Origin of the sequence: Brevibacillus sp. NSP2.1 (genome assembly GCF_000470975.2) — a bacterium.
Lineage (GTDB): Bacteria > Bacillota > Bacilli > Brevibacillales > Brevibacillaceae > Brevibacillus > Brevibacillus agri.
Map to the genome: position 1 here is coordinate 700,001 of NZ_CP048274.1, position 115,343 is coordinate 815,343.

Annotated in this window: 105 protein-coding genes, 5 tRNA genes, 1 other RNA gene, 6 pseudogenes and 2 other annotated features (2 of these 119 running past the window's edge); of the genes and pseudogenes, 90 read left to right on the forward strand and 27 right to left on the reverse strand. The window is 52.8% G+C overall.

Features of this window, described 5'->3' with window-relative positions; genetic code table 11:
• Positions 1-1,999: a sequence feature (mutual gap in cmsearch alignment for this rRNA model is longer than 100), on the forward strand (it extends 1,071 nt beyond the left edge of the window).
• Entirely contained in the window at positions 163-312 is a 150-nt protein-coding gene (locus M655_RS03400; protein WP_167333261.1) for a hypothetical protein, read from the forward strand. Its footprint overlaps the feature before it by 150 nt.
• Positions 533-634: pseudogene (locus M655_RS03405) on the forward strand (cation:proton antiporter regulatory subunit); the annotation flags it as partial.
• On the opposite strand, the pseudogene M655_RS28245 reads toward M655_RS03405, so the two are convergent.
• Positions 623-1,266, reverse strand: a pseudogene (locus M655_RS28245) (IS3 family transposase); the annotation flags it as partial. The pseudogenes M655_RS03405 and M655_RS28245 sit on opposite strands and share 12 nt — an antisense overlap.
• Positions 1,430-1,692 (reverse strand) — a sequence feature (23S ribosomal RNA rRNA prediction is too short).
• Positions 2,000-2,053: 54 nt before the next feature.
• On the opposite strand from M655_RS28245, the gene M655_RS03420 reads away from it, so the two are divergent.
• From M655_RS03420 to M655_RS03475, 12 genes are all read left to right on the forward strand, one after another.
• Positions 2,054-2,130, forward strand: a tRNA-Asp gene (locus M655_RS03420).
• Between the two features lie 42 nt (positions 2,131-2,172).
• A tRNA-Phe gene (locus M655_RS03425) sits at positions 2,173-2,248 on the forward strand.
• A 5-nt stretch (positions 2,249-2,253) separates the two neighbouring features.
• Positions 2,254-2,329 (forward strand) — tRNA-Lys (locus tag M655_RS03430).
• A 41-nt stretch (positions 2,330-2,370) separates the two neighbouring features.
• Positions 2,371-2,446, forward strand: a tRNA-Gly gene (locus M655_RS03435).
• A gap of 151 nt (positions 2,447-2,597) precedes the next feature.
• Positions 2,598-4,247 (forward strand): tetratricopeptide repeat protein, encoded by a 1,650-nt coding sequence (locus M655_RS03440; protein WP_005826902.1) that lies wholly within the window; start codon positions 2,598-2,600, stop codon positions 4,245-4,247.
• 59 nt (positions 4,248-4,306) lie between these two features.
• The gene (trxB, locus tag M655_RS03445; protein WP_005826903.1) at positions 4,307-5,266 is read left to right on the forward strand and encodes a thioredoxin-disulfide reductase; all 960 of its coding nucleotides are present in this window, start codon (positions 4,307-4,309) and stop codon (positions 5,264-5,266) included.
• A gap of 237 nt (positions 5,267-5,503) precedes the next feature.
• Positions 5,504-6,385 carry an RNase adapter RapZ gene (rapZ, locus tag M655_RS03450; RefSeq protein WP_007782163.1) on the forward strand — a complete coding sequence of 294 codons (882 nt, stop codon included), beginning with the start codon at positions 5,504-5,506 and terminating at the stop codon, positions 6,383-6,385.
• 85 nt (positions 6,386-6,470) lie between these two features.
• A complete protein-coding gene (gene mgfK, locus M655_RS03455; RefSeq protein ID WP_025848983.1) occupies positions 6,471-7,481 on the forward strand; it encodes a gluconeogenesis morphogenetic factor MgfK in 1,011 nt (336 codons plus the stop codon).
• A 9-nt stretch (positions 7,482-7,490) separates the two neighbouring features.
• Positions 7,491-8,438, forward strand: a complete 948-nt coding sequence (gene whiA / locus M655_RS03460; protein ID WP_005826906.1) for a DNA-binding protein WhiA — start codon at positions 7,491-7,493, stop codon at positions 8,436-8,438.
• Between the two features lie 50 nt (positions 8,439-8,488).
• Complete coding sequence (locus M655_RS03465) at positions 8,489-8,746, forward strand: HPr family phosphocarrier protein (RefSeq protein ID WP_005826907.1); 258 nt, start codon at positions 8,489-8,491, stop codon at positions 8,744-8,746.
• A gap of 122 nt (positions 8,747-8,868) precedes the next feature.
• A complete protein-coding gene (locus M655_RS03470) occupies positions 8,869-9,063 on the forward strand; it encodes a hypothetical protein (protein ID WP_005826908.1) in 195 nt (64 codons plus the stop codon).
• 13 nt (positions 9,064-9,076) lie between these two features.
• Positions 9,077-9,256, forward strand: a complete 180-nt coding sequence (locus tag M655_RS03475) for an H-type small acid-soluble spore protein (protein ID WP_007782170.1) — start codon at positions 9,077-9,079, stop codon at positions 9,254-9,256.
• A gap of 191 nt (positions 9,257-9,447) precedes the next feature.
• On the opposite strand, the gene clpP is transcribed toward M655_RS03475, so the two are convergent.
• Positions 9,448-10,050: an ATP-dependent Clp endopeptidase proteolytic subunit ClpP gene (gene clpP / locus M655_RS03480; RefSeq protein WP_007782171.1), complete on the reverse strand. Its 603-nt coding sequence runs from the start codon at positions 10,048-10,050 to the stop codon at positions 9,448-9,450.
• A gap of 131 nt (positions 10,051-10,181) precedes the next feature.
• A complete protein-coding gene (locus tag M655_RS03485) occupies positions 10,182-10,403 on the reverse strand; it encodes a hypothetical protein (RefSeq protein WP_005826913.1) in 222 nt (73 codons plus the stop codon).
• 219 nt (positions 10,404-10,622) lie between these two features.
• Here M655_RS03485 and M655_RS03490 point away from each other — a divergent pair, with 219 nt between their 5' ends.
• Entirely contained in the window at positions 10,623-11,087 is a 465-nt protein-coding gene (locus tag M655_RS03490; RefSeq protein ID WP_005826915.1) for a copper amine oxidase N-terminal domain-containing protein, read from the forward strand.
• Positions 11,088-11,480: 393 nt separating this feature from the next.
• The gene (locus tag M655_RS03495) at positions 11,481-12,695 is read left to right on the forward strand and encodes a branched-chain amino acid ABC transporter substrate-binding protein (protein WP_005826917.1); all 1,215 of its coding nucleotides are present in this window, start codon (positions 11,481-11,483) and stop codon (positions 12,693-12,695) included.
• 251 nt (positions 12,696-12,946) lie between these two features.
• Here the strand turns inward: M655_RS03495 and M655_RS03500 are convergent, their stop codons facing one another.
• The gene (locus M655_RS03500) at positions 12,947-13,084 is read right to left on the reverse strand and encodes a DUF4023 domain-containing protein (RefSeq protein ID WP_005826919.1); all 138 of its coding nucleotides are present in this window, start codon (positions 13,082-13,084) and stop codon (positions 12,947-12,949) included.
• Between the two features lie 41 nt (positions 13,085-13,125).
• Entirely contained in the window at positions 13,126-15,000 is a 1,875-nt protein-coding gene (locus M655_RS03505) for a PAS domain-containing sensor histidine kinase (RefSeq protein WP_005826920.1), read from the reverse strand.
• A gap of 199 nt (positions 15,001-15,199) precedes the next feature.
• Between M655_RS03505 and M655_RS03510 the strand changes: the two genes are divergently transcribed.
• On the forward strand, positions 15,200-15,352 hold the full coding sequence (locus tag M655_RS03510; RefSeq protein ID WP_005826922.1) for a hypothetical protein: 153 nt from the start codon (positions 15,200-15,202) through the stop codon (positions 15,350-15,352).
• 110 nt (positions 15,353-15,462) lie between these two features.
• On the opposite strand, the gene M655_RS03515 is transcribed toward M655_RS03510, so the two are convergent.
• A tRNA-Arg gene (locus tag M655_RS03515) sits at positions 15,463-15,537 on the reverse strand.
• A 222-nt stretch (positions 15,538-15,759) separates the two neighbouring features.
• Between M655_RS03515 and rpoN the strand changes: the two genes are divergently transcribed.
• From rpoN to eno, 9 genes are all read left to right on the forward strand, one after another.
• Positions 15,760-17,133, forward strand: coding sequence for an RNA polymerase factor sigma-54 (gene rpoN, locus M655_RS03520; RefSeq protein WP_007782190.1), 1,374 nt, complete (start codon positions 15,760-15,762; stop codon positions 17,131-17,133).
• Between the two features lie 6 nt (positions 17,134-17,139).
• Positions 17,140-17,412, forward strand: coding sequence for a glutaredoxin family protein (locus M655_RS03525; RefSeq protein ID WP_005826926.1), 273 nt, complete (start codon positions 17,140-17,142; stop codon positions 17,410-17,412).
• 176 nt (positions 17,413-17,588) lie between these two features.
• Positions 17,589-18,614 (forward strand): sugar-binding transcriptional regulator, encoded by a 1,026-nt coding sequence (locus M655_RS03530; protein WP_005826928.1) that lies wholly within the window; start codon positions 17,589-17,591, stop codon positions 18,612-18,614.
• An 18-nt stretch (positions 18,615-18,632) separates the two neighbouring features.
• Entirely contained in the window at positions 18,633-19,997 is a 1,365-nt protein-coding gene (locus M655_RS03535) for a Na+/H+ antiporter NhaC family protein (protein WP_026558093.1), read from the forward strand.
• Positions 19,998-20,017: 20 nt separating this feature from the next.
• On the forward strand, positions 20,018-21,022 hold the full coding sequence (gene gap / locus M655_RS03540; RefSeq protein ID WP_005826932.1) for a type I glyceraldehyde-3-phosphate dehydrogenase: 1,005 nt from the start codon (positions 20,018-20,020) through the stop codon (positions 21,020-21,022).
• 96 nt (positions 21,023-21,118) lie between these two features.
• Positions 21,119-22,303 carry a phosphoglycerate kinase gene (locus M655_RS03545; RefSeq protein WP_005826935.1) on the forward strand — a complete coding sequence of 395 codons (1,185 nt, stop codon included), beginning with the start codon at positions 21,119-21,121 and terminating at the stop codon, positions 22,301-22,303.
• Between the two features lie 21 nt (positions 22,304-22,324).
• Entirely contained in the window at positions 22,325-23,083 is a 759-nt protein-coding gene (tpiA, locus tag M655_RS03550) for a triose-phosphate isomerase (RefSeq protein WP_005826937.1), read from the forward strand.
• Between the two features lie 15 nt (positions 23,084-23,098).
• A complete protein-coding gene (gene gpmI, locus M655_RS03555; RefSeq protein WP_025848995.1) occupies positions 23,099-24,640 on the forward strand; it encodes a 2,3-bisphosphoglycerate-independent phosphoglycerate mutase in 1,542 nt (513 codons plus the stop codon).
• Positions 24,641-24,727: 87 nt separating this feature from the next.
• Entirely contained in the window at positions 24,728-26,014 is a 1,287-nt protein-coding gene (gene eno / locus M655_RS03560; protein ID WP_026558092.1) for a phosphopyruvate hydratase, read from the forward strand.
• 199 nt (positions 26,015-26,213) lie between these two features.
• Here eno and M655_RS03565 read toward each other — a convergent pair whose 3' ends face one another.
• Genes M655_RS03565 through M655_RS03575 form a run of 3 tightly spaced genes read right to left on the reverse strand, consistent with a single transcriptional unit; the run spans position 26,214 to position 29,108 of the window.
• Positions 26,214-27,047 (reverse strand): ABC transporter ATP-binding protein, encoded by an 834-nt coding sequence (locus tag M655_RS03565; RefSeq protein ID WP_026558091.1) that lies wholly within the window; start codon positions 27,045-27,047, stop codon positions 26,214-26,216.
• 19 nt (positions 27,048-27,066) lie between these two features.
• A complete protein-coding gene (locus M655_RS03570) occupies positions 27,067-28,101 on the reverse strand; it encodes a FecCD family ABC transporter permease (RefSeq protein WP_005826945.1) in 1,035 nt (344 codons plus the stop codon).
• A complete protein-coding gene (locus tag M655_RS03575; RefSeq protein ID WP_005826946.1) occupies positions 28,101-29,108 on the reverse strand; it encodes a FecCD family ABC transporter permease in 1,008 nt (335 codons plus the stop codon). The genes M655_RS03570 and M655_RS03575 overlap by 1 nt, the downstream gene beginning before the upstream one ends.
• Positions 29,109-29,317: 209 nt before the next feature.
• On the opposite strand from M655_RS03575, the gene M655_RS03580 reads away from it, so the two are divergent.
• Complete coding sequence (locus M655_RS03580; RefSeq protein WP_026558090.1) at positions 29,318-30,331, forward strand: ABC transporter substrate-binding protein; 1,014 nt, start codon at positions 29,318-29,320, stop codon at positions 30,329-30,331.
• An 82-nt stretch (positions 30,332-30,413) separates the two neighbouring features.
• Here M655_RS03580 and M655_RS03585 read toward each other — a convergent pair whose 3' ends face one another.
• The 5 genes from M655_RS03585 to M655_RS03605 form a co-directional block, all read right to left on the reverse strand.
• Complete coding sequence (locus M655_RS03585; protein ID WP_026558089.1) at positions 30,414-31,667, reverse strand: YjgB family protein; 1,254 nt, start codon at positions 31,665-31,667, stop codon at positions 30,414-30,416.
• Complete coding sequence (locus tag M655_RS03590; RefSeq protein ID WP_005826952.1) at positions 31,657-32,181, reverse strand: RNA polymerase sigma factor; 525 nt, start codon at positions 32,179-32,181, stop codon at positions 31,657-31,659. The genes M655_RS03585 and M655_RS03590 overlap by 11 nt, the downstream gene beginning before the upstream one ends.
• 120 nt (positions 32,182-32,301) lie before the next feature.
• Entirely contained in the window at positions 32,302-33,048 is a 747-nt protein-coding gene (locus M655_RS03595; RefSeq protein WP_026558088.1) for an ABC transporter permease, read from the reverse strand.
• Complete coding sequence (locus M655_RS03600) at positions 33,045-33,800, reverse strand: ABC transporter ATP-binding protein (protein WP_005826956.1); 756 nt, start codon at positions 33,798-33,800, stop codon at positions 33,045-33,047. The genes M655_RS03595 and M655_RS03600 overlap by 4 nt, the downstream gene beginning before the upstream one ends.
• A gap of 79 nt (positions 33,801-33,879) precedes the next feature.
• A complete protein-coding gene (locus M655_RS03605) occupies positions 33,880-34,275 on the reverse strand; it encodes a YqzM family protein (protein ID WP_005826958.1) in 396 nt (131 codons plus the stop codon).
• 298 nt (positions 34,276-34,573) lie between these two features.
• On the opposite strand from M655_RS03605, the gene secG reads away from it, so the two are divergent.
• From secG to ssrA, 4 genes are all read left to right on the forward strand, one after another.
• Positions 34,574-34,816, forward strand: a complete 243-nt coding sequence (secG, locus tag M655_RS03610) for a preprotein translocase subunit SecG (RefSeq protein ID WP_003843341.1) — start codon at positions 34,574-34,576, stop codon at positions 34,814-34,816.
• 143 nt (positions 34,817-34,959) lie between these two features.
• Positions 34,960-37,464 carry a ribonuclease R gene (gene rnr, locus M655_RS03615; RefSeq protein ID WP_025849014.1) on the forward strand — a complete coding sequence of 835 codons (2,505 nt, stop codon included), beginning with the start codon at positions 34,960-34,962 and terminating at the stop codon, positions 37,462-37,464.
• 206 nt (positions 37,465-37,670) lie between these two features.
• A complete protein-coding gene (gene smpB, locus M655_RS03620; protein WP_005826964.1) occupies positions 37,671-38,144 on the forward strand; it encodes an SsrA-binding protein SmpB in 474 nt (157 codons plus the stop codon).
• Positions 38,145-38,312: 168 nt separating this feature from the next.
• Positions 38,313-38,669, forward strand: a transfer-messenger RNA (tmRNA) gene (gene ssrA / locus M655_RS03625).
• A gap of 334 nt (positions 38,670-39,003) precedes the next feature.
• Here the strand turns inward: ssrA and M655_RS03630 are convergent.
• The gene (locus M655_RS03630) at positions 39,004-39,423 is read right to left on the reverse strand and encodes a hypothetical protein (protein WP_260507610.1); all 420 of its coding nucleotides are present in this window, start codon (positions 39,421-39,423) and stop codon (positions 39,004-39,006) included.
• A gap of 960 nt (positions 39,424-40,383) precedes the next feature.
• Between M655_RS03630 and M655_RS03635 the strand changes: the two genes are divergently transcribed.
• From M655_RS03635 to M655_RS03670, 8 genes and pseudogenes are all read left to right on the forward strand, one after another.
• The gene (locus M655_RS03635) at positions 40,384-42,063 is read left to right on the forward strand and encodes a PucR family transcriptional regulator (RefSeq protein WP_026558087.1); all 1,680 of its coding nucleotides are present in this window, start codon (positions 40,384-40,386) and stop codon (positions 42,061-42,063) included.
• Positions 42,064-42,273: 210 nt separating this feature from the next.
• Positions 42,274-43,023: an aspartate/glutamate racemase family protein gene (locus tag M655_RS03640; protein WP_007786486.1), complete on the forward strand. Its 750-nt coding sequence runs from the start codon at positions 42,274-42,276 to the stop codon at positions 43,021-43,023.
• 43 nt (positions 43,024-43,066) lie between these two features.
• A complete protein-coding gene (locus M655_RS03645; RefSeq protein ID WP_026558086.1) occupies positions 43,067-44,407 on the forward strand; it encodes an MFS transporter in 1,341 nt (446 codons plus the stop codon).
• Positions 44,408-44,445: 38 nt separating this feature from the next.
• Positions 44,446-46,488, forward strand: coding sequence for a hydantoinase/oxoprolinase family protein (locus M655_RS03650; RefSeq protein WP_026558085.1), 2,043 nt, complete (start codon positions 44,446-44,448; stop codon positions 46,486-46,488).
• A 4-nt stretch (positions 46,489-46,492) separates the two neighbouring features.
• Positions 46,493-48,262 carry a hydantoinase B/oxoprolinase family protein gene (locus M655_RS03655; protein WP_007786492.1) on the forward strand — a complete coding sequence of 590 codons (1,770 nt, stop codon included), beginning with the start codon at positions 46,493-46,495 and terminating at the stop codon, positions 48,260-48,262.
• Complete coding sequence (locus M655_RS03660) at positions 48,250-48,585, forward strand: cupin domain-containing protein (RefSeq protein WP_007786494.1); 336 nt, start codon at positions 48,250-48,252, stop codon at positions 48,583-48,585. The genes M655_RS03655 and M655_RS03660 overlap by 13 nt, the downstream gene beginning before the upstream one ends.
• Positions 48,586-49,105: 520 nt before the next feature.
• A pseudogene (gene tnpA, locus M655_RS03665) lies at positions 49,106-49,384 on the forward strand (IS200/IS605 family transposase); the annotation flags it as partial.
• 71 nt (positions 49,385-49,455) lie between these two features.
• A pseudogene (locus tag M655_RS03670) lies at positions 49,456-50,532 on the forward strand (RNA-guided endonuclease TnpB family protein).
• A gap of 402 nt (positions 50,533-50,934) precedes the next feature.
• On the opposite strand, the gene M655_RS03675 reads toward M655_RS03670, so the two are convergent.
• On the reverse strand, positions 50,935-51,948 hold the full coding sequence (locus tag M655_RS03675) for a LacI family DNA-binding transcriptional regulator (protein WP_026558084.1): 1,014 nt from the start codon (positions 51,946-51,948) through the stop codon (positions 50,935-50,937).
• A gap of 594 nt (positions 51,949-52,542) precedes the next feature.
• On the opposite strand from M655_RS03675, the gene iolG (M655_RS03680) reads away from it, so the two are divergent.
• From iolG (M655_RS03680) to M655_RS03815, 28 genes are all read left to right on the forward strand, one after another.
• Entirely contained in the window at positions 52,543-53,553 is a 1,011-nt protein-coding gene (gene iolG / locus M655_RS03680; protein ID WP_026558083.1) for an inositol 2-dehydrogenase, read from the forward strand.
• 41 nt (positions 53,554-53,594) lie between these two features.
• Positions 53,595-54,689: an LLM class flavin-dependent oxidoreductase gene (locus M655_RS03685; RefSeq protein WP_007785949.1), complete on the forward strand. Its 1,095-nt coding sequence runs from the start codon at positions 53,595-53,597 to the stop codon at positions 54,687-54,689.
• A 51-nt stretch (positions 54,690-54,740) separates the two neighbouring features.
• Positions 54,741-55,280 carry an NADPH-dependent FMN reductase gene (locus M655_RS03690; RefSeq protein WP_026558082.1) on the forward strand — a complete coding sequence of 180 codons (540 nt, stop codon included), beginning with the start codon at positions 54,741-54,743 and terminating at the stop codon, positions 55,278-55,280.
• Positions 55,281-55,437: 157 nt separating this feature from the next.
• Positions 55,438-55,875 carry a riboflavin kinase gene (locus M655_RS03695; RefSeq protein ID WP_026558081.1) on the forward strand — a complete coding sequence of 146 codons (438 nt, stop codon included), beginning with the start codon at positions 55,438-55,440 and terminating at the stop codon, positions 55,873-55,875.
• Positions 55,872-56,153 carry a hypothetical protein gene (locus M655_RS03700; protein ID WP_007785955.1) on the forward strand — a complete coding sequence of 94 codons (282 nt, stop codon included), beginning with the start codon at positions 55,872-55,874 and terminating at the stop codon, positions 56,151-56,153. Before M655_RS03695 ends, M655_RS03700 begins: the two co-directional genes overlap by 4 nt.
• A gap of 453 nt (positions 56,154-56,606) precedes the next feature.
• Positions 56,607-57,698, forward strand: a complete 1,092-nt coding sequence (locus M655_RS03705; RefSeq protein ID WP_026558080.1) for a tartrate dehydrogenase — start codon at positions 56,607-56,609, stop codon at positions 57,696-57,698.
• 71 nt (positions 57,699-57,769) lie between these two features.
• Complete coding sequence (gene fba / locus M655_RS03710) at positions 57,770-58,633, forward strand: class II fructose-1,6-bisphosphate aldolase (RefSeq protein WP_007785959.1); 864 nt, start codon at positions 57,770-57,772, stop codon at positions 58,631-58,633.
• Between the two features lie 63 nt (positions 58,634-58,696).
• Complete coding sequence (locus M655_RS03715; protein ID WP_007785961.1) at positions 58,697-59,734, forward strand: LacI family DNA-binding transcriptional regulator; 1,038 nt, start codon at positions 58,697-58,699, stop codon at positions 59,732-59,734.
• 249 nt (positions 59,735-59,983) lie between these two features.
• Positions 59,984-60,985, forward strand: a complete 1,002-nt coding sequence (locus M655_RS03720; protein ID WP_007785962.1) for a LacI family DNA-binding transcriptional regulator — start codon at positions 59,984-59,986, stop codon at positions 60,983-60,985.
• A gap of 309 nt (positions 60,986-61,294) precedes the next feature.
• Positions 61,295-62,497: an MFS transporter gene (locus M655_RS03725; protein ID WP_051353954.1), complete on the forward strand. Its 1,203-nt coding sequence runs from the start codon at positions 61,295-61,297 to the stop codon at positions 62,495-62,497.
• Positions 62,498-62,530: 33 nt separating this feature from the next.
• Entirely contained in the window at positions 62,531-63,556 is a 1,026-nt protein-coding gene (iolG, locus tag M655_RS03730; RefSeq protein WP_026558078.1) for an inositol 2-dehydrogenase, read from the forward strand.
• Positions 63,557-63,631: 75 nt separating this feature from the next.
• Positions 63,632-65,068, forward strand: coding sequence for an aldehyde dehydrogenase family protein (locus tag M655_RS03735; protein ID WP_026558077.1), 1,437 nt, complete (start codon positions 63,632-63,634; stop codon positions 65,066-65,068).
• Between the two features lie 26 nt (positions 65,069-65,094).
• A complete protein-coding gene (locus tag M655_RS03740) occupies positions 65,095-66,300 on the forward strand; it encodes a 6-phosphofructokinase (RefSeq protein WP_026558076.1) in 1,206 nt (401 codons plus the stop codon).
• Between the two features lie 93 nt (positions 66,301-66,393).
• Complete coding sequence (locus M655_RS03745; protein ID WP_026558075.1) at positions 66,394-67,407, forward strand: zinc-dependent alcohol dehydrogenase; 1,014 nt, start codon at positions 66,394-66,396, stop codon at positions 67,405-67,407.
• A gap of 174 nt (positions 67,408-67,581) precedes the next feature.
• A complete protein-coding gene (gene iolD / locus M655_RS03750) occupies positions 67,582-69,450 on the forward strand; it encodes a 3D-(3,5/4)-trihydroxycyclohexane-1,2-dione acylhydrolase (decyclizing) (RefSeq protein ID WP_026558074.1) in 1,869 nt (622 codons plus the stop codon).
• A 195-nt stretch (positions 69,451-69,645) separates the two neighbouring features.
• On the forward strand, positions 69,646-70,569 hold the full coding sequence (iolE, locus tag M655_RS03755; RefSeq protein ID WP_026558073.1) for a myo-inosose-2 dehydratase: 924 nt from the start codon (positions 69,646-69,648) through the stop codon (positions 70,567-70,569).
• Positions 70,566-71,420 carry a transketolase gene (locus M655_RS03760; RefSeq protein ID WP_007785978.1) on the forward strand — a complete coding sequence of 285 codons (855 nt, stop codon included), beginning with the start codon at positions 70,566-70,568 and terminating at the stop codon, positions 71,418-71,420. Before iolE ends, M655_RS03760 begins: the two co-directional genes overlap by 4 nt.
• Positions 71,421-71,423: 3 nt before the next feature.
• Positions 71,424-72,392, forward strand: coding sequence for a transketolase family protein (locus M655_RS03765; protein ID WP_026558072.1), 969 nt, complete (start codon positions 71,424-71,426; stop codon positions 72,390-72,392).
• On the forward strand, positions 72,385-73,194 hold the full coding sequence (gene iolB / locus M655_RS03770; RefSeq protein WP_026558071.1) for a 5-deoxy-glucuronate isomerase: 810 nt from the start codon (positions 72,385-72,387) through the stop codon (positions 73,192-73,194). Before M655_RS03765 ends, iolB begins: the two co-directional genes overlap by 8 nt.
• A 76-nt stretch (positions 73,195-73,270) precedes the next feature.
• Positions 73,271-74,275 (forward strand): Gfo/Idh/MocA family protein, encoded by a 1,005-nt coding sequence (locus M655_RS03775; RefSeq protein ID WP_025844084.1) that lies wholly within the window; start codon positions 73,271-73,273, stop codon positions 74,273-74,275.
• 140 nt (positions 74,276-74,415) lie between these two features.
• Positions 74,416-75,435 (forward strand): inositol 2-dehydrogenase, encoded by a 1,020-nt coding sequence (iolG, locus tag M655_RS03780; RefSeq protein WP_025844085.1) that lies wholly within the window; start codon positions 74,416-74,418, stop codon positions 75,433-75,435.
• A gap of 24 nt (positions 75,436-75,459) precedes the next feature.
• Positions 75,460-76,956, forward strand: coding sequence for a sugar ABC transporter ATP-binding protein (locus M655_RS03785; RefSeq protein ID WP_312027473.1), 1,497 nt, complete (start codon positions 75,460-75,462; stop codon positions 76,954-76,956).
• A gap of 6 nt (positions 76,957-76,962) precedes the next feature.
• The gene (locus M655_RS03790; protein ID WP_025844087.1) at positions 76,963-77,970 is read left to right on the forward strand and encodes an ABC transporter permease; all 1,008 of its coding nucleotides are present in this window, start codon (positions 76,963-76,965) and stop codon (positions 77,968-77,970) included.
• 24 nt (positions 77,971-77,994) lie between these two features.
• Positions 77,995-78,990, forward strand: a complete 996-nt coding sequence (locus M655_RS03795) for a sugar ABC transporter substrate-binding protein (RefSeq protein ID WP_026558070.1) — start codon at positions 77,995-77,997, stop codon at positions 78,988-78,990.
• 194 nt (positions 78,991-79,184) lie between these two features.
• Positions 79,185-80,204 (forward strand): inositol 2-dehydrogenase, encoded by a 1,020-nt coding sequence (gene iolG / locus M655_RS03800; protein WP_025844089.1) that lies wholly within the window; start codon positions 79,185-79,187, stop codon positions 80,202-80,204.
• A 408-nt stretch (positions 80,205-80,612) separates the two neighbouring features.
• Entirely contained in the window at positions 80,613-81,605 is a 993-nt protein-coding gene (locus M655_RS03805) for a sugar ABC transporter substrate-binding protein (protein WP_025844090.1), read from the forward strand.
• Between the two features lie 88 nt (positions 81,606-81,693).
• Positions 81,694-83,382 carry a methyl-accepting chemotaxis protein gene (locus tag M655_RS03810; RefSeq protein ID WP_152344128.1) on the forward strand — a complete coding sequence of 563 codons (1,689 nt, stop codon included), beginning with the start codon at positions 81,694-81,696 and terminating at the stop codon, positions 83,380-83,382.
• 232 nt (positions 83,383-83,614) lie between these two features.
• Positions 83,615-84,448 (forward strand): alpha/beta fold hydrolase, encoded by an 834-nt coding sequence (locus M655_RS03815; RefSeq protein WP_026558068.1) that lies wholly within the window; start codon positions 83,615-83,617, stop codon positions 84,446-84,448.
• 59 nt (positions 84,449-84,507) lie between these two features.
• Here the strand turns inward: M655_RS03815 and M655_RS03820 are convergent, their stop codons facing one another.
• Positions 84,508-85,326, reverse strand: a complete 819-nt coding sequence (locus M655_RS03820; protein WP_051353951.1) for an IS3 family transposase — start codon at positions 85,324-85,326, stop codon at positions 84,508-84,510.
• Between the two features lie 159 nt (positions 85,327-85,485).
• Here M655_RS03820 and M655_RS03825 point away from each other — a divergent pair, with 159 nt between their 5' ends.
• From M655_RS03825 to M655_RS03835, 3 genes and pseudogenes are all read left to right on the forward strand, one after another.
• The gene (locus M655_RS03825; protein WP_026558066.1) at positions 85,486-86,187 is read left to right on the forward strand and encodes an amidase domain-containing protein; all 702 of its coding nucleotides are present in this window, start codon (positions 85,486-85,488) and stop codon (positions 86,185-86,187) included.
• A 31-nt stretch (positions 86,188-86,218) separates the two neighbouring features.
• Complete coding sequence (locus M655_RS03830) at positions 86,219-86,749, forward strand: hypothetical protein (protein ID WP_051353950.1); 531 nt, start codon at positions 86,219-86,221, stop codon at positions 86,747-86,749.
• Positions 86,750-86,811: 62 nt separating this feature from the next.
• Positions 86,812-87,586, forward strand: a pseudogene (locus tag M655_RS03835) (IS5 family transposase).
• Between the two features lie 328 nt (positions 87,587-87,914).
• On the opposite strand, the gene M655_RS03840 reads toward M655_RS03835, so the two are convergent.
• On the reverse strand, positions 87,915-89,012 hold the full coding sequence (locus M655_RS03840) for an RDD family protein (RefSeq protein ID WP_051353949.1): 1,098 nt from the start codon (positions 89,010-89,012) through the stop codon (positions 87,915-87,917).
• A gap of 575 nt (positions 89,013-89,587) precedes the next feature.
• Here M655_RS03840 and M655_RS03845 point away from each other — a divergent pair.
• The 4 genes from M655_RS03845 to M655_RS03860 all read left to right on the forward strand — a co-directional run bounded on the left by M655_RS03845 (position 89,588) and on the right by M655_RS03860 (position 95,159).
• A complete protein-coding gene (locus M655_RS03845) occupies positions 89,588-92,152 on the forward strand; it encodes a winged helix-turn-helix domain-containing protein (RefSeq protein WP_026558065.1) in 2,565 nt (854 codons plus the stop codon).
• Positions 92,153-92,374: 222 nt separating this feature from the next.
• A complete protein-coding gene (locus tag M655_RS03850) occupies positions 92,375-92,758 on the forward strand; it encodes a hypothetical protein (RefSeq protein WP_025847256.1) in 384 nt (127 codons plus the stop codon).
• Between the two features lie 59 nt (positions 92,759-92,817).
• Positions 92,818-93,294, forward strand: a complete 477-nt coding sequence (locus M655_RS03855; protein WP_035423170.1) for an Ig-like domain-containing protein — start codon at positions 92,818-92,820, stop codon at positions 93,292-93,294.
• Positions 93,295-93,452: 158 nt separating this feature from the next.
• Entirely contained in the window at positions 93,453-95,159 is a 1,707-nt protein-coding gene (locus tag M655_RS03860; protein ID WP_026558064.1) for a HAMP domain-containing methyl-accepting chemotaxis protein, read from the forward strand.
• Between the two features lie 179 nt (positions 95,160-95,338).
• Here the strand turns inward: M655_RS03860 and M655_RS27950 are convergent, their stop codons facing one another.
• Positions 95,339-95,800: a hypothetical protein gene (locus tag M655_RS27950; protein WP_353505616.1), complete on the reverse strand. Its 462-nt coding sequence runs from the start codon at positions 95,798-95,800 to the stop codon at positions 95,339-95,341.
• A gap of 1 nt (position 95,801) precedes the next feature.
• Between M655_RS27950 and M655_RS27955 the strand changes: the two genes are divergently transcribed.
• A complete protein-coding gene (locus tag M655_RS27955) occupies positions 95,802-95,966 on the forward strand; it encodes a hypothetical protein (protein WP_353505636.1) in 165 nt (54 codons plus the stop codon).
• A gap of 199 nt (positions 95,967-96,165) precedes the next feature.
• The gene (locus M655_RS03870) at positions 96,166-96,639 is read left to right on the forward strand and encodes a DUF5680 domain-containing protein (RefSeq protein WP_035423166.1); all 474 of its coding nucleotides are present in this window, start codon (positions 96,166-96,168) and stop codon (positions 96,637-96,639) included.
• A 158-nt stretch (positions 96,640-96,797) separates the two neighbouring features.
• Here M655_RS03870 and M655_RS03875 read toward each other — a convergent pair whose 3' ends face one another.
• A complete protein-coding gene (locus M655_RS03875; protein ID WP_051353948.1) occupies positions 96,798-97,562 on the reverse strand; it encodes an alpha/beta fold hydrolase in 765 nt (254 codons plus the stop codon).
• A gap of 118 nt (positions 97,563-97,680) precedes the next feature.
• On the opposite strand from M655_RS03875, the gene M655_RS03880 reads away from it, so the two are divergent.
• The 4 genes from M655_RS03880 to M655_RS03895 are packed head-to-tail and all read left to right on the forward strand — an operon-like array spanning position 97,681 to position 100,685.
• A complete protein-coding gene (locus tag M655_RS03880; protein ID WP_026558061.1) occupies positions 97,681-97,941 on the forward strand; it encodes a hypothetical protein in 261 nt (86 codons plus the stop codon).
• Between the two features lie 4 nt (positions 97,942-97,945).
• The gene (locus tag M655_RS03885; RefSeq protein WP_025847276.1) at positions 97,946-99,022 is read left to right on the forward strand and encodes a FecCD family ABC transporter permease; all 1,077 of its coding nucleotides are present in this window, start codon (positions 97,946-97,948) and stop codon (positions 99,020-99,022) included.
• Between the two features lie 18 nt (positions 99,023-99,040).
• Positions 99,041-99,808 carry an ABC transporter ATP-binding protein gene (locus tag M655_RS03890; protein WP_286086026.1) on the forward strand — a complete coding sequence of 256 codons (768 nt, stop codon included), beginning with the start codon at positions 99,041-99,043 and terminating at the stop codon, positions 99,806-99,808.
• A 16-nt stretch (positions 99,809-99,824) separates the two neighbouring features.
• Complete coding sequence (locus tag M655_RS03895; RefSeq protein ID WP_026558059.1) at positions 99,825-100,685, forward strand: class I SAM-dependent methyltransferase; 861 nt, start codon at positions 99,825-99,827, stop codon at positions 100,683-100,685.
• A gap of 44 nt (positions 100,686-100,729) precedes the next feature.
• Here M655_RS03895 and M655_RS03900 read toward each other — a convergent pair whose 3' ends face one another.
• On the reverse strand, positions 100,730-101,830 hold the full coding sequence (locus M655_RS03900) for a suppressor of fused domain protein (protein WP_026558058.1): 1,101 nt from the start codon (positions 101,828-101,830) through the stop codon (positions 100,730-100,732).
• A 146-nt stretch (positions 101,831-101,976) separates the two neighbouring features.
• Between M655_RS03900 and M655_RS03905 the strand changes: the two genes are divergently transcribed.
• From M655_RS03905 to M655_RS03915, 3 genes are all read left to right on the forward strand, one after another.
• A complete protein-coding gene (locus M655_RS03905) occupies positions 101,977-103,155 on the forward strand; it encodes a DUF4272 domain-containing protein (RefSeq protein ID WP_025847284.1) in 1,179 nt (392 codons plus the stop codon).
• A 230-nt stretch (positions 103,156-103,385) separates the two neighbouring features.
• A complete protein-coding gene (locus tag M655_RS03910; protein WP_026558057.1) occupies positions 103,386-103,844 on the forward strand; it encodes a hypothetical protein in 459 nt (152 codons plus the stop codon).
• A gap of 36 nt (positions 103,845-103,880) precedes the next feature.
• Entirely contained in the window at positions 103,881-104,252 is a 372-nt protein-coding gene (locus tag M655_RS03915; RefSeq protein WP_026558056.1) for a hypothetical protein, read from the forward strand.
• A 165-nt stretch (positions 104,253-104,417) separates the two neighbouring features.
• On the opposite strand, the pseudogene M655_RS03920 reads toward M655_RS03915, so the two are convergent.
• Together M655_RS03920 and M655_RS03925 are read right to left on the reverse strand one after the other, a co-directional pair.
• Positions 104,418-105,917: pseudogene (locus M655_RS03920) on the reverse strand (peptide ABC transporter substrate-binding protein).
• A gap of 551 nt (positions 105,918-106,468) precedes the next feature.
• Positions 106,469-107,035 carry a DoxX family membrane protein gene (locus M655_RS03925; RefSeq protein ID WP_025847290.1) on the reverse strand — a complete coding sequence of 189 codons (567 nt, stop codon included), beginning with the start codon at positions 107,033-107,035 and terminating at the stop codon, positions 106,469-106,471.
• Positions 107,036-107,347: 312 nt separating this feature from the next.
• On the opposite strand from M655_RS03925, the gene M655_RS03930 reads away from it, so the two are divergent.
• Positions 107,348-107,770 carry a hypothetical protein gene (locus M655_RS03930; RefSeq protein ID WP_026558055.1) on the forward strand — a complete coding sequence of 141 codons (423 nt, stop codon included), beginning with the start codon at positions 107,348-107,350 and terminating at the stop codon, positions 107,768-107,770.
• On the opposite strand, the gene M655_RS03935 is transcribed toward M655_RS03930, so the two are convergent.
• Positions 107,765-108,631: an RNA polymerase sigma-70 factor gene (locus M655_RS03935; RefSeq protein WP_026558054.1), complete on the reverse strand. Its 867-nt coding sequence runs from the start codon at positions 108,629-108,631 to the stop codon at positions 107,765-107,767. The genes M655_RS03930 and M655_RS03935 overlap by 6 nt on opposite strands.
• 46 nt (positions 108,632-108,677) lie before the next feature.
• Positions 108,678-109,850: an NAD(P)/FAD-dependent oxidoreductase gene (locus M655_RS03940; RefSeq protein ID WP_026558053.1), complete on the reverse strand. Its 1,173-nt coding sequence runs from the start codon at positions 109,848-109,850 to the stop codon at positions 108,678-108,680.
• A 225-nt stretch (positions 109,851-110,075) separates the two neighbouring features.
• Between M655_RS03940 and M655_RS03945 the strand changes: the two genes are divergently transcribed.
• Both M655_RS03945 and M655_RS03950 read left to right on the forward strand, forming a co-directional pair.
• Positions 110,076-110,816, forward strand: a complete 741-nt coding sequence (locus tag M655_RS03945; protein WP_025847298.1) for a GNAT family N-acetyltransferase — start codon at positions 110,076-110,078, stop codon at positions 110,814-110,816.
• 189 nt (positions 110,817-111,005) lie between these two features.
• Complete coding sequence (locus M655_RS03950) at positions 111,006-111,311, forward strand: hypothetical protein (protein ID WP_035423163.1); 306 nt, start codon at positions 111,006-111,008, stop codon at positions 111,309-111,311.
• Between the two features lie 269 nt (positions 111,312-111,580).
• Here the strand turns inward: M655_RS03950 and M655_RS03955 are convergent, their stop codons facing one another.
• Positions 111,581-112,456, reverse strand: coding sequence for a dimethylarginine dimethylaminohydrolase family protein (locus M655_RS03955; RefSeq protein ID WP_005834529.1), 876 nt, complete (start codon positions 112,454-112,456; stop codon positions 111,581-111,583).
• A gap of 202 nt (positions 112,457-112,658) precedes the next feature.
• Here M655_RS03955 and M655_RS03960 point away from each other — a divergent pair, with 202 nt between their 5' ends.
• The 4 genes from M655_RS03960 (at position 112,659) to M655_RS03975 (ending at position 115,104) form a co-directional block, all read left to right on the forward strand.
• Positions 112,659-113,393, forward strand: coding sequence for an IclR family transcriptional regulator (locus M655_RS03960; protein WP_026558051.1), 735 nt, complete (start codon positions 112,659-112,661; stop codon positions 113,391-113,393).
• Between the two features lie 208 nt (positions 113,394-113,601).
• Positions 113,602-114,324 carry a DUF421 domain-containing protein gene (locus tag M655_RS03965; protein ID WP_025844702.1) on the forward strand — a complete coding sequence of 241 codons (723 nt, stop codon included), beginning with the start codon at positions 113,602-113,604 and terminating at the stop codon, positions 114,322-114,324.
• A 157-nt stretch (positions 114,325-114,481) separates the two neighbouring features.
• Positions 114,482-114,676 (forward strand): hypothetical protein, encoded by a 195-nt coding sequence (locus tag M655_RS03970; protein ID WP_026558049.1) that lies wholly within the window; start codon positions 114,482-114,484, stop codon positions 114,674-114,676.
• Complete coding sequence (locus M655_RS03975; protein WP_353505618.1) at positions 114,670-115,104, forward strand: GNAT family N-acetyltransferase; 435 nt, start codon at positions 114,670-114,672, stop codon at positions 115,102-115,104. The genes M655_RS03970 and M655_RS03975 overlap by 7 nt, the downstream gene beginning before the upstream one ends.
• Positions 115,105-115,124: 20 nt before the next feature.
• Here M655_RS03975 and M655_RS03980 read toward each other — a convergent pair whose 3' ends face one another.
• Positions 115,125-115,343: the end of an ATP-binding protein gene (locus tag M655_RS03980; protein WP_007785991.1), read on the reverse strand. It continues 1,038 nt past the right edge of the window; 219 of the gene's 1,257 nt are visible here — the last part of the coding sequence; the start codon falls outside the window, past its right edge — the gene reads right to left on this strand; it ends in the stop codon at positions 115,125-115,127.

Consider the following 115,343-nt stretch of genomic DNA (forward strand, 5'->3'; position numbering starts at 1 on the left):
AACGATGTGGACTTGCCCAGACAACCAGGATGTTCGCTTAGAAGCACATTTGCCCGGGAGAATCTGTGCAAAGCTATGGGCCTTGCGCACGCCAAATCTGGTAAATATGGTACAATTCTTTCTATTAGATAGATTAGCAGAAAATGTAAAAGGAGCGATCCGATGCTGGTTTTGGTTGCCGTCGTTGCCGTTGCTGCTTTGGCTGCCCTGTACGACGCCCTGCGGAAAATCAACGCGAACATTCTCATGCAAGTCGAGCAAAACGAACGAATCATCAAGCTGCTGGAAGACATCAAAAAAAGACAATCATAGTGTTCAACCCAAGTTAAAGATCGTTTACCTGGACTACTCGCAGAGGCGGTCTTTTTTTGTACTTTTCTGCCCATTCAGAAATCAGACAAAGTGTGTCATATTTTTTGCAAACTGTTTCGAAATATAGACTTTTCGCATCATTTAAGTATATGATGATATTAGCAAACAATTATTTGTTTGTCGAAAAACAGGTGGATTCCACTTTTTAGGAGGCGTTTCCATGTTCACTATCAGGGAATCAGATTTGCCAGGAATCGGACGAAAGTACCAGGTGGAAACAAGAAGCGGCGACAAGCTGATTATCATTATCCACGATGGAGGGCTTGCGGCCGGCAAATGGACGCTTTTTGCGGATCACTGAGCGGATGCCCAATTCTCGCATCAGTCGGCGAACTTTCTTCGTATTTACTTGTAGTCCCTCTTTGCGTAGAGCCGTGCGCATTCGTTTATACCCAAAGTATGGGCGAATGCGGTGAATTGCCAGTATATGTTCCTTTAGGTCGGCATCCTGCTCTACACGTACCTTACGAACCTTCTCCGTCGCCTTCCACTTGTAGTAGCCCGCCCGGGAGACCTCCGCTATTTCGCATAGCATGACCACAGCGTACTTGCGACTCATTTCTTCGATCGTCCTAAACCGGGTTTGCTTATCCAACTTCCCTCCCCGTGTAGATTTGGATTGAGCTTTTTTAGGTATTCGACCTGCGCTTTCAAGTAGTTGTTCTCTTCCTCTAGACTGCTGAAATACTTCTTGATCCATCGCCCTCTATAGTCTTCAAACGTTTCACCGTTTTGCCGTTTCTGTACCCACTCCCGAATCTGCGTCTTACTTTTAATGCCTAATTTCTCCATTATCATTGGGTAGCTCCAATGCTCCTCAACCCGCAAACGTACTGCTTCGCTCTTCGTTGCTTCGTCATATTGCTGCTGTTTTTGCCCTTTACGTGGCGGCATAAGAAAATCCCCTCCGGTCAACAGTGTTTATCTCATCATACCATGAGGTCTTTTTTCACTGTCTACCATGAGGGGATAATACCACCCATTGTGAGGTAAAGAGGCTTATTTCATTCCCTGAAAACTGGATCTGCATGTTTGCTAAGAGTGTGTGGATAAGTCCTCGACCGATTAGTATTCGTCAGCTCCACGCGTTGCCGCGCTTCCACACCGAACCTATCAACCTCATCGTCTATGAGGGGTCTTACCAGCTTAACGCTGTGGGAAATCTCATCTTAAGGGGGGCTTCACGCTTAGATGCTTTCAGCGCTTATCCCTTCCATACATAGCTACCCAGCCGTGCTTCTGGCGAAACAACTGGTGCACCAGCGGTATGTCCACCCCGGTCCTCTCGTACTAAGGGCAGCTCCTTTCAAATTTCCTACGCCCGCGACAGTTCGGTCCCTATCTGTCGCGGGCGTAGGAAATTTGAAAGGAGCTGCCCTTAGTACGAGAGGACCGGGTTGGACATACCGCTGGTGCACCAGTTGTTTCGCCAGAAGCACGGCTGGGTAGCTATGTATGGAAGGGATAAGCGCTGAAAGCATCTAAGCGTGAAGCCCCCCTTAAGATGAGATTTCCCACAGCGTTAAGCTGGTAAGACCCCTCATAGACGATGAGGTTGATAGGTTCGGTGTGGAAGCGCGGCAACGCGTGGAGCTGACGAATACTAATCGGTCGAGGACTTATCCACACATCTCTTAGCAAACATGCGTATTCAGTTTTGAAGGAACAAACCTTCCACAATGGAGCTGTGGTGAAGTTGGAGTTCACGCCGGTCTGTCACACCGGAGGTCGCGGGTTCGAGTCCCGTCAGCTCCGCCATTTCTATCTAAGAAAAAGTCAGAAATGGCAATGGAATAGCATGGCTCGGTAGCTCAGTCGGTAGAGCAGAGGACTGAAAATCCTCGTGTCGGCGGTTCGATTCCGTCCCGAGCCACCATGTACGAGCCATTAGCTCAGTTGGTAGAGCATCTGACTTTTAATCAGAGGGTCGAAGGTTCGAGTCCTTCATGGCTCACCAGTTTTTACAAACAATTGAACAGGGAAAAGATGATACAATATGCGGACGTAGCTCAATTGGTAGAGCGTCGCCTTGCCAAGGCGAAGGTCGCGGGTTCGAGACCCGTCGTCCGCTCCATTACAGTTCGTAAACACCACTTGCTATGCGCCAGTGGTGTTTTCCTGCTTTTACCTGTAAAATACACACTTTAAAAGTCGAGTCAGCTTGTAGGCTGGCACCGCTTCTGGTACGATACTTGAAGTGCTGCTCCTATGATGTTGGAGGTTTTATGAAACATAACAAAAGTATTTTGAAAAAAACAACTGTCGTCGACTTCAAGCAAGATGCCGCTTTTTTTGTCGACCGGGGAATGCGCTTTTTGAACCGGTACGACTATGAAAAAGCACTGCGGTCGTTTCGGCGCGCCGTTGAGATGGAGCCTGCCAATGTGGAATGCCATTGCCACCTGGCCAGTGCCCTCGCCGAAACCGGACAGTTTGAAGCATCGAATGAAGTCCTGTACGAGATTATAGAAAAATGGGACCCGTCCATGGTAGAAGTGTACTTCTATATGGCGAACAACTACGCCAATCTGGAAGACTACCAGATGGCAGAAGAAATGGCCGTCCGTTATCTGCAAGAGGCGGGCAACGGGCATTACCGCGAGGAAGCGGAAGAACTGCTCGATTACATTTACTTCGAGCTGGACTTGCCGCCGCGCCACTTCCAGCCGAGTGAAAACGAGGATGTGTACAGCAAGCATGAGCGTGCACGCCGCAGTCTGGAGGAAGGCCGCTTCCTGGAGGCGCTGGATATATTGAAAGAAATCGTGGAAGCCGACCCCGACTTTTTGCCGGCCTGGAACAACTTGTCGCTCGCCTATTACTATGTGGGCGATTTCCAAAAAGCGATGGAGACGATCGACAAGACGCTGGAGAAGGAGCACGGCAACTTGCATGCGCTGTGCAACCTCGCCGTTTTGCTCTCCCATCACAACCATACAGTAGAACTGCTGGCGTTGATGGACATGCTAAAAAAGGTCGTTCCGTTTCACCCGGAAAACACGTACAAGCTGGCAACGACCATGGGAGTGCTTGGACAGCATGACGAGGCGTACTTCCACTACCAGCGGATGCTGCGGGCGGGCCGTCCGCACGAAGCCTGCACCTACCACTATGCGGCGATCTCCGCGTACTTGAGCGGGCGAAAAGACCAGGCTTTGCGCTGGTGGCAAAAAGCCAAGCAGATGGACCCGGAATCCGGAATTGCCGACCAGTACATCCAGATGGTAAAAAACGAGCAAGAAGGGGAAACTATAAAGCCGATTCCGTACCAGTACAACCCGCCGCAACGCGACGTGTCCTGGGAAAAGGCGCCGTTTACCGGAGTAGAGGACTTCAAAAACGATCCGATGATTCGCGCATCGCTTTTGTGGGCCTTGCAGCATGGACGCGACGAAGTCAAATTTGCCGTTCTGCAAACTTTGTCGTTGATTGGCGATGATGAGGCTGAGCACGCTGTTCGCCAATTTTACTACCAGACCGACAATCCCCAACTGCAAAAGCTGGCTCTGCTGGCGCTGGCAGACATGGGAGCGGCCATGCCCGAGGATGCGCCCAAATCGGCTGTAAAAGGGCACCAAAGCAGTGCCGTTCAGGCTGAGATGAGCGTAGAAGAAGGGATTCACCGCTACCTGCTCGCAGAAGGACAGCAAGAGGCCGGAGAATGGTGCCTGCGCGTCTGGGAAAAGCATCAGAAATACGCACAAAGCCAAGTACAAGTGCGGAAAGCAGTTGCATGGATCGCTGCATTAGAATATGTATACGGAACAATAGGGAACAACAAAAAATCGCAAGCGTATCTGGCCGAGAAATACGGGATCTCCACGGCAACCGTAGCAAAATGCGTCAAAGTATTGTCGACACTTGATTTTAAATAGATTATTACATTATAATAATTTTAAATAAAAGAAGCGTGTCAGACGAGGAGGCAACAGATATGAGCGAGCAAAAAGTTTATGACGTTATCATCGCCGGAGCCGGCCCTGCTGGTATGACGGCTGCTGTATATACTTCCCGCGCCAACATGAGCACTCTGATGCTGGAGAGAGGTATTCCTGGCGGCCAGATGGCCAATACGGAGGAAATCGAAAACTATCCAGGCTTCACTTCCATTCTCGGTCCTGACCTCTCCACCAAAATGTTCGAGCATGCGCAGCAGTTCGGTGCAGAGTACGCCTACGGCGAGATCAAGGAAATTCGCGATGAAGAACCGTACAAACGCGTAATCACTGGGGACAAGGAATACTTGGCCAAAGCGGTAATCGTTGCAACAGGTGCCGAGCATCGCTTGCTCGGAGTGCCAGGGGAAAAAGAGCTGTCCGGCCGCGGCGTTTCCTACTGCGCTGTGTGCGATGGCGCTTTCTTCCGCAACAAAGAGCTGGTTGTCGTAGGCGGCGGCGACTCCGCGGTAGAGGAAGCCGTTTTCCTTACCCGCTTCGCTTCCAAAGTGACGATCGTCCACCGTCGCGATCAGTTCCGCGCGCAAAAAATCTTGCAAAAACGCGCTTTTGAAAACGAAAAGATCGAAGTGATCTGGGATTCCGCTGTAAAAGAAATTCGCGGAGAAGGCAAAGTGCAGTCCGTCCTCCTGGAAAACACCAAGACTGGCGAGCAGCGAGAGTTTGCGACAGACGGCGTGTTCATCTACGTAGGTATGGACCCGTTGACCGAAAGCGTGCGTTCGTTGGGCATTACCAATGACGCAGGGTACATCCTCACCGACGAAAAAATGCACACCAAAGTAAAAGGCGTGTTCGCAGCCGGTGACGTTCGGGAAAAAATGCTGCGCCAGGTCGTGACAGCAACCGGAGACGGTTCCATTGCGGCCCAATCGGCTCAACACTACGTGGAAGAGCTGAACGAAAAGCTAAAGGAACAAAATGTCACAATCTCTTAACGTGCTTGTAACATGAGTGAAATAATTCAAGGGTAAGATAAAGACAATGAATTGACCCCCTTATCTATATAAACATTGTTGCGTGGCTGGCATTTCAGTCGCGCATCTTTTTTTGTCCAAAAACAGCTTGTTCGCGAGCGGAAACGAAAGCTGGGAAAAGTGGGGAAGCGCCCAAAAAGGTGCGAATAGGGGCGCGAGTATGGTATGCTATTGTCAGAATCGTAGGAGGCGAGTTGCGTGACGGAATTGGGAAACGACAAGGCCATTAATCTCCTGATTATTACCGGAATGTCAGGTGCGGGAAAAACAGTTGCTGTACAAAGCTTGGAGGACCTGGGTTATTTTTGCGTTGACAACCTGCCCCCAGTACTGATTCCCAAATTTGCCGAGTTGGTCAAACAGTCTGGCGGGAGTATTGAGCGTGTCGCTTTGGTGATCGACTTGCGTGGACGGGAGTTTTTCGAAAGTCTCTCCGTGACGATCGAGAGCCTGGATCAGATGGAGGGATTGTCGTATCACATCCTCTACCTCGATGCGAACGACCAAACGCTGGTTTCCCGTTACAAGGAAACTCGTCGCAGACATCCGCTTTCACCGAACGGTTCCCCTCTGGAAGGAATTCATGCTGAGCGCCGTCTGTTGCAGGAAATGAAGGGCTGGGCGCATCAGATTATCGATACGAGTCAAATGAAGCCAGCGCAGCTTCGGGAAAAAATCATCAACCAATACGCACAACAAGGATCACCCCTTACGATCAATGTATTGTCGTTTGGCTTTAAATACGGTACGCCGATTGACGCGGACTTGATGTTTGATGTCCGGTTTTTGCCGAATCCGCATTATGTAGACGAGTTGCGGCCCAAGACCGGATGCGATCCAGAGGTGGCTGATTACGTGATGAAGCACAAGGAAACCAAAGAGTTCATCGAGAAGCTGACGGACTTTTTGGCGTACACCTTGCCTCATTACCAGCGCGAAGGCAAAAGCCAGCTTGTGATCGGAATCGGCTGTACGGGCGGAAAACACCGCTCGGTCGCGATTGCAGAGCATCTGGGCCAGACCTTCGGAAAAGATTTTACCATCCGCGTCAGTCATCGAGACATGGAAAAGAACAAGTGAGCATAGGATGGCAGGAAGAAAAACGTTAGGTCATCCGCAAGAGAACGCCACCTGTTTATTTGTATCAGAAATAATGAGGTGACATATGCCTACTAAGGGAATGGGGAGGCTGCAGTCAAGGCCATTACGAATTGTCGTCATTGGCGGAGGAACGGGTCTGTCCGTCCTTTTGCGCGGTTTGAAGCATGAGCCGGTGCATATTACAGCGATTGTAACCGTAGCAGACGATGGGGGAAGCTCGGGACGTCTGCGCGAGGAAATGGATATGCTGCCGCCCGGAGATATTCGCAATGTGCTGACTGCTTTGGCCGATACGGAGCCGTTGATGGAAAAAGTCATGCAGTACCGTTTTTCCTCAGGCACGGGATTAGCAGGGCATAATTTGGGAAATCTATTACTTGCCGCAATGAACGAAATCACGGGAGATTTTGTCACCGCAGTCAAAACATTGAGCGGAGTTTTGGCGGTGCGTGGAGATGTGCTGCCTGCGTCCACGCAATCCATTCGTCTGAAAGCCGAAATGACGGATGGCTCAATCGTGATCGGAGAATCCCAAATACCGCTGACAGGCAAGGAAATCAGACGGGTTTTCCTTGATCCGGCAGACGCTGTGCCGCTGAGCGAGGCGCTTTTGGCCATTGCTGAGGCGGATGCCATTTTGATTGGACCGGGCAGTTTGTACACGAGCATACTGCCCAATTTGCTGGTGCGCGGTCTGTTTGCTGCGATCAAGCGCTCAACGGCCCCGAAGATTTATATTTGCAACGTAATGACACAGCCAGGAGAGACGGACGGTTTCACCGCCTCGAAGCATGTGCAGGTCATGTACGATCATGTAAAAGAATCATTTCTGGATACGATCATTGTCAATTCAGCCGAGCTGCCGAACCACGTGTTGGAAAAATACGCGGAGAAAGGAGCGGCTCCTGTCCCCTGTGACCTGAAAAAGCTGCGTCAGCTCGGCTTGCATATTGTCGCAAAGCCGTTGGTTACATTTGAGGATGGTTACCTGCGTCACGATGCGCATGCCGTGAGCAAGCAAGTCGTTTCACTCGTCAAGCGCAGACGGAGGGTGCTGAAGATAGAGAAGGAGTAGTGAGGTTCGATGTCATTCGCCGCGCATACCAAAAAAGAACTGACCATGATGGAGGGCGCCGACTGCTGTAGCAAGGCCGAATTGTCTGCCTTGATCCGTATGAACGGGAGCTTGCAGTTCGGAGCAGGACGCCTGGTGCTGGATGTGACGACGGAAAATGCGGCGATTGCCAGAAGGATTTACACCTTGATTAAAAAGCTGTTTCAGACGCACTGCGAGCTGCTCGTTCGCAAAAAGATGCGGCTGAAAAAGAACAACGTCTACATCGTGCGAATACCTAACCAGGCCAATGAAATTTTGCAAGACCTGGCGATCATGGACAGCAGCCTGTCGTTCGTACCCGGGATCGCTCCCGAGATTGTGAAAAAGTCGTGCTGCCGGGCTGCCTACCTGCGCGGTGCTTTTCTGGCAGGCGGTTCGGTCAACCATCCGGAGGCATCCAGCTATCATCTGGAGATATTCACCTCCTATCAGGATTTTTGCGAAGCATTGACCAAGATCGCCAATCGGTATAAACTAAATGCCAAGTGCATCGAGCGGAAAAAGGGGTACGTCCTCTACATTAAAGAAGGCGAGAAAATCACGGAGTTTTTGAGCCTGATCGGAGCACACCAGGCTCTGTTGTATTTTGAGGACGTCCGGATCGTAAAGGACATGCGCAACTCTGTGAACCGTTTGCACAATTGCGAGATTGCCAACATCAACAAAACGGTAAACGCTGCCACAAGACAAATGGAAAACATTCAGCTCATCGACCAGGAAATCGGGCTGGAGAACTTGCCCAGACGTCTGCGTGAGGTAGCCGAACTTCGTGTGGCACACCCCGACATCAATTTGAAAGAACTGGGGGAAATGGTCCCAAGCGGAGTTGTCAGCAAATCGGGAATTAATCACCGCTTGCGAAAAATTAACGAAATCGCTGACAAAATACGTGAAAAACAAAATCTTTCGTTGTAGATGCATGATATACTAAAGGATAATAGTCTACAAGGTTAGGAGGTCCATTCATGGTTCAACAGCAGGTTGTGGTTCAGTTGAAGACCGGTTTGCAGGCTCGTCCGGCTGCCTTTTTCGTACAAGAGGCCAACCGTTTTGTATCGGAAGTATTCGTAGAAAAAGGCAACAAAAAGGTCAACGCGAAAAGCATCATGGGTATCATGAGCCTCGCCATCAGCTCGGGAACGGAGATTACCATCTTGGCAGAAGGGCCGGATGCCTCCCAGGCAGTTTCGAGCCTTTCCAATCTGGTAAGCAAAGAAGAGTAGAAAACGATGGACGAAAGACACTGTCCCTTAATCGGGGGTGTCTTTTTTTGCGTCCATGCATCATTTTGCGTGGCGCAGGGTATTGCTAAACAATGTAGAGCGCAATAAAGGAGGAATGACTCATGAGCAATCGTGACACGTGTCGGGATAGCTGCAACGAAGGTCGGGATGCATACGACATGGACATCGACCGGATGATAAATGAAGGACTTGGAGGCGGAATCGTTTCCGATCAGAACGGCTTGATCGAGGAAACGAGCGTGGATACGATGACAGGGGCAAGCTCCGCGCAGCAAGCCTTAGACGACGAGCGATAAGAGGGAAGAACCTATGGATCTGACAAGAGCGCAGGCTATTCTTTATTCTCCTGAAAAAATCAAGGTAGAATACCAAGGCGAGTCGGTGTGGATCGATGCAGTTGACGAGAGGACGTCTACCGCGCGCATTCATCAGGAAAGAAACCCCGGCAACAGCTTGACTGTGTACGTCAGTCAGTTGGAAGAAGTCTAAGTCTACCCTCGCAAACGAAACAAAAGCGTAGCTGGCAAGCCGAGCGCGGGACGTCCTGGCGTTTTCACGGCTGCTTTGTCAGCGAATGATAAGGGCGTGCCGACAGGGGACCACCGAGGCACATACAGCGCCCTATAAAAAAACACTCGTGCCAACAATTCGATGGGCACGAGTGTTTTTTGACGCAGACGTTACTTTTTCGAAGAAGGCTCGGAAGTAATGACTTTGTCGATCAATCCGTACTCTACTGCTTCTTGGGCAGAGAGGAAGTTGTCGCGATCCGTATCCTTCTGGATGCGCTCCAGCGGCTGTCCTGTACGCTCAGCCAGGATGGTGTTCAGGTGGTCGCGCATTTTCAAAATGCGTTTCGCCGCGATTTCGATATCGCTTGCCTGACCTTGTGCACCGCCCAATGGCTGGTGAATCATCACTTCGCTGTTTGGCAGCGCATAGCGTTTGCCTTTTGTTCCGGCAGCGAGCAGGAAAGCGCCCATCGAAGCGGCCATTCCGATACAAATGGTGGAGACGTCTGGCTTGATGAAGTGCATCGTATCGTAAATCGCCATTCCGGCAGTGATGGAACCGCCAGGACTGTTTATGTACAGATGAATGTCTTTCTCCGGATCTTCCGCCTGAAGGAACAACAGTTGGGCCACCACAATGTTGGCTACCGTGTCATTGATGGGGGTTCCCAGAAAGATGATGCGGTCTTTGAGCAGGCGCGAATAAATATCGTAAGCACGTTCACCGCGGTTGGTCTGTTCAATGACAGTTGGAATCAAATTCATGTGCATCTCGTCTTCCTCCTCTCTTTGTAAGATTATCATACACCAAAGGTCAATGAAGGTCAAACACATAAGTGCACGCCCTCACTACCATGTTTGCCATTTTGCCTCTCCCTAAACCTATGGCAAAAGGAAAGCATTCATTCTTCTTCCGCGTCGTCTGCTTCCGTCAGGTCGACAGCCAGCTTGAGCGTCGCCTTCATCTTTTTGCCCTTGATGATCGTATATTCCTCCACCTGCTTGGCCGAAAGCTGATTGATGGCCTCTGCCAGCTCCTGCTGATTTTTGTACGGCTGGATGGTCAGCAAACATTCTTCATCGCTGGCTTCCTGGTAAATCAGAAAAAAACGATCGCTCGCCATGAGAGCTTCCTCCGTTCAAACAAAGTTATCCACAGTTTTATCAACAGGTTGTGCACAAAACATTTGTTCGCGGGATAGCACGCCTGATTTCCATAGTTTTGGCATATTTGGCGTCTCGTTAACATAGGAAAAGTATGGAATGAAAAAGAGGAAAAAGCAGATATGTGTCGAAAATGATAAAATTGGAATTCATTTCATAAAAATCGAGGGGTGTTTAGTATGCTTCGCAAGTTTTCCACATTGATGCTTACAGCCGCTTTGCTGACAGGAAGTGTTGCAGCGACTGCTGCTTTTGCCCAACAGGCACCTGCACAGCAACAACTGAAAATCAAAGTTGAGCTGAATGGCAAAGAGCTGCCGTTTCCTCAAGACATCGTAACTGAAAACGGAGTGGCTTATGTAAACGCAAGTACGTTGGCATTGGCACTCGGAGGCGCAGCAGCATGGGATACCATGACCAAATCGCTTCTGGTTTCCAAAGATAACAAGTACGGCCTGCGCATGTATGAAAACAGCACGTTTGCTTACAAAAACGGCAAGGAAATCCGCGTGCCGAACCCGCCGCGTGCAACTACCGGAGCTGTGCTGGTACCATTGGTGTACATCGCACAAGAGCTGGGTGCCAAAGTGACTTACGATGCGAAAACACTCACCTACAAGCTGACAACCGAGATCAATTCGTAACCTTTTGGATGATTCCTCCGTTGTGATTGCCTTCGCGCTTCTCGTATAATAGAGAAAAAGCAGGCGCAATCGAGAGGGGACTTACACTCATGCAAGGAACCACGTTTGCCAGTGTAGCGATGCTGGTTGGCTTTGTAGTATTGGCCATATACGTTACGTGCAAAGCGTATTCCCAAAAATACAAAGAGTAATAATATTTTTCCATAAAAACGACCACTCTTGCGGGATGTGGTTGTTTTTATTTAATTTTCTGAAAATATACTGCACGGAAATATAAACCAAGGCAATAAAACAGGAGAAATATTATCATTTCTATTGCAAATTTTCTAAAATATCCTACAATGAAAGAGTGCATCATAGTTTGTTCGTAAATAAAGAGGGGGATGTTTTGCTATGAAAAAACAGAAATCACTGTCAATTCTGGCTGCTACGGTAGCACTGGGGACATTGCTTGCAGGTTGCGGCGGCGGTCAATCCAGCGCCCCACAATCGAACAGCGGAGGCGGAAGCACCAGTGGCGGCGGAGCAGGGGAGAAGCTGGTTATCGCCGTAGTCGGTCCGATGTCCGGCCAATATTCCGATTATGGAAGCACAGCCAAAGCAGGTGCGGAATACGCCCTGAAGGAAAAGCAGGAGGCGTTCAAGGCGCTCGGCTTTGACGTACAGCTTTCCGCACAAGACGACCAGGCTGACCCGAAACAAGGGGTAGCCGTCGCCCAAATGTTGATTTCCAACCCTGATGTGGTAGGTGTCGTCGGCCACGCAACAACTGGTGCCTCGATTACTGCCGCTGCCCAATACGATCAAGAAAAGCTCGTGATGGTATCTCCATCCGCAACAGGTTCTGACCTGACTGAGCAAGGCAAAAAGATCGTACACCGCATCTGTGCGCGTGATGACCAGCAAGGCTCCAAGGCAGCCATCTACGCGAAAAACCAGCTCGGTGTAAAATCGGCGTTCATCATGCACGACAAGGCTGCTTACGGCCAAGGTCTTGCGGAAGAAGTGAAAAAGCAGTTTGAAGCAGACGGCGTGCAAATCGTCGGCTTCGAAGGCGTAACCGCAGGCGAGAAAGATTACAGCGCGGTCATCAACCAGATCGTGTCGAAAAATCCGGAAATGATCTACTTCGGCGGCTACTACTCCGATGCTGGTATCATCGTCAAGCAGGCGCGCGAAAAAGGCTTCAAAGGCATCTTCATGGGTGGAGACGGCTACGACTCCGCTGACCTGGTGAAAATCGCCGGCGCTGAAAATGCGAACAACGTCGTCTTCACCTCGACTGTCGGTGACGTAGGCGCTACAGAAGAAGGCAAGAAATGGATCGAAGACTTCGAAAAATCGACTGGCAACAAAGTGGGGATCTTCACATCTTTCGGTTATGATTCCATGGGCGTAATGCTCAACGGTCTGGAAGAAGCGATCAAAGCGAACGGCGGCAAAAAGCCAACCCGTGAGCAAGTGCTGGAAGCCGTGCACAAAACAAAAGACTACAAAGGCAAATTCGTAAACGTGACCTTCAACGACAAAGGCGACAACGAGTTCGCGTCCGTCTACGTGTACAAATACGAAGACGGGAAAAAAGTTTACATCGGCGAAGCGAAGTAATCGGTCGGTAGGAACGAGCCGTTTGGGACATACTACGTTTGGCACGAAGACCAGCTAGAAGGAGGCATTCGCATGTCAAACAATCGCAATACGAAAAACGGCGGCAATCAAGGGCACAGCAGCAAGACCCAGGATACCCAGAAGCAAAAGTCCGAACGAGATCGCAACCTGAACAAGCAAGACCCGCAATAAGCGAAAAGCAAAAAGCCCACCCAAGCGAGCTTGACGCTCCTGGGTGGGCTTTTGCGATCTTACCAGATTCCTTGCTTGCTCGGCAGCCGTTTTTCCGGGTGGCCGTAGCCTTGGTGCTTGCGGCTTCTCAGATTTTTCGCCTGCGATTCGCGAATTTTGGCGACGAACTCGCTCGTGCTCATTTTGGTAAAGTCCATAGGGCACCTCCATCTTCCACGCTGTTTGGCTTGACGCCTTTTTAGGATGGCCCTTTTTGCTCGTGCGCAATCGGGAGCGTAATTTTTACAGTCGTGCCCTCATTGCGTTTGCTGGCGATTTCCAGGTGGCCTCCGTGGTCTTTGATGATTTTGCTGCTAATCATCAGGCCCAGGCCGGTTCCGTTTTCCTTTGTAGTGAAAAAAGGATCGCCCAGCTTCGGAATCAGCTCTTCCGGTATTCCGCAGCCGTTGTCCGCGATCGTAATCAGTACCTCCTGATCGGCCTTTGCGCTGGTGGCTAGCATGATCTCGCCGTGTCCGTCAATCGCTTCGAGCGCATTTTTGACGATGTTGATAAACACTTGCTTCAACTGGTTTTCTTCGCCGGAAATAACGGGGGCATACTCAAAAGACGTGTGAATCGGAATGTTTTTCAGGTTCGATTCCGATGCCAGCAAGGTCAAGACGTTTTCCAGCAAGGAGACGAGGGAAAGCGACTTGATCTGGACGTTGTGCGGCTTGGAAAGCACGAGCAGCTCGCTGACGATGAAGTTGATCCGGTCCAGCTCCGAGAGCATGATGTCCGCGTACATTTGTTGCTCGCTCAGCGTCGGCTTCAAAAGCTGGATAAAGCCTTTCAGCGAAGTGAGCGGATTGCGAATCTCGTGCGCGATGCCCGCGGCCAGCTCGCCGATCACCGAGAGCTTCTCTGCCTGGCGGAGCAGCAGCTCGTTGTTGCGGCGCTCGGTAATGTCGCGGGACACGATGATAAAGCCGTCGCACTCGCCGCAGTCGGTCAAAATCGGCGCGCCTTTTGCCTCCAGAACGATCCAGTCGCCATGCGCGCTCCGGTAGCGAAATTCGCAGGTGCGAGGCTCCAGCGTCCGGACCAGATCGTGAAATTGCTCGCGGACACGCTCGACGTCTTCCGGGTGAACGCATTGGAAGCACATTGGCCCGGCGTGCTGGCTCGTCCCTGTGACCCGCTCATAGGAAGGCGAGAGGTGCACGATCTCGCCATGCTTGTCGGTAATCAAAATCAAATCGTCGGTATGCTCGGCAATGATTTTGCTTTCCTTTTTGATGCGGGACAAAGCCGCCTCGGAAACTTTGCGTTCCGTGACGTTGCGGGACACAAACATGATGTTTTTGACGGTCCCGTCTTCCTGGACCATGGGAATGCCGCGCGTCTCGAAGGAGATCCACGCGCCGTTTTTATGCCGGGAACGAAGCTCGAGGAAGACGGGCTGTTTGGTTTGGAAAATTTCCCGCTGTTTGGCCAGGAGCAGAGGGAAGTCTTCGGGATGAGTGATTTCCAGGCTGCCCGGAGAGACGAGCTCGGCAGGCGAGTAGCCGAGCTGCTGCTCGATGGATGGAGAGACGTATATCCGCTGCAGCGTCTCGTCGAAAATCGTCACAAGGTCCTGGGTATGGTCAATCAACAGCCGATACTTGGTTTCGGTCTGGCGCAGCGCTTTTTCGATCCGCTTGCGGTCGGAGATATCGCGCGTGACGCAGGAGGCCGCGATAATGGTGCCATTTTCGTCCCGGATGGGGGTTGCGGACAGCGTAACTTCTACGAGTGTCCCGTCTTTGCGCTTTCGCACCGTCTCGTAGTTGGTCAAATGAACGCCCATGCTCCTGACGGCGTCAAACAGTTGTCTCGTTTCGTTGACGAGCTCGTCCGGGATAAAACAGTACGGAGAAGCGTCAAGCTCCTCCAGCGACCACCCGTAATATTGCTCAAACGCTTGATTGACCAGCACGATGCGGTTGTCCATGTTGCTGATGGAGATGGCATCTGTCGTATAGTGAAAAAACGCTTTCAAAATCTGGTCGGGAAAGAGGAGACTCGTCATCTGGCGCGGAACATGCTTCTTTTTCCACGTAAACGTGGGCTTTAGCTGATCTGTCATAAATATCCTGCCTTGCGGTTCAATTATTTGGATAGTCGTGTCGAGATAGTATTCGTGTTGTTGACGGTGTTTTCCTATCGCCAAAATTAGAATATAGTGGGATTGGCTGGTAATTTATCGTTGGTAAACGGTTGAAGGTTCAAAAGCGCCGAAAAAATAGGCTATAATGTAGGGAGCAAAAACTGGCGGGGGTGTATGCATGAGCACGGGGTTTATCATCGTTCTTGTCCTGACGTTTGTTCTTATCATCGGGGCCACGATTTTGGTTACGAATAAAGCTTATTCCCGGAAACCGGAGCAGATTGATCCGCTGCCGGGGAAAGACGCGGCGAGCAAAGAGCTGGATCAGTAGAGCGGAAAAAATCAAGCCTGCGGCGAGGATGGCGCTGCGCAGGCTTTTTTGGCGCGAAAAACAGGGCTGTAAACAGAAAAAAGACTGGAATGCATCCAGTCTTTTTCGTATGGTACGCCTGAAGGGAATCGAACCCCCGCACATGGTTCCGGAGACCATTGCTCTATCCACTGAGCTACAGGCGTGCAATATAATGGGTGACACTAATTAATTATAAGTCATCCACGGGGAAAAATGCAAACGAAAAACGAGATTTTGTGTGATTTTTTTTCATGAGTGTGAACAGGAAGCAATCTCAATTTTTTGTGTACGCTCTTCAAAAATTGGCAGGAAAATTGCAAGAGAGAACGAATATAATGAAAATTAAAGAGACATTCGCAAGAAGCAGTGGGAAGGGGGCGAGCTTCATGAACATGGGATTGGGTTTGTATCAGGAACAGACGCTGAAACTTGTGATGACGCCGGAGTTGCGTCAGGCCATTACTATATTGCAATACTCTGCTGTTGATCTGATCTCCTATTTGCAGGATCAGGCCAACGAAAATCCTGTATTTGACCTGGAAGTGGCAGCGGAAGTGGCTACGGCAAAAGCAGAAAAGCCGGCGCCGGAAATCGACTGGAAGGAAATCGTCGGAAACCGCGCGACAGGCGATTATTCTCCGGCAAAAAATGAAAGCACTTACAACCCGCTGGATTACGTGCAGCAAGGCAACGAAAACTTGTATGAGCATCTGGAGCGGCAGCTTGGCTATGTAAAAGGCTTCTCGCCTCTGCAAAAGCGAATCGCACTGTTTTTGATCGGAAATTTGGACGAAAAAGGCTATCTGGAAATTACGCTGGAGGAAGCGAGCCGCAATCTCGGGGTAGACGTGCCGGAGATTGAGGATGTGCTGTCGGTGTTGCAGCATTTTGATCCGGTAGGCGTGGCGGCGCGTAGTCTGGAGGAATGTTTGCTCTTGCAGTTGGAGCACCTGGCCCTCGACGACGAAAAGATCGTCCTGGTCGTGCGCAACCATCTGCAAGACCTCGCCGACAACCGCTACCAGCGCATTGCCGACAAAGTGGGCTGCACGCCGCAGGAAGTGCAGACGATGGCGGATTTGGTCCGCACGCTGAATCCAAGGCCCGGCGCCCAGTTTTCCCAGGCGGAGACGAGATACGTCATCCCGGACGTGACGGTGGAAAAGGTCGGGAGCGAGTACGTCGTGCTCGTCAACGATGTGGCGGCGCCGCGTTTGAAAATCAACAGCTTTTATGAGAAAATGCTTAGTCAGCAAAAAAGCCAGGAAGAGGCGAAGCAGTTTATCCACGACAAGCTTAACGCTGCGATGTGGCTGGCGAAAAGCCTGGAACAGCGCCGTCTGACGCTGATGCGCGTCACCCAGGCGATCGTGGACATGCAGCGCGACTTTTTCGACCGCGGCATCCATTACTTGAAGCCGATGACGCAAAAGGAGATCGCCGAGCGGGTCGGCTTGCACGAATCGACGATCAGCCGTGCGACCAGCAACAAATACGTGCAGACTCCGCGGGGCATTTTTGAGCTGAAATACTTCTTTACTTCCGCCCTCACCACTTCCAGCGGGTCTGCGACATCCTCGGAGAGCGTCAAACGCAGAATCAAGGCGTTGATTGAGCAGGAGGATCGCAAGGCGCCGCTGTCTGACCAGAAGCTGGGGGAAATGCTGCTTGCGGAAGGAATCGAAATTTCTCGCCGCACGGTCGCCAAGTACCGCGAAGAAATGCTGATCCCGTCCTCTGCAAAACGAAAGAGGTTTTAAACGACAATGAACAACAAGCAGCTTGAGGTCGTCCTGTACGGACGGAAAAAATGCCATTTGTGCGACGATGTGGAGCTTGCCATCCGCAGTCTGGCGGAGGAGTTTCCGTTGCAACTGCACATCGTGGACATTGAGAGCGACGCACAGCTTCACGAAGAAATGATGCTGGTGATTCCGGTAGTGGCGATCGACGGAGAAGTAGTGTTCCGTTCGATTACGCATGTAGTGACGATCGAGGAGCTGCGGGCTGAGTTTCGGAAGCGCCAGTTGACCAGTTGAATGGAAGAAAAGCTCCCCCTGCCAAGATTGGGCTAGGGGGAGCTTGCATGTTTTTCGCCGATATGCTACATTCAAGGTGTAGCAAGTGATCTTTTTTTTGCACCAATCGGGACAAAAAATGTATATACAGGGACAAAAAATGTCCCGATCAATTTTACAGCCAAGGATGTAAGCACATGCGACGATTACTGGAACTGCAGCAAAAGCTGCTGCCTGATCTGACTCAGGTCTTGCGCGAGAGGTATATGCTGCTCCGGTCGATCTACCACTTGCAGCCGATCGGACGCAGAGGGCTTGCGCAAGCGATGAATACGACAGAGCGTATTTTGCGGGCGGAAGTCGAGCTGTTGAAGGAGACAGGGCTGTTGACGGTTACCGCCGCAGGGATGCACCTGAGCGGAGAGGGGCAGCAGGTGCTGGATGACATGGAGCCGCTCGTAGGCGAACTGTTTGGCCTTACAGACTTGGCAGAAGGTCTGCAAAAGAAGCTCGGCATCCCGGAAGTGATCGTGGTGCAGGGCGACGCAGACCAGTCGCCGTGGGTCAAGGATGAGCTGGGGCGCGTAGGAGCGAGAGTGCTGAAGCAGGTCGTTCAGGAGGGAGATATTGTCGCCGTGACAGGCGGCACCTCCATCGCAAGCGTAGCCAACCACTTGACGCCTTCCGCTTCGTTCAAAAATGTGCAGTTTGTGCCCGCACGCGGCGGCCTGGGCGAGAGAGTGGAGCTGCAAGCCAACTCGCTTGCCGCTGCCATGGCTGCAAAGACTGGCGCTACTTACCGGCTGCTTCACGTGCCGGATCGCCTGCATCCGGAAGCCTTGCAGACGCTGCTCAAGGAGCCGCAGGTGCAAGATGTGCTCTCGCTTTTGCGGGATACGCGCATCGTGCTGCACGGCATCGGCGACGCCCTCGCAATGGCTCGCCGCCGCAATTATTCGGAAGAGGAGCTCGCTGATTTGGCAGAAGCCGGGGCGGTGTCTGAGTCCTTCGGCTACTACTTTAATGAAGCGGGCGAAATCGTCCACCGGATGCCGACGATCGGGCTGCAACTGGAGGAAGTGCACAAAGCTGAAACGGTACTCTCCATAGCGGGGGGCGAAAGCAAGGCAAAAGCGATTCTTTCCTTTGCCAAACAATCGTGTCAGAATGTACTCATTACGGATGAAGGGGCTGCAAGAGCCTTGTTGTCCGCACGATTGTAACGGAAGGAAGCTGATCGTATGTCTATGGCGCAGGTTATGCCCATCCTGGCGATGATTGCAGGAATTGTGCTCAGTTTGTCACTCGGTTTTCCGATTGCGCTGGGGATTGTTTTTGCGATCCTGGTCACACTGGTTAGTGTGAGCAAACTGGGCTATTCCTTGAAGCAGCAATTCTCGTTTGGCTGGGAAGGCGTCAAGAAGACGAAGCCGGTTCTCATGATCCTCTTCTTGGTGGGCGTGTTGATTCCGCTTTTGATGATGGGAGGAACCATACCCGCGATCATTTACTACGGGTTGTCCATCGTCAACGTCGACTATTTGTTTGTTCTCTCCTTTTTGCTGACAGGAGCGGTCAGTTATCTGCTGGGGACCTCTGTTGGCACCTTGAGTACCATCGGCCTGTCGCTGATGGGGATTGCCCATGCGGCAGGCATTTCGCCAGCGATTGTCGGTGGCGCGTTGATCTCCGGAGCGATGGTGGGAGAGCGGTTTTCGCCGATTTCCAGCAGCCGGCTGCTCGTCCTGTCCAATGTCGGAATGACAGAAGAACAGGACAGGCGAACCAGGCGTCCTGCCATGCTCGCGACAGGCATATGCGCCGTGCTGTTTCTCCTCATGGATCTGTTTCGCACACAGACCGGTTCCGGCGAGATGATTTCGTTGTATCAAGGGCTGTTGTCCAGCCACTTTTCGCTAAATGGGTTGCTCATGCTGCCGCTGATTGTCCTGATCGGGTCTTTCGCCCTGCGAGTAAAGGCCGTGACCGCGCTTTTGTACGGAATCGTGGTCAGCGCCGTCATGGTGGGCATTCACGGACAGCTTGACGCCAAGACGTTTTTTTCCGCCATGCTGTACGGATACGAGCTGCACTCGGGCACACCGCTCGATCAGCTTGTGCACGGCGGTGGGATGGTTGCCATTTTGAACGTTCTGCTGCTGATTGTCCTGGCAGGCTTTTTGAACGGCATTTTGAACCAGGCCAACATACTTACTCCGATTGTCGACAAATTGATGGGCAATACGAAAAATCCGACCGTACTGGTAGCAAAAGCGGCAGCGTTGTCACTTTTGGTCGTCATTATCAGTTGCAACCAGACCATTCCGATTCTGGTGCTTGGCTCGACGCTTCTCGAACGGTTCTCGCAATGGACCGGCGGACGCGAGCTGCTGGGCAAAACGATGCTGGACTCCACGGTTGTCATGCCTGTGCTGATCCCGTGGAACGGCCTGTCGATGGTGATGGCTTTGACGCTCGGCGTTCCTACTGTACAGACGTTGCCCTTCGTGTTTTTCAGCATTGTATTGCCGATTGTCACGATTCTCTCCACCCGAGGCTTTTCGCCGGAAGGTGGGTTTATAGCCACAAAGAATAAAGCTAGCTAACGAGCAGGAGGTTTTTTCTCATGGTAAAAGTAGGGATTAACGGTTTTGGACGAATTGGTCGCAACGTGTTCCGCGCAGCACTCAGCAATCCGAATGTAGAAATCGTAGCCGTAAACGATTTGACTGACGCGCAAACGCTCGCTCATCTGCTCAAATACGATTCCGTGCACGGTGTGCTGGACCTGCCTGTAGAAGCGGGCGAAAACACGCTGATCGTGGGCGGAAAAGAAATCAAGGTTCTCGCTGAACGCGATCCTGCCCAACTGAAATGGGCCGACTACGGAGTAGAGATCGTCGTTGAGTCTACAGGCCGATTCACCAAGCGCGAAGATGCGGCGAAGCACCTGGAGGGCGGAGCGAAAAAAGTCATCATTTCTGCTCCTGCTACGAATGAAGACATTACGATCGTCATGGGCGTAAACGAGGACAAATACGATCCGGCGAAGCACACCGTCATCTCCAACGCGTCCTGCACAACCAACTGCCTGGCGCCGTTTGCCAAAGTGCTGAACGACAAGTTCGGAATCGTGCGCGGTCTGATGACCACCGTGCATTCCTACACCAACGACCAGCAAATTCTCGACCTGCCGCACAAAGACTTGCGCCGTGCCCGCGCTGCTGCGGAAAACATTATCCCTACCTCCACAGGGGCAGCAAAAGCAGTGGCACTCGTGCTGCCTGAGCTGAAAGGCAAGCTGAACGGCTTCGCGATGCGCGTACCGACTCCAAACGTGTCGGTTGTCGACCTGGTAGCCGAGCTGAAAACCGATGTTACGGTAGAAGAGATCAACAACGCGCTGAAGGAAGCGGCAGAGGGTCCGATGAAAAACATCCTGGGCTACTCCGAAGCTCCGCTCGTCTCTTCCGACTACAACGGCAACCCGGCGTCCTCCACAATCGATGCGCTGTCCACGATGGTCCTGGAAGGAAACATGGTGAAAGTCGTTTCCTGGTACGATAACGAGTGGGGTTATTCCAATCGTGTCGTAGACTTGTGTCATTTTGTTGCACAGCGCGGCTTGTAACACGTAAAATAGAACTGTTGTGAAAAAGGGAGAGCAATCTCCCTTTTCCCATATGTTTTTTCCGAATAAAAAGCCAATGATTTGGGAGGATCGTTCATGAACAAGAAATCTATCCGCGATGTTGAGCTGGCAGGCAAGCGCGTATTTTGCCGTGTCGACTTTAACGTGCCGATGCAGGACGGGAAAATTACCGATGATACTCGCATTCGCGCTGCTGTGCCAACTATCCGTTTCCTGATGGAAAAAGGGGCCAAAGTAATTCTGGCAAGCCATTTTGGCCGTCCGAAGGGGCAAGTAGTGGAAGAGATGCGTCTTACTCCTGTCGCTTCCCACCTGTCTTCGCTTTTGGACAAGGAAGTGCGCAAGCTGGATGATTCCATAGGGGCAGACGTAGAAGCGGCAGTCGGGCGCATGGAAAACGGAGACGTGATCCTGCTCGAAAACGTGCGCTTCCATGCGGGAGAAGAAAAGAACGATCCGGAACTGGCAAAAAGCTTTGCGGCGCTGGCCGATCTGTTTGTCAATGACGCTTTTGGGGCAGCACACCGGGCACACGCTTCCACAGCGGGAATTGCCCAATACATACCGGCTGTAGCGGGGCTGTTGATGGAAAAGGAAATTCGCTTCCTGGGCGGAGCCTTGTCCAAGCCAGAGCGTCCATTTACGGCAATCGTCGGCGGCGCAAAAGTAAAAGATAAAATTGCTGTGATTGAGAACTTGTTGACCAAGGTTGACCACTTGATTATCGGCGGCGGCATGGCAAATACATTCCTCAAGGCACAAGGCTATGGCATCGGCGCATCGCTGTGCGAGGATGACAAGCTCGATCTGGCTCGTAGCTTGATGGAGCAGGCAAAAGAGCGCGGCGTCGAGCTTTTGATGCCAGTCGACGTCGTTGTGGCAGACCGCTTTGCGGCTGACGCGGAGAAAAAAGTCGTTTCCATCGATGCGATTCCGGATGGCTGGATGGCGCTCGATATCGGGCCAAAAACAGTGGAACAATACCGTAGCGTGATTGTCGAGTCCAAAACGGTCGTTTGGAACGGACCGATGGGCGTGTTTGAAATGGACGCTTTTGCAGAAGGCACAATCGGCGTCGCCAAAGCGATGGAAGCGTGCGCGGGTACGACCATCATCGGCGGCGGAGACTCCGTGGCTGCGGTGGAAAAAGCGGGCGTAGCCGAGCAGATGACCCACATTTCTACAGGTGGCGGGGCGTCGCTGGAATTTATGGAAGGCAAGGAGCTGCCAGGCGTAGCTGTGCTGGCAGATCACGAATAAGAGCGAAGCGGGGGAGTTTGCATGCGGACACCAATTATCGCGGGGAACTGGAAGATGTTCAAGACGATTGCCGAGGCGAAGGCGTTTGCGGAAGAAGCCAAGGCTGGCAACAGCACTTCCGGGGTACAAAAAGTCATTTGCGCGCCATTTACAGCTTTGGCTGCCTTGAAAGAGGCGTTTGCCGGCACAGATATTGCCGTTGGCGCGCAAAACATGCATTTTGCCGAGCAGGGTGCATACACCGGGGAAATCAGCGCGGCGATGCTGAAGGAAATCGGCGTGGAGTACGTGATTCTCGGCCATTCCGAGCGTCGCCAATACTTCAATGAAACAGATGAGAGCGTGAATCAAAAAGTCGTAGCTGCGCTTGCGGCAGGTCTGGTGCCGATCGTGTGTGTCGGCGAAAGCCTGGAGCAGCGGGAAGCAGGCGAAACTGCTCAAGTTGTGCGCACGCAGACGGAAGGGGCGTTTGCGGGCCTGACAGCCGAGCAGGTGGGAAAAAGCATCATCGCCTACGAACCGATCTGGGCGATTGGCACAGGCAAGTCCTCGACTGCCGAGGATGCCAACGAGACGATTTCGTTGATCCGCAGCGTGGTCGCGGAGCGCTTCGGCCAGGCGACAGCGGAAGCCGTGCGTATTCAGTACGGCGGCAGCGTCAAGCCGGAAAACATCGCCAGCTACATGGCGCAGCCGGATATCGACGGTGCGCTGGTCGGCGGAGCGAGCCTGGCTGCGGACAGCTACTTGCAGCTTGTGGCAGGTGCGGCCAAGCGATAGGAGGAGGAGAAACAGATGGCACAAAGACCAAAGCCGGTAGCGCTGTTGATTCTGGATGGCTTTGCCTTGCGCAGCGAAACGTACGGCAACGCGGTAGCGCAAGCGAACAAACCGAACTTTGACCGTTTCTGGAACGAATACCCCCATGCGACGCTGGAAGCGAGTGGACTGGCTGTCGGATTGCCGGAAGGGCAAATGGGGAACTCCGAGGTAGGACATCTGAACATCGGTGCAGGCCGTGTCGTCTATCAAGATTTGACCCGCATCACCAAGTCGATTCGCGAAGGCGCCTTTTTTGAAAACGAAACATTGGTAGCTGCCTTCGAGCACGCGAAGCAAAACAACAAGCAGCTCCACCTGTTCGGGCTATTGTCCGACGGCGGCGTGCACAGCCATATCGAGCATTTGTACGCGATTTTGGAGCTGGCCAAGCGGCAAGATTTTGACCGCGTCTACATTCACGGCTTTCTCGACGGCCGCGACGTATCGCCGGACAGCGCCGTTGGCTACATTGAGCAACTGCAAGCGAAGATTGCGGAAATCGGCGTAGGCAAAATCGCAACGGTGCAGGGCCGCTACTACGCGATGGACCGGGACAAACGCTGGGAGCGCATCGAAAAAGCGTATCGCGCCATGGTGTATGCGGATGCTCCCGCTTACCGCGATCCGATCCAGGCGGTCAAAGAGTCCTACGAAAAGTCGATCATGGACGAATTTGTCATGCCGACAGTGATTGTCGGCGAAGACGACAAGCCGGTGGCGAAGATCGAAAGCGGCGACTCGATCATCTTTTACAACTTCCGTCCTGACCGGGCGATCCAAATTTCGCAAGCATTTACGAACGAGGACTTCCGCGGCTTTGATCGCGGCGAGGGACGCCCGCGCGATCTGCACTTTGTCTGCCTGACCCATTTTTCCGAGACGGTGAACGGGTATGTGGCCTACAAGCCTTCCAATCTGGACAACACATTGGGAGAAGTGCTTTCGCAGCACGGATTGAAGCAACTGCGCATCGCCGAGACGGAGAAATATCCGCACGTGACTTTCTTCTTTAGCGGCGGGCGCGAGCAGGAGTTCCCAGGCGAGACCCGCATCCTGATTCCTTCGCCAAAAGTGGCAACCTACGACCTTCAGCCGGAAATGAGCGCTCCCGAGCTGACCGATGCGGTTGTCGCAGAGATTGAAGCGGAGAACTTCGACGCGATCATTCTCAACTTCGCCAACTGCGACATGGTCGGCCACTCCGGGAAAATGGAGCCGACGATCAAGGCCGTCGAAACCGTTGACGCATGCCTGGGCCGCGTAGTTGACGCGATTCTCGCCAAAGGAGGCGTGGCTGTCATTACAGCCGACCACGGCAACGCCGATCTGATGCTGGATGAGGAAGGGCGTCCGATCACCTCGCACAGCACGTATCCCGTGCCTGTGATTGTGACCAAAGCAGGAGAGAAGCTGCGAGAAGACGGTATTTTGGCCGATCTGGCTCCGACCTTGCTCGACCTGCTGGGAGCCGAGCAGCCAGTGGAAATGACAGGCAAATCGTTACTTGCAAAATAGCCCGCTCTAGGACACACTGATAGGTGACTAGATGCCATACAAATACTTGCGGGGCACCTCGCATACTAAAAGGAGATGGATCGAGAAATGGCAATGATTACTGACATTTATGCACGCGAAATTATGGACTCCCGCGGTAATCCAACCGTGGAAGTGGAAGTATATCTCGAAGACGGCTCGATGGGCCGTGCAGCAGTTCCATCCGGAGCGTCCACAGGTGCCTATGAAGCGGTTGAGCTTCGCGATGGCGACAAAGCCCGCTACCTGGGCAAAGGCGTACTGAAAGCCGTAGAAAACGTCAACGAAATCATTGCTCCTGAGCTGATCGGCATGGATGCTCTGGATCAGGTAGGCATCGACATGGCGATGATCCAGCTCGACGGCACGCACAACAAAGGCAAGCTGGGCGCAAACGCGATCCTCGGCGTCTCCATGGCGGTAGCACGCGCTGCTGCTGACTCCCTCGGAGTGCCTCTCTACAACTACTTGGGCGGTTTCAACGCAAGAACATTGCCAGTTCCGATGATGAACATCTTAAACGGCGGCAAGCACGCAGACAACACAGTAGACATCCAGGAATTTATGGTTATGCCAGTAGGCGCAGAGTCTTTCAAGGAAGCGCTGCGCATGGGCGCGGAAATTTTCCACTCCCTGAAAAAAGTGCTGCATGACAAAGGTCTGAGCACAGCAGTAGGCGATGAGGGCGGCTTCGCTCCAAACCTGAAGTCCAACGAAGAAGCGATCACGACCATTCTGGATGCGATCAAGGCTGCTGGCTACGAGCCGGGCAAAGACGTGTTCCTCGCGCTGGACGTAGCAGCGACCGAAATGTTCAAAGACGGCAAATACCACTTCGAAGGCGAAGGCGTTGTGAAAACAACCGAAGAAATGATCGCGTTCTACGAAGACCTGGTAAACAAATACCCGATCATCTCCATCGAAGACGGCTTGTCCGAAGACGACTGGGATGGCTGGAAAGCGCTGACTGACAAGCTGGGCAGCAAAGTACAGCTCGTGGGCGACGACCTGTTCGTAACCAACACCGAGCGTCTGGCGCGCGGTATCGAGTCTGCTACAGGTAACTCCATCCTGGTGAAAGTAAACCAGATCGGTACCCTGACAGAGACTTTTGAAGCGATTGAAATGGCGAAGCGTGCTGGCTACACAGCCGTTATTTCCCACCGCTCCGGCGAAACCGAAGACTCCACCATCTCCGATATTGCTGTAGCGACCAACGCGGGACAAATCAAGACAGGTGCGCCTTCCCGTACCGACCGCGTAGCGAAGTACAACCAATTGCTGCGCATCGAGGACGAACTGGCTGACACTTCCCGTTTTGGCGGACGCGCTGCATTCTACAACCTGAAAAAATAAGGCCACAGGCCAGCCAAAAGAAGCGGTACCTGCGCAGGTGATGCGTAGGGCCGCTTTTTTCATGTGCAGAAAGATCCTATGCTGGCTTCCTTATGCAAGGTGATGCGGGCAACAGGCATTTGCGGCTCTGTTTTGCTTTTGGCATAAAAAAGGACGGAACCTGTGCGAGAGGTTCCGTCCTTGTGGAGCGGCTGTCGGTTTACGACATCGCGACTACTTTTTCTTTTGTCTTCACACTGCGCGTACCAATCTGGCACTTGCTGTACGGAATGCACATCGGTGTCCCGTACAGCGGGTCCAGTGTGATCTGGCAATCCATATCAAACACGGTGCGCACGAGGTCGGTAGTCAGGACTTCTTCCGGTGCGCCCTCCGCCACGACGGTCTGGTTGTGCACGGCAACGATATGGTGCGCGTAGCGGCATGCCAGATTCAGGTCGTGGAGGACCATGATGATCGTGCGTTGTTCCGTTTGATTCAGCTCATACAACAGGTCCAAGATTTCAATCTGGTGTGACATGTCCAGATACGTAGTCGGTTCATCGAGCAAAATCGTTTCGGTCCCCTGGGCCAGTGTCATGGCGATCCAGGCCCGCTGGCGCTGCCCGCCGGAGAGGCTGTCGACAGAGCGGTTGGCCAGCTCGGTAAGCTGGGTAGCGGCCAGTGCTTTTGCGACCATTTGCTCGTCTTCCTCTGACCATTGCTGCAGCCAGTTTTGATAAGGGTAGCGTCCCTGCTTGACCAGTTGCTGAATCGTCAAGCCTTCCGGGGCGGTTGGGCCTTGCGGGAGGATAGCCAAACGTTTTGCTACTTCCTTCGTAGACCGCTTGGCGATTGATTCACCCTCTAGCAAAATGGCTCCTTCCTTCGGCTTCAGCAGGCGAGCCAGCGAGCGCAGCAGTGTCGATTTGCCGCTGCCGTTGCTGCCGATGAAAACCGTGATTTTTCCACGCGGGATATTCAGGTTGAGTGCTTCGATGATGTTGCGTTCCCCGTAGGACAAGGTGAGGTTGCGGGTTTCCAAAGCTTGCATGAGGGCAGAACTCCTTTCGCTAGCGATTTCGGTTTTTGTACAGCAAATAGATGAAAAACGGAGCACCGATCGCAGAGGTGAAGACCCCGACAGGCACCTCGATCGGAGAAAAGGCCGTGCGCGCGATCAAATCGGCAGCGAGCACGATGATGGCGCCGAGAAACGCCGACAGCGGGAGCGCACCGCCAAAGGACGGGCCGATTAGCTGTTTGGCGATGTGCGGCGCGAGCAAAGCGACGAAGCTGATGTCTCCTCCGACGGACACGGCTGTTCCGGTCAACGCGGCGCAGATCATGAGCAGAAGGAAACGATCCCATTGCAGCGCGCTGCCCAGGCTCGTCGCGACATCGTCGCCGAGCTGCTGGATGTTGACTCTGCGGGCGAGAACGGCAGCGACTGCAATCAGGATGACGACCCACGGCAAGATCATGAACACATCGTTCCAGTCGACGCCGTAGATGCTTCCCGTCAACCAGAGCAAGGCTTTGTTTTGCAGCAAAAACGGGCTGAACATAATCAGAATGGTGACGAGCGCACCCGCCGCAATCTTGATTCCGACACCGATCATGACGAGCCGCAGCGGCGTGACGCCTTTTTTCCACGACAGGGCATAAAGCAAAAACGTCGTCAGCATTGCTCCCAAAAAGGCAGTAGGAGGCAGCCATTTGATGCTCGCTGTTTCAAAGAGAAGCAAAAAGCCTACGGCGGCAACCGAAGCGCCTCCGGCTACGCCAAGCACGTCAGGCGAAGCGAGCGGGTTGCGAATAATCCCTTGCATGATCGCGCCCGCCGCTGCCAAAGCTGCTCCCACCAGGACGGCAATCAGGATGCGCGGAAGCCGGAATTGCTGGACAACCAACGCATTTTCTTCCGAACCGATTCCGAGCAGGACTTTGACGACATCCAGCGGCGCAATTTTCATCTCGCCCATTCCGAGACTGACGACTGCCACAGCCAGGGCAAGCAGCAGCGCGATGGTTGTATACAGCAGCGTTTTTTTATGTAGCTGAAAAGAAAACCGTTTGCCAAAGCGCAGAGGCAGGTATGGCTTCATTATTTATCCAGCCCCTTTCGTGCGACATAGATGAAGAACGGAACACCGATCAGGGCGGTCATGACGCCAATTGGCACTTCGGCAGGCATGGCGATAAAGCGTGCGCCGATATCGGCCAAAAGCAAAAGGATCGAACCGAGCAGTCCGCTGTACAACAGCACCCAATGCGTTTCGATTCCGACAAGATAACGGGCCAGATGCGGCGTGACCAGTCCGACGAAGCCGATCGGGCCAGCGACAGCTACTGCGCAGCCGGAGAGCAGGACGATCACGACACCGATTGAGAGCTTGACGAGCAAAGTGCGCTGGCCGAGACCTTTTGCCACATCGTCGCCCATGAGCAGCGTTTGAATGGGGCGGGCCAGCAGGAAAGCGGCGATCCAGGCGAAGATCATATATGGAAAGACTGTAGCCAAATACTCCAGCTTTCTTCCGCCGACAGAGCCAGCAAGCCAGAAAAGCACCTCGTCGGCAGCTTTTTCGTTGAGTACCATCATCGCGTGGCGGATGGAAGCAGCCAAGGCAGTAATCGCTGCCCCTGCAAGCACCAGCTTGACGGGAGTAAGGCCATCTCTGCCGAATGAGCCGAGCAGGTAGACGATGAACCCGGCTACGGCAGCTCCGAAAAAGGAAATCCACGTAAACTCCGTAAGCGAGCTGATTCCGACAAACGTAACGGCGAAAACGACAAAGAGAGAAGCGCCTGCGTTCAGTCCAAACAGCTCAACATCTGCCACAGGGTTTCTCGTCAGCGATTGCAGCAGGGTACCTGCAAGGCCGAGACAAAAGCCGACCGTCAGCGCATTCAGCACGCGCGGCACCCGAACTTCTTTAATGACAATATGTTCGTTTGTTCCGTTAAAATGGGTATAGGCGTCAATGGCTGTTTGCCAGCTCGTATCAATCACGCCAAACACAAGACTGGCATAGCTGAGGTAAACCAGCAGCAGAATGGCGATAGCCACTCCTAGAATTTTGCGAAAACGGCTTGCTAGTAAAGCATTCATGAGGGCTACATCCTTATCTATGCATGTTGTTCTGTAGGCATTTCGTACCCTGCCCTATAGTAAGTGTAGAGCCAGCCTGACTATGTGTCAATGATTTTGAGAGTCATTATCAATTTATACTTGACGATCACCCTCGCATGAAGGTAGGATAGTCAGTGTTATTGATTTACATTCTCAATTAGCCAAATAGGTAAGGGGGTCCTTGCACCATGTTTTCTCGTACATACCGTACGGCAGGCGGTAAAGTGTTCTTCGCCGTGCTGATGGCGCTTTTGCTGATTGTCACTGGTTGCGGCAATCAACAGGCGACTGAGCAAAAACCTGCAGAACAACAACAACCTGCTGAACAAGCTACAGGCAATTCCGCAGGTTCCGAGCAATCTTATACAGTCAAACACGCGATGGGCGAAACAATCATTAAAGGTACACCACAGCGCGTTGTCATGCTGACCAACCAAGGGACAGAAACCTTGATGGCACTTGGCGTGAAGCCAGTAGGTGCTGTTGGTGCCGCTCATGATCCGACTCAATTCTACGATTTCACCAAGTCCTTCCTGGAAGGCACCAAGTCTGTTGGTACAGAAGGTCAGCCAAACCTGGAAGCAATCGCTGCCCTGAAGCCTGATCTGATTCTCGGTATGAAATTCCGTCATGAAAAAATTTATCAACAACTGTCCGCAATCGCTCCGACCGTGTTCGTAGAAGAGCCACGCGGCGACTGGAAAGCAAACTTCAGCCTGTACGCAGAAGCTGTCAACAAAAAGGCGGAAGGCGAGAAAATCATCGCTGACTGGAACAAGCGCGTAGCCGAGTTCAAGGAAAAAGCGGGCGACAAGCTGAAAACGCAAGTATCCGTCGTGCGTTTCATGCCTGGTAAAGTTCGCATCTACTATAAAGACACCTTCACTGGCGCGATCTTCAAAGACCTGGGTCTGGCTCGTCCAGCTTCCCAAGACAAAGAAGAGTTTGCAGCAGAAGTAACCAAAGAGCGCATTCCAGAGATGGACGGCGACATCATGTTCTACTTCACGTATGAGACAGGAAAAGGCGAAGCGTCCAAGATCGAGCAAGAATGGACGAACGATCCATTGTGGAAAAACCTGAACGTAGTAAAAGCAGGCAAAGCGTTCAAAGTGGATGACACGATCTGGAACACTTCCGGCGGCGTTATCGCGGCAAACAAAGTGCTGGATGAGCTGGAAGGCTACATCATCGGCAAATAAGCGCAGAGACAAAAAAGACAGGGGCGAGTTGCTCCTGTCTTTTTGCCTGTTTGCATACGTTGCTGCGTTCTGTTCTGTGAGGTTACCCTGCCATGTTGTTGACGGTGCCCCGCGGGTAGTAAATGTTCACGTGATCGATGTAGAGGCTCTCCGGTTTGCCCGCAGTTCCGGAAAAGACGATTTTCAGCTCGTAGTCCGGCGTGACCTTGTACGTGTAAATGGTTTGCCCGGCTGCGGTCGCGGTGCTGTTTGGCTTGCCCAATGCTTGCAAAACCTCTGCTTGCGTGATCGCTTGCAGGCGAGGGTCGTAGGAACGAATATCGACGACTTGCATGCCTTTGTTAAAGGCGAAGACCAGTCCGCGATCCTGGTACGTATTGTATGTGAGTCCGTTGACGTAGGAGACGACATCAGGCTTGCCGATTTGTTTTTCGATTTCGTCAAAGACGTCTTTTTCTACCCGATACTCGCTGCCGAGCGTCTGCCCGTTTTTGGCCAGCTCGCGCAAGTCTTGCAGCATGTCGATGTTGCTTCCGTACAGCATCAGGTTTTTGTTGCCTTGCGGGTAGTAGACGTTGTATCTCACGAGAACGAGGTTCGTGTCACCTGCGCTCTTCAAGCCCTGGAAGATGAACTTCACCTGGTATTTGCTTGTCACGTCGTAGGTGTAAATGGTCTGATTGCCAAATTCGCTGACGCGGTTCGGTTTGCCCCACGCTTTTTCCACTTCGGACAAATGGATTTGATGCAAGCGGGGATCGGTCGTGCGGATGTCGACAAGCTGCATGCCTTTGTTGTAGCCGAACACGACGCCGCGCTTCGTATAGGTGGAGTAGGTGAGTCCGTTGGCTTGATCGGTATAGTCTGGCTTGCCCCAGTCTTTTTCGACTTGGTCGAAGACGGTGTTTTCCACGGTGTACGGTGCGGTAAACCCTTTGCCTTTTTCCGCTTCCGTGCGGATCAGCGGCAGCAACTGCTCGGATTGTGGCGTGACAGGTGCAGGGTTTACGGCATTTCCTTTGCCGGCTTCAGGCCCTGGCGAAGCAGATGTCGAGCCGGGCGTCTGGTTGGTCGGATCTGGCAGTGCGCTCTGCTGATTGTTGCTGATGAGGGTTGCTCCCATCCAGATCGTCGCGGCAAGCACGGAGCAGATCGCCAAGCCTTTTCCCAGCCCGGAAAAGCGGCGGGCAGACACAACCGGTTCGGATTGAGTGCGCGAATGCGCGTCGGTGGAACGAATCGTAGACAAAATCGCTTGTTTTTTTCCTTCGGTCATTTTCATGTCAGGCAGTCCTTTCATTTCTTCTAAAAGTTGTTCATCTGTTTTAAATCGCATCGCCTACCATCCCCTTTCTTTCCTGCAAAAGCTGCTCTTTTACCGCCTTCATGGCCCGATGCATGGTGACGTTGACCTTGCTTTCCGACCAATCCAATATTTCAGCGGTTTCCTTGGAGGATAGTCCCTTGATCCCGCGAAGGATCAGTACCTCGCGATAGGTGGGCTTCATTTGCCGCAGCGCATGGTACAGCGCTTGCTGTTCGTCGTGCAAATGCAAAATCTCCTCTGGCGTCTTTTCTTCGGATTGAACTTTGGCGAGCCATCTGTCCGGCAGCCAGTTGCGAAATCGTTGTTTTCTGGCGAAGTCGATTGCCGTATGCCTGGCGATGGTGAGCAGCCATGTCTTCGGTTGCGATCTGCCTTCAAACGTTTCCAGTGACCGCAGCGCCTTGAGGAATACATCCTGGACGAGATCTTCCACGTCTTTGTTTCCGGTATAGTAGACGAGAAACTTGTAGATGTCGTCGCTATAGCGCAGAAACCATTGCTCAATGATGTTGTTTTTGTCCATAGCTGAACCACCTTTTTGCTTTCTACTTGTAATTTGACGACCAAGGTGCGCTTTCATTACAAAAGACGAAAAAAACTGCCGGAATTATGACCGACAGTTTCTGGAAATTCGTTTTTTTAGTTAGTGGTGAAGCATGGCGTCGCGGGTAAACCAGAGCCGATAGCTCAGCATGCTGATGAGGACAGCAGAGACAGCGGCAGAGGAGCTGAAGCTGAGCATGATGAGAATTTGGTAGCGGACGGCTTCGACCGGGCTTGCGCCAGCGATAATCATGCCGGTCATCATTCCGGGAAGCTGAACGAGCCCGATTGTTTTCATCGTGTCAAACGTAGGGATCATGCTCGCTTTGACGGCGCGCTTCAATACCGCTTGAACGGCCTGGCGGGGAGTCGCACCCAGGCAGAGCAGCGTCTCGATCTCGCCACGGGAAGTTTCCACTTCACGGTTCATATGGGAGAGGAACAAGCTGCAAACGATCATGGAGCTACCGATAATCATGCCGCTCATGGGAATGAGGTACTGGGGTGTAGGCGTGACCAGTCCGAGTGTTACCAGTAGTCCCATGGTGACCAGCTCCGTGATCGAAAGCGAAATCGCGATCCGCCAAAAAATGCCGCGCAGCTTTTTCCCTTTGCTGGCGGCGTTCCAGGAGGCGACCGCAATCATCATGGAGATAATCAAGAGGATGAACAGCAGGCTGTCCGCGTGGAAAACAAACTGCAGCACGTAGCCGATGACCAGCAACTGCAAGGTGGAACGGACCGTGCCGATGGCGATTTCTTTTTCCAGCCCAAGCCTTTGCCATAGAGAGAGGAGGAGGGCGATCAATACGAAGGCAAAGGCGATCCAGATGGATGTATAGGTCATGAGTGCACCTCTCTCGCTGTGTGCGCATGCGCGCTTTGCAAAAAGTCGCGGGCTTGTATCGTGGGCGGCGCGTGGAAAAAGGAGTGGCTGGGCAGGTCAGCCTGTAGTTGGTGCTCCGCCAGAAACCAGATGCGCTGACAACGGCTGCGGGCCTCCTCCAGATCATGCGTGACCCAGAGAATGGTCGTGCCTGACTGCTCATGCAAATCGACGAGCAACTGCTCCGTGGCCTGTTTGCTGGCCGTATCGAGCGAGGCCGTCACTTCGTCCAGCAAAAGGACGTCCGGCTGCAGTAGCAAGGTGCGGATAAGGGCAAGCCGTTGCTTTTCTCCGCCAGAAAGCTGGTCGGCCGGCTTTGACCAGTCGACCTGCTCCAAATGAAGCTGCTCGCACAGGGCGCGAGCGAGCTTTTCATCGAATGAGCGCTGATGCAGCACGCTTACGGTACGCAAATTGTCTTCCACTGTGCCCGGCAGCATGATCGCCTGCTGAGCGACGTAGCTCACTTTCATGCGCCAGGCGCCGCTCTCCCACTGGGTCATTTCTTTTTGCGCGAGCCGGACCGTACCGCTGTCTGGCGGCAAAAGACGACCGAGAATGCGCAGCAGCGTGCTTTTTCCCTGCCCCGATTTTCCAAGGATTCCGATAATGGCAGGTTCCGGGATGATCGCGTTCAGGTCGTGGAAAAGCCAGTGGCCGGAGGGCGAGAGGACTTTTTTGCCCAAAGCTTCAATCTCCATGACGGTACTCATGCAAAAATCCTCCCATCAACGGGAAAACACCGAAGAGGACGAGTCTCCGGTGTTTCTCCAATACAGGCTATCTATGTACTTATTTATGCTCCGACAGCCATTGTGCAACCGCTTGAATTTCCGGTTGTTTTTTCAGCATTCCTGGAGGCATGCCGCCTTTACCTTCTTTGATAATTTTGGCGATGTCTTCAGCGCTGAGAGTTGCCCCGACTTTAGTCAGGTTCGGACCAGCGATCCCCTCCAGATTTTGTCCATGACAGGAAGCACAGTTTTGCTTGAAAATAGCTTCAGCATCAATGTTGGCAGTAGGTGCACCGCCACCTTGCGCTTCTTCTCCATGTTTTGGTGGGAAAATAATCGATCCTACGAGTGCAATGAGAAAAACTAGAAACAAGATACCAAACGAAGTGAAAAAGGCCTTCGCGGAATCAATTACGTCGTTTTGATTCATGTCTTTTTTGTTGGACCCAGCCATTGACAAAGACCTCCCGAAGCAAATAATAAAGGTTCAACTGCAATTTTACGGCAAAATCTTGACAGTTGCAAGGCGACGGCCAAACAGACAAAGAAAGTACACAATTTGCCAATTTTGTGTAAACAATCTTTTCTAGTATTGTCGCTTATATTGTGCGTAAAACAGGCAAATATTATTTCATGGTAGTTTGGTTTATATATAATGGAAGGGATAGCGGGTTGCTGTTACCTGACAAGTATGATAAAGTGTTTATATTGGTTTTTTACCGCCTTGGAAATCCGTTTTGAGGTGAATGAAGATGGCATTGGCTGCGAAAATTTTACTTGTGATCGCAAGTATTGGCTTAATTATCGTCGTGTTGCTGCAATCTGGAAAAAGTGCCGGCCTTTCGGGAGCGATTGGTGGCGGTGCAGAGCAACTGATGGGCAAGCAAAAAGCCCGTGGGATTGACGCACTTTTAGGGAAACTGACCGTTGTGTTTGCGGTTGCTTTCATGATTTTTGCGATTTTGCTCGGATATTTCTTGAAAACAGGAGCGTAATAGACGAATAGCCGAAAGACAGCGAGTGCGACTTGCTGTCTTTTTCGCTATTCCGATTGCGATGTAGATGAACGGTGAATACTACATAGTAATGGATAAATGGAGGAGCGCGGTAGAGCCACGCGAAAAAAGGAGGTTTGTGAATGACAGATCAAGAAAAGATACTCGCGTTCATGCGGGAGCAAGCTTATCACCCTATGACGGTGAAGGAGCTGGAGGAAGCGTTTGAGCTCAAGGACTCGGCTTCCTTCAAGGAGCTGGTGAAAACGCTGAACGCACTGGAAGCAAGCGGCGAGGTAATTCGCACGCGTGCGAACCGATACGGCGTGCCGGAAAAAATGAACCTGGTGCGCGGGCGTCTGCAAAGCCATCCAAAAGGCTTCGGATTTATTATTCCGGAAACGCCTGACATGGAAGATATATACGTCCACGCCAACGACATGAATGGAGCGATTCACGGCGACACCGTGCTCGTGCGTGTCGAGAAGGAAGCGGGCGGCAATCGCCTGGAAGGGCGAATTATTCGCGTCGTCGAACGGGGCATGACCCAGGTTGTGGGGACGTTCAAGGATGAGACGTACTACGCGTTTGTGATTCCGGATGAGAAACGGATCGGCAAAGATATTTTTATCCCGAAAAACGCATATAACGGAGCGGTAGACGGCCACAAGGTCGTCGCCAACATCGTCCGCTACCCGGAAGGACGGGTCAATCCCGAGGGAGAGATCGTAGAAATTCTGGGGCATAAAAACGATCCGGGTGTGGACATTTTGTCCATTATCCGCAAGTTCAACCTGCCGGAAGCATTTCCGGAGGATGTGCTGGCCGAGGCAGAAGCGGCGCCGGACGAGATTTCGGAAGAGGAGATCAAGGGACGCCGCGACCTGCGCGACCGGATGATGGTCACCATCGACGGAGCAGACGCCAAGGACCTGGACGACGCCGTTTCGCTCGAAGTGCTGGAAAACGGCAATGTCAGGCTCGGTGTGCATATTGCCGACGTCAGCTATTACGTCCGCGAAAAATCGGCTCTGGATAACGAAGCGTATCGCCGGGGCACGAGCGTCTATCTGGTCGACCGCGTCATCCCGATGCTGCCGCACCGTTTGTCCAACGGGATATGCAGTCTGAATCCAAAGGTAGACCGACTGACGATCTCCTGCGACATGGAGATGGACCAAAACGCGCAACTCGTGAAGTACGATATTTTTCTCAGCGTGATTCGCACGAACGAACGCATGACGTATGCCGATGTGCGCAGCATCCTGGAAGACAAGGACGAAGCCTTGATCGAGAAGTACAGCGAGCTCGTCCCGATGTTCCAGGAGATGGAGAAGCTGGCGTTGAAGTTGCGTTCCAAACGGATGCAGCGCGGCGCAATCGACTTCGATTTCCGCGAAGCGAAAATTTACGTCAACGATGAGGGCACCCCGACAGACATCGGGTTCCGCACGCGCTCCATCGCGGAGCAGATCATTGAGGAATTTATGCTGGCGGCCAACGAAACAGTGGCCGAGCATTTCCACTGGATGAAGCAGCCGTTTATGTACCGGATTCACGAAGACCCGAACGCCGAAAAGCTGATGGCCTTCATGGAGTTCATCACCAACTTCGGCTACTCGATCCGCGGCAAGGGCAACTCCGTCCACCCGCGCGCCCTGCAGCAGCTTTTGGAAGAGGTAAAAGGCACGCCGGAAGAGATTATCATCAGCACGGTCATGCTACGTTCCATGAAGCAAGCGCGCTACGACGCGGAAAGTCTGGGTCACTACGGCTTGTCCACCGAGTTTTACACGCACTTTACGTCGCCGATTCGCCGCTACCCCGACCTCATCGTCCACCGCCGCATTCGCGAGTGGATCGAGCAGGGCAACAACCTGTCGGAGAAGCGCCTGGCGTACTGGGCCGAGCAGATGCCGATTATCGCCGAGCACGCCTCCCAGCGCGAGCGGCTGGCGGTAGATGCCGAGCGCGAAACAGACGACCTGAAAAAAGCCGAGTTCATGAAGGAACGCGTCGGGGAGGAGTTCGAGGGCGTCATTTCCAGTGTGACCTCGTTCGGGCTGTTTGTGGAGCTGCCCAACACGATCGAGGGCCTGGTGCACATCAGCTTCCTGACCGACGACTACTATCATTACCACGAAAAAATGTACGCGCTGGTAGGCGAGCGGACGGGCAAGCAGTACCGCATCGGGGATGTAGTGCAGGTCCGCGTGGCGAACGTCAACGTGGATGAGCGCACCATCGACTTCGAGATCGTCGGCATGACCAAGGCAGCCGGATTCCGCGGCAGCCGCGAGCGCACGCCGCGCGTCATCGACGGCCGGGGCACAGGTCGCAAGCCGACTCGCGGCAAGCAGGATCGCTCCCGCGGTGGCCGTCCCGAGCGGCCAGATCGCCAAAAGGCCAAAAAGCACCCGGCGGAAATCCGCCAGAAGTACAAGGATCGCCGCAAAGGCGAAGGGAACAAAGCTTCGCGCGGCCCAGCTTCCGGTCCAGCAACTGGAAACAAAGACGTCCTGCCGATTGGGCAGGGTGGAGAAGAGGCCCAAGGAGAGCAGCAGAAGGGCTTCTGGGAAGATTTTGTCCGCTCCAAAAAGAAAAGCCGCAAGAATGTAGTCAGCCAGGCGAAACGGAAGCGGCGTTAATTAAACGGTTGTGTAAGGGGGCTTTCCGTACAGGGGAGGCCCTGGCAAGCAGGCAGGGACGAGCTTGAACAGGGAGACTGTTTCCTGTTTGCGATCGGGCAGATGCGGCAAACGCGGCAGTTACCCGGCAAATGTCTTGCCACAGCGGGCAAAATTTGCTAGACTAACTGTTACGAAACGCAGTACGTACAAGCGAGGTGATCTCCATGTCAAAAGATAAAGCCGGAACCAAGACAGTCGCCCAAAACCGAAAAGCGCGCCACGATTACCACATCGAGCAAGTATTCGAAGCAGGGATTGCCCTGACCGGTACGGAGATCAAGTCGGTGCGTGCCGCGCGTGTCCAGCTTAAGGACAGCTTCGCTCGCGTACAAAACGGCGAGCTGCTTCTGTACAACGTGCACATCAGCCCGTACGAGCAGGGCAACCGTTTCAACCACGAGCCGGAGCGTACCCGCAAGCTGTTGATGAGACGGCTGGAAATCCTCAAGCTGAACGGCCTGATTCGCGAAAGAGGCTACTCGCTGGTCCCGCTGAGCATTTATTTGAAAGGCGGCTGGGCCAAAGTCGAGCTCGCACTCGTCAAAGGGAAGAAGAACTACGACAAGCGCGAAGACCTCAAGAAAAAGGACGCTGCCCGCGAAGTCGAGCGCGCCCTGCGCGAACGCCAAAAGGCCTGAGCGCTGCCTAACTGGTTTGCTTTGGCAGGCCTGGCAGCAATCGACGTTGAGTTTTGCCTGCCGCTTGTGCTATATTAAATAGGCAGCAAGCAATACACCATTTTGTACACAACAGTCTAGGTGCGGATCAATGGCTCTTCACCTAGGCTTTTTCTCACCTTATACCATGGGGGCGTTCTGGATTCGACGGGGATGGTAGAGCATGAGAAGCGAGCCGGGGGGTTGCGGACCTCGTCACCAACGCAAACGCCATTAACTGGCAACAAACAACTTTCTCTCGCTGCTTAATAACCAGTGAGGCTCTCCCACTGCATCGGCCCGTGTGCCGTGGATAGGGCTCAACTTTAACGGGCTACGCCGGAGGCTTCCGCCTGGAGCCAAAGGAAGAAGACCAATCAGGCTAGGTGCCAGGTCAGCGCGTCACTCCGCGAATCTGTCACCGAAACTCTAAACGAGTGACTGCGCTCGGAGATGCTCATGTATCGCTGTTTTCGGACGGGGGTTCGAATCCCCCCGCCTCCACCTACATAAAAAAAGCCACCTGCAGAGGTGGCTTTTTTGCGTTGACAGCGAAGTCTCGCTATGCATGAACTGGCTCGATCTTCAGTCATCACAACGATACTGAAATGCAGGCCCTGTCTGTATAAAGTACCCGCTTCTAACTTGCCCAGCCCAGTTTTTCAGAGCGGATTTCCACTGGGGGCTTTTAAAAAAATCATCTACCGATACAGAACTAGAAAACCAAACGATGGGAGTAAACGGAGCGAGCTGACCAGCCCCTCCCCAAATGCCGCCTGCCGGAAACCCGTCCTCAATCACAAGTAGCAATGGTAGACCGTATTGATAAGCCATTGCAGGTTCAATTTGCAAAAAGGCGAGTACGGTTCTCCCTCTTCGTGGCCCTCGTTGGTCGTAGAAGGACAGAAGCCATGCCATAACTCGAGTTAATCATCGTACGAATGTTTTCCAGTGTAGTATTCGGATATTGTTCTGTGTTGGGCAAAGTGCGCGGGAAGAGGAGTTCTTTCTTGATTTCTTTGAACATGCGAATCACGAATTGCTGTTGGATAGTAAACGGCGGCTGTGGAGGACCGAGCGTAAACAAATTTTGATGACTAAAAAACACAGGGATTCGAAAAAACGCCGAAGCAGCGTCGTTCAAATCCTGCAAGTCCTGGTAGCACTGCTCGATTTCTTCCTTGCTTAAACCTGTGTTCGGAGTAGAATGCACAACTTGGATTTCGTACTTTTTACTTCTCTCATCCTTTTTCGAACTCATGTTGTCACCTCCACAGTGAAGCGTATTCACCAAAATACGGCGGTGACTGGACAAATTAAGAAAATGTGCTTCTTTGCCTGATGAACATAATCAGTTCGGTCTGGGAATGAATGGGGAGAGTAGGCGAAGATAGAATGGGACGGGGGAAAGGTAACCCTTCCTTCGAGCAGATCAAGCTGGTGCGGGACGACAGTTATTGCAAACGTCTAGTGAAGATCGAGCGGAAGCAACGGGCTTACATGCGAGATTTTGAGGGATACACTGAAATAAGAACCGTTCATTATGGGACTGGCCCCCTCTGTAGGACAGGGATCAATTTCGTCTGAACTTATTGGCGACAGTGTGAAGCAATATCTTCACCTCTAAATGTTAGAATGAATAGAAAAAAACTCTTGATTTCCCCAGAGCAGGCAGCCGCGAATTACCTGAAGGTACATCCGCTTGAATTGCGGTTAATCAATCAGGTGTATGTATATCGTCCGCAAATGGGGCGGGGAGATCAATTTGTTGATGCGATTACTGGACAGGTGATAACTCCGTAAGGGAACGATAAATAGGAGCGACTACTCTCTTAACGATCAAGGAATAGTCGTTTTTTCCTTTCTCCTTTCCATAAAACATCCCCGCCCTTACCAGCTACCAAACAGCGCGCCTTTCAGGTCCAAAGTCATCCAGAAACCCAAGCGAAATGCCCAGACTGCACAAGGCACTATCACTACCAAAAGTCAATCCAAATACAAAATGATATAATAAATGCGACTATTCATAATAAAGACTATTTCGATCAGATTTACAAATGCATAAACGAAGCCAATTAGAAATGAACGAGCTAGAAAAAACAATAATGCCCGCAACACTCTCTTACGAAACAGTATGATCTTGTGAAGCTCGTCTAATCAACGAATCAGGAAAGGTACCTTATCTACTTCTAGGAAGGTTAGGCCGAGAGGAGGATCGAAAATGGGGATCACGGTGCAGGAGATGCTGCGGTTGGACGCGCTGCAAAGTTTACGTGTTATCGCCGGTTTCGATGGTTTGGACAGGATCATCAATCAGGTAAATGTTTTGGAAATGCCCATAACCGAAGTGGAGCATTTGGTTTTGGGAGGCGAGCTTGTGCTGACCACCTTTCACAGCTTGAAAGATGATCTGGAGGCACAAGTGAATACGATTAAAAAGCTTGCTGAAAACGGGGCAGCAGCTTTGGGGATTCATCCGATGATTGCTGACAAGATCATGCAAAAGGCGATCGTGGAGGCAGCGAATATTTCCGGCCTTCCTGTCATTTTGTTGCCTCCTGCGATGCCTTATGCTACGGTTTTTTCTGCCGTGTTGGGGACGATCCTGAATCGGCAATCACAGTTGTTGAAACAATCGGAAGAGATTAACCGGGAGATGACCCGTGTCATACTGTATGGCGGTGATGTGAATGCGATTGCCAAGACGTTGACCGGATTAATCAAGCAGCCGGTAATGATTACCGACGATATGTTCGAAATTTTGGCTTTAGGGTCAAAAGAAGCGGCAGAACATTCGTTTTTAAAAAAGTGTTTGCTTATGACAGAAATGTCGGAGCGGATTCAGTTTGATAAAGCTGGAAACTGGACACACGATTCTGCGATGGAGATGGTGTTTCACTCCAGCTTGTTTGAGATAGAGGGGCGGTCTGTACGGCTGATCGTTATGCCTGCAGGAGTGATAAGCGATCCTCTGGGGTACATTTTTACCTTAGAGATGGGGGCTCCCTTACAAGAGCTTGATTTCATTGCTATCTCGCACGCTTCTACTGCGGTCGCTCTGGAGATTGCCAAGCAGCGGGCGATTACCGAAGCGAAAAGGCGAATGCGAAGTGACTTTTTGACGGAAATGTTCGAAGGGAAATATGTTAGAGAAGAGGATTTGTACGAGAGAGCGAGAGCGGTCGGGCTCAATCTGGTGAAAAAACATATGGTGCTGGTCATGCGTTTTGACTTCAGCGATGGTCTTGAAAAAGAGATGGGTAAATTGGAAAGCCGCATCCACGCGGCGGTCCGGTCAACAATCAATCAGCATGCTCCCAAATGCAATTTTGTGGTAAAGGGGGACATGTTGGTCATTTTCATTCATTTTGACAGGCAATTTGACAAGCAACATTCGCAACAAGAGGCGAAAAATCTTGCGGTCCTCTTAAAAGATGCTATCGAAGCGGGAAGCGGCAAAGCCCGCGCATCTGCTGGGATCGGCGGTTTTTATCCGTCGCCGTTGAATTTGGACCAAAGCTACAGGGAAGCGCTGCAAGCTCTTGAGCTCGGCTGCAAAATGTTTGGGACAGGCAGTATTACAGCAGTGAATGAGCTGGGTGTATTCGGGATTCTGGGGGAAATATCCGGCAAGTTGTTAGACCAGTTTACAACGGGGCTGCTCGATCAGCTCTATCAATATGATGCCAAAAATCAAACGGATCTCGTAAAGACGGTGGAAGCGTATCTGGATGAAAAGGAAATCTTTACAGATGTCGCAAAGCGGTTGTTCGTACATCCCAATACGGTCAAATACCGGATTGAAAAAGCGAAGGAGATTCTCGGGTTTGATCCATTTAAAAAGCCTGAGGAAAGATTGAATTTCCATCTGGCGCTGAAGGCCAGGAAGCTATTGCCATAAAAGAAGCGCAAAACAGCTCGATTTGTCTGCGATAGACAAAGGAACGGGCTGTTTTTTGTTTGTTTGAAATATTAAGATTATTATTTTTGTGTGAAATAATGTGAACAGAAACAAGCAGTATGACTGAAAGCTATGCAGGAGAGGGGGCTGTGGGCTGCATGATGGACACACAAGATTGGGAAAAACCAAAACCGATGAGGGGGCATTCACATGGATAAAAGAATTTTGTGGATCAATCCGGTCACTACTGATTTGTTCGACACCATTTTCAAGAGCGAGTTTGACAGGATCAAGCAGGCGGGGACGATTGTGGATGTGGTTTCCTTGACCCCGGGGCCTGGACCGACTCATCTGGAGTACAACTGCTACGAAGTGATGCTGATGCCCGAAATCCTCCGCGTGATTAAAAGAGCCGAAGAAGAAGGCTACGATGCGGCAATTATCGGCTGCTTCTATGATCCTGTCTTGAGGGCGGCTCGAGAGATTTCGAAAAAAATGGTCGTCACGGCTCCGGCTGAAGCCAGCTTGCATATTGCGTCGACATTGGGAGAGAGTATCTCGATCATTGTCGGGCGGCGCAAGTGGATACCCGAGATGAGAGAAAACGTCCATAAATATGGCTTTGCCGACAAATTGGCTTCTTTCAAGTCACTCGATATGGGCGTGCACGATTTTCAGAAAGATCATCAGGTGACCATGCAGCGAATGCGTGAGGCAGCGCGAGAGGCTGTCGAGAAGGATGGAGCCAATGTGCTTGTGCTGGGATGCACTATTGAATTTGGCTTTTATCGGGAAATTCAGGAGGAACTGGGTGTTCCGGTTATTGATGCAAGCCTTGCACCTTTTAAATACGCCGAATTTTTGATAGAGCTCAACCAAAAATTCGGTTGGAGCCACAGCAAGCTGGATGGCTACCAATCGCCGCCTGATGAAGAAGTGGCCTGCTGGAAGCTGTTTTAAAAAACGAGTTAGCGGCTGTGAGAAGAGATAAGGGGGGGCCATTATGAGAGCAGAAAGCGGAGTGGAGGTACTGCAAAAGCGATCAGTACCCGTTGGAGCGCTGTTTGAAAACATGCCGGTTACCAGTCAGCATTGGCAAGCGGGATTGGTGCTTTTTTTCTCCTTTGTGATTGAATCGTGGGAAATGATGATTGTCATTCTGGCAAGTGCTTCAATTGGCGGCGAGTTTCAACTGGACGGCACTCAAATCGGATCGCTCATCGGCTCCATTTATCTTGGGATGATCCCGGGATGCCTGCTATGGGGAAAGCTCGTTGATAAAATCGGCCGCAAGCAATCAATGATTTTCAGTTTTGGGCTTTATGGAATCATTTCGCTTATTAGCGCATTCTCACTCACCTACGAAATGCTTTGGTGGACCCGCTTCTTGTCCGGTGTGGCGCTCTCTGGGGTGTTGGTGGCAACGTTCCCCTACTTCGAGGAGCTGCTCCCCATGAAGGTGCGTGGGAAGGCCGCGGTGTATCTGGCTTCTGGATGGCCTGTGGGCTATTTGCTTGCCATTGGCACGACCTACCTCTTTATGGAGCTTGGCTGGCGCTGGATTATTGGCGTCAGCTCGCTTGCCGGTTTGTGGTTCCTGGCAATCGCGGCGTTTGTGCCTGAGTCGCCGTACTGGTTGGCCGGAAAAGGTCGCCATTCGGAGGCGAAGGAGGTTATTGACAAACTTTCCAAAGGCACGATGCAAAGAGAGATTAACAGCGTCGAGCTTGCTGTGGAGAATGTGAAAACAGGTTCTTTCCTGGAGATTTTTAGAGGGCAATTCCGGCGTTCGACAATTTTGCAGCTCCTCATCAACTTTAGTTTTTCCTGGGGATATTGGGGACTGTCCTCCTGGATGCCGGCACTTTTGGCAAAAAAAGGATTGAGTGCGCCGGAAGGAATGGGCTTTATGGCAATATCTGCCCTCTTCATGTTTCCCGGTTACATGGTCTCTTCGTATTTGACGGGCAAATATGGACGCAAAAAGGTAATGGCGCTGTTCGTCTTTTTTGCAGCGATCAGCGGGTTTGGCTTTGCCAACGCAAATACCTTGCAGGAAATGTATATCTGGAATTTTGCCCTTTCGTTCTTCAGTTTGGGGGCGTGGGGAGTATGGGATACATGGATGGCTGAGCTGTATCCGACAGAGGTCCGCGGTGTCAGCTATTCTGTAGGGATGACCGGCCAACGGGTAGCCAACGCGATTGCGCCAAGTGTAATCGGAGCTATGCTGGCGATCAACAGCAGCTTTTTGACTACGGTTTCCTTTATCTCCGCTTTTCTTGTCGTTACATTTGTGGCTTCGCTTTTCCTGAAGGAAACGGAAGGCGAGATTTTGCATTAATGCTGTAACAGTCCATTACTCCTAGAAGGGTGGTTCCTATGCGTGTAGCTACAGATATTGGAGGAACGTTTACTGACCTGGTGTACTTAGATGAGAACGGTAAAATCGGTACCGCTAAAAGCGATACAACACCGCCCCATTTTGAGCAAGGGGTTATCCAAGTGATTCAAAAGGCTGGGATTGATCCTTTGGAAATCGCGACTTTTATCCACGGAACGACGGTAATTATCAACGCATTGACGGAGCGCAAGGGAGTAAAGACCGGGTTAATCACGACAAAAGGGTTCCGCGATGTGCTGGGAATCGCCCGAGGCAACCGTCCCGATTTGTTCAATGTTCGCTATCAGAAGCCGACCCCGTTTGTCGCGCGCTTTCTGAGGAAGGAGGTCAGCGAGCGGATCAACTATAAGGGGGAAGTCATGACCGAATTGGCGGTGGAAGAGGTGAAGGCCACTGTCGAGCAACTGCGGGCGGAGGGAGTCGAGGCTATTGCGGTGTCATTTCTGCATGCCTACGCCAACCCCATTCATGAAAAGCTGGCGGTGGAAGCGATCAGGGAAATTTGGCCGGAGGTAGCAGTGACGGCTTCCCATGAGGTGACCAAGGAATGGCGCGAGTACGAGCGGACCAGTACGGCAGTGCTGAACTCTTATGTCAAGCCGATTGCCAAGTCCTACATCGACAAATTGAGTAACCATCTTCACGACATCGGGCTTGATGGCAATAAATATATCATGCAGTCCAACTCTGGCACGACTACTTTTGAGCAGTCAAAAGAAACGCCGATCAACATGGTCGAGTCGGGGCCAGTAGCCGGGATTTTTGGCTCAGCCATCTTGGGGCAAATTCTTGGGGAAGAAAACATCATTGCTTTTGATATCGGAGGAACGACGGCCAAATGCTCCCTGATCGACAAGGGGGAAGTAAAGGTTACGACGGAATACCGGATTGAGAAAGATGAACGAAATGCTGGATATCCGATTAAAGTACCCGTGGTTGACATCGTGGAGATCGGGAATGGCGGAGGTTCCATTGCCTGGATCGACGGTGCCGGCTCATTAAAGGTGGGGCCACAGTCGGCCGGAGCGTTGCCAGGGCCGGTCGCCTATGGACGTGGCGGTGAAAGTCCGACTACAACCGATGCCAATTTGGTTACAGGGCGGTTATCGCCTGCCAATTTTCAAAACGAGGTAAATATGGAAGCGGTCAAGCAAGCGATCCACGAAAAGATCGCAAAACACTTCGGCATCTCCGTGGAAGAGGCGGCGCTGGGAATTATCCGCATCGCCAACTCTAACATGCTGAATGCGTTGAAGCTCATTTCCATCCGCAAGGGTTACGACCCGCGAGAGTTTTCCCTGGTTGCATTCGGAGGGGGAGGACCGATGCATGCGCTGGCATTGGCCAAGGAATTGGGTGTGAAAAAAGTTATCATCCCGATTGCGTCTTCGGTCTTCTCTGCATGGGGCATGCTGATGACTGACTTGCGGCATGACTACATCCAGACTTATATTCGCCGAATGAACGGACTGAATCAGGAAGAACTGAATCGTGAATGGAACCAACTGGAAAAAGAAGCGATTGACCAATACGAGCGCGAAGGAATTGCAGCGGATCAGGTACTGTTTGTACGATATGCGGACATCCGTTACGTCGGACAGGAGCATGCTGTAAAGGTTCCCGTGCCAAATGGACTGATGGATGCAAAAGCGATTGAGGAAGTGATTGATCGCTTCCATGACCTGCACGAGCAGCATTACACGTTCAAACTGGAGCATGCACCGACGGAGATTGTAAACCTCCATCTAACGGCGTTCGGCACAGTGCAAAAACCACGGATAGCCAGTCTGGGAAGACAAGGGGACAATAGCGAGGAAGCGCGCAAGGAAGTGCGTCCGGTTCTGTTCGAAGAGTATGGATGGATTGACACGACAGTCTACGATCGCGAGCTACTGAATGCCGGAAGCGCGGTGAAGGGTCCGGCAATTGTCGAGGAAACCTCTTCTTCAACGGTCATTTATCCTGGACAGCATCTCATTGTTGATGAATATGGCAATCTAATCATTACTACGGGGGTGTAGTCAGATGAGTGAGACAACGTTGAAACATGACCAGTTTACGCTTGAGATTGTGAAAGATTCCCTGATCGCCATTGGGGAAGAAATGTTTCATACATTGGCGCGCACGTCGATGAGTCCGATTATTTACGAGGTGCTCGACTTCGCCAGCGGCTTGACAGATGCAAAAGGTCAACTTCTGACTCAAGGCAACGGTGTAACCGGATTTATCGGGATGCTGACCTTTATGGTGAAGGAAACCTTGAAAAAGTTTTCCGCCAATGGGGAGCTAAAGCCGGGGGATATCATCATCATTAATGATCCTTACGGTGGAGGAGGTTCCCACTTGTCTGATGTAGGTCTTTTGCTGCCAATCTTTTACGAGGGCGAGCTGATTGCCTTCTCGGCCAATAAGGCCCACTGGACCGAAGTAGGCGGAAAAGACCCGGGTTCCTGGACGACCGACTCTACGGAGATTTTCCAGGAAGGTTTGCAATTTCCTTGCGTCAAGCTATTTGAAGAAGGCAAGCTGAATCAGCCGTTGGTTGATATCATTGCAGCAAATGTCCGTTTCCCTGATCTCTCGCTTGGCGATATGTGGGCGCAGGTTGCAGCATTGCGAACAGGGGAGAAGCGCTTTCGCGAATTGTGCGATAAGCATGGAAAAGCGGTAGTGAAGGATGCCATTGACCATTTGTTAAGACATGGCGAACAGTTGGCAGTAAAGGAAATTGCCAAGCTGCCGAAGGGCACGTATGAAGCCATAGATTTTATTGATGATGACGGAGTTGGAAACGGTCCATTCAAGGTACAGGTGAAGGTCACCATTACCGATGACGAGTTTATTTGTGATTTCCGCGGTAGTCATCCGCAGGTGTTGGGGCCAGTCAATTGCTCCTATACCGCCTTGGTTTCCGCCGTTCGCGTTATTTTCCTTGCGGTGACGAACCCGTCTCAGGATGTAAACGATGGCGTTTTCCGGCCGCTCCACATCCTTGTAGATGACCGCTCCATTTTTTCTGCGGAACGCCCGGCAGCCGTATCAACCTACTGGGAAACCATGATGTATGGAGCGGATCTCGTCTGGAAGGCACTTGCACCGGTCGTTCCCCATCGGTTGAATGCGGGGCATCTGCTTTCGGTGTGCGGGGTGGTGCTATCCGGCATCCATCCGGATACGCACGAACCGTTCCTTGTGGTTGAACCTTCAGTCGGAGGATGGGGGGCAGGAGACGGACTGGACGGGATGGCCGGACAGTTTTGCATCGGCGATGGGGAAACGTACAACGTGCCGGTCGAAGTAGCCGAGACACGTTATGGCATCATGGTCGAGGAGTACAGCCTGCGTACGGATGGTGCTGGTGCCGGTAAATATCGCGGCGGCTCAGGAGCTATCCGTTCGTACCGCGCGATGTCTGATGGTCAGACGATCACGGCAACCTTTGGCCGTCACAAATATTTGCCATGGGGCTTTAACGGGGGGCATGACGGCTCCCGCAATGAATTTGAGATCGTCAAAGCAAATGGCGAAGTGGCTGGTCCATTTGGCAAATATGCACGCTTTCCGCTTAATAAAGGAGATGTCGTGCGCCTTGTTACCGCAACAGGTGGAGGATATGGCAATCCGCTGGAACGTCCGATAGAGAAGGTCGTCCTAGATGCCAAAAATGGCTATATTTCCGTAGAACAAGCAAGAGACTTGTACGGAGTAGAGCTGGACAAGGCAACGTATCGTGTAGAAGGGGTGACACCACAGCGTCAGTCTTTTGAACAGGAGGAACAGCAATGCTCATTGTAAATGCCAATGCGATTCAGCCGGAAGATCGTCCAGGTGTAACCCTGAAAACCTTGTTTACCGAAAACCAGGTAGAGAACGGAAAAGCTACTTTTGGTGTCGTCGTCGTTCCGCCTGGTGCGCGTATTCCTTTAAGCGGTTTGGGGAGCCATGAGCAGGACGAGTATTCAATCGTCGTAAAAGGAACGATTCTTGCCGGTACTAAAGAGCGAGAATATCGTATGTCAGCAAATGATGCGTCTCTTATTCCTGCTGGTGAGGCCCACTGGGCATACAACGACGGGAGCGAAGAATGCGAAATCGTCTGGGTGCTTGTAAAGCGATAGGCGAAATAGCGGCATAAATACGGAGAGCACGAAAAAAGAACCTGCTAGAATTGGCGATCTCAATGTCACCGTGAATAGAGCATAGGCTCATATAGGCTCATGCGCTCGGATAGGGCAGAGCAACATACCTTGAATCTACGGACAGGCTGTCGACTTTCTCGACAGCCTGTCCGCTTGGTTTAGCGGTGTTTTTGCATGCGGATAATAGTTTTTGGATAAGTTGTTTCGTTTCTTTTTTACAATAACAAATTCGCGGAACATCCGTTGCACGAACTGTTTTCGGGCGATGTCAGCACAAATAAGACTACAGATAGAGTGGAGGGCCTCTTTACAGATTTTCCGAACGAGAAAGCCCGCTACGGTGCGATAGCACCCCCTTTAGGGGCGGGATGAGAGTGAGGTCAAATACGGAGTACCACGAATAAATCGAAGGTTTGTGGTACTTCAAGTATTTGAAAATTCCACTCTTTTTTGTTGTTCATATGTTGTAGTATATAAAGAAAACTGATACAATAGGTGTATGAACGAATACAGAAGAACAAGCACAACCCTTTCATTATTAAACTACCATTTTGTGTTCTGCCCTCGGTACAGAACAAAGATTTTTCTGCAAGCAGATCTAGAACAACGCTTCAAAGAGTTGGTACATGAAGGATGTGAGGAACTGCAAATTGTGATTGTTGCTCTTGAATGCCACAAAGACCATACGCATATGTTCCTCAACGCACTCCCATCATTAAGCCCTGCGGATATGATGGCAAAAATAAAAGGAGTGACTTCTCAGACTTTTAAGCCCCAAAATTGGATTTGAGTCATACCCCCTTATCTTGTTAGATATGTCGAAGAACAGAAAACAAGGGGGTGAAAGTCATGTCGCAGACCATCACAGTCAAAGTGAAATTGCTTCCAACAGAAGAACAGGCTTCTATTTTGCGTGAGATGAGTCAAACGTACCTCTCCACTATCAATACTCTCGTTTCCGAAATGGTTGCTGGAAAGAAAAGCACAAAGAAGTCGAGTAAGGATATTTCTGCTTCTTTGCCTAGTGCCGTTAAAAATCAAGCTATCAAGGACGCTACAAGTGTGTTTAAGAAAGTGAAGAAAAGCAAATTCACTACTGTTCCTGTTTTGAAAAAACCTGTCTGCATTTGGAACAATCAAAACTATTCGTTTGATTTCACGCACATTTCCATGCCGATTATGATTGACGGCAAGGTAACTAAAACACCTATCCGTGCTTTGTTAGTTGATAAAGACAACCGTAGCTTTGCTTTGCTAAAACACAAATTAGGTACGCTTCGAATCACACAGAAAGCAAATAAATGGATTGCCCAAATTTCTGTCACGATACCTACTATGGAAGGAACAGGAGTAAAAGTCATGGGGGTTGATTTGGGATTAAAAGTTCCTGCCGTTGTTGTAACAGATGATGAAAAGGTACGTTTCTTTGGGAGTGGCAGACAAAATAAGTACATGAAGCGTAAGTTTCGTTCTGAACGCAAAGCATTAGGCAAAAAGAAAAGGGTAAATGCGATTCGTAGTTCAAAAGGTAAAGAACAACGTTGGATGAAAGACTAAGACCATAAGGTTAGTCGTGCTATCGTAAATTTTGCAAAAGACAATAAAATTTCTGTCATTCGCTTGGAGCAACTGGCGAATATTAGACAGACGGCAAGAACAAGCCGTATAAACGAAAAGAATCTGCATACTTGGTCATTTTATCGCCTGTGTCAGTTCATTGAATATAAAGCGAATTTAGTTGGTATTAGAGTTGAGCATGTGAATCCTGCATACACAAGTCAGACATGCCCTAAATGCTCTTAGAAGAATAAGGCACAAGACCGTAAGTATAAATGCAAATGTGGATTCGAAAAACATCGTGATTTAGTCGGTGCTATGAACATTCGATATGCACCTGTGATTGATGGTAACAGTCAATCAGCCTAAGATGCTATATGCACTGTCTTAGGAGGGGCAATGAGATGCCCTCATCTTGAAGGCTGTTCAAAACAGAAATGGACTGCGAACGCTTAGTCATTCAAGAATCCCACCCGTACACCGCAAGGTGGAAGGCTTGCGGCTTTAGCCGTGGGAGTCTCAAATAAGTTAATTGGGGAGACGTGGGAGCTTCAGCTTTGTCGCAACAGCGCCGACCCAAGACAGGATTGAACCAAAAAACACCGCGCCATTCTCAGGAAGCTGCTTTTCTGCGCCGAGGTCGGTAGCGGGGTAGATTGAAAGGTGCAGGTGATAGGCCAATCAGCTACCGTTGGCCCATCACTACCTCAACCGACAAGCCATCAGCTTTTCAGCCGAGCAACCCCGCAACCCAACCTATCCCACCCGCCTTCAACGCACCAACTCCCTCGTCGACCTCCTGACAACCAGCTCCGGCCGAAGCTGGATTTTTTGTTTGTTGCGCTGCATCCCTTTGATTTCCTCTAGCAGCAGGTTAATAGAGAGACGCCCCATGTCTTGAATGGATTGCGCCATGGTCGTCAATGGCGGGTTGGACATGGCGCTGAGCACAGTGTTGTCGAAGCCGATGACGGACAGGTCATCCGGAATAGACAGCCCCAGCTCCATAGCTGCGTGGATGACGCCGAGCGCCAGAATGTCGTTTCCGGCGAAAATAGCAGTCGGGCGCTGGGGGGCGGAAAGAATCTCCAGCGAAATTTGCTTGCTCTCCTCGATTGTGGCATTCGGAGAGCTGAAAAAGGTCAAGGTTTTCTCGTATTTCACCTCAAATTCCTCGAGCGCGTGCTTGTAGCCGCGCAGCCGTTCTTTCCCCAGCAGCAGCTCCCCCAGTTGAATCGTACAGATCCGGCGGTGCCCAAGCTCCAGCAAATGCTTCGTGGCCTCGTAGCCGCCGATAAAATCGTCGACCGAGACGCTGTCGATCGGCAGCGGTGTCGTCAGTTCTTTGTTCACAATTACAGTAGGAATTTGCTTGTCGAGCAACTCTTTAATAAACGACTCGTCCTGCGAGCCGGAAATGATGATGATTCCATCGACCTTTTTGTCGATCAAAAAAGCGCTGTGCTTGAGTTCATTCGCTTTTTGGAAGTCCGTGCTGCAAATCAGGATGCTGTAGCCTAATTCGCGGCCACAGTCTTCGATGCTTCGGGCAAATTCAGCGAAGAACGGGTTCGCCAAGTCCGGAATCAACAAGCCGATCGAGTGGGAGAGCTTCCCGCGCGGCGCGGAAGCCACCGTCTTGGGCTGGTAGTTCAACTGCTCCATCACGCGCAGCACCTTTTCTTTGGTCTTGTCGCCAATTTTCCCGGTATTATTGATGACTTTCGATACGGTAGCAGTCGATACTCCCGCTTCTTTTGCCACATCGTATATCGTCGGTTTCATGCATGTACCCCCAATTTTTAAGCAAATAAGCGGACAGATGATCCATCCCCAGCGGAAACGCCGTGTTTTGCGCTGGCGCAACACGTGTTTGCCGGATGGCTTCGGGTGTTTGCGGGCGAGCGGATTGTTTTTTCAGGTGATAAGCCCAGCCCAACGCCGCCCCGCGAAAAACTGCGTGAGCCACAACCGCTCTATGTAAACTATACCATAGCGAAGAGGGAAACTTAAAGGTAAAACAGCGAAATTTAAGGTAACAAAATTAAGTTTGTTACCTTAACTAAACTCACGAAAAATTATTCAGAAAATTAATTAACTTTCTTGTTGAATTGATAAAACAGAGGGTTTATACTGAGGTACAAATGGAACAGCCCACTTTTTACAGTGCGCTACCAAGCAAAAAGCGAGGAAACAAAAGGGGGTAACGAAAATCTGTTAACTAAATGAAGTGTTTTGTTTCTTTTGTTTGTTACCTTGCTGCTTTACCAGCGCACGCCGCGAAGCCATACCCGTACGCATCTGGGAAACTACGTGTTCAACTCGCGCATGTGCAAATGCGGTGTTCAATTGCCATTTTAGGAAAGGGGTTCGAGTGTCGTGGATCGGAAAGTGCGATGTGCCGTTTTGGGGTTGGGGAGATTGGGCAAAATTCATGCCGAAAATATTGCAGGGAAGATAAAAGGAGCGCAGCTCGTAGCTGTCTCCGATGTGATGCCGGGCGTAGCGGAAACATTCGCCCGGGAGCATGAGGTGAAATACTGGTCCACAGAGCCGGATGCGATCATAGCGCGCGATGACATTGACGCCATCATCGTTGTGACGCCAACCAGCACGCATGCCGAGCTGGCTCGGAAGGTGGCCCGGTCGGGAAAAGCGCTGTTTTTGGAAAAGCCGATTTCGACAGAGATTCAGGTCGCGAGAAGAACGGCGAGCGTGATTGAGGAAGCAGGGATTACGTGCCAGCTTGGGTTTATGCGGCGGTTTGATCCGGCTTACGCGCATGCCAGAGACAGAATTGCGGCAGGAGATATCGGGACGCCGCTCTATTTCAAAGGCGTTACGCGGGACCCATTTGTCGCGCATGAAGAGTACGTGGCGACATGCGGCGGCATTTTTACCGATTTGAACATCCACGACTTTGATATCGCCCGCTTTTTGATGGGCCAGGAGATCGTGGAAGTGAATGCGATGGGATCGGTCCTGGCTTCGCCGATCGTGGCCAAGTATGACGATGTGGACCAGGCGTTAACGTATTTGCGGTTTGCCGATGGGGCCGCAGGCGATGTGGAAGGGTACCGAAATGCCAAATACGGCTACGACATTCGCGCGGAAGTGATCGGGACGGAAGGGACATTGGTCATCGCCGGCTTGCGCAATCATAACGTGACGCTTCTCGGGCCGAATCAGGGCAGCTTTGACATTATTCCGTTTTTTATGGAACGGTTTGAGACCGCTTACTTGCGCGAGCTGGAGCATTTTATCGAGTGCTTGCACCGCGATGCCAAGCCTGCTGTCGGCATCAACGACGGATTGATCGCGCAGGAAATCGCCCATGCGGCCAAAACCTCTTGCCAAACCGAACAAAAAGTGCGCGTAAATGTGCACTGATTGAGAAACGAGCATTTTTCTTCATAAATGGAGGGATTATTATGACGAAATTGAATATCGGAATGTTTTTGATGCCGCAGCATCCGCCGGAGCGATCTTTGTACGATGCGACCCAGTGGGATCTGGAAATGATTGAATATGCCGACAAATTGGGGTATAGCGAAGTGTGGATCGGGGAGCATTTTACCGCGCCGTGGGAGCCGATTCCATCCCCGGATTTAATCATCGCGCAGGCGCTGTTGCGGACAAAGCAAATCAAGCTGGCGCCCGGTGCCCATTTGCTGCCCTATCATCATCCGGTGGAGTTGGCGCATCGCGTCGCCTATCTCGACCATCTCGCCCAAGGCCGCTTGATGCTCGGGATCGGGGCAGGCGGAACCCAAACAGACTGGGAGCTGTTTGCTGTCGACGGAAAAATAAACCGGGAAATGATGATGGAAGCGTGGGAGCTGATGCAGAGATTGTGGTCAGACGAGGAGTCCTTTTCGTTCCGGGGGAAATTTTACAGCGCCAACCAGCCAAAGGCGCGGCATGACGGGATTCTCGGACCGCATATCAAGCCGTTCCAAAAGCCGCATCCGCCTATCGGGATTACAGGGTTCAGCGCGGGTTCAGCCACATTGAAAATGGCGGGCGAACGCGGATTTATCCCGATGAGTCTCGGCTGGAACAGCGAGTATATCAAATCGCACTGGAATGCGGTGGAAGAAGGGGCGCGCTCTGTAGGGAAAGAAGCGGACAGAAGCAGTTGGCGCATCACGCAAGACGTCTTTGTCGCGAAAACGGATGAAGAAGCAATGGCCGGAGCGTTGGGAGGCATGATGGGTCGATTCTTTGACGAGTCATGGCTGCCGCTGTTTAAAAAGCAGGGCGACATCAAAAACTTGAAGCCCGATCCGGCGCTTGCCGACGAAGAGGTAACTGCCGAATTAATGGCCAAAACCGACTGGCTGGTAGGATCGCCGGAAACGGTCGCGAAAAAGCTGCAAAAGCTGTATGACACGGTCGGCGGTTTCGGGACTTTGCTGATTACGGGCTACGACTATAGCGAATCGCCGGAAATATGGAAAGAGTCCATGCGCTTGCTGGTCGAGGAAGTTTTGCCTCGCCTGCATGTAAAGCCGCAGACGGTGTAGCCGAAAAACGAGCTGCGCTGTTTGCAGCTAAGCAGAAGGGAGGGGCTTATTATGAAGCTGTTGGGAATTTCCGGGACGGTCACAGGCAGGAAAACGGCGGCTGTCGTCCAGGAGGTTTTGCGCCACGTAAAAAAACAGGACGACAGCATAGAGGTGGAATTGCTGGATTTAAGCGAGTACCAGGTGCAGTTTTGTGATGGCCGGGACCCTGGGACCTATACGGGCGACACCAAAAAAGTGATCGAGCTGGTAACGGCTGCGGATTGTTATGTCATCGGAACACCGATTTTCCAAGGCTCGCTCACCGGAGCGCTGAAAAATTTGTTTGACCTGATTCCCGTCTCTGCCCTGCGCCATAAAGTGATGGGGTTTGTCGCGACAGGCGGAACGTACCAGCATTACCTGGTCATTGAAAATCAACTGAAGCCGATTGCCGGTTATTTTCGCGCATTCACGGCTCCAGGCTACGTCTATGCGCATGCTGACCATTTCAATGCGAATAACGAAGTAGTCGACCGGGACGTCTTGGAGCGAATCGCCCTTTTGGCGCAGGAGATCGTGTTCATGCAAAAGGCGCTCAAAGGAAACTGAGCGAGCGGAAAAGGACGATGCAGCGTGTGGGGGTTCTGGCAAAGCGAGTCCGTGCTTCGGGTAGGTGTGCTTGGAACGCCGCGGCTACAAACCGCGGCCACAAACCGCAACAAAGACAATTGGAGCGACCAATACGCTACGGAAAGAGGGGAAGAAGATGGAGCAGCCCATTTGTACTTTGCACGGCCAGGTGGTGAGCGGCAAGCAAGTAGGCAGAACGCTCGGCTTCCCGACCGCGAATCTGTCTCTGCTTCCCCCGCATCCCAGGCTGGAGCATGGCGTGTACGGGGTGACGCTTTTGTGGAACGGACAGACGCATGCGGGCGTGATGAATGTCGGCCGCAGACCTACTTTTCACGATGGAGCGCCAATCAGCCATGAAGTGCATTTGTTTGAGTGGGACGGAGACCTTTACGGAGCGTGTGTATACGTGGACGTACATTTCTACGTCAGGCCGGAAATGGCCTTTTCCGATCTCACTCAGTTGCAAAAGCAGATCGAGCGCGACGTAAACAGCGTGAAGGCAGCGTTTCGGCTGTCCGGGCAAAAAGGGCGGACAAGCAGAGCGGAACAGGAGGCGATGATCGGCTTGTGACAGCAGCGAGCATTGTGCATTTGCCGGACTTGACGTTTGCGCAGCATCTGCAACGGGAATTTGGCATCAATCGCGGCGTTTTCAATACGATGGATGCGTGGTTTTACGAGCATGGGTACGTGGAGATCACGCAAAGAAGGAAGCTGTTGATCGAGTTTCTCCGCATCGCTCGCGAGCAGAACAGGCAGGGGAGACGGATGCGATTTGGTCACGGCGGTCTGGCTGCCAAAATGAATGATTTTCTCATGCAAAACAACGCGCATCAACGGTTCAGCTAACATCCTCGACGGGGGCCTCGTGCCTCCGTTTTTTGTTTTGCAGGGCAGCAGCATAGTGTGGCTTGAAATGAAGGACCAAGACTTGTGCTCCTTGGAGACAAACGCTGCGCCCATGACTTGACTCCGCGCCAGCGCTCCAATGGACTCATGAAATCCAGAGAAAGCCCAGACGCAAGCCTCCCCCTCCCTCGAAGAAACCGCTTAACCTGCTTTCGTTAAAATACTCACATTTTTTCGATAAATACATTTACACCGGAATTGATCGTAAACTATAATACTAGGGTAACCGCTTAATCTAGCGTCAATTCGCTATTTTTTATGAATGCTGTCCGCAGCGGGGACGCCGGAAGCGCGAAAAAGATTTCCTTGTTATTCGATGCGATTAGTAATGAATACGGGTGTATAAACGCCACAATCCAACAACAATGCAAGCGATTGCGAAAGGAGAAACGTATGACGAAATTGTACAAAATTGCCGTCATCCCGGGAGACGGGATTGGCCCTGAAGTGATCCAGGAAGGGGTAAAGGTGCTGGAAAAGGTCGTAGAGCTGACAAATGTTCGATTCGATTTTCATTACTTTCCGTGGGGCTGCGAGTATTACCTCCAGCACGGAAGGATGATGGCAGAGGATGGCATCGAGCAGTTGCGGCAGTTTGAGGCCATTTACCTGGGCGCAGTCGGCTTTCCCGGCGTTCCCGACCACATATCGCTCTGGGATTTGCTCTTGAAGATTCGCAAGGAGTTTGACCAGTACGTGAACATTCGCCCGATCACGCTGTTGGATGGAGCGCCGTGCCCGCTGAAAAACACGGGGAAGGAACAGGTCGATATGCTGTTCATCCGCGAAAACAGCGAGGGCGAATATGCGGGAGCGGGGGACTGGCTGTTCAAGGGAAAAGACAACGAGACCGTGCTGCAAACGAGCGTTTTCTCGCGCAAAGGGACGGAACGGATCATTCGCTACGCGTTTGAAACGGCGCGCAAAACGGGCAAATCGCTGACCAGCATCAGCAAAGGGAACGCCCTGAACTACTCCATGGTGTTTTGGGACCAGGTGTTTGCGGAGGTAGCGAGCGAATACCCGGATGTCCCGACGCACTCGTATCTCGTAGATGCAGCCAGCATGCTGATGATTAAGCAGCCGGAACGATTCCAGGTAGTCGTCACCTCCAACCTGTTCGGGGATATTTTAACCGATTTGGGGGCAGCGCTCGCCGGAGGCTTGGGCTTGGCCGCTGGAGCGAATATCAATCCGGAGCGGACGCATCCTTCCATGTTCGAACCGATTCACGGCTCAGCGCCTGACATTGCGGGAAAAGGGATCGCGAATCCGTTGGCGGCGATCTGGTCGGCCAGTCAGATGCTGGAGTTTTTCGGCTATGAAGAGCTGGCAGGCAGCGTCTTGAAGGCGATCGAGCAGGTGATGGTCGAGGGCGCAGTACTGACGCCCGACATGGGCGGAAAAGCTTCGACCTCCGAGGTTGGCGATCGGGTAGTCGAGGTTTTGGCGAGCATGCACGCGGCAGCCAAGGCACAGGCGTAAAAGCAGGAGCTGCAACGAACAATAAAACGAGCAAGCGACAAAATACCATTTTTTACTATAGGAGGATTCAGATGCCACTCGTATCCATGACAGCGATGCTGAACAAGGCAGTACAAGAAAAGTATGCAGTCGGACAGTTCAACATTAACAATCTGGAGTTTACGCAAGCGATTTTGCAGGCGGCAGAGGAGGAACAATCTCCGGTTATTTTGGGAGTCAGTGAAGGCGCGGCTCGCTACATGGGCGGCTTCAAGCTGATTGTCGGCCTGGTGAAGTCGTTGATCGAGGAGTACAAGATCACGGTTGACGTCGCCATTCATCTCGACCACGGCTCTTCCTTCGAAAAGTGCGTGGAAGCGATTCATGCCGGGTTTACTTCCGTCATGATCGACGGCTCGCACCATCCGCTGGAGGAGAACATCGCGATTACGAAAAAGGTCGTCGAGGTCGCTCATGTGCTCGGAGTATCCGTAGAGGCGGAACTCGGGCGAATCGGCGGGCAGGAAGACGATCTCGTGGTCGATGACGCCGAAGCGATGTACGCCATTCCGGCCGAGTGCGACAGGCTGGCGAAGGAAACAGGAGTGGACTGCCTGGCCCCGGCGCTCGGGTCTGTGCACGGACCGTACAAAGGGGAGCCGAAGCTCGGCTTTGACCGTATGGAGGAAGTGCAAAAGCTGACCGGATTGCCGCTGGTGCTGCACGGAGGGACGGGCATCCCTACCCAGCATATTCGGCGAGCGATTTCTTTGGGCACAGCGAAAATCAACGTCAACACGGAAAACCAGATCGCCTCGGCAGCCGCCGTTCGCAAAGTGCTGGCCGAAAACCCGAACGTCTACGATCCGCGCAAATATTTGGGCCCTGCCCGAGAGGCGATCAAAGACGCGGTGAAAGGAAAGATGAGAGAGTTTGGCTCCTCGGGAAAAGCGTAGACGGCCGCTTTTTGGCACAAACATGTTTCAAGACCGATTTTTCTTTACAAAGAGAGGGTAGAGATGAAGCCGACCATTTACGATGTAGCAAAGAAAGCGGGGGTGTCGATTGCTACTGTCTCGAAAGTCATCAACAATACCGGCCGAATCAGCGAGAAAACGAAAAATAAAGTATGGAAGGTCATTGGCAGCCTGAACTATCAGCAAAATGTGATCGCTACTGCACTGACCGGGAAGCATACGTACACCATCGGACTTTTGATTCCGGATTTGTCGAACCTGTTTTTCGCCGAGCTGGCGCGCAGCATCGAAGACCGCGGGAATGAGCTAGGGTACAACCTGGTCATTTGCAGCACGGACTACAACCCCGACAAAGAAGCGAAGTATATCGAGCTGTTGAAGCGAAAAAATGTAGACGGGTTCATTTTGGCCTCGGGCTTCGAGAACACCTTGGAGGTGGAAAAGCTGATCGCGGAAAAGTATCCGGTCGCCATCGTCGCCCGCGACGTCCCAGCCTTCAATGTGAACGCGGTGTGCATTGACGATTTTCAGGGCGGGTACGATGCGGCCTCCTACCTGATCGAGCTGGGCCATCAAAAAATCGCGATTATCGCCCGCGACGTCTGGAGCAACCGGGAAAGAATCCGCGGATTTCGCAAAGCGCTGGAAGATCATGGCGGGATTCGCGAGTACGCTTTCAGCCAGTTTACGCTGGAGTCGAACGTCCCGTGGGGCAAAAAAATCGCGCTCGATTATTTGAACTCCCCGGACCCGCCGACTGCCTTTTTTGCCTGTAACGACCTGCTGGCAATCGGGGCAATCGAGGCGATCCGCGAGAAAAAGCTGCGCGTCCCGGAGGATATCTCGGTCGTAGGGTTTGACAATACGGTAATTGCGACGATCATTGATCCGCAGTTGACGACGATTGCCCAGCCGATTCAGAACATGGGGCGCGAAGTGATGGACCTGATCGTGGCCGAGATCAAAGGGGAAAAGCAATACAAAAGCAGAATCGTGCTGAATACGAAACGAATCGTCCGCGACTCGACCACGCGGCTGAAAAAAGAGAGAAGTATAAGCAAGCAAAAGTCAAACGCCTAGCGGTTTTCTGCTACGCGTTTTTTTATTGGCGGCGGCCCAACCAGAAGCCGTGACGCGGTCGGGGATGCCCCGTGTCCCCTCTGTGCCCCTCCGTGCTGCCCTGCGCGTGGATATGGGTTATTGCTTCGCGATTATTTGTTCTTTACAATAAATATAAGCTTAAAGCGCTTAATCACTTGGAATGAAAACGAAGTTCATCCCGGACGTCAGATAGATCGCCATCACTATGATGGAAGGAAGGAAACTACAATGAAAAAAACCATTTATGATGTGGCAAGGGAAGCGAACGTGTCTATTGCAACCGTGTCCAAGGTCATCAACAACACGGGGCGGATCGGGGAAAAGACGCGCCAAAGAGTATTGCAGGTCATGAAGGAGCTGGATTACCAGCCGAGCCTCGTGGCTTCCGCCTTGACGGGCAAGTCGACCTACTCCATCGGCCTGTTGATTCCCGACCTGGCGAACCCGTTCTTTGCCGAGCTGGCGCGAAGTATCGAGGACCGGGGCCACGAGCTGGGCTACAGCATCGTCATGTGCAGCACGGACTATCGCCCGGAAAAGGAGTCGAAGTACATCTCGCTGCTTAAGCAAAAGAGCGTGGACGGGTTTATTCTTGCGTCCGGATTTCAAAATGATGCCGTGATCCGCGACTTGCTGAATCTGAAAATTCCGATCGCCGTACTGGCCCGCGACGTCTCCACTGTGTCCGTCGATACGGTAACCGTGGATGATTTCATCGGCGGCTACAACGCGACACAGCATTTGCTCGACCTGGGCCATCAGCAGATTGGCGCCATCCAGCTCGATCTGGAGGTCGGCCGGGAGCGCACGCGCGGTTACCGCCACGCCTTGCAGGAAAATGGTTTGGAATATGATGAAAAATACGTCCTTTTTGGTCCGTCGTCTGTAGAAGGCGGCAAACAGATGGGCTTGAAAATGCTGCAGGCTGCTGAACGGCCAACCGCCATTTTCGCAGGCAATGATTTGGTCGCGATTGGGATTATCCAGGCGGCGAGAGAGCTGGGGCTGTCGATTCCCGATGACGTCTCAGTGGTCGGCTACGACAACACGATTCTCGCTGCTATCTCCAATCCGCCGCTAACGACGGTCGCCCAGCCGTTTCACGATATGGGCCGGCAAGTGATGGACCTGTTGATCGAGGAAATCAAAGGGGAAAAGAAAGGGAAAAAGCGGGTAGTGATGCTGCCGGAACTGTGCGTGCGCGAATCGACCAAACGAATCAGAAAATGAAGCGAGAAAGCACCGGGGAAACAGGGTGCTTTTTTTACGTCCGCCAAAGCAAAAGGAGCGAAAGAGCGCCCATTGTTTGTTCAAGCGAGCCGTGTTCAATGGTGCGGACGGAGGCAAAAGCTTGGATGCGCCTGTCCAGCGCATCCAAGCCGTCCAGCGCAACAGGTGGTTAATAGTCTAACAATTGCGTTGATTTGTTCATTTCAGAATTAATTCTTTACACACGCGCGGAGCATCCCCTATAATAGAGTTAGGGAAAACGCTTAACCAACATGAAGTGACATTTTGTGCGAAAAGGCGATGAGCAAGATGCAGGCACAGCAGCTCGAAGCAAAGGATCATATCGTATTTGTCTTCGTCACCTTTATGTACTGGGCTTCTCAATATTTGTACACGCCGATACTGTCGCCGTACCTGGAGTACAAGGGCGCCTCGTACATGCTGATCGGGGTTGTTTTGAGCAGCTACGGCGTGACCCAGCTTCTTTTGCGCTTGCCGATCGGCGTCCTGTCGGATTACAGGCAGGTCAGACGGCCGTTTATCTGGCTTGGCATGGTGACCAGCCTGCTTAGCTGCCTCGGCTTTGCTGTCACCGATCATGTCGGATGGGCGCTTTTTTCCAGGGCGGTCGCCGGGATTTCGGCCTCGGCCTGGGTTGTCTTTACGGTTTTGTATTCGAGCTATTTTACCGGGGCAAACGTTACAAAAGCGATGTCGACGATCCATTTTATTACCGTTTCCGCTCAATTGATGGGGATGGGGGTCAGCGGCTACCTGGTCAGCCGCTGGGGGTGGAATGCCCCGTTCTGGATCGGGGCAGGAGTGGCTTTCCTCGGCCTGGCGCTCTCCTTTTTGATTCGCGAGCCGAAGCCGGAAGCATCCCGGAAGCCGATCGAGCCAAAAGATTTGGCAAACGTGATGAAAGAGCCGATTTTGCTGAAGGTATCCATTTTGTCCATTATCGCCCACGGCATGCTGTTCATTACGATGTACGGCTTTACGCCGTTGCAGGCATTGAAGATCGGCGCAGACAAGGAGAGTCTTGGCTGGCTTGTCGTCGCGTTCATGCTGCCGCACGCTGTGGCCTCTATCGTGGCGGGGAGATATTTTGCCGTCCGCTTCGGACATTGGCCCACGCTCGCCATCGGGTTTGCGGGCAGCGCCGCTTTTACGGTCGTGATCCCGTATGCGGACACGATGCTCACGCTGTGCCTGACGCAAATCGGCAACGGCTTTACGCAGGGAATGGGTTTTCCGCTGTTTTTAGGAATGGCGATTCAGTACATAGAAAGTGAAAAGCGGGCAACCGCAATGGGCTTTTATCAAGCGATCTATTCGTTGGGCATTTTCTTGGGGCCTTTTCTTGCGGGCTGGCTAAATTCAGGCGGCGGATTGGCAAATGGCTTCATCTTCGCCAGTTTGTCTGGATTGTTGGCTGCAGGACTATCCATATATTGGAGCAAGGCAGAAAAAAGATCACTGACGACAGGCGTTTCTTTGGACAGGAAGTGACGGCCTGCCTTAACCGGAAGAGGAGAGATCACGATGAGCAAAGTAAAGGTTGGAATCATTGGAGCAGGGCGCATCGGGAAGCTGCACGCGGAAAATCTGGTCAAACTGCACCGCGTCGAATTGAAGGCGATTTCGGATATTTTCGCAGAGCAAGTGCGAGAGTGGGCTGGCAGCATCGGGATTCCCCATGTCACCGATGATTACAAGGCGATTTTGCAAGACCCGGACATCCAGGCTGTCTTGATCTGCTCGCCCACCGATACGCACGTCCCCATCATCACGGAGGCAGCGAGAGCGGGCAAGCACATATTTTGCGAAAAGCCGATCAGCTTTCAGTTGGAGCAGACGAGAGAGGCGCTCGAAGTCGTCAAAGAGGCCGGAGTGAAGTTCCAGGTGGGCTTTTGCCGCAGGTTTGACCACAGCTTGAAAAAGGCTCATCAAACCGTCAAAGAAGGGGGAATCGGCGAACCGCACATTTTGCGCATCACTTCGCGAGACCCGCATCCGCCGGGCAAAGACTACGTAGCAGCCAGCGGCGGTCTGTTCTTCGACATGGCGATTCACGATTTTGACATGGCAAGATACTTGGTTGGCAGCGAAGTCGAGGAAGTGTTTGCGCAGGGGGCGGTGCTCGTGGACCCGCTGTTCGCAGAATGCGGCGACGTGGATACGGCGATTACGACGCTGAAATTCAAAAACGGCGCGATCGGGGTCATTGACAACAGCAGAAAAGCCGTGTACGGCTACGACCAGCGGGTAGAGGTGTTGGGGTCGAAGGGATGTGTGACCGTCAGCAATGTCACGCCGACCACCGCAGAGATCAGCACAGCCGAGGGAGTTTTCCGGGATAAGCCCAAGTATTTCTTCCTCGAGCGGTACACCGACGCTTTTGTTCAGGAAATCGAAGACTTCATCGACAGCATCCTGTTGGACAAGGAAGTTCCGGTCAGCGGCTATGATGGCTTCCAGGCTGAATTGATCGCCATGGCGGCGAAGAAGTCGTTTGCCGAAAACAGGCCGGTCAAGCTCGAAGAAATCAGCGCAGTCCAGTCTGTGTAAGGCCCAGCATTTTTGTTCCAATTTTTTTTTTGGATTAGGTTAAGCGCTTATCTAAATGTTCAGGGGGGAGAAGAAATGGAAGCAGTGAAGCAAGTGCAACGTTTGTTCATCGACGGGGAGTGGGTAGAGACAGCGAAGACGCATCCGATTTACAACAAGTACACAGGAGAGCTGTACGTGCAGGTGTGCAAGGCGGGGGAAAAAGAGGTGGATCGCGCAGTAGAGGCAGCCGAGTACGCTTTCTACCATACGCCTTTTTCCGCAGAAAAGCGCTACGACGTGCTGGTGAAAGCTTCCCAACTGATTAAGGAAAACGTCGAGGAGTTGGCCAACTGCATTGCCCAGGAGGGCGGCAAGCCGATTCGCGATGCGAAAGTGGAAGTGATTCGTTCCGCGACGACGTTTCTTTTGGCGGCGGAGGAAGCGAAAAAGCTGAGAGGGGAGATCATCCCGAGCCAGGCTTCCCCTGGAAACGAATCGCGCCTGATCTATACGATCAAAAAGCCGATCGGCATTGTGTGCGCGATCTCGCCGTTCAACTTCCCGCTAAACCTGGTTTCGCACAAGGTGGCTCCGGCCTTGGCGGCAGGAAATCCGGTGATCGTCAAACCTGCTACGGATACAGCCCATTCCGCTCTGCTGCTGTGCAAGCTGTTGCAGCAGGCAGGCGTGCCAAAAGGGTACGTGCAATGCGTGGTCGGCAGCGGTGCGACGGTTGGCGAACAGTTGCTGAAAGACCAGCGGATCAAAAAGTATTCGTTTACAGGCTCGCCGGAAGTAGGCAAGCACATCCAGCAGACGATCGGCATGCGCAAAGTCACGCTGGAGCTCGGGTCCAACTCGGCGACGATTGTGCATGAAGACGGCAATGTCGAGCAGGCTGCAAACAAGCTGGCGAAAATGGCTTTTGCAAATGCGGGGCAAATCTGCATTTCCGTACAGCGCATTTTCGTGCACAAGGCAGTGGAAGCGAAGTTCATGGAGCTTTTCCTGGAGCGGGTGGCGCAGCTCAAGGTGGGCAATCCGCTCGACCCGGATACGGACGTAGGGCCGATGATTAGCGAAAAAGAAGCGCAGCGGATCGAGGCATGGGTAAACGAAGCGGCAGCGAAAGGCGCGAAAGTGTTGACCGGGGGCAAAAGGGAAGGAAGCGTCTACTATCCGACGGTCATTACCCAGGCGAAAAAGGGCATGAAAGTGTACGACGAGGAAGTATTCGCGCCAGTAGTTACAGTGGCGTCCTACGAAACGATCGAGGAAGCGGTGAAGCTGGTCAACGACTCCAAGTTTGGCTTGCAGGCAGGCGTGTACACCAAATCTCTCGTCCTGGCCCACAAGCTGCCGCATCTGCTGGAAGTGGGCGGCGTGATCGTCAACGATACGTGCTGCTTCCGTGCCGACCAGATGCCGTACGGGGGCGTCAAGGAAAGCGGAATCGGGAAAGAAGGCCCGGCATTTGCGATTGAGGAAATGGTCGAGACGGTGGCCGTTGTCATCAACCTGGAAGAGTAGATGAATCATGGATGGAGAGTGTGGAAATGACCGGAAACTGCCTGATCGCTCAATCCGGTGGACCAACCGCTGTTATCAACAATTCATTGTACGGAGTCATTGAGGAGTCTCTTCAATCGCCGCAGATCCGGAAGGTTTATGGAGCGAGAAGAGGGGTGTACGGTCTGCTCAACCAGGACTACATTGATTTGGGTCAACTGTCCAAACCGCAGCTAGAGATGCTGAGAATGACGCCGGGCGCGGCGCTCGGCTCCTGGCGCTACAAGCTGAGCGCCCACGAGATCGAAATCATCGTCGCCCACATGCAGGCGAACGACATTCGCTACTTTTACTACATCGGCGGGAACGGGTCCATGCACGTCGCTCATTTGATCCATCAGGCTGCGCGGAAAAAAGGGTACGAGCTGAATGTGATCGGGGTGCCGAAGACGGTAGACAACGATTTGACGCAAACCGATCATTCGCCCGGCTTTGGCAGCGCAGCCAAATTTCTCGCTACCTCCATCCTCGACATGTCTATGGACATTATGAGCTTGCCGAAAAGCAATCGCATCACGATTGTCGAGACGATGGGGCGCAATACAGGCTGGCTGGCGGCCTCGTGCGCGCTGGGGCTGCAGCAGGAAACAGGCATTCCGCTGTTGATTTACATTCCGGAATCGCCTTTTTGCGAAGAAACGTTTTTGCGCGATGTGCAAAAAAAGTACGAGGAACACGGTTCAGCCCTGGTCATTGTCTCGGAAGGCATCCGCGACAAAGAAGGCAGGCTGATTGCCGACAACGCTCTGGCGCGGGATGCGGTCGGGCGTCCGCAGCTCGGCGGCGTGGCCGGCTATTTGAAGGACGCCATCGCCAATCAGGGAGCGGGCTTGTCCGCGCGATATATTTTGCCGAGCATTTGGCAGCGCAGCGGGATGATGTTCTCGTCCGGGGTGGATGTCGAGGAGGCGTATTTGGCGGGAAAACACGCTTGCTATCACGCCAGGCAGGGGATCAACGGAGCGATGGTCACGCTGCAGCGCAAAAAGGGGCCGTTTTACGCCGTGGAATACGGCTCCGTCCCCCTCGCGGAAGTAGCGGGAAAAGAAAAGCTGTTTCCGCTGGAGTGGTACGACGCCGACAGCCATTTTGTCAAAGCCGAGTTTTTCGACTATATATATCCGCTCATTCAGGGCGAGGTGTCCATTCCGATGAAAAACGGCCTGCCTGCTTACCAGCACTTTATTTCCTGAAGGGCGGCGCAGTCGGGCGCGGACAAGAGGGACGAGGAAGCGGAAAAAACAGAACGGATGCAGCTTAAACAGCAGAAGGGGAGCGAATGGGTCATGTTAGCTGGTGTATTTGAGCAGGCAGGGAAATTTTCCTTGCAGGAAAGGCCGGTTCCGGTCATACAGAAGGCAGATGAAGTGCGGATCAAGGTGGAGGCAGCCAGCATCTGCGGCACAGACGTGCATATTTTGGCTAATCCTCCGGGACATCCGGCGACGGCAGGCGTGATTCAGGGACATGAGTACGTCGGAAAAGTGGTAGAGGCAGGAGCGGATGTCACGAACGTCAAAGTGGGCGACCGGGTGGTAGTCGATCCGACGCTGACGTGCGGGTACTGTGATTATTGCCAGATGGGATACGTGAACATGTGCGAGCATATGTCGACGATGGGTATTTTCGTGGACGGGGGCTGGACTTCCTACAGTGTCGTTCCAGCCAGAAATGTGCACAAAATCGCAGACTCGGTTCCGCCGGAGATTGCCGTCTTTGCCGAACCGCTGTCCTGCGTCATCAACGGCATGGACAAAATCAAGGTGCAGCCGGGCGAGAGCGCTGTCGTGCTGGGCGCAGGGCCGATGGGACAAATGTTCATCCAGATGTTGAAAGCGGCGGGAGCCGGAACGATCGTGGCCGTTGATTTCTCGGATTATCGCCTGGAATACGCCTGCATATCCGGGGCGAATGTGACGGTGAACCCAAAAACAAGCGACGTGGCGAAGTCTGTACAGGACGCGACGAAAATCGGGGCGGATGTCGTCATCGACTGTGTTGGTTCGCTGTTCGATCAGAGCCTGACGCTGGTGCGCAGAGGGGGACAAATTTTGCTGGTGGGCATGAATCAGCACGCCTTGCCGCCGATCAAGCAAAACGATATTACCCGCTATGAGGTAACCGTAAAAGGCACGTATATCTCGAACCACACGTTCCCGAAAGTAGTGAAGGTCATGGAGGCAGGGCTGCTGAATCTGGAGCGGCTGATTACCCATCGGGTTCCTTTGGAGCGCATCACGGAAGGAATCGACGTGATGAAAAAAGGAGAAGCGATCAAGGTGATCGTGCAGCCCGCGTAATCGCCTGCGATCCGCGAGCGGTAGTCTGCACGCGTCCAGCCAACTGCCGGAAAAGACAGAAAAAAATGAAAAAAAGGGTTTGTGGAAGCTCGGGAATCGAGTATAATCAAGTAAGAGAAAGCGCTTAACTTAACAGTTACGTGGAGAGAAACATCGAAGCTGAGGGAGGATAACATGGCAAAAACAATCCGCTTAACGATGGCTCAGGCATTGCTGCGATTTTTGGACAATCAATACATTTCCGTGGACGGTCAGGAACGAAAATTCGTCAAAGGCGTCATGGGGATTTTCGGACACGGAAATGTGACAGGGATGGGCGAAGCGCTGGAGCATTTTCAGGGAGAGTTGACCTACATCCAGGGGAAAAACGAGCAAGGAATGGCGCATGCGGCCATTGCCTTCGCCAAACAAAAGAACAGGCTAGAGATTTTTGCCTGCACGTCTTCGATTGGGCCCGGCGCCTTGAACATGGTCACAGCCGCCGGGACAGCGACGGTGAACCGGATTCCGGTGCTGTTTTTGCCAGGCGATATTTTTGCCTGCCGCCAGCCTGATCCGGTCTTGCAGCAAATTGAAAACCCTGCTGACTACACGATTTCATCCAACGATGCGTTCAAGCCGGTCAGCAAGTACTGGGACCGCATTACACGTCCCGAGCAGTTGATGACGGCCGCCTTAAACGCGATGAGGGTGCTGACGGACCCGGTCGACACTGGCGCGGTCACCTTGGCTCTGCCCCAGGATGTGCAAAGCGAAGCGTACGATTACCCGGCTGAGTTTTTTGAAAAGCGCGTCCATTTCGTCGAAAGAAGAGCGCTGTCGGCTGCTGCGCTCGCACGGGCAGCGGAAGCGATCCAGACAAAAAAGCGGCCGCTGATTATCGCCGGGGGCGGCGTGCACTACTCGCTCGCTACGGCAGAACTGATTCGCTTCGCCGAGGAGTTTGGCATTCCGGTAGCGGAGACGCAAGCGGGAAAAAGCGCGGTGCCATGGGACCACCCGCTTCAAGTAGGCTCGATTGGCGTCACAGGCTCGCTCGCCGCAAACCGCCTGGCCAAAGAGGCCGATTTGATTATCGGCGTCGGAACGAGACTGACTGACTTCCCTACCTCATCCAAAACGGCCTTCCAAAATCCAGATGTGGAGTTCGTCAGTATCAATGTCAGCTCCTACGACGCGCTGAAAATGAACGGAAAGGCCGTGGTAGCCGACGCGAAGGAAGCGCTGGTCGCAATCACAGGCGCACTGCGGCAAGCGGAATACAAGTCCGCCTACTCGCCGGAAGCGATTGCTGCTCTGAAGAAGGAGTGGGACGAAGAAGTGGACCGGGTCTGCTCTGTGGAGCGGGCGGAAGGCTTGTCGCAAATGCTCGCGCTGGGCGAGATCAACCGCTTCCTGGGCGAAAAGGACATCATTGTCGCTGCTGCCGGAAGCCTGCCCGGAGATTTGCACCGCCTGTGGAGATGCAAGGCCCCGAAAACGTACCATATGGAATACGGCTTCTCGTGCATGGGCTACGAGGTGTCCGGCGCGTTCGGCGTGAAGATGGCAAGCCCGGATCAGGAAGTGTACGCCGTCGTCGGGGATGGCAGTTACTTGATGCTTCATTCGGAGCTGGTCACGAGCATTCAGGAAGGGCAAAAATTTACGATCCTGCTGTTCGACAACAACGGGTTCGGCTGCATCCACAACCTGCAACGCGGTCATGGCAGCGAAGGCTTCGGCAACGAGTTCCGCTATCGCGACGAACAGACGAACCGGCTGACGGGCGAGTATTTGCAGATTGATTTTGCCAGCCACGCCAGAAGCATGGGCGCGAAGGCGTACACGGCCCGCACTGTGGAAGAGCTGAGAGCGGCCTTGCAGCAGGCGAAGGAAGAGACTGTCACGACGCTGATTGACATCAAGGTGCTTCCCGGAACGTGCTCGTCCGGCTACGAGTCGTGGTGGCGGCTCGGGGTAGCGGAAGTATCCGCGAGCAAAAAGGTTCAAGCCGCTTATGAAGCGATGAACAAGCAGATCGAGATTGCGAAAAAAATGTAAGCGTTGCCGACGTTTTTATGCAACAGGCAAGAATGGCTAAAACTCTTGTCCAGCAGGAGGGCAACAGACGAGACTTCGAGTGGAACGAGCAAGCAACCGCTGTGCCTTATAGGTACGAAGGCTCCGCCAATGGCGTGGCGCAGCCAAGTTTCTAAACGCGTCGAGTTAAGCGCTTAATCAAAAGGGGCGACAGTCATGACAGATAAAGGATACAACTTCAAGCTGGGGGTTCACCCGATCAACTGGGTCGGGGAGGATGTCAAAGAACACGGGGATCACTATTCCTACGAGCAGGTCATGGATGAGATAGCCAGCCTTGGCGTTACAGGTGTGGAAATGAGCAGGAAGTTCCCTGCCGATCCGGCTGTTTTGCAGCAGGAGCTGGGCAAACGGGGGCTGCGGCTGACCTCGCAGTGGAAGTCCGTGCTGTTCTCGGATGCGCAGCGCCGCGACGAGGAGCTGCAGGCTTACCGGAAGCACGCGCAATTCCTCAAGGCGATGGGAGCAGAAGTCGTCAGCACGGCAGAAGTTGGCGGCTCGCTGCATTGGGACCCGCGCCGCTCCCCGCATGAAAAGCAGATCGCACACTTGACAGATGAGCAGTGGAAAAGCCTGGCCGAAGGGCTGAACCAGGCAGGGGAGATTTGCCGCGAATTGGGCATGAAGCTCGTTTACCACCATCACGGCGGGACGGTCGTGGAGCAGCCGGAGGAAATCGACCGCCTGATGGAAATGACCGATCCCGGGCTTGTCTACCTGCTGTACGATACAGGCCATGCCTACTACGGCGGCAACGACCCGTTGAAGCTGCTGCAAAAGTATTACGGGCGGATCGGCTACGTGCACCTGAAAGATATTCGCCAAAGCGTTCTCGACCAGGCAAGGGCGGAACAGGCTGATTTCGTCACCTGCATCCGCAGAGGGGTGTTCACTGTCCCAGGTGATGGAAGCCTCGATTTTGCCCCGATTTTCAAGGAGTTGGTCGAGCGGGATTATCAAGGCTGGGCCATGCTCGAAGGCGAGCAGGACCCGCTCGTTCACAACCCTTTTGCATACGCGAAAAGATCCATTGCCTTCATCGAGCAAACGATATCATCAACCAGAGGTGAGAAAGTATGAAGACGGTTTCCGCTCAGGAAAAAATCAATTGGCTGCAAAAGAAAAGCAGCGAGACCCGGAGGCTGATTCTGCAAACGGTGCACCACGCAGGGGCAGGCCATGTCGGCGGGCCGCTGTCTGTGACCGATCTTTTGGTCGCTCTTTATTTTGACGTGATGAACATCAAGCCTGACGAGCCGCTGTGGGCGGAGCGGGACCGCTTTGTGCTATCCAAGGGGCACTCCGCGATCGCCCTCTATACGGTGCTGGCGCTGCGGGGCTACTTCCCGGTGGAGGAGTTGAAAACGTTCGACGATATCGACTCTCGCCTGCAAGCCCATCCGGACATGAAGCTGCTGCCCGGACTGGACATGTCCACAGGCTCGCTGGGGCAGGGAATTTCTGCCGCAGTCGGCATGGCGCTGGGCGCAAAGCTGAAGCAGCAAGCGTTCTCCACATACTGCATCATCGGCGACGGCGAATCGCAGGAAGGGCAAGTATGGGAAGCGGCGGACGTAGCGGCCAAATACGAGCTGGACAATCTGGTAGTCATCATGGACTACAACAAGCTGCAGCAATTCGGCTGGAAGGGAACGGAAGGCCGCGAACGGGAAATCCCGATCTTTTCCCCGGAAGACCGCTGGGCGGCGTTCGGCTGGAACGTGCTTGCCATCGACGGCCACGATGTGGAACAGATCATCGAGGCGTGCCAGCAGGCGAAGCGCGTGCAAGGCAAGCCGACCGTCGTAATTGCCCACACCGTCAAAGGCAAGGGCGTAAGCTTCATGGAGAACAACTACACATGGCATGCGAAAGTGCCGAATGCGGAAGAGCTGAAAGCAGCCTTGGAAGAACTGGATATGGGGGTGTAGAAGATGCAATTACAGCTTGATAAAAAAGTAGCCATGCGCGATGCGTTTGGCGAAACATTGCTGCAATTTACGAAGGACGATCCGCGAGTGTACGCAGTCGATGGCGACCTGGCGACCTCCACCAAGCTGGATAAAGTAGCGGAGGGGAATCCGGCCAAATTTTTGCAGATGGGCATCGCCGAGCAGAACATGCTCGGAGTCGCTTCCGGTCTGGCAACAGTCGGCTTGCAGCCGTGGGTGTGCACGTTTGCCGCTTTTATTGTGAAACGCTCTCTGGACCAGATCGCCGTGGCGATTGCCCAGCCGAAGCTGGACGTGAAAATGATCGGGGCCTACAGCGGCTTGCTGACCGGATGCACGGGAAAAACGCATCAAGGTCTGGAAGATATCGCGATCATGCGCAGCCTGGCCAACATGGTCGTCCTGGCTCCGGCGGACGCGGTCGAAGTGAAAAAGGTGATGGAGTTCGCCCGCGACTACCACGGTCCCGTGTACATTCGGCTGGCGCGCGACCCGCTGCCGACCCTTTTTGCGGAAGAAACGCACACGTTTGCGCTCGGCAAAGGCGTCAAGTTGATCGCAGGACAGGATGTGACGATCATTTCAACCGGGACGCAAACAGGCCGCGCCGTTCAGGCTGCGAACCTGCTGCGCGCGGAAGGCATTCAGGCGGGTGTCCTGCACTTGCCGTCCATCAAGCCGATAGATGTGGAAGCTATCGTGGAGGCCGCTGAACGGACAGGGGCGATTGTCGCCACAGAAGAACACAGCATCTACGGCGGGCTGGGCAGCGCTGTAGCTGAGGTGCTGGTAGAGAACAAGCCCGTGCCGATGACAAGAGTCGGGGTGCGCGATCTCAATTCGGAATCCGGGCCAAACGACGCCCTGCTGAAAAAATACCAGATTGCCGTCGAGGATATCGTCCAAGGGGCAAAGGAAGTTTTGCAGCGAAAGGAGAAGGAAAATGTCTAAATTGATCGTTCCGAGCCAGCAACCAAACCAGGAGAAAAGCGTGGTCAAGGTCACACCGGAATCGGCAAACTGGGGCTATGTAGGCTTCGAGGTGTACACGCTTGCCAAAGGCGACAAAATCAGCATGGACACAGGGGAGCAGGAAGTGTGCATCGTGCTTCTCAGCGGGTATGCCAACGCGAGAACAAAGCAGCAGGAGTGGAACAACATCGGGCAGCGCATGCACATTTTCGAAGAAATCCCACCCTATGCCGTCTACGTGCCATCTGGCGATCAGTATGAGGTAGAAGCCTTGACAGATGCCGAGATCGCCGTGTGCACAGCTCCGGGCAAAGGCACGTACGAGGCGAGACTGATCGCGCCAAAAGACATTCGGGTAGACATGCGCGGCTCCGGCAAAACGCTGCGCCGGATTCATAACATTTTGCCTGAGGATCAACCGGCGGACAGCCTGCTGATTGTCGAAGTCTACACGCCAAACGGAAACTGGTCGAGCTATCCGCCGCACAAGCATGACCAGGAGAACCTGCCCAACGAAGCGTATCTGGAGGAGACGTACTACCATCGCATCAAACAGGCGAACGGCTTTGCCTTGCAACGCGTGTACACGGACGACCGCTCGCTGAACGAGACGATGGTGGTCAAGGACGGCGATGTGGTGCTGGTGCCAAAAGGCTACCATCCCGTATCGGCACCTCCCGGCTACGACCTGTACTACTTGAATACGATGGCGGGGCCAGTGCGGACCTGGAAATTTACCAACGATGCCGACCATGAATGGATGATGACGCAAACGGTGTAAGCGAAGCAAGCGGGCCATGGGGATTCCTATGGCCTGCTTGAAACGAAGGGGAAAGCAGAAGGGGAGTGGAGCACAGATGAGTCAAAAACGCGTGCGCTGGGGCGTGTTGAGCACAGCCAGAATCGCGGTAAACACGATGATTCCGGCGATTCTGGAGGCGGACAACGCCGAGGTTGTCGCCATCGGCAGCCGGAACGAAAAAGTTTCGGAAGTTTCTGCGAAATTCAATATTCCCAACGTCTATAACAGCTATGAAGAAGTGCTGGATGATCCCGAGGTGGATGCCGTGTACATTCCGCTTCCGAACAGCATGCACAAGGAATGGGTGCTCAAGGCGGCAGACAAAGGAAAGCATATTTTGTGCGAAAAACCGATCGCGCTGAATGCGGCGGAAACAAAAGAGATGATCGAGCATTGCCAAAGCAGGCAGGTGCTGTTGATGGAGGCGTTCATGTACCAGTTCCATCCGCAGCACCAAGTGGTGAAAGCGCTGCTCGCGGCCAACGAGATCGGCACGCCCAGGCTGATCCGCGCCAACTTTACCTTTCGGATCGAAGACCGGAGCCGCGATTACCGTCTGGACCCGCAGCTCGGTGGCGGCAGTTTGTACGACATCGGGTGCTACTGCATTCACTCCATCCGCAATATTTTGCAATGCGAACCGAAACGGCTGTACGTCCACTCCCCGCGCGATCCGGAATTTGACGTTGACATGTCGGCTGTCGCGATGCTGGAGCTGGACAACGGGATGCTGGCGACGTTTGACTGCAGCTTTGACATGGTGCGCCGTGAACGGTACGAGATTGTGGGGACGCATGGGACGATCCAGGTGCCGCGCTCTTACAATTTGCCCGAGTATTTTGACGGGGAAGGCATCGTGATTGTGGAAAAAGAAGACGGCGTGTCCAGAGTGGAAAAAGTGCGCGGGAACGAGTACAAGCTGGAAGTCGAGCATTTTTCCCAATGCGTGCTGGACGGCTCCCAACCGCTTTATTCCGGGGAGAGCATCTTGCAAAACATGAAAGTGATTGAAGCCTGCTATGAATCAATCCGCTCGGGCAAGTGGGTAAATCTGGCGTAATAAAAATGATCGAATTAAATATTTTTTCGAACAAATTTGAATTGAAAATCAAATGAGCCTCATTTAAACTTAAGGTAAGCGGTTACCTTAAAACTCTGAGAGAAAACGTTTTAGCAAATAGCGATGATGGAGGAATAAATATGAGCGGCCAAGTGCGCACGGCAGTAATCGGATTAGGAAGACTCGGATATTGGCATGCAGAAAACCTTGCGACAAAAGTGAAAGGCGCCCAGCTAGTAAAGGTAGTGGACCCGTTGGAAGGCCGCGCGGAGCAGGTAGCAAGAGAGCTGGGAGTTCCAGGCTGGTCCAAAGACCCTCGCGAAGTATTTGAGGACGCAAATATCGACGCGGTAGTTTTGGTCACACCTACGAGTACTCATGCGGAGATGATTACCCAGGCGGCGACGCACGGAAAACAAATTTTTGTTGAAAAACCGATTACCCAAACCGTAGAGGAAGCCGACGAGGTTATCCAAGTGTTAAACAAACACAACGTTTTCTGTCAGGTAGGCTTCATGCGCCGATTCGATCCGGCTTACGCGGAAGCAAAAAGACGGATCGCGGCCGGGGATATCGGCAAGCCGCTCTACTTTAAAGGAGTGAGCCGCGACGGCAACTGCCCGCCCGCAGAATTTATCAAGCACAGCGGAGGACTGTTCCTCGATGTCGCCATTCACGACTACGATATCGCCCGCTTTTTAATGGGGACGGAAGTGGAAACGGTTACAGCGACGGGGAATGTGCTCTTGCACACTTTTATGAAAGACTATCACGATGTCGACCAGGCGGTGACCACCCTGACCTTTGCTTCGGGAGCGGCGGGAGACATCGAAACAATGCGAATCGCCCCGTACGGCTACGATATCCGCGGCGAAGTCATCGGCACGGAAGGCTCCATTCAAATCGGATCGCTGCGCCACCACGATGTTCTTTTGCTGACTGCCAATGCCAGCACGCATGACATCATTCCTGACTTCCCGACGAAGTTCAAGGACGCCTACCTGCTGGAAATGATTCATTTCATTGACGCGGTGCAAAAGGGAGAGCGGCCTGCGTGCACGGAAACAGACGGAAAAATCGCCCTGGAGATCGCAGCGGCAGCGACCGAGTCGTTTCAAACAGCGAAGACGGTAAAGCTCGATAAAAAAGTGTCCATTTAATCAATCCAAATTGAAAAAATGGAGGTGACTACCTTGGCGTTGCTGGAAATGAAGGGCATTAGCAAAGCATTTTCCGGTGTGACGGTCTTGCACGACGTTCATCTGGACGTTCGGCAAGGAGAAGTGCACGTCCTGCTCGGGGAAAACGGCGCAGGAAAATCAACGATTATCAAGATCATGACCGGAGCCTACACGAAAGACCAGGGCGAGATTCGCTGGGACGGCAGGCCAGTCGAGATCGCAAAGCCAAGCGATGCGATTGATATCGGCATTGCCACGATTTATCAGGAGCTGAACCTGATTCCGCATCTTTCGGTCGCAGAGAACATTTTTCTGGGCCACGAAAAGAAAAAGCACGGCCGCTACTCTTTTCTGGATCGGAAGTACATGCGGGAAAAATCGAAGGAACTGATGGCGAAGCTGGGGCAAAGCATCGACCCGAACGCATTGGTGAGCAGCTTGGGGGTCGGACAGCAACAATTAGTGGAAATTGCTAAAGCGCTTTCTTTGAATGCCAAGCTGATTATTATGGACGAACCGACATCGAGCCTGAGCGCCCAGGAAGCCGAGCAGTTGCTGGCGACGATCGAATCGTTGCGGGAGCAGGGCATGACGTTCATTTACGTGTCCCATCGGCTGGAAGAGATCAAGCGCATCGGAGACCGGATCACGGTTTTGCGGGACGGGGCAAAGATCGAAACGGTAGATGTCAGCACGACGTCCATTGACCGGATGATCGAGCTGATGGTCGGCCGCTCGCTGCATAACAAGTATCCGAAAAAGACGTTTACCCGGGGACAGGAAGCGTTGCGGGTGGAGAACCTGAAGCTGAAAGGGGCTGCCCACGCCATCAGCTTTGCTGCCTATCAGGGCGAGATTCTCGGCTTTTCCGGTTTGGTCGGCGCTGGCCGCAGCGAACTGATGAAAACGATCTTCGGCGCGGAGCCGAAGGAGACGGGCAAAGTCTACGTCTTCGGAAAAGAAGCGGTGATTCGCCAGCCGCGCGACGCCATCGAGGCAGGATTTGCGTTCATTACGGAAGACAGGAAGACGGAAGGGCTGTTCCTCGATCAGTCGCTTATTTTCAATATGTCCATCGCCAATTTGCGCGAAGTCAAAAGCAACGGGCTGCTGAGTCCGGTGAAGATGAAGGAAGTAGCGGAAAAGTACGTGCGCGAGCTGCAGATTCGCCCGAACAATATCAATCTGATGGGGCGGAACTTCAGCGGAGGAAACCAGCAAAAGGTCGTCATCGCCAAGTGGCTTTTCACCCAAGCGCGCATTTTTATTTTTGACGAGCCTACTCGCGGCATTGACGTGGGAGCAAAGGTAGAGGTCTACAACTTAATCAATGACCTGGTGGACTTGGGCGCATGCGTGCTGATTGTTTCGTCGGATTTGCCGGAAATTCTCGGGATGTGCGACCGGATTCTCGTGATGAGCGACGGACGGATCACCGCCGATCTGCAGCGGGAGGAAGCGACGCAAGAAGTAATCATGAAAGCAGCAACAGGAGGTTGATAGAAAATGAAGGAACAGTCCAACTCTGTGACAGTCACCACAGGGACAAGTGCCAGCAAGACACTGAGCTTGAATTGGAAAACGTTTGTCGGCAAGTTTGGGGCTTTGTTCGGACTCCTCATCCTTTCCGCGTGCTTGAGCATTCTTTCTCCGAATTTTCTGCAAGCCGAAAACTTGATGAATATCGCCCGGCAGTCTTCCATCAACGCGTTGCTCGCCATCGGCATGCTCTTGCCGATTTTGACGGCGGGAATTGATTTGTCTGTCGGCTCCCTGCTGGCATTGGCGATCACAACGACGGGGATATTCGTGGTGAACTGGGGGATGCACCCGCTGCTTGGGATTTTGCTGTGTCTCGCGATTGGAGCGCTCGGCGGATGGTTCAACGGGGTTTTGCTCACCAAGCTGAGATTGCCGCATCCTTTTATCTCTACATTGGGCACGATGAATATTTTTCGCGGGCTGGCACTCATCATCACAGCCGCCTCTCCGATTTTCGGCTTCCCGCTCATCATCAACTACGCCGGCTATGAAAACATCGGGATTTTCCCCGTGAGCTTTATTCTCGTGATAATTACGTATATTCTTTTCCATCTGTTTCTTACGCGCACAGCGACGGGACGGTATATTTACGCGATCGGCGGCAACAAGGAAGCAGCCCGGCTGGCTGGTATTCCTGTGGACCGGATTCTGATTCTCGTCTACACCTTGAGCGGCTTGATGGCCGGTCTGGCGGGCCTTGTCCTGATCGGAAGGACGGATTCGGCGTCGCCGATTGCCGGATTGTCGTATGAGCTTGACGCGATTGCAGCCGTCATCATCGGTGGCGCCAGCTTCTTCGGCGGTGTGGGGACGGTATGGGGCACATTGATCGGGGCGCTCATCATCGCCGTGCTGCGAAATGGCTTGAACTTGCTCGGGACGACCTCCGATTTGCAAGTGGTCGTCATCGGCTCTGTTATTATCGCTGCCGTGTACGTCGATGTCCTGCGCCAGCGTTCGGCCAAAAAATAGGAAGGCGTCGAGGAGGAGCGGACGATGAGCAGGAAGATTTGGAAAGCCGTTTTTTCAAGCATGGTCCTTTTAAGCCTGGCAGCATGCTGGCAGCAGCCTGGCAGTCCGGAAGGCTCTTCGACTCAGCAGCAGCCACAGACGGGTTCCGGTGAACAAAAGCCGAAAATCTACGTCGTCTTGAAGACGTTGAACAGTGAGTATTTCCAATTCATAGAAGCGGGGGCAAAAGCGGCGTTCCAGGATTTCAACGTGGACGGGACGATCATGGCCCCCTCGAACCAGACACAAGTGATGGAGCAAGTCAACATGATTGAAGACTTGCTGAACAAAAACCCCGATGGGCTGGTGCTTACTCCCAGCCAGCCTGTTGCCGTCGTTTCGGCGTTGGCGAAGTACAAAGCAAAAGACATCCCGGTTGTGTTGCTGGACAGCGATGTGGATTGGGAGGACAAAACGACTTTTATCGGCAACGACGATGCGCTGAGCGGGCAAAAAGCGGGCGAAACATTGGCAGCGAAGCTGAGCAGGGGAGACAAAGTAGCGATTCTCGAAGGGATTTCCGGCACTCCGACCAGCGCCAAGCGCGTACAAGGAGCGAGAGAGGCACTGGAACAGGCGGGAATGATCGTTGCCGCTTCCGAGGCTGCGAACTGGGATCGGGTGGAAGCGGTATCGGTCATGGAAAACGTCTTGCAAGCCCATCCTGATATAAAAGGCGTGGTCGCCGCAAACGATGAAATGGCGCTCGGCGCGATTCGCGCGAGTGAGGCGAAAGGCAAGGATATCGCCGTCGTCGGAATGGACGGCATCATCGAGGCGATTGAATCGATCCAGAAAGGCTCGATGGATGCTTCAATCGCGGTGAAAACGTATGATATGGGCTACAAGGGCGTTGAAAATGCGGTAAAAGCTATTCGCAAAGAAACCGTGCCTAAGCAAATCGTGACAGAGATTGACGTCATTACGCCGGACAATGCCGAAGCAAAGCTCGCCCAAGCGAAAGGGCTTCTAGGGAAATAAAGGAAGGAGCTATCAACGCTACAAAAGCTACGAAGCTCGGCGCGGTCAGGCTGTTTGTACGAATCGCCTGTCTTGAATGCGAGCTGCTCAAGGGCCGGATGGCTGGCCTCAGCCGATTCTCAGGGGGAGTAGTTTTTCGCTCTCTGGGCGAAGCGGCAGCTCCAGCACTCGATAACAAAAAGGGGGACTGACGGATGGCTGAAACAGTCCGTTGTGCCGTAGTGGGACTTGGTCGGGCTGGTTTTTCCCATGCCGAAAATCTGGTCAACAGCGTAAAAGGAGCGGAGCTTGCTGTCGTTGCCGCTACCCGCAAGGAACACGCCGAAGCTGTAGCGAGCAGGCTCGGGGTCAGGCACGCGACCAATACCGTAGACGACATCTTCGAAAATCCCGAGATTGACGCTGTCATCATCGCCACGCCGACTGCCACGCATAAACAACTGATCCAACGGGCGGCAGAGAGCGGCAAGCATATTTTTGTCGAAAAGCCGATCACGCGAACATCGGAAGAAGCAGAGGAAACGATCCGCATCATCCGCGAGCACCGCGTCATGTGCCAGGTCGGTTTTATGCGAAGGTTTGATCCTGCCTATGCCGAAGCGAAAAAACGGGTGGACGCAGGCGATATCGGCAAGCCGATCTACTTTAAAGGCATCGGCCGTGATCCCGGCTCTCCGCCTCTTGACTACATGAAGCATAGCGGCGGGATTTTTCTGGACTTGTGCATACACGATTACGATATCGCCCGGTATCTGATGGGCGCTGAGGTCGCTTCGGTCACAGCGTTTGGCCGCATTTTGGCGCATCCTTTTCTGGAGGAATGCCGCGATGTCGATCAGGCGTTGACTCATCTGACTTTTCACTCCGGGGCAATGGGAGACATCGAAGGCAGCCGCAACGCCTTTTACGGCTACGATATACGCGGGGAGATCATGGGGACAGAAGGGACGATCCAGATTGGCTCGTTGCGGCACCACGATGTGAAAATCATGACGGCCAAAGGCAAAACGCACGATCTCATTCCCGATTTTCCGACCAGATTCAAAGATGCTTTTTGCCTGCAATTGCAAAGCTTTGTGGACAGCATCCGCAACCGGCAAGCGCCAGCGGTATCGGCAGCCGATGCCAAAATCGCCCTGCAAATTGCGGAGGCGGCTACCAAGTCGTTTCGGACAGGTACGACTGTGCAAGTAGCGGCCGATCAGCCGGAGTGAAATTCAGATTATTCAGTTACATCGGGCGCAGGAAGCCGCACCTGCCGGGCTGCCAGCGTCCTGACGCTTGTCTCGATTTGGGGGAGGCGTGTCAGGATAAGTAGTCTTTCGATTTTGATTTTTCAAAATGAAAGTGTTTACACTTGGGAATGGTCTGTATTATAATGCCATTAAGAAAACGCTTAACCAAACATACGAGACAACTTCATCGGCCAAAAAGCGCTGAAAAACGGGAATGTTCGCTTGTTTTAACACAGCGCAATCTATGTTCTATCCATTTTTTTATGAGAATTGGTTAAGCGCTTATTCAATCCGCAAAAGGTTGAGAAGGAGGGAGCAGGCCGGTCGAGGTTTTCCAAAAACGTATGTGGGCTATAGCAAAAAAGAATGAGCACACGGGGGGTTCCTATGAAAAAGAGAATTGCGATTCCATTGATTTTGATGATGATGTTCTCCGTTCTGGCCGGCTGCGCTGGGCAAGCAAACAATAGCACCGGAGCGACGGACGGAAATCAGCAAGGGTCTTCAGACGGTAAGCCAAAAGTCACCGTTGTCTTGATGGAGCTGAGCGCGCAGTATTTTAAATTCATGGAAGCGGGAGCAAAAGCTGCTTTTCAAGAGTTTGGCGTAGATGGAAAGGTGATTGCTCCTTCCAACCAATCGCAAGTCATCGAGCAGGTAAACATGATCGAAACGACGCTGAATGAAAAGCCGGATGCGCTGGTCTTGATGCCTTCCCAGCCTGAATCCGCTCTCCCGGTGTTGAAGAAGTACAAGGAAAAAGGCATCCCCGTCCTGTTGATCGACACAGACGTGCCGAATTGGGAGGATAAAACCTCTTATATCGGAACCAATAACGACGAAGCAGGCTATACAGCCGCACAGCTTGTCGCCAAGCAGCTTAACAAAGGGGACAAGGTCGCCATTCTCGAAGGAATCGCCGGAACTTATGCCAGCGAGACGCGGATTGCCGGAGCGAAAAGAGGGCTGACGGAAGCCGGGCTGGAGATCGCAGTTTCGCAGTCGGCTGACTGGGATCGGGTAAAAGCTACTTCGGTAATGGAGAACATTTTGCAAGCGCATCCAGACGTCAAAGCGGTCGTTGCGGCCAATGACGAGATGGCGCTGGGAGCCGTGCGCGCTACGGAAGCAAAAGGCTTGAAAATCCCTGTCGTCGGCGTCGACGGAATCATTGAGGCGGTTGAGTCCGTGAACAAAGGCGTCCTGTTCGGCTCGGTTGCGCAGAAGCCGTATGACATGGGCTACCTCGGCGTGAAAAATGCGTTGGCGGCGATTAAAGGCGAGCCGGTGGAAAAACGCATCGACAGCGGACTCGATACGATCACCAAAGAAAATGCGGAATCCAAGCTGAAGGATCTGAAAGCAAAGCTGGGGCAATAAAAAACACATGGAATAAGCGACGGAGGAGGAAGGTCACACTTCCTCTTTCTGCTTATTCACTATCCTTTCCACGACAAGGTGAAGCAGCGTGCAAAGTTCAATTGGAAAACGATTAGTCGGCAGTTTTTTGTTCATGGCCATTTTGCTCGGGGTGACGAGCGGCATCGCTTATTGGGCGTTAAGCAAGGTCAACCAGTCTTACCTGGATGTTTTGAATCACACGGTCGTTCTTGAAGGCCATGTGAAAAATATGAAGTACTACGTGGTCCAGCGCAACCAGCATATCGATCATTACTTGCTGACGTTCGATCAGGACTACCTGTCTTTGTTGCAGCAGGATAGCGAAAAAATCAGCGAGCTGTTGGAGCAGTCGGCTGCCTTGATGGATAGCGAAGAAGGCAAGTCCAAAATTGACTATTTGCGGGAATGGAATACGATGTTCGGGCAGAAGGTGGAGCACGTCATCGCGCTGAGCGCGACAGACAGGGAAAAAGCCAAATCAGAAGCGGTCCACAGCGTGATTCCGTTTGGGAACATCATGCTCGACATGGCAGAGGAAATTACGGCTCAGCTCGAACAAAAGGTCGAGCTGGAGCTGGCAGACAATCAACAGCATGTCGCCTCGACGCTTTTGACGATGATTGCGATCAGTGTCGGGGCGGTTGTGGCCGCTGGCTGGATCGGAATCAAAATCGCCCGTTCGATCTCCAGGCCGCTGGAATCGCTGACCAAGGCGATTGAGGTCATCGCTTCGGGCCATATTGCCACAGAAGACGTCCACACACAGTCCAAGGATGAAATCGGCCAGCTCGTGCGCGGCTTCAATGCCATGAAAAACAACCTGCGGCAGTTGGTGCAGCAACTGCAGGAAAGCGCCGAGCGCCTGGCTGCCTACTCGGAGCAGCTCATGACGAGCGCGGAGCAAACGAGCCAGGCAACGGAGAGTATAACCGAGATCGTCCAGGAAGTAGCGGTCAGCTCAGACCAGCAGTTGCATCAGATTGAGGAAAGTGTCAGTTCCATCCATCAGCTTTCCGCGCGGATTCGCGATTTTGCCAAGGAGGCCGAAGAGACGGCTGCGCTATCTGCAGAGACTGCGGAAAAAGCGGTGCGCGGCAACGAGGGGGTACAGGGGAGCAAGGAGCAAATGAACGCGATTCACGCTTCGATTCAGCAACTGGCCGAAATGGTTGCCACGCTCGGCCAGCATTCCAAGGAAATTGAGCAAATTGTCGAGGTGATCTCCAACATCGCTTCGCAAACGAATTTGCTGGCCTTGAACGCAGCGATCGAAGCAGCGCGAGCCGGGGAGCACGGGGCCGGGTTTGCGGTTGTGGCGGATGAGATCAGAAAGCTGGCAGAGCAATCGACCTCATCGACGAGGCGGATTGTGTCGATCATCCAAAACGTTCGGGAAATGACCGTCAATGTCGGGGAGTCCATGCAAGCGGGGAAACAAGAAGTGGCTGCCGGGATGGAGCTTGTCCAGTCGGCAGGAGACATGTTCGTGGAGATCGAGCGATACGTGCAGATGGTTTCGCGGCAAATCGAAGCAGAAACAAGCTCGTTGCACAGGCTGTGTGATCGGGTACAGCTCGATGTTGCCGTCGTACAGGATGTGCGGAATATGTCGGAGAAAGTGTCGGCAGGAATGCAGCACGTATCGGCTGCCACCGAAGAACAGCTTGCGTCGATGGAAGAGATCGCCAGCTCGGCCAAGCAGTTGTCCAGCCTCGCGGATGAATTGCAGGCGGCGGTCGGGAAGTTCAGGCTGTAAGCGGCTTCTGTCCGGCGCATTGCCGAGGAAAATGAGCAAGCTGCGAGTCTACGGTTTGCTCTTTCTTGCGGGGATGGTCTTGTTTTACATCGTAGCAATCAGCGCAGCAGCGATTCGTCTGCTGAAAACATCCGATGTGGTCGCGTGAGCCTGGAAAAGAAGGGTTTTTCTGGACAGCAGCGAATAACGGTGTAAAAGTCTGATAATTCGACCTGATTAGGAGGCGGCGGCGATGGTTCAAGGCGGCAAGTACGTGAAGGTGGAGCCAGGGGTCGAAATTTTTGTGCAGGACACAGGACAGGGCAAGCCGATCGTGTTTATTCCGGGCTGGACGTTTACTACCGAAGTGTTCCACAAGCAGGTCGAGCATTTTCAAGAGACGAACAGAGTCGTCGTGCTCGACCCGCGAAGCCATGGCAGATCGTCCGTGACGATGCACGGAAATGACTACGCGACACACGGCGCAGACCTGGCAAAAGTGATCGAGGCGCTGGAGCTGAAAGATGTCACGCTGGTCGGCTGGTCTTTTGGCTGCCTGACGATGTGGGAATACGTCAGACAGCACGGAACGCGCGATTTGAAATCATTGGTCTTTATCGACCTGTCGCCGAAGCCGCTGTCGACCAATCATGAGCAGGACTGGGTGGAAGGGCCGCTCGACGAGATTGCCGCTGCCTACAACTATTATTTGCGGGACTCCGAAAAGCAGCGGGAATTTATCGAAGCGTACGCGACCGGGGTTATGGTACAAAGAGAGTTGCAGGCAGAAGAGCTGCTCTGGATTATCGAGCAGTCCATGAAAACGCCTCCCTACATCGCGGCGAACTTGTTTGCGTCCGGGATGTTTTCCGATTACCGGGCAGAGGCGAAGCTTGCGAGCGAGTCTGTGCCGACGCTGACGGTGGTGGCGGAGCATTGGGCAGAGACGGCCAAACGGTTCCTTGAACAGCATGCGCCGAAGTCCGCGGTGGAAGTATTGGGCGGGCACATGATGTTTTGGGAGCATGCCGACAAATTTAACTCACTGCTGGCTCAGTTCATCCATGCTGAAAAACATGTGGGCTAGAAAAAGGAAAAGGCAAAAGGCTGCACTTACCCCTGTCAAGTAGACACACACTAAAAAGCCTAAGCAGCCAGTTTGACTCGGTATTCAACCGGGGCACACTGGTTTAATCTTTTCTGGAAACGTTCATGGCTATAGAACCATATGTATTCATCAATGGCTTGAAGAAGCTCTTCCTCTGTTTTACACTGAGAGAAGTACGACGTTTCCGTTTTCAGATGGGAAAAGAAGGACTCTATGCATGCGTTGTCTAGGCAGTTTCCTTTGCGAGAGTGGCTGCCTAACATACCTAATTCTTCGAGTCGCTTGTTGTACTGCTGAGACGTGTATTGGAAGCCCTGATCCGAATGGAGAATGGCCCCTTGCACGTCTCTTTGTTTGTGAAGGTCTTCTACGGTGTCCATAACCAGTTGTAGATCATTTCTTTTGGAAACTTTCCAGGCAACAATCTCGTTATTAAAAAGATCCTGTATGACTGACAAGAAATAGAACTTGTCCACCACAGCAATGTAGGTAATATCCGTTGCAAACAGTCGATTAGGTTGCTCCACCTTGAAATGACGTTCCACTCGATTCGGCTGGACTACGGATGCCTTTCTGCTGTAATAACGACGTTTCTTCCGGATGGTTGATTGAATGTTGAGTTCTTTCATAAGACGGTATGCTCGTTTGTGATTGACAATGAATCCCTCTTTTTTCAAAGCAATTTGCATCCGTGGGTAACCGTAAAAGGGACATTTCAGATGGATGGCTACGATGTGCTCCTTCAGATTCATCTCTTGTAGATGTCGCTCTCTGCGTTTTTCCTCGGTGTTTCGCCACTTGTAATATCCTGCACGAGATACCTGTGCGATTTCCACCAACCAGGTAATCGGGCACATGTTCTCCAGTGAGGATATGATTTCAAAGCGGTTTACTTTCGGAATGATCCCTCCCGAGTAATTCCATTTTTTTCAACAAGAGGGATTATAAAGAATTTTTCCGACCGTTTGTGTTCATGTTGAGGATTCGAAAAGTTTATTCCAAGGAGATGAGCCCGTTTGAGAAATGTTCTTAAAAAGTCACTAACACTTGTGTGCTTAGCATCCACCTTAGTAACTGGACAAGCGATGGCTGCAGAAACTTTGTTTACCAATAGTTCCTCAACCAATAAAGATTATGATCGTAGCGGAGCAAAAAAATATGCTGAAAAGTATGCTGAGCGACCTGGAAACAAAAAATACGCAAATTACGGGAGCAACGGCGATGGCGGCGATTGCACAAACTTTGTTTCTCAGGTATTGCATGAAGGAGGAGGGTTGGATTTCCATGGTACTGTTGGGTATAATAGGAACCAGAAGGATTGGTATTATTACGGTCCACATGTTCCGAAAAATACGAATGATAAAAAATCGCGTACATCATCTTGGACTGGAGCCCATCAATTTCGGGAGCACTGGGCTGTAGTGAATGGTTCCGGAGGGAAATTTGCTTATCAAGCCAAAAAATATTCAGTTCAGGACGCACAAAAAAATTTTGATGATATTTATGAAGATTTAAATACTGGGGATATTGTTCAATATGTTGATAAAAACGGAAGGACAGTACACTCACAAGTCGTACACAAGTTTAAAGATGGTGACGTCTATATGGCCCAACATTCTATTAATGACGAAGATTATTATTGGGGAACAGATTTGCGGTTAAGCGATTGGCTCGATTATGGTGGTGCGTATGTTATTACGATAGAGATCAGAAAATAGCGACAGATTGTTGTCGAATGGAGATGATTATATGCGCAAGTTGAACAAGAAGCATGTGTTATTTTTGTCTGCTGCAGCCATTCTGGGGTTAGGCATCATTGGAGTTGACGCGTATGCCGATAAACCTTCCAAAGAAGAACGTCTAGCCCAGATGGAGAGGGAATTCAACAAACAAGAAGAAGCCTTGAATAAGAAGTATGCCGACGAACAGGAACAAAAAGTAAAAGATTTATCGTGGGAAGTCGGTAAACTGAAAAAAGAGTTGCATCCTGAAGATCCGGAAGAGGTATTAAAGAGGAAACTTAGCGCCTTCAAACAAATGACACTCATTCATGAAAACTCTTATAAAGGCGAAAATGTTGAAGACGTGAATCTCGATGATCCAAAAGTGGTCGAGGTTTTGGAAGCGATTGAGAAAAGAAAACAGCTCATTGAACGGATGGAAAATGAGCTTTCGGGGAATGGGAAGTTTGCATCAGGTAAGTCCGCACAAGAATTACTTGAAGAATTCGAGAAAGAAAAAATGGAATTAAGTGACGCAACCAAGGACACAAGAAATTAGGACGTGTCTGAAAACTAAAGAAAATGTGGTATGATTTAGGAAAAACGAATGGAGCAACGAGCATGATTCAAAGACGGTACGAAATAAACGATGAACAGTGGGAACAAATTCAGGACATGTTCCCCCCCTATCGAACAGGACGTCCGTCCAAATTAAGTAATCGTACCATGTTTAATGCCATTCTTTGGATTGCCCGAAGTGGTGCGGCTTGGCGAGATTTGCCGGAAGAACGTTATGGTTCATGGAAAACGGTCTACAGTCGCTTCTGCAAGTGGAGAGATACCGGATTACTTGTCGCCATCTTCCAAGCTCTTCACGTAGAACCTGACTTTGAAAACTTGAGCATCGATTCTACATCGGTCAAAGCTCATCAACACAGTGCGGGTGCTAAAAAAACGCAGAAGGACACGAAGTAAATCAGCACATAGGCGTCAGCCGTGGCGGAAAGACAACCAAACTTCATACCGTCGTCGATGGATTAGGGAATCCCCTCGCTTTTCTTCTCACGGGGGGCACGTCTATGATTCCGTTCCAGCGATCAATTTGCTTCAAGGGTTTGATCTTACGGGAAGCCATATTGTTGGTGACAAAGCCTACGGCTCAGAAGGCATTCGGCATTGGATTACGGCTAAGCAGGCAGCGTACACCATCCCGCCTAAAGCGAATAATAAAAATCCTTGGAAAGTGGATTGGTACCGCTATAAAGAACGGCACTTGGTGGAGTGCTTCTTCAATAAAATCAAACATTTTCGACGAATCGCTACTCGTTACGACAAGCTGGCCAAATCATTCCTAGCGTTTGTATATGTCGCGTCCATCTTTAAACTAACTCAATAATGAGTTTTCAGACACATCCTAAAAGGAGTATTTCGATTAGTTACCAATCAATGGGGCTGTCTCAAAAGTCGATTTTTCGATTTCGAGACGCCCCTTTTGTCTGTCAGAAACGTTGATATAGCAATTTTTTGATTATAACACGTTAGCGGTATTGGCCTTTTTGGACGCTTCCCCTTCTTGTTGGGACTCTGAGTGCCAACCGCGACCAGCCGGTACATACGGTGGTGTGAAAGGACGGGAGTTAGTCATTCCCTCCTACCCGATTGGCTCAGATGCTCCTCTGCCTTCACCAAATCACGGCAAGACCACTATTACCAGAAACTTTCCATTACGACCCAGTCTTCCCCGCAACATGAAAACTGGAGCTAATCTCTTTCAACTCAGCTTCAAGATCGGCGAACTTTCTTGCCTGCGTCACGCACATGATCTGGTAAAAATGCGTGGATGTTTCCACAACGGTAACAAGATAGGCAACTTTTTGTCCCTCGAAGGTTCCTTGCGCTGTAAATTGCGCGGAGAGGTGACCGTCGACGGTGAGACGAACGGGCTTGCCGACGGACGGCTCGGACAAGTCGCCGAGAAGGTTTGTCTCTACCCATTCTGTGTATTGCTGCAAAGTGAACGGACTCTCCAGCTCGTTTTTTGGATCGGCGATCACGATCAGATGCTTGTCCGCGCTCTTGTTGGAAAGGGCGATGACTGCCTCCGGGTGCAGGCTGCTGTTGGCTTTCCAGTCTGAGTACGCATAGATTTGCAGCGTTTGGTCCGGGCTGAAAAAGGTTTTCTTTTCAGGCGAGCTTTTGGCGATGGAGGCTATTCCGAAAATGCCGATTAGAAGAGAAAATAGTGCCAGCGTTGCGAAAACGACTGCATACAAGGTGACGGACTTTTTGCTCTCGCCATCCAAATCTTTTACTTTCACGACGAATGTATTGGCCGCCAAATCGCCCAGCCGCTGCTTCTTCTTTGTGGCCAACACACTGATCCCTGCAGGCAATCCGCCCAGCAGCAGCGGGTTGGTCTCTACGATCCGGATCAAAGAGCGGAGTATTGACTTCCCGACTCCTGGCGGCCGCCCGCGCTCGTTGACGGCTTTAATGCGAAGGGCGAATTTTCCGATCGTATATCCGGTCAGACCTTCCAGCAGAACGTAGTAGCCTAAGATGCCGAGAGTGAGGACGAGAAGGAAGACGAGAGCGGAGGAATCTTTGCTGGATCGACCCAATAAGGCAAACGTTCCGAACAGAAAGCTAATTAAAAGGATGTAGTCGATGACATGCGCCCCCCAGCGCCGGAAAAAAATCGAGGCCCCGTAAGTTTGCGTGATGTCCCCCATCGGTTTTGGCCCTGCCGGAAAAGAGCTGTCCGGTTGCGGGGGAGGGGAAACCAGTGAGGAATCAGCCTGCGGCAATGATTGATGCTCCAAAATTGTACACCTCCAACAAAAATGTAAACAAATAACATTTAATCACTGTATAAATCTTCCTGTCAAATTTTTCTTGTTTGCAACCTCTCCTCTGGTGGCAAAAACCTACCAAAAGTTAGGGGACGCACGATTGGGGAGTCCGCTTTAGTAAGTGAGCAAGTGCTGGATTGAAGAAAAACCAATATACCGGGTGATTGATTATGAATAGTGGCATGACTGCTTTTATCGCTGTGTTAGTTCTGGGGACCGTCGCCTATATCACATTGTGGTGGGAAGGGTCATACGTAAACTTGCGGATGACAAAATGGTTTTTCGCTATCTTATTGATCGTGGCAGTAGCGACAGGAGGGTATTTTTGGTTTTCGGGAGCAACGATTTAATCAAGGAAATAGCTGGTCGTTCAAGAGCCCTCTGGTTGGAGGGCTTTTTTGTGTCTGCGTGGCGTCATTTTCAAAAAGGTCAGGTTACTTGCATTGTTCGGAAGGATTCCACATAATTACAATGTCCCTATTTTTCGAGCGGGACAAATGTCTGCTCTTTTGCGAGGTCATTTTCTTTTAGGCAGGGAGATGCACATGGATCAAGCGACGTACAGTCCACTTATTGCAACGAAGCTTCATATACCTACATACGGTTCGGACTTGCTGCATCGGCACCAGTTGGTGGAAGAAATTGATGAGGTCGGGATGGCCCGGGTGATTCTCATATGCGCTCCGGCAGGGTTTGGCAAAACAACAGCCGTGAGCCAGTGGATTTCGAGTGCTGGCAAGCCCGCCGGGTGGCTTTCCTTGGATGAATCGGACAGCGATCCCGCCCGTTTTTGGCGTTACCTGGCAAAAGCAATAAGCGCAGGGCAGAAGGAAGCGGGCCGGGAGCCTTCTGCGTCGCTTGATCTGTCGTACACGGCGTCAGCCGATCATTTGCTATCTGTCCTGCTGGAAGAAATCGCCGCGATTCATACCGATTATTATCTTGTCTTGGATGATTACCATTTGATTAAGGAGCCTTCGATTCACGAAGGCATGCAAACTTTGCTCCAGCATGCGTCACCTTTTTTGCACGTCATCCTCATCACGCGTGAAGAGCCGCCGCTGTCCTTGCATCGTTTGCGTGTCCGCAAGCAGCTTGGGCAACTGGGGTCTGAGCAGCTTCGCTTCAATGAAAAGGAATGCCACCGCCTGTTTAATGAGCTGATGGGGCTGAACTTGTCGTACGAAGTGATTCAACTGCTCAGCAAGCGGACGGAGGGCTGGATTGCCGGCTTGCAGTTGGCCGCTTTGTCCATGCAGGGGAAGGCCGCTTCTGCTGTCGAGCTGCACAGCTTTTCCGGAAACGACAAATACGTGGTAGATTATTTGACGGAAGAAGTATTGAAGCGGCTGCCGGAACCAGTCCAGCATTTTTTGCTGAAAACGTCGATATTGCCGCGGCTGTCAGGGGAATTGTGCGCAGCGGTAGCCAAGGAACCGGAGGCGCACGTTATTTTGCAGATGCTTGCGCGCACCAACTCTTTTGTCGTGCCGCTCGATGGGGTCAATGAGTGGTATCGCTATCATCATTTGTTTGCGGATTTGCTGAATGCCCATTTGCGGAAAAAATACAGCGAGCAACTGCCTGCCTTGCATGTTGCGGCCAGCCAATGGTTTGAAAGCCACGGCTGGCCGATGGAAGCCATCGAGCACGCGCTTATGGGAAACGACAGGGCCTGTGCGACTCGGATGATCGTCGAGCATGCTCCGTGGATGCTGAAGCAGCATGAAAACGTTACCTTGCGCAGATGGATGAAGCATTTTGACACGGCCTGGCTCAAAGAGCATCCCGAGCTATGCATCGCTTTTGCCTGGATGCATGCGCTGTCGGACGAACTGGAGCAGGCGGAGGGGCTAGTGCACCTGGCGGAAGACAACATGCACGCCAATCCCGAGAGCCTCGACGATTGCCGGGTGGAAATATGCGTGCTGCGCGGCTACATGCAGTTGATTTTGCGCAATATCGAGCTGTCGCTTACTTACCTGGAAGAGTCGGTCAAAATGAAACCGAAGTTCAGCCGCTACTTTATCGTCGGGGTCGAGCTGAACTGGGATGAGGCTTTCGTGCTGCGCAGCCGGGTGGCGTTGAGCGGCTATTTGTCCAAGGTGAACGAGTTTTACCCCAAGCTCAGGATGATCTGGAAGCACAGCGGGCTGGGGATTCTGGCGTATGGCTCGATCGTGATGGCAGAGCTGTACTACGAGCAGAACGAGTTCGAACAGTTGACCTACTTTGTGCAACGCGCGCTTCAACTCGGGATGAACACGATGAATTTCGGCGTGCTGGTCCCGGCCTATCTGGTGTTGACGCGTTGGAGAAAGGCGGAGCGCCGCGAGTCAGAGCTGTGGCTGCCGATCGAGGAAATTACCGAGCTGTGCCGCCAGCGGAAAGCGCCGCCGCACTGGATCGCTTTTTTGGATGCGTTTCGTGTCCGGCTATGGATGGAGGAAAATCGGCGGGACGAAGTGGAGCGATGGCTCGCGGAATTTGAAAAAATGCGGAAGGACCTTGCGCATTCCCGGCATGAGTTTGAACGGCTGACGCTGGCGCGTGTGTACCTGTATTTGAAAAAGGAGAGCGAGGCTTGTGAGCTGCTCACCCGTCTGAAGCATGAGACAGAGCTGAAGGATCGGCTGGGGAGTCGGATCGAGACGTTGATTTTGCTCAGCCAGGCTTATCGCAACCAGAAAAAGCACCACGAGGCAGCCGAGTGCATCCGCATGGCCGTCGTGCTGGCTGCGCCGGAAGGCTACGTGCGCATTTTCCTGGACGAAGGGCCGGAAGTCGCCCGGATGCTCTATGCGCTCTACAAAAGCAAGGCGTGCTCCAAGCAAGAGCTGGCCTATATAGCGCGGCTGCTCAAGATGATGGAAAAAGAATTTCCCGCCCTCGACATCCAAATTCGGGTATCGCCCGAGCTGGACAAGCTGACAGAGCGGGAGGCCGAAGTGCTGGCGCTGATCGGCGAAGGGCTGTCCAACGCAGAGATTGCGAGCAGGCTGCACCTGACGATCGGGACGGTCAAGGTGTATGTCCACCAAATATACGCCAAGCTGCAAGTGCGCAATCGCGCGCAGGCAGTGGTCAAGCTCAGAGAGAGCGAGCTGTAGCGAGGGCCGTAAAAACGAAATACAAGAGAAGAGAAGCCACCTGGAAGCAGGCGGCTTGCTTTTTGCAGCGGATGGTCAGCCGATGTTTTCGGGCTGGCCTTTCTTGTCGAGTATAAGTGCAACTAAGGCTGTGCAAAGCCATTGGCGCAGCCAAGTTTTCTAATCTCGGCATAGAGCCATCTGCGCTGAGGGATAGTAAACCTATCCTGATCTGGAAAAAGAGTGATTGGAAATGACCCGCAGAGAAAATCAGCCGGAACGACTCAGTTGCTCGCTGGCAAACCGTTCGGCCAGGCTATGGATCGGCTGCTCAAGCAAAAAAGCGTCGTTCGGGTAGACCGGCATGGAGAAGTAGCGGGCAACAGCGAACAACTGGGACAGGTCGCCGCCCTCCTGGATGAGTGGAGCCAGGAACTTGGAAGCAAGTCGGACTTATTCGATCTCGAACGGCATATGCTGATCCAAGTCGCGGAAGCAGAGACGGATGGAGAGAGCGACGGCAATCAGCTCCGTTCGCTGCGTGCAGCAGCTATTTCCGCAGAGCCGACCGTCCGCCTTTCCGCAGAGCTGGTCGAGGCATTGGCCGAGCAACAATTCTGGCGATAGAAAAACGCGCGCTGAAGCTCGAACCGGAGGCAACGTATCAAATCCAGGTGACAGGCTATTTGACTAGCAGCCGCAAGCTGGATTTGACTGCGGCAGAAGATGGAACCACCTATACATCGAGCAAGCCGGAATGGATCGAGGTAAGCGAGGATGGCTTGGTCCGCGTCTTGCCAGAGGCAAAGCCGGGCAGCAAAGCGACCATCACGATTCAAAACGGGAGCAGCACAGCGAAGATGACGGTAACCGTCTATACGCTCGACAGCATCGCGGTGTCCCCGAAGCGTGATGTCGTCTATCCAGGGGAAAAATTGCAACTGAAGGTCAAAGGAAGCTATTCAGACCGGAGCGCGATTGATCTCACCAAGTCCAGTACGGGTACGACATATTCGCTCGATCAAGACGAATATGCGACAATCAGCGCGAACGGCTTGCTGGAAATCAGCCCGGATGCGCCTGACCAGGCCGCGATTACGGTGACGGTCGAAAATGGCAACGCCAGCACCACGTACACGGTCACAGTCAAACGTTCGAAATAACCGAGCAGTACAGGAGCCCGTCGGCAAACAGCCAAGCGGGCTCCTTTTTCTGTGCCAATGATTCAAAATCATGATTTGATACAATCTGCTCGTTTCAACGCATTTTCCAAAGGGTACATAGTACAAACAGAAAATGTTGAAAGTAGGAGAAAAATCAAATGAAACTCACAGTCGGAAAAAAGCTGTACGCAGCGTTTTTGGTGACGTTGTTGCTGATGGCGTCAGTCGGCGGGCTGGGCATTTATCAAATGAAAAATCTGAACGAAAAGGCAGTGGAGATCAATACGAGCTGGCTACCGGCCGTCGAAGATATCAATCATTTGAACTACTTGACGGAGCATGCCCGCGCTGTCCTGCTCAAGCATATTTTTTATCAAAGCAGAGAGGACAAGGAACCGCTGGAAAAGGAACTGGAGCAAGCCATGCAAGAGGTGAAAGCCGAGATCGCGTCCTACGAAAGCACGCTGGAAGAGGACGATGTGGAGGACAGGAAGATTTTCAATGCCTTCAAGAGCAACTGGGAAAAATACGAGCAAATTTATGAGCCGCTGCTTGCGGCTTCCCGCCTGAACGACACGGCAAGCATCCAGGCGGCGATCAAGGAAACGACGGTCTTGTTCACAGAGATGGACAACGATCTCAATGCCCTGGTCAAAATCAATCATGACGGAGCCAATCGGGAGAGCGAGGAAGCTGCCGCGATTTACGCCGAGGGGAGAACCGTCACGCTCGTGATGATGAGCGTTTCCCTTTTGCTGACCTTTGTGTTCGCGGCGGTAATCACAAACGGGATTCGCAAGCGGCTGCAAAAGCTCGCCCATCAGGTGAATGCGGTAGCGGAAGGCAATTTGCGGCTGGAAGCCCTCCCGGCAAAAGAAACGGACGAGATTGCAGAGCTGACCCGCGATTTCAACAACATGCTGGCGAAGCTGCGCGAGATTGTTTTCCAGGTGAACATGACCGCCCAGCAAGTCGCCGCCTCTTCGGAGCAACTGACAGCCAGTGCCGAACAGTCGGCCAAGGCGGCCGAGCATATTGCCGTGGCGATTCAGGAGGTGGCGAGCGGCTCGGAGAAACAGGTGCAGGGCGTAGAAGAGAGCTTCCGCACCGTGGAAGAAATGTCTGGCGACTCCGAGCAGATTGCCGCCAAGGCCAACTCCGTGGCGGACATCTCGCTGCAAGCCTCCGAGCTGGCGCAGGCCGGAAACCAGTCTGTGCAAACGACCTCGAGCCAGATGAACGCGATTCATTCGACGATGAACGAGCTGGCCCACGTCGTAAAAGGATTGGGAGAGCGCTCCACAGAGATCGGGCAAATTATCGAAGTGATTACGGATATTGCGGATCGGACGAACCTGCTGGCGTTGAACGCGGCGATTGAGGCGTCCAGAGCCGGAGAAAGCGGGCGTGGCTTCGCGGTGGTCGCCGCAGAAGTGCGGAAACTGGCGGAGCAGTCGCAAGCCTCTGCCGAGCAGATCGCCCTGTTGATCCAGGCGATTCAGCAGGAGACGGCGAAGGCTGTCTCGACGATGGAAGCAGGCACGAAGGAAGTGCAGGAAGGCATGCATGTCGTGCAGCGCGCAGGGCAAACGTTTGAGCAAATTCAGCAGTCTGTACTGGAGGTGGCAGCGCAGATTCAGGAAGTCTCGGCCGCTTCCGGCCACCTCGCTACAGGTGCCGAGCGCGTCGTTCATGCGATCCAGTTGATTTCCGGCGTAGCGCAGACGGTGGCCGCAGGCACGCAAAATATTACGGCTGCGGCCGAAGAACAGTTGGCGTCGATGGAGGATATTACTTCTTCGGCGGCAGCGCTCTCCAACATGGCCGAGGAGCTGCAATCATCCGTGCGCGTATTTAAGCTGTAGCGTCTGTCCTTTCCCTCCTGGAACAGATAGAATGGGAAGTATGGAGTCTTCTTGACTAGGAGGAAAACATGTATAAAGTTGGGGTTATCGGTCCTCATTCATCCGTCGAACGAATCATTCAGCTCGGAAAAGAATATGAACTGACGATGACATTCGTGGGGTATTACCAGCATGAGTTTTTAAACAAGGTGAGCATCGACGAGATTACGACCTCCCATCTGGAACAGGCTCTGCAACAGATAGATATCCAGCCGCAGGAGATGTATGTGAAAACTTTTGACGTGCATTCCAGCACGCAGGAGCTGATTGATTTTCACCTGGAGCTGTATAAAAGCGAGAAAACGAAAGGGGCCCTGGCCTGCTTTGAGGCGGTCTATCTGGCGCTGACCGAAGCGGGGGTGCCGACCTACCGGATCGCGAGCACGGACATGGAAATTCGCCAGGCGCTGCGCATTCTCGCGGAAAAAATCCGTACCTTTTACTACAAGGACACGCAGATTGGCGTGCAACTGGTGGAATTGGAGCAGTTTGAAAAAATTAGCGAGAAAGCGAAAAGCTTCTACCATTTGCAGTTTTTTGAGATGAAGGTCAAAGAAACGCTGCTGCGCTACTGTGAAAAGCTGGACTGCGATTGTCGCCATCGTGGGAGCGATCGGGATTTACTGCGAGGACAACCGGAAGGCGATCGAAGAGCTGACGCTGGAAGAATTGCAGCAGATCAGCCCGCACATCGAAGGCGATCTGTACGCGTTTATTGATTATCAAAACATCCTGAACAAAGGGATTAAAGTGGGATTGCTGCGCTAGCAGAAGGACGAAGGGCTGGCTTTTCCTTCGCGCCGGGACGGGCAATCCAACGATGAAAAACTGCGAGAAGCAGGAAGGACAGCGAGCCACCCGATGAGGTGGCTTGCTTTTTGGGGAAATTGCAAGAAAATTTTTACAGGAAATCGCCCGCTTTTCTTGAACTGTATGTAGGAAACGAACCGAAAAAGAGGTGTTGGGAATGCGTGACCTTTTTTCCGTTGCCGACCTGGAAACGTTCATCGTGCAAGCCAAGCAGCACACTTATGTAGGGGGAGCCAAGCGGCTTTTGCCGTATCGGCTCGGGTCCAAGGACATTCAATACGTAAGCGGGGAGTGGGCCTATCACGACAGTTATTTGGGAGAGAGCGATTTTATCGGGCAAGAGGTTGTGTATTTCCGAAAAAGCCCGGTGTGGGCGATGAATTATTTTGGCTACATCACCAAGCCGGAGCGAATCGACGCGCATGCCGCGGGACTGATGATTAAGGCCAGCTTGTCGAACATGTACGCGGAGGGCCGTTTTTTGGGAGCATTCGAGCATGTGCAGGACGATTTGCGCTATGTCGATACGAATGAGGGCGATGCGACCTTTTTTCAGGGGAAAGAATTTATTTACCGCCAGGATGAGATTGTCTATGAATTGCTCTATCACGGCGGGGTGTTGAAAAAGTAGGGGCTGCGTAAGCGGCTGCGGTGCCTTTTTCGCCATGATCGTGAAGACGAAAAACGCCAACCTTAGCTGCTCGAAGCGATCCAGCAAAAAAGCTATGGAAGCCACCCGGAAAAGGTGGCTTTTTGAATGATGTGTTCATCATCAATCTGCGAGCCCGGTTATTTTGGGGGAAGCGCGCGGATTGCGCGGACAAAAGACACGATGGTGTCGATCAGCTCTGCCTCCTGCTCCCACAGCACCAGATGCCCCGAAGCGATTTCGTGGTAGCGCGCGTCAGGCAGGAGCGCGGCCAGTTCTCTGGTTTGTTCGACAGGCACCATGCGGTCGTAAGTCAAGCCGATGACTTGCGCCGGGGCGGTAACTTTGCCAAGCAAGGGCCGCAGGTTGATGCGAGTGTCAAGTTCAGCCTGTTTGCCAGTCCCTTCGGCAAGTGTCGCAGCCAGATTGGCTGTAAACTCGTGCAACTGTTCCACGGTTTGAAAGGAGCTGTAAAAGGTCGAGCTAAAGCCGGTATGGATGGCGAATTGGGCGAACAGCTCCCGATCTTGACGGAACAGCTTTTGCCACAGATCGAACTGGTAGGCGATGGCCAGATCGCTTTCTACCCAGCCCGCGATTGGCGTCACGGATTGGACCCGCTCGGGGTATTTGGCGGCGATGGCAGTCGCGATGACGGCACCGAGCGAATAGCCTACGACATGAAAGCGTGTAAAGCCTTCCTGCGTAACAGCTTGCACATTTTGCTCGATCAAATCGTCCAGCTCCAGCCGTTCGCGGGAATCTTGCGTTTTGCCCGAGCCGCTGTAATTGGGGGTGATGACGGTAAAGTCAGGTGCCAGAGTGTTTCTAAGATTGCCCCACGTGCCTTCGTAACTGCCTCCTGTGCCGTGAATCAATAGCACGGCAGGCCCGTTTCCTTCCACGGCATAGCATGGGCTCCTCCTCGAAATCGTGTTTTACAAAAGTGATCTTACCGAATACACTATAAAAAAGTAAGTACGAACTTTTTCGTTGAATACTTACCAAAAGGGAAGTGAAACGATGGGGAACCAGCAGGTGATGTATCAAATAAACGGCAAGCAGTTTCAGTGTCCGATTGAGTTGTCGGTGTCCATTCTTGCCGGAAGGTGGAAAACGACGATCATTTGCCGGTATATCGGCAATCTCCAGTTGGCCAAATATTTGTACCCGGATAAATTCCAGGATATCGAGCCGGAGCAGTATGCGAAGGAGTATTTTGAAAAATGGTTAGGCGTGCCGTACCAAGGCATTTGGCACTATTCGTTCAAGGATGTTCAGTAGCCGTATGCAGCCAGTGGACAAGCTTGTAGAACGGCCGATCCATGCGATCTATCAAGGCAGCGTCAAAAGCAAGCTGGGGATGCTCGCAACCCTCTTGCTCCTGCTGGCGCTATCCACCCTGTATGCGATCAGTCAGGGAGCGGTAAAAGTGCCGCTGCCTGAGCTGCTGGCGATTTTGGCCGGGCAGCCTGCCGATGAAATGACGGCCTACATCGTGTTCGAAATCCGGCTGCCGCGCATGGTCATGGCGATCATCACGGGGATTTCGCTGGCGTGTGCCGGAGCGATCATGCAGGCGATTTTGCGCAATCCGCTGGCAGACCCGTTTACGCTCGGCGTATCGAGCGGAGCCGCTTTTGGAGCCGCATTGGCCATCGTGGCCGGGACGAGTGTGTTTGGCATCAATCTCGTCTCGACCGGGCAGTGGATGATCGCACTGAACGCGTTTGTGTTCGGCTGTCTCGCTGTGTGCGCGGTCTACGGCATCGCCAAGCTGAAAAACAGCTCGACGACGGTGCTGCTTTTGGCAGGGGTGGCGATAGGGCATTTGTTTTCGGCGGGGGTATCCGGTCTGAAGTATTTTTCCAACAACGAAGCGCTGAAAGACTTGGTCGTCTGGCTGATGGGCGGATTTTGGGGAGCGAAGTGGCAGGTGCTGCATATTTTGCTGCCGCTGGTCATGATCGCGCTCGTCATTTTGCTCAAATACGCCTGGGATTTGAATACGCTTGGCGCGGGAGAAGATGTTGCCCGTACCTTGGGCGTCAACGTCAAACAGGTGCGCTGGGTGTGCCTGCTGGTCGTCACCCTGATGGCTTCCGTCACGATTGCTTTTACGGGGATTATCGGGTTCATCGGGCTGGTGGCGCCGCATATCAGCAGAATTATCATCGGGACGGACTACCGCTTTTTGCTGCCGTGCTCCTGCCTGTTGGGCGCACTGCTGCTGCTCTTGTCAGATACGGCGGCGCGCCTGCTCCTGTCTCCGATCGAGATTCCGGTGGGAATTGTCACAGCGCTGTTCGGCGCTCCGTTTTTTGTTTATTTGCTGCTGAAAAAGCGCAAGGACTACTGGGCGTAGGGGGGCGATCGTGTGTTCATGCAGGTGAAGGACTTGGCGGTCCGGTACGGAGCAAAGACGATTTTGAAACAAATCCAGATGAGCCTGGCAAAAGGCGAGGTCGCAAGCATCATCGGGCCAAACGGTGCCGGGAAAACGACCTTGCTCAAAAGCCTGGCCTCGATCATCCCGGCAGAACGAGGGCGGATATGGATAGACGGCAAAGATGTCCGCTCGTACTCGGCCAACGAGTTGGCGAAAAAGCTCGGCTATGTGCCGCAGCAGGCTGCTTTTGGCTATCCGCTTACGGTGCTGGAAACCGTGCTGTTGGGCAGAAAGCCGTACATCCAGTGGAACGTGACGGCGTCCGACCTGCACATTGCAGGCGAGATCATGGAGCAACTGCAAATCGCGGGAATGGCGCAGCGATATACAGACGAGCTGAGCGGGGGCGAACGGCAAAAGGTGCTGATTGCTCGCGCGCTGGCCCAGCGGCCGGAAGTGTTGCTGCTGGACGAGCCGACATCCGCCCTCTACATTCGTCACCAGTTGGAGGTGCTGGAGCTGGTTCGCCAGCTTGCCCGTCAGCAGCAGGTGCTCGTCGTGCTGATTTTGCACGATCTCGAACTGGCCGCGCGGTACTCCGATCGGGTGTTTTTGCTGCAACAAGGAGAAATTTTTGCTTCCGGCAGGCCGGAGGAAGTGTTTACGCCTGCGCATATGGAGCAGGTGTACGGGGTAAAAGTCGAGATTGGGCAAGGGAGCTGCGGGCTGAAGCTGACGGCCATGCTGCCGGAGAAACGGTAAGCGGAGGGGGGAGACGATGTACTACGGAGTAAAGCTGATGATGAATGCGAAAAGCGCGTGGTTGGAAGGGATGAAAAACTGGGAAGGCCGCTTGCCGGAGCGCATGATCGACGACCAGCTTGAGGAAAGCTTTTGGGATCAGTTTTTGCAGCGAAAAAGAGCGGAGGTGGCAACCGACGGCTACGTGCAGGAGCTTGGCCGGGAGCTGCTGTCGTTCATCGAGGAAGGCGACGAGGTGCTGGAGATCGGGCCGGGCTGGGGAAACTACACGTTTGCGGCCGCGAGCAAAGCGGGAGCGCTCACCTGCGTAGACAGCTCGGCCAGCGTGCTGGGCTATCTGGAGCGGGAAGCGCGGGCGAAAGGCTTGTCCAACATGAGCTTCGTCCATGCCAAGTGGGAAGAGTACGAGCCGCCAGCCAGGCATGATGTCGTGTTTGGCGTCAACTGCTACTATCGGATGCAGGCGATCGATCAGGCGATGGCGTACATGAACAATGCGGCGAAGCGCTGGGCCGTCATCGGGATGACCAGCGGCCCGGAAAAACCGCACTACTGGGAGATTTACGAGAAGCTGGGGTACAAAATCAGATTTTCGCGCAGAGACTACATCCATCTGACCAACCTGCTCTACGAACTGGGCATTGATGTGAACTGCAAAATTGTCCCGCTGCAAAAAACGTATGTGTATGAGACGGAGGAGCAATTCGTCAGCCAAAACCTCAGCGCGATTATGGAGACGGACTATGACCGCGCGAAAGCCGAGGCGATATTGCGCAATCATTTGTCATGGGTAGACGGCAAGCCGGCGTATGTGCATCATTTCAAGGCCGCCTTGCTGTACTGGAGGCCGGAGAGAACGATCAGCCTGACGCGCTAACAGGAAACAACCCTGTCTGTTTCTTTGGCAGACAGGGTTGCTTTTTAGTTTTCGCTTGAATTAATCCATTTTTCATTTCGGTTGAAAATCCACTCGTCTGTCGTTCCCGCTGCCAGGCGGATCAACGCCTCTGTTCCATTCGCCTCAGCAAATTGCCGCTCCTGCTGGGTGAGCGGAATCATCCAGAGCAAGTTGACAGGATCGCCGTACACGTCGGCAAAAGGAATGGCCGGAGCGTGTTCCGGCTGGGCGAGCAGCATCGCGGTGAAGCGGCTGTCGATCTGGCTGATCTCCTGGCACGGAATCGTGTGCCCTTGGGCGAGGAAGGTCAGGTACGACCAGGGAAGCGACGTTTGCCCGCTGATGTAGGAGAGAAGCTGCTGTTCATTTTCAGCCAGCCATTTCGTTTCGCAGGCAAAAGCCAGCTCAAAGCGGCGCAGCCGCTCCGGTGATTCGGTGTACTGCTCGACTTTTGGCTGCGGCACAATGGATACGCCCAATGTGACCGCGTACGTGACGTCGCCCTTTTCGATCGTCACCAACGCTTTCGGGGGCCAGTGCCCGCCGTCGATGCCGTAATAATTTTTGACCGGGCCGAGGGCGGATGTGATCGCATCCAAGTATTGGTGTTGCAGCTCCGGCCAAGGATGCTCATCCCAGCTTGCCCAAAATTGCCGGGCAGACTCGATGCGCGCAAACAAAGCGTTCGTGTCTGGCGTTCCCAGCGGAAAACAGAGGGGAGATTCCGCAATGCAGTCGCGCGCATACGCCGGGTAGCTTGCGCCGTCAGGGCCTTGCCCCGCCCAGCCGGGAATGACGGCAAGCACCTCGTCCTCGTAGAGCAGTGCGGCGGCATCCCCCTCCGCGAACCAGATGATCGACAGTTTGTCCGGGTCGAGCTTTTCCGCCCCAGACGGATGCGCACAGCAGTCGCGCGGCAGCATGGGCGCATGGCCGTCTTCCATCGCGGAAAAATCTAGCGACTCGGGGGCTGGCCCGTAGTTTCGCACCCAGCAGGAGCGGATGTTGGCGTATTCCTGTCCGGGAAAATCCCACAAATAAAAGTAGACGCCGGATTCGTCTTCTTCGACAAAGGCTTGAATCTCGCAAAGGGGAGAAAATTGTTCCAATAGGATGTTTTTCATCAGGTCACCTTCCAGCGGAAAAATGGTTGATCGCAAAAATAGGTAGATGTAAACTTGCAGGAACAGGGGTAGAATACCATAATTGACTATTGGTGGCAAAAAAATTGCGGCAAGAAAAAATATACGCACGAAAGCGGGGAGCAATGATGAACCAGTGTACGCTGTACGTTTCCATAGCCGATCCTCAAAAAATCGTGGAAGCTATTGTAGCGGCGTTTCGCGATAGAGAGGTGCAATTTTCCGGGGATGGGCAAAGTGTGACGGTTACCGACAAAAAATGGTTTAGCAAAAGCACACTGACGTTCAACTTCATGCGCGAGGACGCAGATCCGGAGCGTTTTCTCCAGATGAAGCAAGGGATGTACGGCTTCTTTGCCAGAATCGACACCCCGCATGAAAAGGTCAAGGAAAAGCTGCTCATCCAGATTACCGCGCTGAACGTGGCGGTAGGCATCGTCGCCAGCAAGGAAATGGACGAGGAAACGCTCACCTTGATCCTGGCCGTGGCTGAAGAAGTGTCAGGCCTTGTTTTTCTCCCGACAGGCGACATGCTGGACAAGCAGGGCAGGCTGATTTTGAATACAGAGGGCGACTCCGAGGTGGACGATTTTCTCGTGACGGTCAGCTCGGATTTCCTCGATCGGCACGTGCAGCCGTCCCAGTCTGGCGAAGAGCGAAAAGCGCGGAGCATCCGGCTTTTGCAGGAGCGAGGAATCCCGTACATTGCGCACCTGCCTGCGATCGTGGGGGACGAGAATGCCGTCATCCGAAGCAAGGAGGAAATCGTGCAGCGGGCGATTGCGCTGTGCCTGATTGCCGTCTACGCGGCCGGAATCGCGGAGAATGGGCAGATCGCGGAAGAGCGCGAGTTCATCGAAGGCATCATCGACCAGTATGGGGCCGCTTCGTTCTTTACAGAAAAAGAACGGCAACTGCTCGATGACCCGAACCCGAGCCAGACCGACATGATCCAGATGGCGTGGATGTACGAATGCTACTGGGTGCTGTTGTGGGCGCTCGGCTACAAAAAGGAGCTGGAGTTTCCAGGCGAGATTTGCGATGTCAGCTTCGCTATCGACGTGCTGCGCAGCGCCGGCGATTATCAAACTTTCTACGACAACGCGGTCGTGCGCAGCAAGGCAGAGATTTTGGATCAGGCAGATTTGATCTACCGCTACGATTGGGCGTGCGTGGATGCGCGCATCAACAACCGGACGGTAGCAGGCGGCCTGGATGCAGGAGTGGTGCTGGAGAGGCACCGCGCGCTGAACTGGCTCATTCGTTACATGGAGGACGAGTGGGATCACGTGCAGTTGGATACGTAAATAATGGAGCGGAATATTTGAATAGTGTCATCACAGAAACAGGCTGATACCGTTGTGGGCGGTGTCAGCCTGTTTGGCGTTCCCCAAAATGCGTTTTTGGAAACGGCTTGTTAATACAATCCGCTTTTTCCCGTATTAACTAGCGTGAGACTCACAGGAACCACAACAAATTGCGCAATTTGTTCGATTGGCATGTCTAAAGTCAAGAGAAGGGAGGGGAAGGGAAGCCGTTGGAGATCGTCCAACTGACCACGGGCGTCCGCCAAAGCGAGAAGGGCGAGAGCCGTGGGGAAAGCATGGCGGAAGCCCAATACGCGGCTGGGGAGAAGAGCGTGAACTTCCTGATCTCCCAGGGCGGGGAAAACGGCATCGGGACGACCGAAGAAGTCAAAACAGAGGTGCTCGCAGGCACGAAGGTGTACTTCGCGAACGGAATTGTGATCTGGGAGCAGAACGGGTACACGATCGAGATGTACGCGCGTGAGGATTTTGATTCCGCTACACTGGGCAAAGTGATCGAGGGCTTCGCGGTGGGGGCGCCGCTTACGCAAGCGGAAGTCGAGCAGGCGAAAGAAAAGTATAGGAGTGCGGTTCCGGCGGAAGGGGCGCTCCCAGGCAACAGCACCCGTTGCTCACCCGGATCGGAAAAAGCGAGGCGCTGCTTCAACGCTTTTTGCAAAAGCAACTGACGTAAAAACGGCTGGAGGGCGCGATGCTGGAACAAGGTGCATTTCGCTCGGCGGCGGAGATTCCCCCCCGGCTATCTGGAAAAGACGGCAAGCCTCCTGCAATCTCCGCGCATCAGCAGGACGCATGCAGAGCTGCTTCGGTATTTCATGCACGATTTTCGCGGGATGGAGTGGGAGCGAGCTGTCCGCTTTCCCGTGCAGGTCGTTTGGGGCAACCGCGATATGGCCTATCACATGTCGCGCGAGCAGGAGGAAGCTTTGCAGCGTGCCGGGTTTGCGGTCCAGCGCATCGACCGGGCGCACCATTTTCCGCTCAGCCATCCCGTAGAAACAGCGAGCCTGCTGCGAATGCGAAGAGACAGCCAGCAGTCTCCGCCGACAAACGCAATGGCGGCGGATCGCGCATGAAAAAAGGCACGGCTTGCCGTTTGACCGACCATAAGCTGATTTCTCTCCATTAATCAACAACGCCAAGGCGATTTGCACGAAAAAAGGAGCCATGCCGGATATCCGGGCAAAGCTCCTTTTGGCGATTGGCGAAGAGGGCAGGCGTGGAAGCGGCGGGCGGTTGCGCTACTTTTCGATATACGCGTACTTGAAGTACGAGCCGCCGAGCGGGAAGATCACGAAGTCTTTCACCTTGTCGTTTTTCACGTAGGCGTTGCCGCGGAAGTGCAGCGGCGCGAGCGGCATTTCCTCCATGAGAATTTTTTCGGCGTCAAACATCAGTTGCTTACGCTTTTGGGCGTCGGTTTCGTAGTAGCTTTTGTTCAGCAGATCGCGGTATTCCTTGTTGTCGAAGCGCACGACGTTGTTGCCGCCTTCTTTGTCCTTGTACATTTCCAGGAAGTTGATCGGGTCGTTGAAATCGGCGCCCCACAGCCAGATGCCGAAGTCGTATTTTCCGTTCTGCACGTCCTCGTTGAAAACTTTCCACTCGGCTGTGCGAATGTCGATGTTGATGCCGAGCGTTTTTGTCCATTCGTCTTGCAGCGCTTGCGCGATCTTTTTGTCGGTTTCGCCCGTGTCGTAGTAGTACGTGACTTTCGGGAACTCGCTCAGTCCCAGCTCCTTCATTCCTTCGGCCAGAAGCTGCTTCGCTTTTTCCGCGTCTTCCTTGAAGTACCCGTCCGGATTCAGCCCCATGGACGTAGGCACCCAACCGTAAGCAGGCGGCACGCCAGTTTGCAAAATGTTGTCGATCAACATTTGCCGATTGATCGAGTAGGCGAAAGCCTGGCGAATTTTTTTTGTTGGTAAACGGCGGCTGTTGCGTGTTGAAAATAACGGCTTTTGTGCCGGGATTATCCGCGACCACCAGCTTGCCTTCCTCCCAATAGGTGGGGCTTTTGCTGAAGGCGAGCTTGGCTTTATGCTCCCATGTGTCAATGACAAACGGGCCGTTGCCGACGATGGTCGAGGCGTCGTTCGCCCACTTCGGATTGCTCTCCAATGTTTTTTGTGCAGGGGGTAGTAAGTAGTGAATGAAGTCAGTTCGCGGAAAAACGGTGTCGGTGAGCGTAAGGTGAAGTCGAGTGTGTAGTCGTCTTTTGCTTTGACGCCGACGTCTTCGGCTTTGCCTGTGCCGTTGAAAAACTCTTCGCCGCCTTTGAGATAAAAAAGCTGGTAGGCGTAGCCGGAGGCGGTTTTCGGATCGAGATTGCGCTTGATCGCGTATTCAAAATCGTGTGCGGTGACAGGATCGCCGTTGCTCCATTTGGCGTCTTTTCGCAGCGTGAAGGTGAAGTGGGTGAAGTCAGGGGAGTTGGTAAAGCTCTCTGCCGTTCCGTTAATCATCTCGAATTGCCGATCCACAATCGTCAGCCCTTCAAAAGCGAGATTAATCATGTCCATGCTAGAGGCGTCGGTGGCGATGCCCGGGTCCATCGTCGTCGGCTCGCCCGTGATGCTCCAGTGCAAGACCATCGGTTCCTGCGCGGCAGACTTTTCTGTTCCGTCAGCAGCTTGCTGGTTTGCAGCAGGTTCGGCATTTTCAGCGGGCGTGGTCGTACAGCCGATGAGCAAACTTGCCAGCAATGACGTGCTACAAACGACGCGTAACCATGTTTTCATCAGTGACCCCTTATTTATTCAGAAAATTTAAAAACAATTACCTGGAAGGATAATCCAGTTGGCGAGAGCTGTCATTCAACACGATGTATAAATATGCACAGAGATTGTTCCTTTACAGGAGAGGAAAATTCATACAATTTGTCCTTTCAGCAAAACGGCAGAGGGAAGGAGAGGGCTTGAAATAGTGGCTGGGCTGGTCAAAAGCAAAGCGCTGATCTACACCCGCGATATGCGGGGTGACCAGCGCTTTTGTTTGTTGTATGCAGTTCGTAATTGGAAGAACGTCTTGTGCATACGCATATTTGCGCGGCTCGGGAGAACGCCTCGTGCATTCCCGCATGTCGCGACTTAGAGCGAATGCCTCGAGCATTCCCGCATGTTGCGACTTAGAGCGAATGCCTCGAGCATTCCCGCATGTTGCGACTTGGAGCAAACGCCTCGTGCATCCCCATATTCCGCGACTTGGAGCGAATGTCTCGAGCATTCCCGCATGTCGCGACTTGGGGAGAACGTCTCGAGCATTCCCGCATGTCGCGACTTGGTGCGAACGCCTAGTTTATCCCCACATTCCGCGACTTGGAACGCGTCCACGGAGTGCCGAGATACGAAAGCGCCCAGCGGTCCAGACCGTACCAGCCTGCTACTTTCCAGGCCAGAACGAGCCAGGTGGCAAAAATGAACAGCAGTGGGTTGGTGCTGATTGTTCCTGCGAACAGGAAGCTGACGTTCATCAGCCCGCCGAAGAAGGCGGCGATGCCCGTGAGCAGCCCGAGGATCAGGCCCAGGCCGACGAGCACCTCTCCGTAGGCGACCATGAAGCCGAACAGCTTGGCGTTAGGCAGTACCGCATTTTCCAGGAACCAGGCGTACCAGGAAGTGACGTCTTTTCCTTCTGCCGCTTTCGCGAGCGAGCCTTTGATGAAGCCTTCGATGGCCGCTCCGGCTTTGTCCCCGGTCCAGGTGTCGGTATGGATTTTTTTCCAGCCGGCTGTGATCCAGGCGTATCCGACATACAGACGGATGAGGAGCCAAATCCAGGCTGAACGGGTGCTGGTGAACAAAAACTGGGATACGGGATTTTCAGGGATGATGATTTCGTTGTTGTTTGGTGGACGCATGTGTACGTGCCCTCCTTTAAAAAAATAGAATGGATACCCTGTGATGGATATTGATTCCAGGTGATTTTAACACAAGGACTGGCTGCCTGGTGTGGTTTTGGGCATAAGTTCATAGGTTGTTCTTTGACACTATTGCCACGATGTTAACCGTAGTTCTATAGTCATGTGTCCCGGTATCCATACGGCTTGCGGCCCCGGCAAGAAAACATCGTTTTTCCGAAATAAAGTCATTAGCGAGAAATGTTGACAAGTTAAGATATGGTGAATTGCGTTGAGGTTTGTTAAAAATATGCTGACCAATGGAGCGCAGTTATGAGGCGAAATTTTGTATCTTTTCAGATGAAGCTCAGCGTGATGATTTCGCTGTTTACGATGCTGGTGGCGATTGTGCTGTCACTCATCGACTATGCGCAGCTCAAGAAAACGATTCTGACTGAAAAAGCGGTCCAATACCAGCTCGTGGAAGATCGGGTCATCCACGCGGTAAAATGTGGACCTCGTCTCGTGTACAGCGTTTTTGAACAGGACATGGAGGGGCGCATGCAGCGCGCGCTGGAAAAGCTGGCGAAAAACTGCGAGCGCAGCCCCGACGTGCAGAGTTGGGACTATGCGGCTTTGCGCGAGCAGTACGGGATGGATTTTTTCGTCATCGACCGAACGATCAAAGTGGTCGATTCGAGCGTCACACGTGAAAACGCCCCCTTCGAGTCAGCCGCGAAGGGGGCGTTGCTATGAGCGAACCGCTTGCAACTTATCCGGGTTGCGGACGAAGTACAGGCGATAAAGCCGTCCGTTTTGCAGGTGGGGGAAAACGACCGTGTCCACCTCGCCGTCCTGGCGGATGACGAGCGCCACTTGCCCGTTTAGCGGCGCAAGCTCTATCGCAAACGAAGCGTTTTTGGCGAAGCGGGCGCTCAGGCCGAGCAAAAAACGGGCGACGCGCTCGCCGGACACAATCGGACGAATCGCTGCGGACACTTTGCCGCCGCCGTCGGTGAGCAGCTCGGCGTCAGCGGACAAGAGGGCCAGCAAAGCCGTTACATTTCCTTGCTCCAGCGCGGCGAGAAAGCGGCTCATCCATTGTTCGCCGAGTTCGGTTTCCTTGGCGCGGATCGGGGCATCGGGGGCGATTCCCAGCTTGCCTTTGGCCCGGCTGATGAGCTTGCGGCAATTGGCTTCGCTTTTGTCAACCAGCCCGGCAATCTCGCCGTAGTCGAAGCCAAACGCTTCGCGCAGGACAAAAACCGCCCGCTCCGCCGGGGACAGCCGCTCCAGAAGTACGAGCATGGCGTAAGACAGCAGATCTTTGGTGACGACGGCATCATAGCTGTCGGCTTCCGGTGTCGGGATCGGCTCCGGGAGCCATGGCCCTGTGTACAGCTCCCGCTTGTGGCGGGCCGATTTCAACAGATCGAGACAGCGGTTTGTCGTCATTTTGCACAAGTACGCTTTCGGCTCCGCGATTTGCTCCAGCGCGACGCCATGGGCTTTCAAAAAGACGTCCTGAACGATGTCTTCTGCGTCCGTGGACGAGCCTGTCAGTTGGTAAGCAAGATGAAACAGCAGTCCTTTGTATTGCTGGTACAACGCCTCCATCGCGCGCTCCTTTCCTTTTTCAGCCAGAGCTGCCTGCCTTTTTTCCTTATTTTATCATGCTGGCGATATTCCACGTGAACTGGCGCAGCTTCCAGCCGAGCTTTCCGGTCAAAATGATGTCCAGCCCCCATTTGCGCGTCCAGACCATAGCTCGCTCCGGCCCCAATCCGACGCAGAAAAAATCCATGTAGCCCTGATGCGCGGGAGCCGCCGTGCCTTGCAAATCAGCCAGCACGACTTTGCCGAGGCGGACGGCTTGCCCTGTCGCTTCCTTGCAGGTCATCCGGTCGGCCTGGCCGCTCGCGGGGTCAACGATGCGGGCGCAATCGCCAATACTGTAGACGCCGGGAGCACCAGCCACCCGGTAGGACTGATCGACGACCAACTGCCCGTGCGCAGTGAGCGGCAGACCCATCTGGCGCAGCGCAGGGTTTGGCAACAGGCCGAGCGACCAGACGCACAGGCCGACGGAGAGGGTGCGGCCCGTGGACAGGTGCAACTGGCCGCCGCGCTCGCGAATCGCTTTTGTCCCGTGCAAAACCGTGACGCCTGCTTCTGTTAAAGCCTGCTCCAGCTTGTGCGCCATTTTTGCCGAGCCTTCTGTAAAAAGCCGGCTTTGTGCGTTTAGTAAATACACCTTGACCTCGGCGGGAGCAATCCCGTGGGTTTGCGCTTCCCGGCGCATGGCAAAAGCCAGCTCGGCAGCCGTTTCGATGCCGCTGATGCCCGCTCCTGCCACGGCGAGCGTCAACAGGCGCTGTCTTTCCGCCGGGCTGTTTTCCCGTGCGGCCAGCCGCATGTTGTGCTGCCAGGTGGTGCGGATCGTCTCGGCAGCCGCGACGCCAGTCAAGGCGATGCCGCCCTGCTCCGGCTCCACCTGCCGGACGACACTGCCCACAGCCAGCACGAGCACGTCATAGGCCAGCGCCTGCTCTTTTCCGGTTGTATCTGCATAGGTGAGCGTTTTCGCGCCTCCATCTACGGACAAGACTGTGCCTTGCAAGCAGTCCACGCCTTCGGGGAAGAGGCTTTTCAGCGGAATGGCGATATCGGTTTTGGCGGCGGCCGGTTTGAACAGCAGCACCTTGCGCAGATGGCAAGGTTCTTTGTCGATCAGGATCAGGTGCACGGGACGTCCTTTCAGTGTGTCCTGGATCGCTTTTACCGCATGGATTCCCGCGTAGCCGCCCCCGACGACCACCACTGTTAGTTCTTGCATGAAAATCAGCTCCTTGTGGCGAGTTGACCATAGAACGAGGCGGAGTGATTTTTTGTGACGCGAGGTGGTCGGTTTTTTGGGCGAAAAGGCTCTGGCGCGGAAATAGTTTGTGTCTCAATCAAGTTTTGATAGAATGAAAGAGTTGTGGAAAGGTTTTCCTATCTGTTAGCAGGCAGGGGCCTTTTCCGATAGAGAGATAGCGACTTTTTTGGGAGGATGGATAGAATGGCATACAAAGTGTACACACAAGCAGAACGTCCTGATTTGAACGATCAGATGGCCGACGTGATCGCAGCCAGTTGGTCTACCTTCATGCTGCATGACGAAGTGGCCGACCAGCATTACGATCGGCTGGAAGAGTGGTTCGCTTCCTTTCAATACTTGCTGACAGATGAAAACGACAAAGTCATGGCGGTGGGCAATTCCATTCCTTTTTACTGGGACGGTACCCTGGACGGCATGCCAAAAGGCTGGGACGACGTATTCCTGCGCGGAATCGAAGGCTACGCCAAAGGGCAGAAGCCAAACACACTGTCGGCTCTCTCGATTTCGATCGACCCTAAATATCGCGGACTTGGCCTCAGCCGCCAGATGGTGACGGCGATGAAGGACATCGCGAAGCAAAACGGCCTGGACTACATGGTGGCGCCTGTGCGTCCGTCGCTCAAGCACAAATATCCGCTGATCCCGATGGAAAACTACCTCGAATGGAAAACAGCGGACGGCGCTCCTTTCGACCCGTGGGTGCGCACGCACTGGAAGATGGGCGCGAAAATCATGAAAGTGGCTGGGGAATCCATGTTCATCAGGGGCAGCCTGGCGAATTGGGAAGAGTGGACAGGGATGAAATTCCCCGAGTCCGGCACGTACATTATTCCGGATGCGCTCGTTCCGGTGCGCATCGAAGTGGAAAAGGACGAGGTCGTGTACGTGGAACCGAATGTGTGGATGCAGCATTTTCTGTAAAAGCCAGTGTGCATAGCTGGAAGCTGTTGTTTTCTTAGATGAGAAGAGCCGTTATTTGTGCGGCTCTTCTTTTGCATTCTACGATTTGTCTGAAAAGAATGATAAAATTCACTCGACAAATGGAAAAAGACTTTCTACACTGGTTCCGGCAAGGTAAATAATGGCGACATCTTTTATGCCGACTTGGGGATGAACTACAATCCGGAACTGGCATATGCTCATCCGGTTGTTGTATTGGAAGAAGTGGGAGCTCTCGTGAGGACGATTAGTAAAGGTCGGTTATTAGATAAAAAAGGAGGATTGCATGACATTTCAAATCCCCGCTCCTTATTTGTTGAGATAAAAACGAAGTGCTTTGAGATTTGTTTTCCAAAGCAATACATTAATCAATTAAAGTTGGAAAAACAGGTCGAAGATTTGACGGATGATAAAAAACGGTTAGAAAAGCAGATAGAGGATCTTCAGAAAGAATTGATTGAGTTGAGGGCAAAGTAAACTCAATCGACATCAAAAAAAGGGAATTGACTAGATAGTTTGCTAGAGGTAAGCTAATATCAAGGCGAAAGGCCGATAGTATTAATGATAAGCCGTAAGGGCGAGCATATGAACCAGTTTGAAGAAAAGGGCAGCTCAAGAAGAGCTGCTCTTTTCTTCGACGTGCTTCCAAAGATGGAAAAGAGCAAGCCATGTACGAAGTGGTGAAGACTGGTCGGCCCACTCAAGACAAAATGCCACTGTCCACGTGGCTTTTTGTCTGTAGGAAGCTACACACGCTCCACCGGAGAAGTCAGGCAAGTCGGGCCGCCCGTGCCTTTGTAGGAGATTTCTTCGCCTTCGTATTCGTACACGGTAGCGCCTGCTTTTTCCAGCCGCTCCTTCGTGACCGGATTGCCCGCCACGACCATGCACACGCGCGGGGCGAGCGCGAGGACGTTGCTGCCGAGGTTTTCGTATTCGCGATCGGGCACTTCGATCAGTTCGATGCCTCTGTCGACGAGCAGTTGGCGGAAAAACACAGGCATCAGCTTGGAGTAGACGACAGCGAGATCGTGGTCGACGAGGCTGATAATCGACATCAGATGCAGGCACTCGGCCGGGCCGCGGTCATATGGCAGCGGTACGACGATGACTTCTTCCGTGAAGTCCTTGACCATCTCCTTAATCTGGGCGATCGCCGCCTGATTGGTGCGGAAGCCAAGCCCGATCGCCAACGTTTTTTCATCCAGCCAGACGAGGTCGCCGCCGTCTGCCTGCGCATCGCCTGTCAGTTGTCCCAGGATCGGGATGTTGTTTGCTTGCAAAAACTCCTTGTACACTTCCGCTTCGCCTTGGCGCAGCTCTTTGCCGGATTTGAGGATGATCGCGCCTTTGGACGTGAACTTTACCGGATCATGGGCGTAGAGGGAGTCGAGCCCGGTTTTGTCCGATTGCGGGAGGTACAGCACGTTGGCTACGTGCTCGCGGAGGATCGCTTCAAATTTTTCGTACTCCTGCAAAGCTTTGTCCCAGTCAGGGCAGTCTGTATAGTGAAAAGTTTTCCAGGATGCGTCGAGATGGGCCTGGCTGATAAACGCTTCGCGGGGATGCTTGATGATGACGGTTTTCAGCTTTTTGACCATGGATTGGCTGCCTTGGAACATGGTTGCCTCCTTTTATTCCACATTGTAGAATATTGTTCATATTTCGAAAATTTATTTTCAGTGTACACATTCTGATTTTGCACTGTCAATCGTTATTCCGGGCTTGCAGCGGCTATCGCAGGAAGTTTTTTGCGATTCACAAAATTACGGCAAATCATGTAAGATGAGGTAGACGAGACATGAGGAAAAAGGGGAAATGACTGTGATTCAATCGTTTGATCGGGCGATGGCGATTGCGACGGCACTTGCGTCGGACGAGCATAGAAAGTGGTGGACCATCAACGATTTGGCGAAAGAATGTCAGCTCCCGGTGAGTACGATCTACCGCTTGTTGTACACGCTGATGAAGCACGGGCTGGTGGAGCAGGATGCAGCTACCAAGCAGTACACACTGGGGATCAAATGGATGGAGTTCGGCCTGCGCGTGCTCGACCGGATTGATTACCGCAAAGTCATCAAGCCGATGATCGAGGAGCTTGCCAGAGAGGTGGAAGAAAGCGTTTACTTCAGCCAGCCGAGCGGCCTGGAGTCGATTGTGATCGATCGCGTGGACAGCCAGCACAACATTCGCATCTACGACCAGCTTGGTTTGCGCATCCCGATGCACATCGGCGCGGCAAACAAGGTTGTTTTGGCGCACATGCCGGCAGAAGAAGCGCGGCAAATCGTGTTGCAGCTCGTCGGCGAGGAGGAGACGCCCGCTTTCATGGAAAAGCTGGCCGAAATCCGCAAAGTCGGCTATGCCGTCAGCTTCGCGGAACGGACGGAAAATACGGCTTCGGTCGCGGCACCTGTTTTTGATTACACGCAAAAAGTAATCGGCGCTTTGAGCATCGGCATCGTCACCTTCGATCTGAAAGAAGAGCGGTTGAATTATTTGATCGAGCGCGTGAAGGACGTCGCCTGCAAAACGTCGCAGCGGCTGGGGAGGATGTAGCTTTGCGATGTCTATATGCTGGAAATTTTTCTGCTATATGAAAAATATGGTCGAAAGCTCCTGGCGAGACTGTCAGCCCGAATGATCGGGGGCAGTCTTTTTGGGGCCAGTGACGGTTTGTGCTTTACGGGCAAAGCTTTTCGCATAATTACTGCCAAAACTTTACATAGTAACAGGAGGAAACGGTTGGGGCAGGAGGCGTTTTTGCGTGGAACTGTTCAGTGAGAGCTTGATTGTAGTCGGGCGTGTATTTACGATTTTGCCGCTGCTGTTGATCGTGACGCTGTTCATGGGAAAGCGTTCGATTGGCGAGCTGCCTGTCTTTGATTTCATGATTATCATCACGCTAGGCTCCGTGACCGGGGCCGATATTGCCGAGCCGAATGTCCACCACATTCCCATTGCGGTAGCGATTGTGGCGCTCGGGGTGCTGCAACGCGTCGTGTCCCAGTGGTCGATTGTGTCCAGGCGCTTCGGCAAAATGGTCACGTTTGAGCCAACGGTCGTTTTTTACAACGGAGAGTTTCTCGTCCCTCAACTGAAAAAGATACGCTATTCGCTCGATAACGTACTGCAAATGCTGCGGGAAAAAGACATTTTTGACCTGTCGGAGATTGAGATGGCGATCATCGAGGCCAATGGCCGGCTGACTGTCCTGAAAAAATCTGCGCAGCAGCCAGTGACGAGACAAGACCTGCAAATCCGGACTGCCTCGACGGGCCTCTCCCTGCCTGTGATCGTCGAAGGGAAAATATGTAAAGAGGCGCTGAAGTACCGCGAACGGGACGAAGGCTGGCTTTTGCAGGAGCTGAAAAAAAGCGGCGTCGCCATCGAGCAGGTTTTTCTCGCCACATTGAATCGGCAAAACGACTTGCTGTTTTTTGAGAAACATCCGGACAATCCGCAGCGGGTTCCGCCCGTTCAGCATTGAGAGGAAGGCAGACAGCATGCAGCGTACAGGCGCGCCAGGCTATCCCATTCAAGGAAGCCTGTAGTTTGCCGATTTCGTTTATTAAAAAATATTTTATCAATTAAAAATAATTTTAGAAGATAAGTGTGGTTGTCATCTCAATTAGGGAGGAATGACCATGCTTGTTTTCAAGGCGATGGAGCAATGTTCGGTGGCGGAGGCCGTTTTGGCCTACAACAGAGGGTTTTCCGGCTATTTTTTCGACCAGTCCAAAACGCCGGACACGCTTATCTGGAAAATGGGGAAGGAGGAACTTTCGCCTGCGCATTCGCTGGTTGCGTTTGTAATGGCGAGCCGGCCGGAATCGTGCTGAACGGGATATGGAACAGAGGCGGGCGAAAAATCGGCTGGAACGGAGGGACAGGGGTGGCGCCGAAGCACAGGCGCAGCGGAGTCGGGCAAGCGTTGATCGAAGCGACGTTGCAGATTTACCGCGAGCAGGGCGTGGAGCTTGCGGCGCTGGTCGCCATCTCGAGAACGTGCAGGCGGGCGGCTACGCGCTGTACAGGCGGATTTTTGATGAACAGGGAAGGCAAACGACTGCCTTGCTGTTTCAGTGTGAAGCCAGTCCCGGACGAGCAGACCGGGAGGCGATTGTCGCAAGCGCACTGGCCCATGTGTTTGCTCCGCTGGACCAGGAGCTTCATCGCCTCACCGTCAATTTGCCCGTCGCAAATGAGGCAACCACCCGAATTTTGCAAAGTGCGGGCTTTTCCACGCTGGCCGAGCAGGTTTTCATGACCAGGCCACTCGCCTAGCTGCTACTGCGGCTGATGGTACGGAAACGTAATCGTGAACTTGGTGCCGACCTTCGGCTTGCTCGACACGCTCACAGAACCGCCAAACGTGTGAATGACGTGATAGGAATAAGTCAGGCCGAGTCCGGTCCCGCTCGTTTTGGTAGAAAAATAGATCGTGCCAAGTCGTCTGATCTGGCCCTCGTCCATCCCGATGCCGTTGTCCTTGATGACGAGCAGGGC

Coding starts and splice junctions, on each gene's coding strand:
- M655_RS03400 (WP_167333261.1), top strand. CDS start 163: ATGCTGGTTTTGGTTGCCGTCGTTGCCGTTGCTGCTTTGGCTGCCCTG.
- M655_RS03440 (WP_005826902.1), top strand. CDS start 2,598: ATGAAACATAACAAAAGTATTTTGAAAAAAACAACTGTCGTCGACTTC.
- trxB (WP_005826903.1), top strand. CDS start 4,307: ATGAGCGAGCAAAAAGTTTATGACGTTATCATCGCCGGAGCCGGCCCT.
- mgfK (WP_025848983.1), top strand. CDS start 6,471: ATGCCTACTAAGGGAATGGGGAGGCTGCAGTCAAGGCCATTACGAATT.
- whiA (WP_005826906.1), top strand. CDS start 7,491: ATGTCATTCGCCGCGCATACCAAAAAAGAACTGACCATGATGGAGGGC.
- M655_RS03465 (WP_005826907.1), top strand. CDS start 8,489: ATGGTTCAACAGCAGGTTGTGGTTCAGTTGAAGACCGGTTTGCAGGCT.
- M655_RS03470 (WP_005826908.1), top strand. CDS start 8,869: ATGAGCAATCGTGACACGTGTCGGGATAGCTGCAACGAAGGTCGGGAT.
- M655_RS03475 (WP_007782170.1), top strand. CDS start 9,077: ATGGATCTGACAAGAGCGCAGGCTATTCTTTATTCTCCTGAAAAAATC.
- clpP (WP_007782171.1), bottom strand. CDS start 10,050: ATGCACATGAATTTGATTCCAACTGTCATTGAACAGACCAACCGCGGT.
- M655_RS03485 (WP_005826913.1), bottom strand. CDS start 10,403: ATGGCGAGCGATCGTTTTTTTCTGATTTACCAGGAAGCCAGCGATGAA.
- M655_RS03490 (WP_005826915.1), top strand. CDS start 10,623: ATGCTTCGCAAGTTTTCCACATTGATGCTTACAGCCGCTTTGCTGACA.
- M655_RS03495 (WP_005826917.1), top strand. CDS start 11,481: ATGAAAAAACAGAAATCACTGTCAATTCTGGCTGCTACGGTAGCACTG.
- M655_RS03500 (WP_005826919.1), bottom strand. CDS start 13,084: ATGGACTTTACCAAAATGAGCACGAGCGAGTTCGTCGCCAAAATTCGC.
- M655_RS03505 (WP_005826920.1), bottom strand. CDS start 15,000: ATGACAGATCAGCTAAAGCCCACGTTTACGTGGAAAAAGAAGCATGTT.
- M655_RS03510 (WP_005826922.1), top strand. CDS start 15,200: ATGAGCACGGGGTTTATCATCGTTCTTGTCCTGACGTTTGTTCTTATC.
- rpoN (WP_007782190.1), top strand. CDS start 15,760: ATGAACATGGGATTGGGTTTGTATCAGGAACAGACGCTGAAACTTGTG.
- M655_RS03525 (WP_005826926.1), top strand. CDS start 17,140: ATGAACAACAAGCAGCTTGAGGTCGTCCTGTACGGACGGAAAAAATGC.
- M655_RS03530 (WP_005826928.1), top strand. CDS start 17,589: ATGCGACGATTACTGGAACTGCAGCAAAAGCTGCTGCCTGATCTGACT.
- M655_RS03535 (WP_026558093.1), top strand. CDS start 18,633: ATGTCTATGGCGCAGGTTATGCCCATCCTGGCGATGATTGCAGGAATT.
- gap (WP_005826932.1), top strand. CDS start 20,018: ATGGTAAAAGTAGGGATTAACGGTTTTGGACGAATTGGTCGCAACGTG.
- M655_RS03545 (WP_005826935.1), top strand. CDS start 21,119: ATGAACAAGAAATCTATCCGCGATGTTGAGCTGGCAGGCAAGCGCGTA.
- tpiA (WP_005826937.1), top strand. CDS start 22,325: ATGCGGACACCAATTATCGCGGGGAACTGGAAGATGTTCAAGACGATT.
- gpmI (WP_025848995.1), top strand. CDS start 23,099: ATGGCACAAAGACCAAAGCCGGTAGCGCTGTTGATTCTGGATGGCTTT.
- eno (WP_026558092.1), top strand. CDS start 24,728: ATGGCAATGATTACTGACATTTATGCACGCGAAATTATGGACTCCCGC.
- M655_RS03565 (WP_026558091.1), bottom strand. CDS start 27,047: ATGCAAGCTTTGGAAACCCGCAACCTCACCTTGTCCTACGGGGAACGC.
- M655_RS03570 (WP_005826945.1), bottom strand. CDS start 28,101: ATGAAGCCATACCTGCCTCTGCGCTTTGGCAAACGGTTTTCTTTTCAG.
- M655_RS03575 (WP_005826946.1), bottom strand. CDS start 29,108: ATGAATGCTTTACTAGCAAGCCGTTTTCGCAAAATTCTAGGAGTGGCT.
- M655_RS03580 (WP_026558090.1), top strand. CDS start 29,318: ATGTTTTCTCGTACATACCGTACGGCAGGCGGTAAAGTGTTCTTCGCC.
- M655_RS03585 (WP_026558089.1), bottom strand. CDS start 31,667: ATGCGATTTAAAACAGATGAACAACTTTTAGAAGAAATGAAAGGACTG.
- M655_RS03590 (WP_005826952.1), bottom strand. CDS start 32,181: ATGGACAAAAACAACATCATTGAGCAATGGTTTCTGCGCTATAGCGAC.
- M655_RS03595 (WP_026558088.1), bottom strand. CDS start 33,048: ATGACCTATACATCCATCTGGATCGCCTTTGCCTTCGTATTGATCGCC.
- M655_RS03600 (WP_005826956.1), bottom strand. CDS start 33,800: ATGAGTACCGTCATGGAGATTGAAGCTTTGGGCAAAAAAGTCCTCTCG.
- M655_RS03605 (WP_005826958.1), bottom strand. CDS start 34,275: ATGGCTGGGTCCAACAAAAAAGACATGAATCAAAACGACGTAATTGAT.
- secG (WP_003843341.1), top strand. CDS start 34,574: ATGGCATTGGCTGCGAAAATTTTACTTGTGATCGCAAGTATTGGCTTA.
- rnr (WP_025849014.1), top strand. CDS start 34,960: ATGACAGATCAAGAAAAGATACTCGCGTTCATGCGGGAGCAAGCTTAT.
- smpB (WP_005826964.1), top strand. CDS start 37,671: ATGTCAAAAGATAAAGCCGGAACCAAGACAGTCGCCCAAAACCGAAAA.
- M655_RS03630 (WP_260507610.1), bottom strand. CDS start 39,423: ATGAGTTCGAAAAAGGATGAGAGAAGTAAAAAGTACGAAATCCAAGTT.
- M655_RS03635 (WP_026558087.1), top strand. CDS start 40,384: ATGGGGATCACGGTGCAGGAGATGCTGCGGTTGGACGCGCTGCAAAGT.
- M655_RS03640 (WP_007786486.1), top strand. CDS start 42,274: ATGGATAAAAGAATTTTGTGGATCAATCCGGTCACTACTGATTTGTTC.
- M655_RS03645 (WP_026558086.1), top strand. CDS start 43,067: ATGAGAGCAGAAAGCGGAGTGGAGGTACTGCAAAAGCGATCAGTACCC.
- M655_RS03650 (WP_026558085.1), top strand. CDS start 44,446: ATGCGTGTAGCTACAGATATTGGAGGAACGTTTACTGACCTGGTGTAC.
- M655_RS03655 (WP_007786492.1), top strand. CDS start 46,493: ATGAGTGAGACAACGTTGAAACATGACCAGTTTACGCTTGAGATTGTG.
- M655_RS03660 (WP_007786494.1), top strand. CDS start 48,250: ATGCTCATTGTAAATGCCAATGCGATTCAGCCGGAAGATCGTCCAGGT.
- M655_RS03675 (WP_026558084.1), bottom strand. CDS start 51,948: ATGAAACCGACGATATACGATGTGGCAAAAGAAGCGGGAGTATCGACT.
- M655_RS03685 (WP_007785949.1), top strand. CDS start 53,595: ATGACGAAATTGAATATCGGAATGTTTTTGATGCCGCAGCATCCGCCG.
- M655_RS03690 (WP_026558082.1), top strand. CDS start 54,741: ATGAAGCTGTTGGGAATTTCCGGGACGGTCACAGGCAGGAAAACGGCG.
- M655_RS03695 (WP_026558081.1), top strand. CDS start 55,438: ATGGAGCAGCCCATTTGTACTTTGCACGGCCAGGTGGTGAGCGGCAAG.
- M655_RS03705 (WP_026558080.1), top strand. CDS start 56,607: ATGACGAAATTGTACAAAATTGCCGTCATCCCGGGAGACGGGATTGGC.
- fba (WP_007785959.1), top strand. CDS start 57,770: ATGCCACTCGTATCCATGACAGCGATGCTGAACAAGGCAGTACAAGAA.
- M655_RS03715 (WP_007785961.1), top strand. CDS start 58,697: ATGAAGCCGACCATTTACGATGTAGCAAAGAAAGCGGGGGTGTCGATT.
- M655_RS03720 (WP_007785962.1), top strand. CDS start 59,984: ATGAAAAAAACCATTTATGATGTGGCAAGGGAAGCGAACGTGTCTATT.
- M655_RS03725 (WP_051353954.1), top strand. CDS start 61,295: ATGCAGGCACAGCAGCTCGAAGCAAAGGATCATATCGTATTTGTCTTC.
- iolG (WP_026558078.1), top strand. CDS start 62,531: ATGAGCAAAGTAAAGGTTGGAATCATTGGAGCAGGGCGCATCGGGAAG.
- M655_RS03735 (WP_026558077.1), top strand. CDS start 63,632: ATGGAAGCAGTGAAGCAAGTGCAACGTTTGTTCATCGACGGGGAGTGG.
- M655_RS03740 (WP_026558076.1), top strand. CDS start 65,095: ATGACCGGAAACTGCCTGATCGCTCAATCCGGTGGACCAACCGCTGTT.
- M655_RS03745 (WP_026558075.1), top strand. CDS start 66,394: ATGTTAGCTGGTGTATTTGAGCAGGCAGGGAAATTTTCCTTGCAGGAA.
- iolD (WP_026558074.1), top strand. CDS start 67,582: ATGGCAAAAACAATCCGCTTAACGATGGCTCAGGCATTGCTGCGATTT.
- iolE (WP_026558073.1), top strand. CDS start 69,646: ATGACAGATAAAGGATACAACTTCAAGCTGGGGGTTCACCCGATCAAC.
- M655_RS03760 (WP_007785978.1), top strand. CDS start 70,566: ATGAAGACGGTTTCCGCTCAGGAAAAAATCAATTGGCTGCAAAAGAAA.
- M655_RS03765 (WP_026558072.1), top strand. CDS start 71,424: ATGCAATTACAGCTTGATAAAAAAGTAGCCATGCGCGATGCGTTTGGC.
- iolB (WP_026558071.1), top strand. CDS start 72,385: ATGTCTAAATTGATCGTTCCGAGCCAGCAACCAAACCAGGAGAAAAGC.
- M655_RS03775 (WP_025844084.1), top strand. CDS start 73,271: ATGAGTCAAAAACGCGTGCGCTGGGGCGTGTTGAGCACAGCCAGAATC.
- iolG (WP_025844085.1), top strand. CDS start 74,416: ATGAGCGGCCAAGTGCGCACGGCAGTAATCGGATTAGGAAGACTCGGA.
- M655_RS03790 (WP_025844087.1), top strand. CDS start 76,963: ATGAAGGAACAGTCCAACTCTGTGACAGTCACCACAGGGACAAGTGCC.
- M655_RS03795 (WP_026558070.1), top strand. CDS start 77,995: ATGAGCAGGAAGATTTGGAAAGCCGTTTTTTCAAGCATGGTCCTTTTA.
- iolG (WP_025844089.1), top strand. CDS start 79,185: ATGGCTGAAACAGTCCGTTGTGCCGTAGTGGGACTTGGTCGGGCTGGT.
- M655_RS03805 (WP_025844090.1), top strand. CDS start 80,613: ATGAAAAAGAGAATTGCGATTCCATTGATTTTGATGATGATGTTCTCC.
- M655_RS03815 (WP_026558068.1), top strand. CDS start 83,615: ATGGTTCAAGGCGGCAAGTACGTGAAGGTGGAGCCAGGGGTCGAAATT.
- M655_RS03820 (WP_051353951.1), bottom strand. CDS start 85,326: ATGTGCCCGATTACCTGGTTGGTGGAAATCGCACAGGTATCTCGTGCA.
- M655_RS03830 (WP_051353950.1), top strand. CDS start 86,219: ATGCGCAAGTTGAACAAGAAGCATGTGTTATTTTTGTCTGCTGCAGCC.
- M655_RS03845 (WP_026558065.1), top strand. CDS start 89,588: ATGGATCAAGCGACGTACAGTCCACTTATTGCAACGAAGCTTCATATA.
- M655_RS03860 (WP_026558064.1), top strand. CDS start 93,453: ATGAAACTCACAGTCGGAAAAAAGCTGTACGCAGCGTTTTTGGTGACG.
- M655_RS27950 (WP_353505616.1), bottom strand. CDS start 95,800: ATGGCGACAATCGCAGTCCAGCTTTTCACAGTAGCGCAGCAGCGTTTC.
- M655_RS03870 (WP_035423166.1), top strand. CDS start 96,166: ATGCGTGACCTTTTTTCCGTTGCCGACCTGGAAACGTTCATCGTGCAA.
- M655_RS03880 (WP_026558061.1), top strand. CDS start 97,681: ATGGGGAACCAGCAGGTGATGTATCAAATAAACGGCAAGCAGTTTCAG.
- M655_RS03885 (WP_025847276.1), top strand. CDS start 97,946: ATGCAGCCAGTGGACAAGCTTGTAGAACGGCCGATCCATGCGATCTAT.
- M655_RS03890 (WP_286086026.1), top strand. CDS start 99,041: ATGCAGGTGAAGGACTTGGCGGTCCGGTACGGAGCAAAGACGATTTTG.
- M655_RS03895 (WP_026558059.1), top strand. CDS start 99,825: ATGTACTACGGAGTAAAGCTGATGATGAATGCGAAAAGCGCGTGGTTG.
- M655_RS03900 (WP_026558058.1), bottom strand. CDS start 101,830: ATGAAAAACATCCTATTGGAACAATTTTCTCCCCTTTGCGAGATTCAA.
- M655_RS03905 (WP_025847284.1), top strand. CDS start 101,977: ATGAACCAGTGTACGCTGTACGTTTCCATAGCCGATCCTCAAAAAATC.
- M655_RS03925 (WP_025847290.1), bottom strand. CDS start 107,035: ATGCGTCCACCAAACAACAACGAAATCATCATCCCTGAAAATCCCGTA.
- M655_RS03930 (WP_026558055.1), top strand. CDS start 107,348: ATGAGGCGAAATTTTGTATCTTTTCAGATGAAGCTCAGCGTGATGATT.
- M655_RS03935 (WP_026558054.1), bottom strand. CDS start 108,631: ATGGAGGCGTTGTACCAGCAATACAAAGGACTGCTGTTTCATCTTGCT.
- M655_RS03940 (WP_026558053.1), bottom strand. CDS start 109,850: ATGCAAGAACTAACAGTGGTGGTCGTCGGGGGCGGCTACGCGGGAATC.
- M655_RS03945 (WP_025847298.1), top strand. CDS start 110,076: ATGGCATACAAAGTGTACACACAAGCAGAACGTCCTGATTTGAACGAT.
- M655_RS03950 (WP_035423163.1), top strand. CDS start 111,006: ATGAACTACAATCCGGAACTGGCATATGCTCATCCGGTTGTTGTATTG.
- M655_RS03955 (WP_005834529.1), bottom strand. CDS start 112,456: ATGTTCCAAGGCAGCCAATCCATGGTCAAAAAGCTGAAAACCGTCATC.
- M655_RS03970 (WP_026558049.1), top strand. CDS start 114,482: ATGCTTGTTTTCAAGGCGATGGAGCAATGTTCGGTGGCGGAGGCCGTT.